Origin of the sequence: Acetobacterium wieringae (assembly GCF_026646375.1) — a bacterium.
Taxonomy (GTDB): domain Bacteria; phylum Bacillota; class Clostridia; order Eubacteriales; family Eubacteriaceae; genus Acetobacterium; species Acetobacterium wieringae_A.
Map to the genome: position 1 here is coordinate 57,672 of NZ_JAIPPU010000011.1, position 94,232 is coordinate 151,903.

Genomic DNA, 94,232 nt, shown 5'->3' on the forward strand with positions numbered 1-94,232 from the left:
TCAGCAAGGTCACCAATACTCCGGTGGTGCTGGAAGTGGCGCCGATTAAAAAAAATGGTCAAGTAGTCGGGATCTTGATGGGCCGCCGGGATGGGACGGCACTTAACGACATTACCGATAACCTGGAGGTGGGGGAAACCGGTTTTGCCTTTATTATCACCAAAGATGGGGTCATCAATGCCCATGCTGATAAGCATCTGGTATTGAATCAGCGCAATGCCATCAAGGAAGCCCAGGAAGGTGGTGATCTGGCCGAGCTGGGGAAGCAATTGCAAAGCATTGACATGACCCGGTATAATCTGCTCCGTTATACTTATCAGGGGGAAAAGCGGATCACTGAGATCGTTCCGATTGCTGGAACCAACTGGCTGCTGGGGATCGGCGATTATGAAAGTACGGTTTATGCCAGTGTCACCAATTTGCGTAATATGCTGATATGGATCACTCTTCTGGTGGCCCTGGGGGGCTGTCTGGCCATCTATCTCAGCACCCGGAAAACGGTGGTTAACCCCATTATCAAGATCAAGGCCACCGCAGAAAAATTAGCCTTGGGTGATGTGGACGTCACTGTAGCCGTTAACAGTAGCGACGAGATCGCCGACCTGGCCATGGTTTTTAATGAGATGACGGCAAACCGCAAACTACAGGCAGCTGCCGCCCGGCGCTTATCCGAAGGTGACTTTGGGGTGGTCATTGAACCGCTGTCGGAGCAGGATGTCTTGTCCTATTCGCTGCTGGCGGTGATTGCTGAAATGCATAAACTGGACACCGGAATCACCAATCTCGAACAGGCTATTTTAGAGGGGCAGCTTTATTATAAAGAGAACCTCGATGATTATCCGGGACGCTTCAGCGATCTGATCAAAGGGGTCGAATCAATTGGGACAGCCTTTAAAGAACCATTGAAACTTGCAGGCAAGGCCATTGCCAAGATCGGCAGCGGTCAGATTCCCGACCGGGTCACTAGTGAATACAAGGGGATTTTCAATGATCTTAAAAACAATGTCAATTCCTGTGTCGACGGTTTAGGGGCCTTGACTGAAGGCAATCAGGTACTGGCGCGGATGAGCAAAAATGACACATCCCAAAGAATTGCTGGTGATTACACCGGTATTTTCGGCGAGATTGCCGAATCTGTCAATACCATCCAGGATTCCCTGGTGCTGATGGTTAAAATCGTCGAAGCGATTGCCAATGGCGATCTGACCATACTGCCACAGTTGCAGGCCAGCGGCAAACTCAGTGACAACGATCAACTCGTGCCAGGCTTTATCAAGCTGATGGAGAACATCAGCAGATTGCTGAAAGAAGCTGACAGCCTGGCCACAGCTGCGGTGGCCGGAGATCTTGACAAGCGGGCCGATGCCGCCCGCTTCCCGGGTGACTATGCCAAGGTCATCAATGGCTTTAATGACACCCTGGACGCCTTAACCGAACCGATGCAGGAAGCCTCCAAGGTGCTCAATGAGCTGGCCCGGGGCAATCTGAGTACGGCGATGACCGGTGAGTATCAGGGTCAAAACGGTCAGATCAAGGCGGATATGAACAACACCATTAGCTTTTTGAAAGAGTATGTGGTGGAGATTTCCGAAACTCTGGAAAAGGTCAGCCAAGGCGATTTCAACCAGGACATCACCGCCGATTATCGGGGTGACTTTGTTAAAATTAAGGTTGCCATCAATGACATCACGGCCCATATCAGCGAGATTCTGACCGAAATCGGCAATGCCGCCAATCAGGTCGAAGCTGGTTCGAGACAAATCTCTGATGGTGGCCAGGCATTGGCCCAAGGTACCACCGAACAGGCCAGTGCGATCCAGCAATTGTCAGCCTCCATTGATGAGGTGGCTGAAGAAACCAAGAAGAATGCCCAAAATGCCGATCAGGCCAATCAACGAACCCTGGAGGTACGGGCGGCAGCTGAAACCGGCAACAATCAGATGGGCGATATGGTCAAGGCCATGGGGGCAATTAATGAAGCCTCCCATAATATTTCCAAGATTATCAAAGTCATTGATGATATTGCCTTTCAGACCAATATTCTGGCCCTGAACGCTGCCGTGGAAGCGGCCCGGGCTGGACAACATGGTAAAGGCTTTGCGGTGGTGGCGGAAGAGGTGCGATCGCTGGCGGCCCGGAGTGCCGAAGCGTCCCGGGAAACCACTGGCCTGATCGAAGGCTCCATTGACAAGGTCGAAGCCGGCACCAGAATTGCCAATGATACCGCCGACAGTCTTGACGGGATTTTAACATCCGTGGCCCAGGTTACCGATCTAGTCAGTCATATTGCGATGGCCTCCAATGATCAGGCCACCAGCATTGCCCAGATCACCCAGGGGATCGAACAGGTGTCCCAAGTGGTCCAGACCAATTCGGCTACCGCTGAAGAAAGTGCCGCCGCCAGCGAAGAGCTATCCAGTCAGGCTGAACTGCTGAAAAACATGGTGGCGGAGTTTAAGCTGAAAAACAAGACTGTCGGTCAAATCAGTCTCGGTCAAACGGTTTCGGTGAATCCTCAGAAAATAACAGCACCAATTAACCATCAATTGACCGAACCGAGAATTCTACTGGATGAGATGGATAAGTATTAAATTATCAATTTTCACATTGTCGATTCTTATTTAAAGTTGTTCATTAATGGTTTTTGGGCGGCTCCAGGTCATCAATAGCTCCCTAGACACCCCCAAATAAAACCGCCCGTGGCGCACAAGATAGCGCTAGGGGCGGTTTTTAGTGACTGGCTGGACAGAATTCAACAGCGACGCTGAAAAGATACACTGCCTATCTGAGGCAATCGGTTTACGGCTGGCTGATATCGGCGATCGTCCCATCGGCAGCATACTGCATCAGACGTACTACTGAGGTATCCTGGCCGGATTCAATCACCACAAAGGTCATATCGGCACCCAACAGATTTTTATCAATCCAGGTGCCACTGTTGACATAGGTTTTTTTTCGGTTATAGCCTTCAGTAAAGGAGTTGAAAACCGGGACGTGGGTATGGCCGAAGACAACGATGTCAACCGACGGATCAACATTAAAATATTGGGTTACGGCTTGCTCATCACAGAAGGTGGAATCCTGAACCCGGGCCGTAGCCAAGTTATAGGGCAGTTTGACAGTGACGTTATTGGCTTCCTGAAGAGCATCCCAACGGCGTTGAACGTTTGCGTATAAAGCGGCGCTAATGGTGCCGTCAGCCTGAAGCGTTGGTAGCAAATCAGAAAGGGCATAGCTGTCGTTGTAGCCATCAATATCAAGATTTATAACCGGCTCAGTAAACCCGGCGCTGATCGGGAAGGTATTAATGGTGCCAGCCCAGGTCTGGTAATAGGCATAAGCACCCAGCTGATCAATGTTGTCAGTCGTTGGTTGCACTACCTCAGGCAGATTAAGCTGGGGAGCAGACTTACCTTCGGCTACCCAGGTGGCGGCGACCCGGGTAAAGAAATAGCCCGGCGGCAAAATCGAGGGATAAGTTCCGGTTAATTCTTTATTGGAAAGGGTATCCGGGGCACAGAAAGTGTTATAGCGGTGACCGTGTTCGATGACAATCTCATCACGGGCGCCGGTCCGGTGGGTGCCCAGACCCGCTACATCCCGGGCTTGTTTAATTCCAGGAATCAGCTCGGCGAGGATGTCATCAGTTAGCAGCAGGTCGTGATTGCCGGGAACATAGGTAACGGTGATACCATTTTGTATCAGCGTTTCGATGGCGGCTACGATCTCGGCATTGTTTAGTGCGACTCGTGTAAAATAAGCTTTCAGTTCAGTGGGGCCAGTATAGCTCACTGGAACAAACCATTGATCAAAGAGATCACCGGCAATCACCAGTTCATCAATCGTACTGCTGTTTAATTGCCCCAGAAAGGACACCAGAGCCGCTTTGTTTCTGGTTGTTTCAGAAAAGTGGTCATCAATCCCCAGATGGAGATCGCTGATGATGACGATTCGGTGGGCGTCAGGAGTGGTATCATTTTCCCAAAGGGGCAGTAATCGTTCGGTCTTTAATGTGTTCATATAATTTCTCCTTAATGCTAATTCATTTTGCGACACGTTTCGCCCATTGTTTCAAAAATTCAACCACCAGCAGCGAAAAAACACGCAAATGTTTATTGAATTATACCAGAAATGAGAACTGATGGAAAGTCTTGATATACCGGGGGCGCGATCAAGCCACCGGAATTTATGCGAAGTGCCGTAAAATCAGTGGCTCTTAGCTGGCTGTTGCGCTATAATACGGTTAAAGGTATGTTGTTCAATGCCGTAATGGCAGACATCGAGGAAGGCGGCGCGACACAATGGGAGGATTTTTAAGATTAGAGGGCAAGTCCCGGAATGATTTTTATCAGGCCAAATACGATTATTACAAACGGTTCAATTTGGGGGTGCTATTTGCCTCGGCCTTTATGTTTCTGATTCTGTTTGTCGCTGACTGGCAGGTTGATGGGGCGGCATTGGGGCGTTCATTCCTTATTCGCAGTTCGGTGGTGGTACCGCTGTTGGTTGTTTTTTTTGCCTATCAGAAAATCAGTAACTACAAAATTATGGGGACACTGACCTACCTGATGGTTCATGCGATGATTTGGGGAAACATCTGGGCGGGGTCGTATCTGGCGGATCAGTCCTATGTCAATGAGGGGTTTCTGATCATGAGTCTGGTACTTTTGCTGGTCTCTTTTGCTGCACCGCCAATTGTGGCCATTATCGGCCAGCTGGGGTTGATCGGAGATATTTTACTGGCCGACCATCTTTATCATTTTGAAAACATCAATGCGATTTTAACCTTTAACATTCAGGTCATAGTGCTGCTATGTCTGGTTGATTTTATCATTGCGGGTTTCTACTACGACCATTACATCACCCAACGCAAGCTTGAATTTGCGTTGTTTCATGATCCGTTAACCCAGGTATTCAATCGTCGTCAGTTACATGCGATCATGGGAGAGGGGCATGATCTGACATTTTTGAGTGATGCCATTGCAATTGTCATCATGGATGTCGATCATTTCAAACAGGTTAATGATCGTTTCGGTCATGATGAGGGCGATCGGATTCTACAGTTTGTGGCGGATTGCATCCGCCACAGTTTGCGAGGTCCGGATATGGTCATGCGCTGGGGCGGTGAAGAATTTGTAGCGATTCTTTTTGATTGTCCGGCTGATCAGGCAGTGGTGGTGGCTGAGCGGATTCGAAAGTCGGTGGAAAAGTCGGTTAATGGCGTTTGTCCCATTACAATTTCGTTGGGTGTCGCCATCTATGCCGGTGGAGATTGTTTCGAGACGATCAAGAAAGCTGATAGCGCTCTTTATATGGCCAAACGACAAGGCCGTAATCAGGTGGTTTGTTATGAAAACCTTGATGAAGAACTGCGCCAGAAAGTGGCCGAAGCCAGGCAAAATGAGGTCTGAACAAACTTTATTGACATCTTCGTGCTGAAAGCGTTGACACAAAAATCAGGATGTAATATAATACACTAAATTTAACCGGTAAAGTTTTTAAGTTCTCATATTGATTTGTGAGAATAAAAAGCATACGGTAGAAGAAAAGAGTGTAGGAGAACGTCTTGGAAAAGAAAAGAATTAAAATTGCTATTTTGTCGATATCATCACTATTGATGATATCGATGACTGCTTCGGCCATTCTGGCTGACATTCAAGCTTACTTTGTGGGGGTCGACCCATCCCTGATTTCGATGGTATTGACCATTCCAGCTTTGATGGGTTTGGTGTTTGCCTTTGCATCAGGGCCGCTGTCGCTGCGACTGCCAAAAAAAAGCCTGGTGATTTTTGGGCTGGTTTGCGGATTGGCTGGTGGGATGATTGCGCTGCTGTTCGGTTCCACCAGTATTTATGTTCTGTTGGGTTGCAGCTTGCTGTTGGGGATTGCTCAGGGGATGAACTCGACAATGTCGATGGCCCTGATAGCCGATTATTTTGTGGCCGAGGAAAGTGGCGCGTTGATGGGGCTGCAATCTGCATTTGTTAATGGCGGCAGCATGGTGCTACTGTTCACTTCGGGGATGCTGGCCGGGATTTCCTGGCAGATGTCGTATCTGGTATATCTGGTTTTTATTCCGGTCATCGTAATCGTCATGAAAAATCTTCCCCGGGATCATGCTCCGGCACATGTTGCCGACAACCATCATGAAAAAAGTGCCAAGCTGAATGGTCGGGTCTATTTTACAGCGCTGACGATGTTTTTGTTTGGGGTTTTCCTTTTTGTATTTCAAACCAATGTAGCTATGTTTGTGGTCGGGAATGGTTTGGGGGATGCTTCTACCAGTGGACTGATCAACACCGCCATGTCAGCCGCCGGGATGCTCACCGGAATTTTGTTTGGCCGGATGCAGCGGGTACTCAAAAAACTGGTTATTCCGGTATCGCTACTGGTAGGCGGTTTGGGGATGCTTTTGATCTTTATGCTAGGTAGTCTGCCATCGCTGTTTATTGGCGCCATGTGTTGTGGGTTCTGTCTGGCTACCATTAATCCAGCGGGAACCTTTCAGGCCGCCAATGCCGTCCATCCCTCCATTAGTTCACTGGCCATTGCAGTTGTAACGGCATCCACTAGTGTTGGAATTTTTGTCTCACCCATTTTGTCCAACGGTGTGGCCAATCTAACTGGTGGTGGCATTGAGATCAAGTTTTTACTGGCCGCTGTCGGGCTGGCTGCAGTAGGTCTGATGTCGTTTGTCGGCAATGCGATCATGGATAAAAAAGAAGCGTAGATAACAAATTGTAATTATTAAAAAACCTCCTGAATTTTAAGTGTAAATTCAGGAGGTTTTTGTCGTGGCATCTAACATTATTCAATTTGGAAATAGGGTTTAAAGGTAAAGGGCACTCGTTTTAGCACCTCTTTGCTTTCGGCCAGAATGGCATCGATACGTTCTTTATCTACATTCATCAGCACAAAATTGAGCCGCGCGATATAATCCAGACAGTCTTCCTGGGTACAATTAAATTCGCCCCGGTCATAGGCCCACAAAACGGAAAAAGAGGCGCCTCTGGCAGCATTGGCAATCATCGCAAGTTCATCCGTATCGGCGTTAATGTTCAGATGGTAACGGCGATCATGGATTTTATAGAGGCGGATACTTTCCTGACTAAAGAGATCTTCATATTTGTCATCGGCCAGTTCTTTTAAAAAGCGCATTGCTTTGGGATCGGCCAGAAACATCTGATTATAGAGTCGAATTTCCACGGCGGTGCTGACCTGCAGGTCTGCTTTTCGTTCTTTAAAATAGTCGGTATAAAGTTTCAGAGCTACTTTATTTTTAAGTTCAAAAAGAAAGGTATCGCTGACGGCCCGGGCCAGGCTGGATTTTGATTTATAATAATAGGAAATCAGGGGTTTGGTAATTTCACAGATTGCGGCAATCTGATCCAGATAGGTTTTTTTATAGCCCTGTTCGTAAAATAATTGGCTGGCTACCTGGAGTATTTGTTCTTTTTGGTTATTCATGGTCATCTCTTTCATAATGGTATTTTGGGGTATCATTTTATTCTAGCACTTTTGATTAATGAATGCAAATAAATTATATTTAACCAGTTAAAATTAAATTAATGTAAAATGTATTGACTTTTCGTAAAAAACCGATTACAATACATTTATTGAACCGGTTAAAACATATGAACCGGAACGGCAAGTCTGGAAGAAACCTCGTTAAAATGCGATGGAAGCCGTTGTTATGCGTTTCAAATCGAATGATCGATTCTCAATATAAACGGTGATAATATTTTAGATCTGCCTATTTCGTAAGAACATTGAATTCATTTAACGGGAGGAAAGAAATGTCAAAAATTGCAGAAGTTAAAGCTAAGGTTGAGGCGGGAAAATCAAAACTGGTTCCTGGACTGGTTCAGGAAGCATTAGATGCCGGAGCTGCTCCATCCGAAATTCTCCAGGCAATGGTCGATTCCATGGGTGTGGTTGGTGATAAGTTCTCATCAGGAGAAATCTTTGTGCCAGAAATGCTAATTGCCGCTAAAGCGATGTCAAAGGGTGTGGAGGTCTTAAAACCGCTAATGGCGGGGGATGGATCAACTTCGCTGGGAACCTGCGTAATTGGTACCGTAGCGGGAGACTTACATGATATCGGGAAAAATCTGGTTTCGATGATGATCGAAAGCGCCGGTTTTGATATGGTGGATCTCGGTGTTGACGTTCCGGCTGATAATTTTGTCAAAGCGGTCAATGATAATGATCAGGTTGTTTTGGTTGCATGTTCTGGTCTGTTGACCACCACTATGCCAGCTTTGAAAGAAGCAGTTCAAACAATAAAAACAGCGTGCCCTGATGTTAAAGTGATTGTAGGTGGCGCCCCGGTTACACCAGAATATGCTTCTGAAGTCGGTGCTGATGGTTACGCTCCGGATGCTGGCAGTGCCGCGGTGAAAGCAAAAGAACTGGTAACAGTGTAACATTACCGACAAAAGTAGATTTCGGTCAAGTAGACATCACGGAAATCTAAAACAAGTAAATTTGTGATTGTTTTAATCACTTAAATTTTAAATCACAAATAAAATTAAAAGGAGGAAAAAAATGAATCAAAAAGTAAAACCAATCTCTACCTTTACAATCTTGGCCATGGCGTTTTTCGGAATGGGTGTAGGGACCATTACTCCGGCCCTGAATGCAATTTTCGTACAATTTTCAGATCTTCCGATTACTACGCTTTTGCTGGTATCGACATTGCCCTCGTTAACCGTAATTCCCGCCACCCTGATTGCCGGGTCTGTCGCCGGTAGCAAGGTTAAGTATCGAACCCTGGCAATTCTTGGGATGGCTCTCTTCGTTCTTGGTGGTGTTGCCCCCTATTTTGCCACTGATTTCACCGTTATTCTGATTGAACGGGCCATCTTTGGGATCGGTTTGGGGATCATGTCACCACTGGCCAATTCATTGGTTATGGGTGTTTATGAAGGCGATAAGGTCGCAACTATGACCGGTATGGTCACTCTGGCAATGAATATCGGCGGGATGGTCCTTCAATTTATGGGTGGCTATTTTGCTGGGATTGGCTGGAATTATAGCTTCCTGCCCCATGCGCTCGGTATCATTTCGTTGCTATTAGTTATCTTTTTTCTGCCGGAACCTGCACAAGCACCGATTACTGCAGAAGTTCATGCAGCACCTAAAGAAAAACTACCGGTTAAATTATTTATAATTGTTCTGGTATATGGGATTTATACGTTGTCAATTTACCCCATGTTGGTCAATATGTCGACGCTGATTGTCGAGCGTGGTATGGGTACAACTGCTACAGCTGGTATTGTTCTGGCCCTTCTGACGATCGGCGGCATGGTCGCTGGTTCGGTTTTTGGTAAAGTGTTTAAAATCTCCGGTCGATTTATCATGGCTGTTGGTTATGCTCTTGCGGCTATCGGTCTTGCCCTGGTTGTTTTTGCCAGCAATATTGCGCTGTTGTCAGTTGGAGTTTTCATTGAAGGTTTTGCCATGTCAACGTTGATTCCTGCCAGCATGATGCTGATTTCAATGACCGTTAAACCGTCGCAGATGGCTTTGGGGGTATCCTTCTTTATGGCCGGGATGAACCTCTTCGGATTCCTGTCAACCTATTGGATTGGCGCCATTGCAGGAATTACCGGTGATGCGGTAACAGCGCCGATTGCTGTTGGTGCAGTTGTGACAACCGTATTCTTTGTGATTTTCCTAATTGTCAATCCATTAAAAGGTGGGGCACCGATGCCGGAGGCACCGCAACAGTCCTAAACAAGCAAAAACAAATTAGTGGATTCAAAAACAGGAGCCACCCATTTCGGATATGAAATGGGTGGCTTTTGCTGGTTTAGCGGGGTGCAGCATCAAGCAGATCTGAGATCAATCCAAAGATAAGAAAGGGAGTGATACCCTGACACGAGTTTAAAATAATTTGGGGGATTTGGAGGACGATTGATCTTATAATGGCGTTTTAATGATTCTAGAAAGGGTAGACAAATAGTGAAAAGCAAAGCACATCAGAGGCTCAGCACATTAGGATTTGCTGTTTTCAATTGGTTATGGACTAAACAAATGGTTCAAACTAACAAGGAGGAAATGATCATGAAAACGGATCTGAGAAAATCGATTTGGCTGTTGGCAACCCTTCTGATCATCAGTTTTTTACCAGCTGGGGTTGTGGCTCAGGACGACTCAACTGAGGTGATGACAAATGCGGTGGAAACAGATTTTAAGGTGGAGGATGATCAGGCCGGGATACGGATTGTCAAATACCTCGGCAGTGGCGGGGAGGTGACTGTGCCGTCAATGATTGATGGCAAGATGGTAATCAGCATTGGCGATTTTGCTTTTTCCCACTGTACCAGTCTGAAAAGTATTGTTTTAGCCGAAGGGATTGTGACCATTGGCAGTGATGCCTTCTGGGGGTGTACCGGACTGACAACCATCACCATGCCAGAAAAGCTCGAAACCATTGGTCCCAACGCCTTCTGGGAGTGTAGTGCGCTGGAGAGTATGACCATTCCGGACACGGTAAAATCGATTGGCTCTGGGGCCTTTGCCCGCTGTGACAAACTGACCAGTCTGGCGCTTCCCGGGCAGGTGACCACCATTGACAACTATACCTTTGGCTCCTGTTCTAATCTGTTCAAGGTAGTAATACCAAAAACGGTGGTCAGCATTGCCGACAACGCGTTTGATTCCTCGCCGCATATCATTATTTTTGGTGAAACCGACAGTTATGCCCAGCAGTATGCAGCCGCTCATCAGTTACCTTTTGTCGACAGTGCCCTGAATTGTACGTATCGCACCCACGTCCAGAATATCGGCTGGCAGGGCTGGGTCGGTGATGGTGAGATGAGTGGTACCTCGGGACAGTCGTTACGGCTGGAAGGGATTGAGATTAAGCAGAATGATGAAACCGTCGATGTGGGGATAGAGTATCGCACCCATGTTCAGAATATCGGTTGGCAGGACTGGGTCAGTGATGGTGAGATGAGCGGAACATCGGGACAGTCGTTGCGGTTGGAAGGGATCGGAATTCGCCTCACCGGTGCCGATGCCGAAGATTATGATGTTTACTATCAGGTTCACGCCCAGAATGTCGGCTGGCTGGATTGGGCCAAAAACGGTGAAAGTGCGGGGACTTCGGGCTTGTCCTATCGTCTCGAAGGGATCCGGATTGTTATCTTCGATAAAGGTGCAGCAGCACCAGGTTCCACCGCCAGACCCTTTATCGGGAATCTGACCAACGACGATTTTATCAGTAAGATGGATGGCCTCTGGTATGCTTACATTGAACCCACGACCCACATTCTTTATTTCACTGATCGTTATTGTATCGATCGAACCTTTGCGGCATCACTGGGACAAAATCTTGGGGGCTATTATGAGGTGATTGAAACCACCGAAAATGGCGGGACGATTCAGATCAATACCTGTCATCTCTGGAAGTCGACAGTCTGGGATTATCATCCGACCGATCCGATGATCTTAGAAGTTAACTTTGATACCCCTGGGGATAACAGAATTATTATCACTCAGAGCGGTGCCAGCGATGCTCCCTACGATATTAGCAGCACCAATGAGTGGATTGCGGCAAAACCTCTTGGCGGAGATCTCTATGAATTTCCCAATGTGATGTTCGGGGAACTGCTTGAAACTGCCAATGTCAAGCTTCATGACAGCAACATCGAATACCATCTGGATCATAACTTCACCGATTTCGACTGATTTTGGATAAAATGCAGCATGGATGAAAGGGATTATCGATAGTGGTCATAACTTGAAAAGGATTCTTTGATCTTACTGTCTTCAAAGTCATTCATGGCCAGGTTATAGTTGGAAAGAAACAACTGCTCATAAGCAGACAGTTTATGTTTGCTGGTATTGAGACACTCCTGGCATTGCTCATCATGGGTTTCGGGAAGCTCAATGTCCGCCGTATTGCGAACCTGATTAAAATCAATACTGGTCAGTTTGCAGTGGTTTTCGATGTCGATATCCGACCAGATACTTTTTAAGAATTTCAGACAGGTTTTCTGAGGCTGTTCAAAAACGTGTTTAAATTGGGAGGGGCTAATATGCTGAGTGATTTTTGTCATTGTCTTTTCCAGATCTGACAGGGTAAAATAGTTATTTAAAATTAATTGATTCATAATATTCTCCTATAATATGTGATTAACCGATCGGCTGAACAGATCAAGTCAGACACTGATGGGCTTACGGCCAATTTGGGGTGTTTTATCAATCGGCGGTAAACAACGAATTGCCAATCCGTTTGATTGATTATCTCAATAATAACAGACGAATATGAACTTTATGTTAACAACAGATTACAATTTTATGAAGATTTTAGTGGTGATCAATAGTTGTTGGAATAAAATTGGGCGAGTATGCCCGCTCATGAGCTGGTCTGCTGATGAGTTAAGCTAGTTAGGAAGAGTGATGAGATTAATTAAAAGAACCATTTGGGAAGTTCTTGGTATCACTTCCCAAAATGGTTCTTATTTATTGATATAATACTATAAAAAATGGGGACAAGTCCCTATCTGTTGGTATAAACCGCAATGGCATCGCTCATAAACTGGGCCAGTCCTTCAGCGTGAGTATCGATGTTTGCTTTGAAGCGTTCATCATGAACATACATCAGTCCCAAACCAGCCAGGATTTCTTTCGTACAGTCGTAGTAGTGTCGGGTAATGTTATTTTGCCACTGGGCAACAAGATCCTGAACCACTGGGTCAGTGACATCTTTTTTCATATTGGCAACAAAGCTGGCATAGATGGCTTCTGTTTCATTGTGGATCGCTTCCCACTTTTCCGGGCTATAGCCACTGGTTTTTTGCTGGCTTTGGCGGTAGGCGTCCGTTTTGCCCCAGCGTTCTTGCACCTCAGCTTCGTATTGTTTCTTGTTCGTTTCAATCTCGGTCATGTCAAATGGTTTAAAATTCATGATTTTTTCTCCTTCTAATTTTTGGTCCAACAAGGCAATCAGTTTGTCCAGACGGCGCCGTTTAAGCAGCAGTAGATGACGCTGTTTTTTAAACGCATCCATTTCGTCATAATCGGGATCGGCTAGAATCCCTTTGATCTCCTGGATCGAAAAATCCAGCTCCCGCAAGAACAGAATATTCTGGAGTTGAGATAGATTGGCCGCGTCGTAATATCGATACTTATTTTCTGTGATCTCATAAGGAATCAGAATTCCTTCACGATGATAGTAGTGAAGGGTGCGCACACTGACCCCGGTTAGTGTCGCTACTTCCTTAACCGTCATTTTCATTGGCTTCTCCTTGATGGTAATTGTTGGTGTGCTCTAAAGTGCTGTAAGCTTTATTGTCAGTTAGCGCTAAAAAATTTCTACACTGTTGCCTAAACGTTGCAAAATTGTTCGCAAAAACTAATATAAAAGCAATAATTGTTAGTATTGAAAGTTCGTAACAATCGATCGATGTTTCGTCGGTCTGGTTTTCCCTGACCTGCTTCTATGATAAGCTATGACCTAAGGTCAGAGTCAAGGGGGAAATTAAGATTTTTACAAAGAATTACCATAACGACCAATTATTAATCTGTTGTATGCCACATGCTTAGACAGGTTAGCCATGTCCGCCTTGATACACAGGGTCTGCCCCCCCAGATCACAATCGATATAATAATTGTCAGTACGTCAAAGTCAATTAGCCATAAGTATCGTAAATTTTGAAAATATTTGCAACCAGCGGGATTGATTTTATCAGGTTTATTGATCTATTTACAGGTTTATGTCATAATAAGAAATGAGTTTATTTGAGATTAAGAATGTGACAAAAAAGAAGGAGATTAAAATGGGTAAGACAATAGCTGAAAAAATATTTGATGCACATCGGGTAGATGAGCCGTTTCCAGATACACATGTGTTAAAACTGGATCGGGTTTTCTGTCATGAAATCACCACACCAATTGCCATCACCGATCTGATGGCCCGTGGGATGGATCGGGTTTTTGATCCCACCAAGATCAAGGCCGTTATCGACCATGTCACCCCTGCTAAGGATTCCAAAACCGCCGAACAGGGTAAAATCCTCCGGGATTGGGCCCGACGCCATGAGATTAAAGACTTTTTCGATGTGGGCAGAAATGGCGTCTGTCACGCCATTTTCCCGGAAAAAGGATTTGTCCGACCCGGCTACACCATCATCATGGGCGATTCACACACCTGTACCCATGGAGCCTTTGGAGCTTTTGCCGCCGGAATCGGTACGACCGACCTGGAAGTTGGGATTTTAAAAGGGGTCTGCGCGTTCCATTTCCCCAAAACCATTAAAATTGTTTTAACGGGAGCCCTACAACCCGGCGTTTATGCCAAGGATCTGATCCTCTTTATCATCAAAGAGCTGACGGTGAACGGTGCTACCAATATGGTCATTGAATTTACCGGTCCCGTTGTTGATGCGATGTCGATGGAATCCCGGATGACTCTGTGCAATATGGCCATCGAAGCCGGTGGGACCTGCGGAATCTGCTACCCGGATATGACCACCGTTGATTATCTCTGGGACTTCATAAAGGATGAGTTTGCTACCAAAGAAGACGCTCTGGCCGACTATTCCAAATGGGTTTCCGATGCTGATGCTGAATACGAACGGGTACTGGAATACAATGTTTCGGAACTACAACCGATGGTTACTGTTGGTTACAAACCTGATCAGGTCCGCACCGTCGCCGAGGTATCCGGCACCAAAGTCGATCAGATCTATATCGGTAGCTGCACCAATGGCCGGATTGAAGATCTGCGCATCGCTGCTGAAGTCCTCAAGGGCAAAAAAATAAGCGACAATGTTCGCGCCATTGTCAGCCCGGCGACACCAGCCATTTATTCAATGGCACTAAAAGAAGGCATCATTGAAATCTTCCAGGATGCCGGTTTCTGTGTCACCAACCCAACCTGCGGTGCCTGTCTGGGTATGAGCAATGGGGTACTGGCTGAAGGCGAAGTCTGCGCCTCCACCACCAACCGTAATTTCAACGGCCGGATGGGTAAGGGCGGTATGGTTCATCTAATGAGTCCGGCCACAGCAGCAGCCGCTGCCATTAGCGGAACAATTGAGAATTCTAATTTATTCAAGGCTTAGAGGGGAGATTGAGATGAAGACATTTAAAGGTAACGTACTATTTTTAGATCGCAGCGATATTAACACCGATGAGATCATCCCGGCCAAATATCTGACCGAAATTACCAAAGAGGCGTTAAAGCCAAATCTACTTGAGGATCTGGTATTACCCGGCTTTTCCCGGGCTGACACCGAGAATAAGGCAGTTATTGTGACCCGGGAAAACTTTGGTTGCGGTTCATCCCGGGAACATGCCCCCTGGGCCCTGGAAGTCAACGGCATCAACGTCGTGATTGCTGAAAGCTTTGCCCGGATTTTTAGACAAAATATGTATAATTGCGGGATGTTTGCCATTGAACTGCCGAGAGAAACCATCGACGGTTTGTTTGCTAATTATGCCGACAAAGTCGTGACCATGGAAATCGATGTGGATGGTAATCAGATTCGTGTTCTGGCTGATGGCAAATCCGAAACCATTGATTTCGCAGTCGGCGAATTTGATAAAACCCTGGTCAAAGAAGGCGGCTGGGTTGGCTATGCCGATAAGAATTACTAAACAGTTCTCAGAAAAATAAAGATCCGTAATTTAAAAAAGATACCCTCGTACTGACAATTGTTACATCATGTTGTTCACTTTAGAGTGGACAATATGATTAACTGACCCCTTAGTCATTGGTCGGTGTGGGAGTTTATCGACAACCTCAAGACTGCAAACTTCGGTTTGCAGTTTTTTTTGGATATGTGTCGATTAGACCGGGAACAGGGCAAAAACTAAAAATGCACACGCTCTTTTTTAATATTTATTTGAGCATAATCACGATATTGCTGATAGAGGGTTTGAATGGTTTGGGTGGGGGGCTGATTCAGCTCTCGTTGAAGCATTTCCCGTAAGCCGTTATAATGCTTGATAAAACCTCCATAGTCATCATCAAAGAGAAATATATTTTAATCAGGGGATTGAGCAGGTTTCCCAAGTCGTTCAAACCAACTCTGTCACTGCCGAACAAAGTGCTGCCGCCAGTGAGGAACTCTCTGGTCAGGCCGAAATCCTCAAACAGATGGTGGGTGCTTTCCGCTTAAAAGAGAATCGTTCGGGAAGCAGTAGAAGAAATCCAATGCAACCGGAATCAAAGCCGGTAAGTTTTGAAACACCACAGATTGACATCTTCCTGAATGAGGCAGAGATGGATAAGTATTAATATAAGCAAAAACAAAGCAACCTCGGTGCAATTGCATCCAGGTTGCTTTTATCGTTGGCAGATCAATTCATTAAGAATGGCCAGTACCGCTTCCGGTTCCTCAAAAATAGGGCTGTGGGCCGAGTCTTCAAAAAGATAGAAATGCTTTTCCGGGGCCTGCAATTCTTCCAGATAAACCTCGGATAAGTAATGGTTGACGGTATAATCGTAGGCGCCGGAAAAAAACAGCACCGGGATGTCCAGCCGAGTGACGATATCGCTGAGGTTAGCTTGCCGGAATTCTTCATTGACGATTGATTTTTGACAAAAAGCTTTGCCCTGCCAGATCTGTAACTTTTCCTTCAGCATATATTCCCGGTGCTTCATCACCGCCAAAAAAATACCGGTGATCACGGAATACATCTTATGGGTGGTCCCGATGCCCGCTTCGTGCATGACCCGATCCCGTAGGCCTTCGTAGGCTGGGGTGCCGTAGGGGGCTTTTTTCAGTTTGGCAAGGTTTTTTTTGTCATTGGTATAGAAATCAAGCATCCACCCATAAGCCAGCTCTTCCGACAGGGCCAGATTGACTGACTGGGCTACCCCAATATAGGCATGGTAGAGCTCAGGCGACCGGGCTGCCGCCTGAATCCCAATATAGGTACCAAAAGAATGGGCCATCAGGTAGATTTTATCCTGACGAAAGCGCTGGCGTAGATAATGGGTCACCGAAATGGTATCTTCCACGAACTGAGTAGTGGTCATCGTCTCTGGTGAGATATTGGCGTTGTATGATAGACCAGCGCCACGCTGATCCCACCACACCACGGTAAACAGTTCCTCCAAATGGGCAGGGTAGCTGTGGTTCAGCCAATACTCCGGCATTCCTGGGCCGCCATGAACAAAAAGTAGCACCGGTTTTCGGAAATCCTTCGATTTGATAATCATTCCCATTTCAATGCCGTTGATGAATACCCAGGATTTTTCTGACAAACTGCCGGGCAGTACCCGGCCATTGGCATCGGTGTAAGGAATCATGTTACCTGAACTAAAAACCATCAGCAAGGTGCTGACAAGACTGACAAAAGCTAATAGGAGAATAAAAAATAGCGCCAATCGCTGTGCCTCCTTCCTGATTGTTTTGTCGGTAATTACCAAACTGGATACAAAGCTAACAACGTATTCGCAAAGACCAGTATGGTTTGGGGTAGAGGAAATTGAGCTTAGCACATTTCGCAAAACAGGCTACTTCGATTATAACGAAACAATTTGATGGCGTCAAGCGGGAAGCGGTTTTATGCCACACCCAACTGCGGTCATCAACAAAACAGAGACCAATTCCGCAGCTTGATGCAGAATTGGTCTCTGTTTTGTTTTTCAATCGTCATGATTTCGGTTCCCTTTTGGTTCTGGCAAAAATTTCAGTTAGGGGACATAGGTGCAGAGAGAACCATTGATATAGATGGCACTGTCACCTAAGGGGTTGCAATCAATGTAAATCAGGTCGCCGCCGGCATAGATGGTACCGATGGTGCCATTGGTGCCAGTTGTAACCGTTGATGAATAGTAATCATAAAAATAGTCACTGCCGCCGTCAGTCACCAGAAGCATGCCATTGTTGAACTCATAATAGAGGGTAAAGCCACTGCCATCGGTCCATTTCCAGGTGCCGCGGATGTTGTCTTCAAATTGCTGCCATTCAGACATAGACGGATCGACGGTTGCCGGTGGTGTGGTGGTTGTGTTCGGCTGGGTCGTGTCTGGTTGTGGAATGGTGATGGTGTAGGTACCGGTTTTTATGCCACTTTGATTGCCATATTTGTCAATGGCGATGCTCTTCAGGGTGGTGGTCGTATTGAGTACGATGGCACTGTCATAACGGCTGGATTTGTCAGTCGGATCGGTGCCGTCGATGGTAAAGTAGACAACAATTTCCTCACCGGTCGGTTTATTGATTTCAACTTTCTGGGATGAGGTATAACTGCCTTCGTTTAAGGAATAAGAAGGCAGATCGATGATCACCTGCTTTTCTCCGGTCAATCCCTGACTGGTGTTGGGTGGGTTGCCGTTATCCTTGAGTACAAACCATAAAAATATGGAGCCGCCAATTAATACAATCGCACCCAGCAGCACGGATAGAATAATAATCACCGTCTTCTGCGATCCGCTTGAAGACGGTTGGGGTGGCTCGGACAGTGGGGTAAAAATAATCTGATCCGGTGGCATCGGATCTTGAGGAATCAGCAGGGCAGGGTCAGTTGTATCGGTATTAAAACCGCAGTTTCCGCAGAATGGTTCGCCAGGTTCCAGCTTTGCTCCGCACTTTGGACAAAATTCCGAATCTTTCATGAATTTCACCTCCCTTCCATAGTGTGAAGGCTTTTTGCGGTGGTTATATAAACTAAATACCCGCCTGGAATAAAATATATCATTGCCTTAGTCGACAATAAAAATATCTAAAACTGCGTTATTTCTAACAGTGTTTCAGGCATCGTGGCATAAAAATCAGACCCGAATCGGGAACTTATAACAACACGTCGTGAATGGCTGATTTTCGGTGTGAACTGCGATTGTGGATGGCCGATGAAAGAGTTAAACTTTGAATAGAAACGTATTTATTAAAAGGCGTCTTAACTATTTCAACTAATAAGGGAGATAATAATGGGATTTTTTGACAAGTTTAAACAGGGATCGAAAGATATGATTAAAAGCTATGATAAGGTGAAACTTAATCAAAAACTGAGCTACGAAGAGCTTCATGATATTATGAAAGAGGGAAAATATCCCTGCGGGGATCCCCAGCTAACCGGAAAGGGGATTATGCATTGCATTCAGTTTCCACCGGTAGACAAATATGTGATTCAGGTGGCGTTAAGCGGGACCACCGTGACGATCACCAAGATCTATAGTGGGGTTGGTGGCATCCTCAAAGAAACCGTCGGTGATGCCGTAACCGATGGCTGGTATAATGTTCTCAATGGAGAAAATATTGACCTCAACCAGATGACCCGGATTGTCGGCGAAGAGCTGACCCGATTGTGTGGCGAAAAGGGATTGCTAAAATCCGCTTAAGCTGTTTGGGCTTGAAAATAACCAATAAAATTGTCGAAACCATGTTATTCAGAGCTCGAATAATTGCGGTTGATTTTAGCGAATAAAAACACAATAAATCTCCCAGTTGCCAAAAGAACGGCAGTAGGGAGATTTTTTCAGTTGTAAAAATAGAATATTGGATTTGATTCCATCCCAAAAAAGAGCTTAAGCCGATTCTGCCATTTCACCTGCAAAACCGGCCTAGCCCACAATCTCAGTCGTCATCCGTTTGGACTCCTTCTTTTGATTTTATCAAAAATCTTCTTTTTCACTTTTCAGTATAACTATTACACACTTATTATGGGATATCCAACTATACAAAGATTTCTCTTTCTATAGAAGGAAGAATCTGTTTTTTAAGTAGACTTTTCTCCCGGCCAGCGTATCAACTTATTTCATCATGGTCAAATTTTCATCTTCAACCTCGGGTCGGTACATTGATATTAGTGCCAGTGTCGTAATTTTTCAAGTGATTGACACAAATGATTCGTAACACCTGTTACTGAAAATGATTGAGTTGATCTTTGATATGTTCTTATTATATCATTATTTGTCAGGAAGTAAATAGATAAACTGTAAACGTTTGTATAAAAATCGTATACGCTTATAAACAATTTATATTTGGGCAAATCAGGTCAGAGAAAGTTGTTAAATCTGCGGGTATAAAATCGATCATTTCAGGTTAATCCGAAATCGTGATCTGGACAGCTTCTTGCATCTCCACTTGATGTTTTTGTCCCCCGCCGTTATTTTTGCCCCCCGAGCCCGGCTCGTTGGTTTTTAAATCCCAGATGTCCAAGGTTATTGTTCCGAAAATTCCGCCGATAAAGACTGTCAGCATCACGATGGCCACCACGGTAATGGAAATATGGGAGCTTTGTTTGGTAGCCTGAACCACCAAGGTTTCAGATTTCGGACAATTCCGGTTTGAAGTACATTCATAACAGCTGATGCAACTGAGATTGGTGACTGTCTCAGTTCGACAGACATCAATATTCATCGGACAACTGCGGCTGCATTTCTGACAGTTGACACAGGTAGCGGTTTTACGGCGGATTTTAAAGATTCGGATCGTGTTGAAAAGACCCAGGAGAGCGCCGTAGGGACAGGCATATTTACACCAGGGCCGTGCCACAAACAACGAACCGATGGTGATAACGCCGAGCAGAATCAGGGCCGGCAGGGCCACCGTTCCGGTCCAAAATTTAAATAATGCGTGATAGGGATCAAGATTGGCAAACAGCAGGGTTCCGGAGACGGCTGTCACTGTCAGTACCCAGACCAGTACGCCATATCGTAAATAGCGCAGTAGCTTGTCTACCTTTGGCAGAATAAACTGATTATAGCGTTTCTTGAATATTTTTTTTCCGATTTTGCCGATCCATTCCTGAAAGGCGCCAAAGGGGCAGATCCAGCCACAAAAAACCGGACCGAAAAGCAGTGCCAGCAGAAATACCAGACTCATTAAAATCACTGAAGTGATCTGGGTTTTGGGGACAAAGAATCCGGCTGTTATCAGAGAGAAAAAGGTTTCTACACCGCCAAAGGGGCACAACGCATGGAGCGAAGCCGCTGATAAGAAAGGTATTCCCATGCCGGCAGTTGCCAGGGTTTTATTTACTGAAATCAGGGCAATGAGCGCAAAGAAAGAGATTTGCACCATCAGCCGTAGGTTGAATTTTTTAGGTTTTGCCATGATGATACCTCCAATAATTGTATACACATAATGTTAAACGTTAATCATGTCAAAATAGTGTCAGAAATTTGAAGGGTTTTAGCAATCACTTGGCAGTTTTAAATAATAATCAGAGAGAGTTACTAGAGTTTGCTGAAAATGGAGAATTTTCGACAGAAAATCCTGCTATAATTGCTTTACGATAATCATTGGTATCCGTCAAAGAAATGGTTGATCATAACGATTTTTAAAACAACCGTTTCTTTTGAGAATCCAGTTCCAGCCAATCTGATTGAGTCGGTTGACCAGGCGGGATTCCAACAAACGTACTTGATATTTTGATAAACAAACGGGCTTCCCCAACTTTTTGACGAGGAGCGGATCGAAGCTCCCGGTTTTTTCATACGCGACACCCAGCGCTTTAAGCTGTTTAAACAGTCTGCCAAAGAAAAAATGCGGCAGGATCGAACAGGCCGCCGCATCGCCCTTGATGACGGTGCCAAGGTAGGAAAAATGCAAGCGGTAGGCCAAAGCAGTCAGATAGTTTTCCAGATAGCGGGCGGTGGCGCTTTCAATAAAACCAGCCTGGACAATAAAACCGATTTTGGGATGATGGCCGGATTGGGGCTTCAGTTCTTCAAAAAGTTTCATCACCAGCCCGGGCATGGCATGAATATAGAGGGGCATCACCAGCAGAATGGTGTCATACTCATTCATCGCCAACGCCAGAGTTGCCGGCTTTTCCCGGAGCAGGTAGCGAACCGGCAGCGGTGTGGTCAGACCTGATTGAAAATGGTCAATAAATAATTGGGTATTCCCGCAATCAGCCCGGGGGGAGCCGTTAAGTATCAGGGTTTTCATGATCGTACCTCGGGCATTTTACCAGTGATGCTGTTAGTTTTGCTGTGAAACTGGTAGAAGGTTCGCTGCAGATAAGCTTCGAAGATTTGTTTTTCAGTCGTATTAAGAAAAGTATCCTGATAAAAAATTTCGATATCGGGATACCGTTCATAGCGGGGGTCGTGCATCGATTCACCTGAACCATAATTGGTGTAAGGCAGAAACAGGGGAATCATTCGGTCAAACAGCGTTTTTAGATTGGCGCTGATAAAACCCTGGGACACGGTGAGATAAAAAGTGACCTTTTCAGCGGTGATATAATGATGATAAAAGCAATCCAGATCATGATGGATACAGCGTCCTGGGGTTTTCCACCAGCAGGTCCAACAGCCACAGCAGCCTTTTATAGGGTATGCGTTTAAATCCAGTAAATACGAATCCGACAGTGAAACAGTATTATATTCTCGGACAATCATGGTTTTCATTTTTGACTCCTTCGTAATGATCTGTCTCGAGTATAAAGCCGGGGGCAGCCCCCAGGTCAATCATTATTTTTGAAATTATTTTGTTCGATTGTTTTGATCAATTGGCGCCCAGGCTTCCACGAAGGCCTGTTCCAGATTGTCGTGAAAGAGAATCAGGCGGACATGGAGATAAACGCAGCCCTTTAGCTGGAGCTGGTTTTCTGCCGCCCATTGATAAGCGGCCAGTCGGGTTTTGTCTATGACCTGATTGGTTGCATCACTGTAACGGCCGCTTTCAACCACAATGTGGAGACAGGGACCGTCATCGAGATAGTCTTTGCCGCTTTCCCGAGCGGTAGCCGGTACGACGAGATGCATCTGGGTTTCCTGATACTGGGTGGTATCAAAGGTGACACAGCGGATCATATTGGTCAGCAGATCCTCATCGGCCAGATTAAGATGAGCAAGAACCTTTTCCTGATATTCATCAAAGGCGGAGATCGCCGAAAAGGAACTGATAATCTCATACAGTGGAAAGTTCCGGATGGAAAACTGATTCAGGTGGTGCAGCAGTGACTGACAAAAGGCCTGGGTGTCAGCTAATTTTATCAGCATCTGTTGCTGTTTTTTAATCGCCAGCTCAATGGCCGCCTGCTTTTCAATCAGATTCTCTGTTATGTCGGAGAGCTGATCCTCGTCAATCAGCTGATTGATTTCCGCCAGGGCGAAACCTCTTTTTTTATAAAATTCAATAATCAGCAACTTATAGATTTCATCAAAACCATATTGGCGATAGTTGTTACTCTGGTCATGCCCCGGTTTGATCAACCCCATGGCCTCATAATGTCGTAAGGTATCCCGGGTAAAACCAAGGTAACGGAACAGTTCGCCGGTTTGGAAGGTATTGCTCTGGTTATTACGGTCAAAGTCGTCGATATGTTTTTGTGAGTCATTTGCCATGGCCTTGCTCCTTGCCTTTATTAAACCAGATGGTGGTGATCCAGGAAATCCTCAACCACGGCATTAAAAACCACCGGATTATCGACATTGGCATTATGGCCGGCTCCGGGAATGATTTTCAGGGGATAACCGGTTTTGGTCGCCCAGGCCCAGTTGTATTGGGGCACCTTGCCGGTTTTGTCATATTCACCCAGGGTCAGCAACACCGGGAAGTTAAACGTCGCATCACGGTTTTCCCGGAGAAAGCTGGCATAGGCGAGCCCCATGATCCGGCAGAGTTCCGTCTTGCCATAGGGTGCCAGCATCATTATCATATTGTCAAAGCCCCGTTTGGTATGGGTGGCTCCTTTGGCAATGGCCGACACCAGTTTGTCATGAGGGTAACAGCGGGACAGCCATTCCACCTGCCGGATCCAGAAGCGGTCGGACCGGGAATAGTAGGAATGGCCAAAGGGCGAGGTATCCACTCCGACAAAAGCCAGCACCTTGTCCGGAAAATCCAGGGCATACTGCTGACAGGCATAGCCTCCCAGTGACTGACCGATCAGAACCGCCGCCGGGATCTTTTCCTGATTCAAAATAGCATCCAGATCGGCGGCGGCATGGTGAAAGGAGAAATCCGTATAGGGACGGGAAGCCCCATGGAGGGGCAGATCCCAGCTGATGACGGTGTAATGCTTTCTGAAATAAGCCACCTGGTGATCAAACATCCGATGATTGGCAGTAAGCCCATGGGTAAAGACCAGACAAATTGCCTGGGGATCCTGATGCCGGGCGATCCAGTAGGAAACGGTGCCCCGGGGGGAGGTGATTGTTTTTTCCTGCACGACGACGACCTTCTTTCGCAGATTTTCCCATTCTTGGTGGAATGGTTTTTTTTTAAAGTGTACCGATAAAAAAAGAGTTCGTCAATGGCAGAATTGTTAAGGATGGCAAAAAGAATGGTTCATTTCGGTCGGATTGACGGCAATAGTGGGTGGTACGCCGTTGCAGATTTACCGACGAATCTGCGCAGCAGACAAAAAAAGGCCGCAGCAACCTTCTTAAAAAAGGTTGGCACGGCGGTTATTAATAACGGATCCAGTCGATCAGTAACTGCTGGGTAAAGAGCAATTTGCAATAGCCATTTTGGGTGGAAAGGCGTATAATTATAAGCATATAAAAAATAAAACACTACAAAAAAGAAAGTGGATACATGGATTCATTTCAACAACACATCATGAATAGCCTGATCCCCATTGCAATCTTTATTTTTTCATTTGGAACGATGGCCTATATAAATTACCGCAATGGAAAGAAAACTGGAAACAAACGATTAAAAGGTTTGGGAATTGTGTACCTGGTCTTTCTATTTGGCGGTTTAGTGATTATCGGTGTGTTGTTTTATTTGGAATATTGGGAATTGGCTTTTGATATGGCCGCCGTATTATTAATGACAAAGATTCTATAAAGGTCATTGGTAGATGGGGAAACTTAGGAAGCGTCGACGGTACTAGTTAAAGAAAAAATTAAAATTGCTGCACTAGATACGTGTCAGACAAGATACCAGTTTCAATTAACCGATTAATTTAAGATGCCGCTTTTGCTTAATCTAAGACAACATTTAAGCCGTTTCCAAAAATGGTGATGGCTCAGCTCGCGCCAGAAGTTGGCTGGTCACGGGTGAGGGCGTCACGCGCGGCAAAGACCTCTTTGGCAACGGCAACCGCGTTTAGAACCTTCGGAAATCCGGTGTAGGGGATACATTGAATAAAGGCTTCAATAATTTTTTCTGGTAAAATCCCGACATTCAAAGCTCCATTGATATGAACATTCAATTGCGGTTCGCAGCCACCGGCGGTCAATAGGCTGGTGATGGTGATTAGTTCCCGTTCCTGAAGGGAGAGTCCCTCCCGGGGATAGATATCGCCAAAAGCAAATTCAATAATGTAGTTGCCCAAGTCGGGAGCGATAGTTTTCAACGATTCGATCACCTTTTCGCCACCAACCCCATCAATTCTTTTTAACTGTTTGAGCCCAATTTGATAACGTGTTTGATCCATTTGTGATTACCTCCAAATTCTTTATAATCCCAGTATAGTGCTTAGACTATGGTCTAAGTCAACCCATATTTTGAAAGGTTTTATCATGATTATTAGTGAAATGGCCCAATTGACCAATATCAGTGAATATACCCTGCGATATTATGAAAAAAAGGAATTGATTACTGTTTCCCGTGATGCCCGGGGGCGACGTAACTACGACGAAAACGATATTGAATGGATTCGTTTCATTCAGCGACTCAAAGAGACCGGGATGCCGCTGCGGAATATTAAAAAATACGCCGATTTGAGAGCCAAAGGCGATCAGACCATCCACGAACGACTGGAAATGCTTGAAGCCCACCGCATAGTTGTAGTCGCGGAACAGCAGAGATGGGCCCAAAATCTTTATAACCTTGATGCCAAAATCGAGTATTATCGAAAAAAAGATTAATGTTCGATCAAGTCGTGTTACCTTGGGGATAATTATCTGTGTTCGAAAAAGAAAGTTTGGATTAAAATTAACTTTACAGATCAAAGAGATTAAGGAGCTTTAGCATGTCATTATTTTCGCAAAGAATTGAAGAATTGATTGTTGATAGCGGCGAAACGGTACAGGATTTGGCGGAGATCGGCAAGATCAATCGGACAACGCTGCAGCGGGTAAAATCTGGCGATCGCCTGCCTTCTAAAAAGATTTTTAACAGCTTGACCACCAGCGACTATATTCTTTGCAGAACCGAAACCATCGCCGAAATCGAGTCCATTATCATGGATTACAGCAACGCTCAAAGTTAATGATACAAGATGCTAAAATTATAATGGGTCAGAATTTTCTATCAGTGTTGACCTCAACATAAAGATGAAAAAAAAAGGAGGAAGCAAACGGATGAAAAAAGGCATCTTAGTTACCGGCGGCGGGCATGGTATTGGCAAGCAAATTTGCCAGGATTTTCTGGAAAATGGAGCGCAAGTCTGCTTTATGGATTTTGATAAAGAAAGATCCCAGGCATTTGCGGACGAACATACCAATCTGTTTTATTTTTACGGCGATGTCGCCAGTTTGGCAGCGCTCCAGGAATTTGTTGGCTTTGCCATGGAAAAACTGGGGCGTATCGATGTGATGGTTAATAATGCCTGTAAGGGCAACAACGGCATCCTATCAAGCTTGGATTATGAAGGTTTTGACTATGTTTTATCGGTGGGGCTCAAAGCCCCCTATGAATTAAGCAGGCTGTGTCGGGACGAGTTGATTAAAAATCACGGGCGGATTATCAACATTGCCTCGTCCCGGGCTTTTCAATCAGAACCGGACAGTGAAGCCTATGCCAGTGCCAAGGGTGGCCTTGTTGCCCTGACCCATGCCCTGGCTATTTCACTAGGCCCAGATGTCTTAGTCAACTGTATTGCACCCGGATGGATTGAAGTTAACGATCAGAGCGATCACAGTCCGACAGACAAAGCAGCGATCCCCGCCGGTAAGGTGGGCACACCCAAAGATATTTCAAGAATGGTTTTATTTCTCTGTCAGCAGGATTTTATCACCGGGGAAACCATCACCATCGATGGTGGTATGAACAAACGGATGATTTATCATGGGGATTAGAATTGGCAATACAATCTTAAATAATCTGTCAGCGAAACGAAAGGGAGCTAAATGAAGTGAAGGAATGAATCAAACATAGATTTAATAAAAGAATATTTGAATCAAAACACTTGGCGGGATTGGGAAAGATATTTAGAAAAACTGCCACTCAATCAAAATCAAATTGTTTATGATTTAGGCTGCTCAATTGGAACGGTATCGCATTTACTTAGTAAAAAAACAAAACATGTGATGGGCTTCGATAATGATAAAGCTCTTTTAGAGATAGCAAACAAAGAAAAAGAATATAATTGTGAGTTTGTAGATGCCAATATTATTACTTTAGATCCAAATGAATTAGAGAAATGTGATGGAATCTGGATGAGTTTTGCTTTGGCATATATGGAAAATCCCGATTTATTTATTGCAAATTGGACAAAGTGTCTGAATAGCAATGGCTGGTTTGCAATTGTTGATATTGATGATTTGTTTTCTGGTCATTTACCCGAAAACAATAGATTTTTGAAAGAAACAAAAGAATTTGAACGTGAATCCGGAAAAAGCAAGACTTATGATTTTAAAATCGGTGGAAAAATAAAATCGCTCATGGAAAAGAACGGACTGGAGATCATTATTGCAGAAGAAAACTGGTATGATGTTGAATTAAATTTCAGCGGAAACGCCAATAAAAATATCATCGAAAATTGGCGAGCGAGGCTGGAACGGATGGTGCGTTTAAAAAATCACTTTGGCGAAAATTATGGAGAATTCTGTGATATGTTTATCAATTTACTGTCTTCAGAAGAACATATTGCCCACGGCTGTGTTAAGTTCTATATCGGAATAAAAAAATGCAATGACTGTCTCAATTAGGATGTATGTTGATGTGTGAATGAAAGTGAGAAATAATGGAATCAGATGAAAATTACCAATATAATGCCAAGGTCTACGATATACTGAGACCTACTTTAGAAAGTCTGCCACCACGCCAAACGTCAGTTACCGAACCCATGTCCAGAATGTCGGCTGGCAAGATTTTGTATTGAATGGAGAAATGAGCCGAACCTTGGGTTTGAGTCTGCGCCTAGAGGGGATTGAAGTCAAACTTGATGCCCCGGTAACAGATTTGGGGGATTACCTATCCAAAAATCGGAAAGGATATGATGAAAGACTATACTATTCGGGAAATCAAACCAATCGAAATACCGTTGCTCACTGATTTTTTATATGAGGCTATTTTTCAGTCGGACGAACAAAAACGGCTGCCAAGGGATGTGATCGAGCAGCCAGAACTACAGGTCTACATTGAGGACTTCGGTAGAACGGATGACCACTGTCTGGTTGCTGAGTGCAAAGATAAAATTGTTGGCGCCGTGTGGACCCGAATCATAGTCGGAAAGGTTCGGGGATTTGGAAATGTGGATGACAAAACGCCGGAATTCGCCATCTCCCTTTATCCAGAATACCGCAACTGTGGCATTGGCACTACACTCATGAAACGGATGCTGCAACATTTGACAGCCAAGGGCTACCAACAGGCATCGTTAGCCGTGCAGAAAGACAATTATGCCTTGAGAATGTATCAGGCGGTTGGCTTTGTTGTGATTGATGAACTGGATCAGGAATACCTGATGATCTGCCAATTAGAAGGAGAGAACAGCGATGATAAATGATGATGAAAACAAGACTGATTTAGCTCAGATCCTGGCTACCCGCCATGACAACGGCGCCGATTTCTGGGCAACCCCGGACGGCCGCCTGGGGATTGAAAAACCGACCAGTACCCTGACCGCACTGATGATCATCAGTGAACTTAACGTGCCTCGGGATCATGAAGCCCTGCAAGGGGCGGCGGAGCTGGTTCTGGCAGCCATAAGAGCCGACGGTCGGGTACGGATTGCCCCGAAGGGTGCAATCTATCCCTGTCACACCGCCCATGCGGTGGCCGGTCTGTGTCGCAATGGTTACGCCAGTCATCCCCGGGTTCAGGCCGCACTGAATTATCTGCTTGCTGACCGCTACGATGACGGTGGCTGGCGCTGCAACAAATTTATCTATGGTCATGGCCCCGAAACTGATGCGTCAAATCCCAATGTGACCCTGCTGGCCTTGGATGCTTTTCGTCTGGCTGGTTTTCATGCGGGAGCGGCTCGCATCATAGATCTTGACCGGGCGGTTGAAACTCTGCTTGATCACTGGGTCGTGAAGACGCCGTTGGGGCCCTGTCACTATGGCATTGGCAAATTATTTATGCAGGTGGAATATCCGTTTTTGCGCTACAACCTGTTTTATTATGTCTATGTGCTGTCTTTCTATGAAAAAGCCCGGCAAGATAAGCGCTTTAGCGAAGCCCTGGCAGCATTACAGCAGAAACTGGATAGTCAGGGCCGGATGATAATCGAGCGGCCCAATCGCAAACTCAGGGGGCTTACGATCTGTCAAAAAGGCAAACCATCAGCTGCCGCCACGGCACGATATCAAGAGATTATTACAAATATGGAGTTGGACTAAAATGAATTACATTGATACTGAAAATTTGAAATTAAGACCGTTAACCATGGCTGACGCTGGCGATGTTTTTGCCTATTCAAAAAGCCCGAATGTTGGCCCGCAGGCCGGCTGGAAGCCGCATGATACTATCGAAGAAACAAAGGAGATCATGAAGACGATCTTTGTCGGCCAGGAAAACATCTGGGGGATTGAGAAAGACCACCGGATTATCGGTTCAATCGGATTAATTGAAGATCCCCATCGCCAGAATGACCAGGCCCGGATGCTCGGCTACGCGCTCAGTGAGGATTTCTGGGGGCAGGGTATCATGACCGAAGCGGCCAGAGCCGTGCTGGCCTATGGCTTTGATACCCTGGGTCTGGGTCTGATCTCAGTGGTGCATTATCCTGCGAACCTTGGATCCCAGCGGGTGATTGAAAAATGTGGTTTTCATTATGAAGGAACAATCCGGCAGGCGGACAAGATCTACACCGGTGAAATCCTGGATGTCAAAGCCTATTCGATCACCAGAGTAGAATTCCGGTAAAAACAGTGCTACGGTAACGCCAGTGCTGACAATTTGTCTACGAACGAAAACCCTTTACCAATTGTAATTAAATGGTAAAGGGTTTATTTATATGCTTAAGTGTTTTGTCTTGTTGAGATTTTGGATCGTTTTGATTTTAGTATAAAGCTGGTTTATCCCAAAGATTCAGATTAACCCCGATATTATGCTTGCGGGCATAGTCGTAAACCTCTTTGCCCCAGGCGACATCTTCCACCGGCATCCCACCGACCGAGTAAAGGATGATCTGATCGTCGCTTTCCCGGCCGGGTACCTTGCCATTTAAGATGGCCCCTAAATCGTGGATATCGGTTTTTTCCAACTTGCCGTCATGGATCATGTCCATAAATTTGGAACCGAGGATATAGACAATATTGTAGGTTGGGTAGGGGTATTCTTCAGCCCAGGCTTCATATAGAGAGATGTTGTCAACGACCAGTTTGGTTTTATCACTTTTTATAAACTCATCGGTAAAATCGGCGGCGCCGGGGAGACAAAAAAGCGCTCCGGGTTTGATCCACTCGGAATCAACAAAGGGATAAGCCGATGGACCGGCGCCCATTGGGGTAGAGGTGGCAAAACTCAAAATATCTGAGTCACGGACACACTCTTCCAGGGTTTCACAGACAATAATTTCGGTAAATTGCGGACACTTTTCCTTGACGAATTCAATGCAACGGTCAATGGAGGCCTGGCCACGGCCTTTTATTTTAAGGGTTGTCAGACTCGGTCGCAGTGCGGCAAACGTTTCGATGGCAGTGGAATTAATGACGCCAGGACCGATAATCGCCAGCACCTTGGCATCTTTTAGGGCCAAATTTTTAACACCGACGCCAGGAACGGCTGCTGTCCGGTAAGCACTGAGGAGATTTGCAGACATCAAGGCAAGTGGTGCGCTGGTGTCCTTGTCATTTAACATCATCATCAAAATTGAACGAGGTAGGTTTTTATGACGGTTTTCAACATTAGAACCGTACCATTTCATCCCGGCGACGTCAAACTTGCCACCGACATAGGCAGGCATTGCCATAAAGCGGCGGTCTGGGCCGTTCTTCGGCATATTGGGGAATTCTGGTTCTTCCGGAAAGGTAATCATACAGCCGTGGGAATTGCCATTATCACCACCCATCCGGTAGTCACCCTTGTCGAGCAGCTTTAACAACTCTTCCATACAGTCAGTACAGGCCACAACATCGCCGACACCAGCCTTAATCATATCGGCTTCATTTAAATACAAAAAATCAATTCCAGGTAATGTCATAATATAAACCTCCAAATAGTTTTTATTTTAGTGTTCTTGAATAAACAGGATGAACAAAGCTTTATGGTTTCAAATTCGGATTGCAGTTCCTTTGGTTAGGGATTTACGGTAATTTCCGGGGGAAATCCCTGTAAATTGTTTAAATTCTTTAAGCAAATGAGATTGATCAAAATAACCCATGTCCGCTGCGATGGTTGAAATATGCTGATCTTTCCCCAGTGCCAGCAAAACATTTTGAAAACGGATAATTTTCGAAAAAGTCTTTGGCGGCAAGCCAATTTCTTTATTGAAAAGTTGATTAATATAACGAGGCGTATAACCGACTTTTTGACTTAATTCATTAACATTGATAATCCCGACGACCTTGGTGATTTCATCGACCATACGATAACTAAATGGGCGAACACCGGGGCTGTAATAGTTTTGATAATCAGGAATGTAGGCAGCAAGAAACAGCTCAATTTGTTCTTTAAAATCGTTGCTGCGGGTGATGCCTTCCATCATTGCCTGATCCTGACAGATTTCTGCAAGAGGCACAGAGCTCTCAGTCAGGCTGCCAATGGGATAGCCCTTCGGTAAAAAAGCTTTGCCGGGTAAAAAACGGATACCAAAGATGGTATCATTAAGATGAAAAACCGAAGCATACTCAATGGAGTGCATTTTTAGAACTGCGCCGTAGCAGGTTGCATCCAGATGATCCTGGCCGCAGCGGAAGACAATGTCGACGGTGCCATCAGGAACGATGGTGGCGGTTTCTAACATTTCCTGGGTAACCTGGAAGTGGTAGAAGTGGGAGATGCCATAAGCCCGGTAGTCGAAGTACTCATAACCCTGAGAATGCTTGACCATCAAGGGTTGTTTCGGAATGATGATACTTTCCTTTTCTTTTGGGGAAGAGGCATAAGAGCCATACCGTTGCAATAGATCGATCATAGTAAAAACCTGAAGCGTGCGCTTTCCTTTCTGAACAAACTGGATAATGGGCAAGAGTCGGCATAAAAAAAAGGATGCCGAAATTTCGATTTCGACATCCTTGTCTGAGTAGTTGCTGATTCTCTGCTTATTATGTATACAATATACCATAGTTCAAAATAAAAGAATAGTAAAAATCGGTACTAAATTACATTTACAATCATAATTAAGAAAATTCTAATTTACGTATTGTGCGTAGTTCAGGCTTATTGTTTAGGCTTAAAACGGTCGTAGCGGAGGGCTGACAAGTCGATAGTGGAGTGACCGTCAGCAATCATTTCTGCAACATTGTAGCCCACCGCTGGAGCAATCCCAAAGCCGTGGCCAGAAAAAGCGCAGGCGATATACAAACCCGGTACTTCTTCCACCGGGCTGATCACCGGAACATGGTCTGCACAGTCATCCAGCCAGCCAGCCCAGGCTCGGACAATTTTGGCATCGACCAGTGCAGGGAAGTATTTAATAATTCCACGGCAGGTACAGGAGGCGCCGATACTACTGGAAATGGGGGTGCCGTTGTCTTTATTGAGGTGTTCAAAACCTGAGGATCCGCCAAAAACAAAGGAACCATGCTTGGACTGATGACCGTAAAAATCGGCATCAGCTGTCCCCAGCATTTGTAAGAACATTGGTGGCTCGGCTTCGGTAACCAGACATTCCATCTTAAGCGGCATCATTGGCACATCGATGCCGACGGTCGCTAAAATTTTGCGACTGTCAAAACCGGCCGCCACCAGCACCTTATCAGCTTCATAAATGGCATCCGGAGTGACAACCTGGCGGATTGCGCCCTTAATTTTGCGCAGTTCGAAGCAGGGCGCTTCGGTAATAAAGCGGACACCTAATTCCCGGGCTTTTTTATAGTAACCCAGGGTCGCAGTCAATGGATTGGCATGGCCGTCGGTAGGACACCAGCTGGCACAGGTAACCTCGTCGGAAAGGTAGGGATTGATGGCTCGAATTTCATCTCCATTGATCATCCGGACATCCAATCCGCAAGCTACGGCCTTATCCGTCAAGCCCTGAAGGATTTTTTGATGGGCTTCCGTTTTACCCAACCGCAGATTACCTTTTTGGGTATATTCCACATCTACCCCCAGTTCTTCGGACAATCCCGGCCAGAGATTCTTAATCCCCCACATTGCCAATGGCAGTTCTCGGGTATCCCGACCGGACTGGCGGACACCGCCTCCATTACGGGACGAACCGCCAATGCCAATATCTTTGCTGGCCTCCAATACGGTCACGGATACGCCTTTCTTAGCCAGATAGTAAGCGGTGGCATTACCAATGATGCCGCCGCCAATAATGATAACATCACTATGTTTAGACATGGGTCACCTCTTCATTTCCTAATACTTTCATTTCCACCGGCCGCATTGGCGACCGACTGGTGGCCGGATCCAACTGATCTGGGATGACGCCCAGCTCCCGGGCGATCAGATATTTAACCAGTTTGCCACAGGTCTGTCCCTGACAAAGTCCCATTCCAGCCCGCAGGTAACGTCGGATTTCATTAACGGTAAACATTCCGTCATGAATCGCCTGGCGAATTTCTCCTTTAGTGATTTCTTCGCAGCGGCAGATGATGATGGTGTCATCGAGCTGTGAAACGAAGGAACCAATATTTCGTGAACGATCATTAATAGATTTCATAGTCGTTTCTCCTCTTTCTTATTGTTCCATCGCTTGGGTCGTGGGCTGATAAAATCGGGCAGTCATGGCTTGCCCAGCCGGGACTTTGATGGTGACTAACGGCGTATGGTCAAAGGCTTTGGCATTGCGGACGTCGATGATTTCGGCGATGCCCAGCGGTTGACCGCTGCGGCTTAGGGCTGTTCCCTGTTCACCCTTTTGGGGTAGTGGTAAAAATTCATAGGGTAGGGTAATGCTGGCAAAGCCCGGGGCGTAGTCTTCGTCGACCAGAAAGATGGCTTGGCCGGAACAGGCAGCAATACACATGCCACAACCGGTACAACTGCTGGCATCATCAATCTGTGGAAGAGCAGTGATGGTCTTGCCAACTTTAATGCAACCCTTGGTGCAGGCATCCTGACAGGGATTGCAGGGAATGTTCTGGGTACATTCGATCACCGGATGGATGCCGGAATTTTTATCAGTCTGATTAGATCGATGAACAAAGCGCTCAAGATCGGTGTCTTCAAGGTAGCCTTTTTTAAGCAGACTCTGGGAAACGGCAATCCCTTCGTCGGTTTTGGCAACGGTTTTACCCTTGCTGCCGGGGGCGAACATGCCCTGATGCAGACTGTTGAGAGCGACTTCCAGGTCAGCCAGGCGTTTCTCTTTGTCCGACTCACTGAGAAAGCCCAGATAAGCGGCGGCGGCTAGACCTGACATCCGGCCCCCAATCATGGCTGAGCTGGCTTCTTCGATGCCAGAAACATCCCCGGCAGCAAAGAGGCCGGGAATAGAGGTTTCGCCATTTTCAGAAACCAAGGGCACCTGACCGCCGCGCTTGGGATCATCAACCATTGTGCAACCCGCCATTTTTAGCAGTTGCGACATTGGCGAGAGACCGACGGCCAGACAGATGGTGTCGACATCAAAATGTTTCTGGGTGCCGGGGATCGGGGCGAAGTGCTCATCAAATTCGGCAATTGTTACGCCTGTGACGCAATCGGTTCCATCAGCTTTAGTAATGGTATGAGATAGATAGAAAGGCACCCCACAGCGGGCGATTTTGGCGGCGTGAACGCCATAGCCGCCAATCCTGGGAGCAGCATCCACCAGGGCTACTACTTCACAGCCAGCCTGCATCAGCTGGAAGCTGACCACCAGACCGACATTGCCGCTGCCCAGCATCAGTACCCGTTGACCGGGCTTGATGCCGTGAAGATTCATCATTGTCTGGGCGGCTCCGGCACCAATCACTCCAGGTAGGGTCCAGCCATCAAAGGTGACCATGTTTTCCGCTGCCCCAGTAGAAATAATGATGGTATCGGCCTTGAAGTGTGTCATTGCTTCTCCGATTTGAACCAGCACTTCTTTATCCAGATAAATGCCGGCGACGGTGGCATTGAGAAATACTTCAACTCCGGCTTCATCAGCCTCGGCGAGTAGTGTTTCACCAATTTTGTAACCGCGAATCTTGGCCTGGTGTTCTTTTGAACCGAAAAATTTATGGATTTGCTTAAATAATTGTCCGCCGGGTTTGGCATTTTCATCAAAAACGGCAACCTTCATGCCACAGCGGGCGGCTTCAATAGCCGCTGAGAGTCCGGCGGGACCGGCACCCACGACGATTAAATCATAACGTTTCATTCGCTGACCTCCAATGCGGTGACCCCATCCTGAGTCTGAACTCTCATCCCGGAAACTAACGGGGTAATACAGGTACGAATATTGGGAACTCCATCGACAATCATGACGCAGTCGGTGCAACGGCCGATGGCACAGAAGATGCCCCGGGGTTCATGGGCCTTGTGGGTATAGCGGTGAACCATCACCCCGGCGGCTTTCAGGGCCACAGCAATGGGTTCACCGGCAAAGCCTTCCATCGGCTTGCCATCCATAAAGAAGGATACCAACTGCCCTTTTTCCGGTTCGCCGAGAATGGGATGGTCGCTGATTCGTTTCATCACTCACACCCACTTTCTTTAGAAATGATGATCGCAGTCATTTCAATCTCGCACAGTTGCGTGGGGCGGTTGAGCTCTGTTGTTCCCACTGCTGTGAATAATGGCCGATATTCTTTAAAAATCTCCGAGTAGGCGCGGCCAATTTCACCGCAATCGGACATTCGGGTGGCATAACACATAACTTTGACGACATCAGCTGGGGTTGCGCCGGCTTCAGCTAAAAGTTTGACGTGCTTCTCAAAAATATATTTAGCCTGTGCATAGGGATCACCTTCGCCGTAAACACTGCCGTCTGGCTGAACCGAGGTGGTGCCACCGATCATAACCAAATTGCCAATCTTCACCATCCGTGAATAGCCTACTTTTTCTTCTAAGGGTGCTCCCGATGAATAATTAATTCTTGACATGGTATTAACTTCCTTTCGCAATAAATTCAAATAGATTTTTAGTCTTGTCTTCAAAAAATGACAAAGACGTCGAAGCTTTTTTCGACGTCTTTGTCTTGATTTTTCTGTGGTTTTTTAGGTTGAATATAATATATCATAACAAGATAAACAGAAATAGTAACAATCGGAACAATTTGCAGCGATTTTCATGAATATAATTTGTAATTCATTAGTGTTCTGTCGTTTGGCTATGTCAAAAAGTTTAGTTGCCTTTTTATTTGATCTGTTATAGAATAAGTTCAATAAAATAATAACAGACATTAGATGAGTGCAAAGAAGCCGCCGACGCAGCTTTTTTGCGCTCTTTTTGGTTTGTTGGACAGAAACCCAGGATTGGCTCAAATATTAAACAAATACAACAATTGATAAATATGATACAGCCATGCATGAGGTTATAAGTAGCACAAGCTACAATAATATATCGAAGTAGAAAGGACGAAAATGATATCGAGGGATATCATAAGGAAAAGTGCATGAATCATAAGAGAGGTTTACTTGTTCGGATGTTACTGGGGATTGGAGTGCCAGTTGCGGTTATTTTTGCAGCTGTCGCTGGAATTGCCTTGTATGTGGTGGATCGGTCGATTGCTGAAATTAAGGTTAATGAATTATCAGCCCGGTCTGAATCGGTTTCAAATCAAATCGAAACATATTTTACGAAATATCTGGAGGATGCCAGTCAATTGTCAGCAAGTCCGGAAATTCAGAGTCTGTTCAATCAGGTCACACCGGGGGTGGGTATTACTTCAACTGCCAATTTTCCGGAAATTAAGCAGCATCTGGTCAACGTTGCAGCGTCAGATCCCCAAAATATTCAGGTGGCCTGGATTGCTGACGTCGACTCCAGTCAATTTACCCAATCAGACGGTGTTGTGTCTGATCCATCCTATGACATAAATGCCCGACCCTGGTTCAAAGAACTGGTAGCGCAAAAAAAGGTTTTTATATCGGAGCCATATGTGGATATCACGACCCAGAAGATCATTGTCAGTGTCGTTGCCCCGGTATTTAAACCGGGAACCCAGGAGCTGGTGGGAGCCACCTGCGTGGATGTTTCCATCGATCGGATCAAAGAGATCATCGCAGAAAACAAAATTGGTGAAAGTGGATTTTTTGTGGTTTCAACCAGCAGCGGGATGGTATTTGACCATCCCAATAAAGAGTATAGCAATGGTACGCTCGCGGATACTGATATGTCAGAAAACATCATTGCGGCGCTGATGGATAAAACCTCCGGTCCGATCACCTATACAACTGGAGGCGTCGAAAGCCAGGGGTATGTCACCGAAATCGGTAACACCGGTTGGGTGCTGGCTACTGGGCTCCCAACGGCAGAGTTTAGTGAAACCTTCTCAGGAATTCGGACAATGATGTTACTGATTTTTGGTTTGGGACTGATCGTGATTCTGGGAATCATTGTGGCTTCAACCCGAAATTTCATTCGACCGATTACCCGACTGGCCGCTGCGGCTGACCGACTGGCGTTGGGAGATATCAATATTGATGAAACCATGGCTGAAGATGCCAAAGATGATGAAATCGGTGAGTTGACCCGATCTTTTGTAAATATGGCCGAAAACATCCGGGAACAGTCAGAAACCGCTCAAGCAATTGCCAAAGGCGATTTATCGATTGACATTCAGCCGAAATCCTCAGAAGATGTGCTGGGTAGCAGCATGGTTTCAATTAAAGAATCGATTGGCAACCTGGTTTCTGACACCATTATGCTTTCCGATGCGGCCATTCAGGGAGATTTCACCAGGCGGGCAGCGGTGAACAACCACTCTGGTGAATATGCACAGGTTATTGCTGGTGTTAATCAGACTCTGGACACGGTTGTAGACAAGATGTTCTGGTATGAGGCGATCATCGATGGAATTCCATTCCCGGTGCATGTCACGGATAATGATCTGAAATGGACCTTTATGAATCATGCTTTTGAAGCTCTGATGATTGAGAATGGGGTAATTAAAGATCGTAGTTCAGCCTGCGGGATGGATTGTTTAAATGCTGGGACCAGTATTTGCCAGACCCATGGGTGCGGTATCAGACAACTGGTGGATTGTGGCCAGACAGAAAGTTATTTTGAATGGGTTGGTCGCAGCAATAAACAGGCGACGGCCTACCTCAAGAACAAAAATGGTGAAAACATCGGTTTTATCGAAGTAGTCACTGATCTTACCCCGATGATTCGAGTCAGTGATTATACCAAATCGGAAGTCACTCGTCTTGGTGCGAATCTGATGCGATTGGCCGAAGGTGATCTTGATTTTGACATGAATTGTATCGCTGCTGATGAATATACCTCAGAAGTCAGTGCTCAGTTTAGTGAAATCAATAACAGTTTGATGTTGGTTAAAGAATCAATTGGCACCCTGATTGATGATGCCAACATGATTACCAATGGCGTCATTGATGGAAATCTTCAGGTAAGAGCCGATGCCAGTACCTTCCAGGGAGCTTGGCGGGAAGTGGTTGGCGGCATGAATGCCATTCTCGAAGAATTGAATAAACCTCTGGGCGAAGTGAAAGACGTCATGACAGCTATTTCTAATGGAAACCTACGAGTTCGGATCAGTGGCGCTTATCGTGGCGATGTGGCTTTACTTAAGCAGAGTGTCAACTCCACAGCCACACTGCTCGAGGAGGTTGTTGGCGAAATCACCGAGAAAATTGAACAATTGTCGCTGGGGAATCTGGATATTGCAAAAGCTCAAGCCTTCCGGGGCGATTTTGTAACCATATCCAATGCCCTTAATGTAATTATTGACTCGCTCAACGAAGTCATGGGTGATATTAACATCGCTGCTGAACAGGTCAATGTTGGCGCTAATCAGGTGTCCGACAGCAGTCAGGCATTGGCCCAGGGATCCACCGAGCAGGCTAGCTCGATACAGGAACTGACCGCTTCAATTGCTGAAATTGCTGATCAGACCAAAAATAACGCTGTGGATGCCAACAAGGCCAGAGAATTAGCCACCAATGTAATGGGAAATGCCGAAAAAGGCAATTATCAGATGACCGAGATGCAACGCTCAATGGTGGAAATCAATAAATCGTCTGAAGATATTTCTAAAATTATCAAGGTTATTGATGACATTGCGTTTCAGACCAATATCCTGGCCCTTAACGCCGCCGTCGAAGCCGCCCGGGCGGGACAGCATGGCAAGGGTTTTGCAGTGGTAGCCGAAGAAGTTCGAACATTAGCCGCCAGAAGTGCTGAAGCTGCCAAAGAGACGACGATTCTGATTGAAGGTTCGATTAGTAATGTACAGGAAGGGACAAAAATAGCGAATGACACCGCCGGGGCTCTGGACGAAATCGTCACCGGTATCGGCAAGGTTACCAGCTTAATTGGGAATATTGCTGGTGCTTCCAATGAACAGGCCACGGGTATTGCCCAGATTAACACCGGGGTTGATCAGATTGCTCAGGTTGTTTCGCAGAATTCGGCTACCGCCGAACAAAGTGCGGCGGCCAGTCAGGAGCTTTCCGGACAATCCGTGTTACTGAAACAGATGATCGATCAATTTAAAATCAGGAAGGCTTAGCAAAATAGTCATATCGTCAATCAAATAATAAATCCTTAGAGACCACCTGGAAAAAGGTGGTTTCTGTAATTGTAAAACCGATTGCGCTGTGATAAACTGAGTCTATAACAACTGCAAGAGCGGTACGCAGCTAAGGAGAAAATGGTGAAGATAATATGTTTTGGTGACAGCCTGACCTTTGGCTATCAGGTGTCCCGAGAAGATAAATGGCATGTGATCGCAGCAACAAAGACGGGAATTCAAATGATCAATCGGGGCGTCAGTGGCGATACCACCGTCGGAATGCTAAAACGGATTCAACGACAGGTTTTTCAGGCAAAACCCGATGGGATGATCCTGATGGGTGGCTATAACGATGTCTTTTTTAACCGTAGTTGGGAACAGGCGGCTGAGAATTTGGCCGCCATGGTTGATCAGTCCAGAGCGAAGGGGATTCAGGTTTTTGTGGCGATCCCCCCACCGATTCATCTGCCGGTAACCTTTAAAGAAGGCGGGGAGCTGGTTGACTTTGAAAAAGCTGCGGTGATGATCGCAGATTATTGCCAGTGGTTGCGTTATTATACCACCACGTCCCAAATTTTAACTCTGGATTTCAGTACTGCCGGCGACTGGCGTGACAACGATCTATATTTGGATGGGATTCATCAGAGTCCAGCCGGGCACCGTCTCATGGCGGATCAGGTCATTGATTTTTTAGATAAAACAGTCATCGCAAAATAAAAACGGAACAAGGAGAGCAATATGCTGGGTGCGATTATCGGGGACATTGTCGGTTCCCGTTTTGAATTTAATAATCATCGGAGCAAGGACTTTGACCTGTTTACCAGAGCCTGCGAGGCTACGGATGATAGCATCATGACGCTTGCGGTTGCCAAAGCGATCATGGAAGCAGGTCAAGCTGGCTGTTTTCCCCTGGATAATGAGCTGGGAAATCGCGAATACTATCAGCGGGTAGAACGATTAACCGTGCAATGGATGCAGAAAATTGGTCAAAAATACCCCCATTGCGGCTATGGTGGTCGATTTGGGCAATGGGTTTTTTGTGATAATCCCCAGCCCTACAACAGTTACGGTAACGGTGCCGCCATGCGGATTAGTCCGGCGGCCTTTGCGGCGCGATCCGAAACTGAAGCTCGGATGCTTGCAGAAGTAATTACCCGGGTTACCCACAATCATCCAGAAGGTTTAAAAGGTGCAGAAGCGACTGTCCTAGCTATTTACATGGCTCGTAATGGAGCTAGCAAAGCAGCCATTCGAGAACGGATAGACGGATATTTCTATCACTGGGATTTTACCATTGATGAACTTCGGGATAGCTACCAGTTTAATGAAACCTGTCAGGAAACGGTGCCTCAGGCCATTCAGGCCTTTTTGGAATCCATATCGTTTGAGGATGCCATCCGGACGGCCATCTCCGTCGGGGGAGATAGTGACACCTTGGCTGCCATCACCGGGGCCATTGCTGAAGCATATTATGGGGTACCCAAAGCGCTTAAAGAAAAGGCTCTGACCTATTTGGATGCAGAGCTTTGTCAAATTTATGAGGAGTGGCAAGCCTATCTAAAGACTGGACCTCGACAGATTAGAATCCGGGAAGCTACTCAAGCAGAGCGAACGCTTTTATTCAAAGAAGCCTACAAGATCTGGCATAAAAATAGAACCCTGGCAGAGTACATTCATGACAACGCCAAAGAAGATGCCTTCGGAAAACGCTATGTTATCGATCGGGAGGGTGATTTGGTCAGTTCATTGATTGTTTTGACTCTGGAACCAGTGCTGGGGATACCTACCTATGGCATTGGCTCGGTGCTGACACCAGAGCCGCACACCGGCAATGGCTATGCCAGGACTCTGCTAAAAGGATGTATTCAACAGCTTGAAAAAGACGGTGAGGTGTTCATTTTTCTTTTTTCAGACATCAATCCAGTTTTTTATAAAAAACTGGGATTCCAACTACTCCCGGAACCTCTCCAGAAAAGTCTTACGAGCCCCTGCATGGTTAAGTGCGGTGAGGTAAGTTGGACGCAGCTTAAGGACGTTTCGGTGGCACTGCTCCCAGACTATTTTTGACGGTTTAGTACGCAAAATTACAATCAAAAGGGAGGGTACGATGAAATTCAATAGAAAAACTGCGGGTAAGGGCATTATTATTCTGAATTTTTTTACAATCGCTGTGTTTTTATTTGTCATTCTCAAAATTTTACCTTATGAATCGATCAGTGGCGGTCGGCTGGAAAGTTATGAAGCGGCGGTTCGCACTGCGACTACCAGCATTGTCATGATGATCTATGGCATTCCGGTAGTTGCGGCCGCTTCCGGGCTGGTTCGGGTCAAAGACTATAAAAAACTCTATATCGGATGGTTGATTTTTGCGCTGATCTTAATGGCGGTGCTCTTTTTTGAAGCGTCGATTATCGGAGTGATTGTGGTGAGCTTTGGTTTACCGCTAATTGCTGTATCTGCTGGAGTGATTGAATATAGACAGTTTAATCTTACTTCAAAAATATATCTCTGGCTGTCGTTTTTATTTGCCTGTTTGAATACCTTGGGTAACCTATTCGGCGTCACCTGGTTTGAAAAATTCATTATGGGTCTGGTCACCCTGATTCAGGCAATGCTTTATTTTTATCTGGCCCGAAGTAACCCTAGAAGTAAGCATCGAAAAGGGCGGTGAATTAGAATAAACGATGATCCAAACTGTTGAATCAATCGTCAGTTGATTAGTAAGTAGTTAGTAAAAAGATCACAGTTGGGAATAGCAAGAATCAGAATATCAAAAAGTAATAATTTGTAGTAGTTGTCGTTGCGACTGAGGTACGGCAACTATTTTTTATATATATTTAAATAATTGTATAGTTTAGAAAAAATAGCAGAAATAATAAGCATTAATAATATATGCAGAAACACCAGAATTAATTGGAAATATGTTGACATTAAATTCGTAAAATTGTACAATGATATAAATTTAACCGGTTAAGTTTTAAATTAATTAAATGCGTTCAATTAGATGTTTGAGATGAATTGCCAGCTGAGTTGGTCGTTTTTATACGAGTGTTTCGTAAACTTGGCACCATAATGCCTACACTAGGTAGGTTTATTTGATGTGAAAACGTTTATTATCTTTCTTGTCATCATGAACTTCCTACGAAAGCTAGTCGTTTGGCGCATCATGCTACATCCCGAATCGGGTAAAATTAACGAGCATAAAATTTATTGGAAACTGGAGGCAAAATAACAATGAATAAAATACCATTCGATCCTAAAGAACTTCAGGTAGTTGCAGAAATACCAAATTTCTTTGGTGCCACAGACCCTGTTTACAATTCGCCAGTGTCGATGAAAGAAAATTACTTAAGAACCATGAAAAAAGAACCGGTCTGGGAAAGTCTGGGAAACGAGTCGGCATTGTTTTGTCCGAGCGTAATCCCAGATAATATTGCCAGGGCCTTTGTATTTGAAGCGAATATGATGCCGCCCCAGGATGGTATTGACATGTTCGGGATACCATGGGAATACGTTCCCGATGCTCAGGGTTCCATGGTGAGACCTGGCAATCATATTCTAAATGACGCCAACGAATGGAAAGAAGTGCTACAGTTTCCCGACATTGATAGTTGGGATTGGGAAGGCAGTGCCAAAGCTAACAATGGTACTTTTTTGAATGGTAATGGGTTTGTCCTGGCTTGGCAGATCAACGGATGGTGGTTCGAACGACTTATTTCGTTTATGGGATTTGAAAGAGCAGCAGAAGCTCTGATTGATGAAGATCAGACAGAGGCTGTCAAGGAAATTTTTGAGGCGACCACTGATCTGGCGTGTCGCATTGTGGACAAATTCATACAATATTATGACCACATTGATGGTTTTACCGTACATGATGATTGGGGGTCACAACGATCGCCGTTTTTCTCTGAAGCAACTGCTCGGGAAATGATTGTTCCTTACATGAGGAAATTGACTGACCATATTCATGCCAAAGGACTGTGGGCTGATCTACATAGCTGTGGTCATATCGAATCCCGCATTCAGTGCATTCTTGATGCCGGATGGGATTCATGGAGTCCACAAAACATGAATGATACCCTAAAGCTTTTTGAAGAGCATGGTGATCGGATATGTTTAGGCTTGATACCTGAAATCTTTGATCCGGCCACAACCAGTGAGGCGAAGCAGCGGGAATATGCAAGAAAGTTTGCAGACAAAGTATGTATACCAGGTAAATCCTCGTTTATCAGTGTTTATGCGGTTTTGGGTGGGATCATGACCCCAACATTTAGAGAAGAATTATATAAACATTCTCGAATTCTTTATAGTAACTAAATGAGATATTGCTCCTTCTACAGCTTAGTGATTAATTTATTAATCGTTAAGCAGCTGTAGTAGGAGCATTTTTATTTTTACTATGCATATCTGAAGAGGCTTTTGCCAAACGTATGGTTAAAAAAAAGAAACCTGCTTATTGTTGACAGGTTCAGATTACTGTGCTACTATAGTTGACGATACAACAGTTGCAAAGACAACAGTATAAATATCTGAGTGAGGTAAACAATGTTAATGAATAATCTTTCGATAATCGTGCGTCACAGTAAGTTGTTCTGTGAACGACGTTTACATGATTCTGGAGTAGGGTTTCCCGAACAGGTGATTCTGATGTATTTAGCTTCAAACACTGAGGTCAATCAAGACGCTATTGCTCAGCATTTTATGCTGGATAAAGGAGCAATCGCCAAAACTTTGCGAAAACTGGAGGACAAAAGTCTAATTGAGCGTCATCAGAACCCTGAGAATAAACGCGAAAATCTGATTTCCATTGCTTCGGCAGGTCAGAATATTCTTGGGAAAATGGAGGCGGCGCTGAATGAATGGAATCAGTCTTTTTTTGAAGGCATAAGTGATGAAGAGATTGAGCACTATAGCAAAATTACCAAAAAAATCGCTGACAATGTGGCTAGGCTTAATGAAACGGGCGCTGCGGATCATCAGTGAAAAAGGGAGGATTGAGAATCAAATGACAAATCAGAATAAAAAAATCAGCTACGGGATGATCATGGTGGTATACCTTTTAGGGATTTTTATGGGAGCGCTGGATACCGGCATTGTCACCCCGGCCAGAACGGTAATTCAAACCAACCTAATGGTTGACGATAAAACTGGAATCTGGATGATTACCATGTATACCCTGGCTTATGCGGCCAGTATACCGGTAATGGGGAAGCTGGCCGACCGTTTTGGTCGAAAATATATTTATCTTCTCAGCATCTTGCTCTTCGGTCTGGGTTCACTATTTTGTGGTTTAGCTCAGAGTTTTGCCAGTTTTCCGATGCTGCTGGTGGCAAGAGCGGTTCAGGCCATCGGTGGTGGTGGCATCGTCCCGGTGGCAACTGCCGAATTTGGCACCACCTTTCCCAAAGAGAAGAGGGGCATGGCCTTGGGTTTGGTTGGAGGAGTTTATGGGATTGCTAATATATTTGGTGCCTCCGCTGGCAGTGCCATTCTGGATTTAGCTGGAACCGCCAATTGGCAGTATATTTTTTATATTAATGTGCCGATTACGATTTTTATTCTGGCGGCAGGACTCATTTGTTTGCCAAACACCCGGATTGAAAATGTCAAAAAAATCGATATCGGCGGAATCACCATCGTCACCATCATGGTTCTCTGCATCCTTTATGGTTTGAAGAACATCGACTTCTTTGATTTTAAAAATACCTTTCTCAGCACGGATGTCTATCCATTCTTGATCATTTTTATAATGTTACTGCCGATTTTTATTCTGGTGGAGAAAAAAGCTGACGATCCGGTCATCAACTTAACCTATTTTAAAAACACCAATATCTTGATTACTCTGGTATTGTCATTTATCACTGGGATGGTCATCATGGGGATGATTTTTGTCCCTCAGTTTTGCGAAAATGCGATGAAAACACCAACTGGAAAAGGTGGTTACTATGTCATAATTCTTGGTCTTTTTGCCGGAGTTGGTGCACCGTTCTCTGGCAAGCTCATCGATAAATTCGGGGTAAAAATAACCCTCGGATTTGGTTTTCTGGTTTCGTGTATCGGTTCACTGTTTTTGATTTTTGTGACAACTAATTATCCCAGTACCTTGACAGTGGTGATTAGTCTGATTTTGATGGGGTTGGGAATCGGTTTTACCATGGGAACCCCGATTAACTATATGATGCTGGACAACACCGAAGCGGATGAGGCCAATTCGGCGCTGGCCACTGTCTCTTTGATTCGATCGATTGGAACGGCAGTAGCCCCGGCGATTATGGTTGGTTTTATTGCCCATGCGGGGTTGTCGGTGCAGTCAAACGTAATGAATCTATTGCCAACGGAGGTGAACGTGCCGACTTTACCTTATGCTCAGGAACTGACAGATGAATTTAATCAGCTAAAAAGCAATGAGAACATTGGTGATCAGCTGGCGACTGTAAGCTTACCGGATTTAACAGCTAAGCAGACGATCACAATCAATATGAACGAAAATGGTGGAAATGATATTCCAGAGGATTTGGTTGCCCTGATGAAGGAGTCGGACGTCACTACCATCACAGAAAACAGTAAAACCTTTGCAGCACAAATGTTTGCAATCATGATGCCGGATACCATTGCCGAAATTAATGCCGGCATCGATAATGGAATCAATGGGTTAAATACCGGGATTAGCCAACTAGATGGAAGCATCGCCGAATTGCGAACCGGTTATGATGGCATTGGCGCTGGCATTGCTGGCATGGAGGCAGCACTTTTAGGCCAGCAAGAAGCACTTTACCAGCTCGAAAGTCTGCGTGTGACGATGGCAGAGATGATGGCGGCTGCAGCGGCACAAATGACAGTGGCTACACCTGCAGGAATGCCATCCGGAATGGCCGGATCTCGGCCAGCAGCAACCATGAGTGCTGCTCCGATGGATGTGGTCAGCATGATTCCGGAAAGTGTACGCAACCAGCTACCACAAACTGTACTGGATGAACTCAGCGACGTAAAAACCATTGACGATCTTGATGGCAAAATCTGGGCGTTGGAGAGTGCCATCTCAGACTTGTCAGAGCAACTCGATTCGGCCCAGGCAAATCAGGCTCAGATGGGGAGAGCCATTGATGCGATGGCGGATGTAAAAAACCAGTTAACGACCATGGTAAGTCAGCTGACAATCATGAAGAACGCCGTACCGGGAGCCTTTGAACATTCAAAAGATAATTATCTGGCAGCGATTGACAACAAAAAAACAGAGCTTGAAAATGAATTTCAGAGAACGCTTAATTATGGATTCAAGCAGGTGTATTGGACCGTTGCCATTGCTTCGGTGCTGGCATTAATGCTCCTTGGGTTTTATCAAAAGCGGCCGGCACCCGAGGAAGCTCAATTGGAGTCCATTATCGACATTTGAAACTATCAAAAAACGCTTTAAAGCAAGAATCGCACTTTCGACTATGGAACTATAAAGAAGACTGTGCTATAATAAAAAAGTTAGAATCATCGGATAAATTTCAACACTTCCTGATCGGTAACGCAAATCTGGAAGTGTTTTTAATTGCGAAAAAAAGAAATGGAGAATGAATGAGTATTTTAAATGTCGAGAATCTTTCTCATGGATTTGGCGATCGGGCGATTTTTAATCAGGTCTCGTTTCGGTTGTTAAAGGGAGAGCACATCGGTTTAATCGGACCAAATGGCGAAGGTAAGTCGACCTTCATGAATATTGTTACGAACCGTCTGATGCCGGATGAGGGCAAAGTGGAATGGGCCAAAAATGTGCGGATCGGGTATCTTGATCAGCATGCCGTTTTACAACCAGGGATGACCGTCCGGGATGTGTTGACCTCAGCTTTCGATTTTCTGCTGGAGATTGAAAGCCGGATCGGTTTGCTTTATGAAAAAATGGCTGAAGACAGTCCCGAAGAAGTGGAAAAAAGTCTGGAAGAGGTGGGGGATCTCCAGGAATTGCTGGAGTTTCACGATTTCTATCTGGTTGATTCAAAGGTAGAGGAAGTGGGAAATGCCCTGGGTTTAAACGATATCGGGATGGATAAAGATATCACCGAGCTCAGTGGCGGTCAGCGCACCAAGGTGCTGTTGGGTAAATTACTGCTGGAAAAACCGGATATTTTGCTGTTGGATGAGCCGACCAACTACCTCGATGAACAGCACATTGAATGGTTAAAGCGTTATCTCAATGAATATGAAAATGCCTTTATTCTGATTTCCCACGATCTGCCCTTCGTTGATTCAGTCATTAATCTGATTTATCATATGGATAACCAGAAGCTGACCCGCTATGTGGGAAATTATGCCAAATTCCAGGAAGTTCTGGAAGCCAAAAAAGCCCAGGAACAGGCTGCTTACAATAAACAGCAGAATGAAATAGCCGAGTTAAAAGATTTTGTTGCTCGCAACAAGGCGCGGGTGGCCACTCGGAACATGGCTATGTCACGTCAGAAAAAACTGGATAAGATGGATATCATTGAGCTGGCCTCGGAAAAGCCAAAACCCCGCTTCCATTTTAAAGAAGCCGGAGCTACTGGCCGCCGGGTCTTTGAAACCGAAAATCTGGTCATCGGTTATGATGAACCATTGTCCAAGCCCTTGAATCTGGTGATGGAACGGAAACAGAAAATCGTCTTAAAGGGTACTAACGGCATCGGTAAAACGACGCTACTAAAAAGTATTCTGGGCCTGATCCCTCCAGTTGCCGGAACCGTTGAACAGGGCGAAAAACTGCAAATCGGATATTTTGAACAGGAAATGGATCAGGATATTCGCACTAGCTGTATTGAAGAGGTCTGGAACGAGTTTCCGTCTCTGAATCAGAATGAGGTGCGTTCGGCCCTGGCCCAATGTGGTTTGACCCGCAAGCATATCGAAAGCATGGTCAAGGTATTAAGTGGTGGTGAGCAGGCCAAGGTTCGTCTCTGTAAACTGATTAACCGGGAAACCAATATTCTAGTTTTGGATGAGCCCACCAATCATCTTGATGCTGATGCCAAAGCCGAGCTGCAGCGGGCGCTAGCAGCCTATAATGGTGGGATTCTGATGGTCTGTCATGAACCGGAATTTTATCAGAGCTTTGTCAATGAAGTCTGGGACTGTTCTCAGTGGACCACTAAAACAATTTAATTTAAAAGAAAATTAATTTTTAAAATCTCTGTGTAATAAGATTGACAATAACCGAATGGTCATTTACTATTGAATTAGTCAGGAGGAGGTGGCACTTGCGAAAAAGAGATGATGCAAAAGAGAAAAGCATTAAAGAGGCGGTCGTAAAACTCACGTTAGAAGAGGGGTTTCACGGGACGTCGATTTCTAAAATTGCCAAGGCGGCCGGGGTTTCACCAGCGACGGTCTATACTTATTTTGACAGCAAGGAAATAATGCTTCAGGTGATCTATCGGGAATATGCCGAAGAAATCTGTCGCTTTGTTTTAAGTCGGGTTCATTATGGAATGAACCATCATCAACTCATTGAAGGTCTAATAGGAAGCTATTATGCTTACATTGAGGCAAACCAGGAAATTTTCAGTTTTGTTGACCAGTTTTCCAATGCACCATCATTAGTGGGGAGTTGTTCAGAAATTGACGGTTACAAAAAAATTAAGCAGTTGGTTGCGGACTTGAAGCATCGGGAAATTATAAAAGATTATCACCACGAAAATATTTTGGCGATGATTGTCCAGCCAGTCAAGGCAATAGCCGCAAATAATAATATAACCAGGACGGAACGAGCCGAACTGTTACAGGAAATGATCGAAATGATCAAGAGTACCTTATTGGTAAATGAAAAATAAAAAAGAAGCGTGATTGTTGACAAAACCACACTAACAATTGCGCTATTTCTTAAGAAATAATTAAATGATCAATCATTTAAAAAAATAAAAGAAAGCAGGTCAAACAAAAGTGAAGTTTCAGGGAAATACGAAAAATGATCGCATCAGTCCAATCGTTATAAGGTCGTTGCTTACGATCAGATTAGTGGAGGTTGGACGTTGAAATATCTTAAAAAACAAGGCATATTTTTGATCGTTTTTACGATCATTGCCGGATTAATTGTCTTTAGCACAATGAAAAATGAACCTCAAAGTATGAGTTATTCAAAGCTGTTAACAGAAATTCAATCGGGAAATGTCAGTAGTATTGTATTAAAAGGAGAGATGGCTGAAGTTCAGCTCAATTCAGCTGTGGATGAAAACAGCAGTGCCACTACTTATGAGATTGTTGTTCCGCCAGACATCACTTCAGCTTCCGAACGATTTACCCAAGCATTGGATTCACAACTGATCCAGTCATTTAGTGTTTCAAAGCCAATGGAAATCCCCTGGTGGTTTTCAGCCGTGACAACCATGGGCTTGGTGCTCCTGATGGTAGTCTGGTTCGGGGTAAGTCAGCGACAGCAAGGTGGTATGGGTGGCAATAGGGTGACGGCAATGGGCAAGAGTCGGGCTAAATTGCTGGAGGATGATCATAAAAATGTAAATTTTACCTGTGTTGCTGGCGCTGATGAAGTCAAGGAAGAGTTGGAAGAAATTGTTGAATTTCTTAAGGCTCCTGAACGATTTGTCGATCTAGGGGCCAGAATTCCCAAAGGTGTTCTACTAATTGGACCGCCGGGTACTGGCAAAACGCTTTTGGCAAAAGCCATATCTGGCGAAGCTGAAGTACCGTTTTTTAGTATCAGTGGATCAGACTTTGTCGAAATTTATGTAGGCGTTGGGGCATCCCGGGTTCGTGATTTGTTTGCGCAGGCAAAAAAACATGCTCCCTGTATTGTCTTCATAGACGAAATTGATGCAGTTGGCCGACAGCGTGGGGCTAATGCCGGTGGCGGAAATGATGAGCGGGAGCAGACCTTAAATCAATTGCTAGTCGAAATGGATGGTTTTGGCATCAACGAAGGAGTGATTATCCTGGCGGCTACAAACCGACCGGATGTGCTTGATCCGGCGCTGCTGCGACCCGGCCGATTTGATCGGCGGGTAACGGTTGGTTTACCGGATATTATCGGCAGAGAGCAGATTCTCAATGTCCATGCCAAAGGCAAACCTCTGGCCGATGATGTAAAATTGGGTGAAGTGGCCAGACTTACTCCAGGTTTTACCGGTGCTGATCTGGAAAACCTGCTTAATGAAGCAGCCTTGTTAACTGCCAGAGGTCACAAAAAGGAGATTGGCAATGAGGCTATTAAAGAAGCGGCTTTTAAGGTGATGATGGGGCCGGAGAAAAAAAGCCATGTCATGAGTGACCGTGACAAAAAAGTAACGGCATATCACGAGGCAGGGCATGCGATTGCCATCAAGCTGGTTTCTTCAAGTCGAAATGTTGATCGGGTTACAATTATTCCATCGGGAATGGCTGGTGGTTATACCGCCAGCAGACCAACAGAAGATCAGAGCTATCACACCAAGTCGCAACTGATCGAGGAAATCATCATCGCTTTAGGAGGTCGGGCAGCTGAAGAAATTGTATTGAATGAGATCAGTACTGGCGCATCCAACGATTTAAAACGGGTGAATCAGATTGCCCGGAATATGATAACCAAATATGGCATGAGTGAAAAATTAAGCAATATGATTTTTGAAAATGATGGGGCCTATGACGGCCTGGATTATGGCTTTAAAAATTGTAGCAGTGAGATAGCCAGCATTATTGACACTGAAGTCAAAGAGATTATTGATCACGCTTATCAGCGAACGCTGACCCTGCTTCATGAAAATATTACCAAGTTAAACCGACTGGGTGAAATGCTACTTGAGAAAGAAAAAGTTGACGGTCCGGAATTTGAGTCGATTTTCCAGGCGGCTTAAATAAATTATGCGTACAAAGACCTTGTCTGACAGTTGTGTCCGGCAGGGTCTTGTATTTTTTGTAGGTCGTTTAAGCCAAAGCTGCTCAATGCGACGCTTAAGCGATGCTTGGCAATTATAGTTGTCAAACAAGTTAAAAACCCAGTTATAATCTAAAGTGTGATTATCGCTGGGTTTTTAACTTGTACGACAACCCAGGGTCAGCATCATAAACTACGCTTTGATTGCCCACCGTAATTTAGCTGAACGGGCACGGCCATTGGTATTGCACTCGGTAGCAGATGGTCGAATTGGACCGGGTGCGACTTCCCGATAGATCCCTTCACGAAAAAGACGTTGAAAGGATTTTTTAACGAGGCGATCTTCACCGGAATGAAAAGCAAGAATGGCCACCCGTCCACCTGGTGCCAGCACTGAAGGAAGTTTTTCTAAAAATTCATATAACACTTCATATTCATCATTAACATCAATCCGTAAGGCTTGAAAGCAGCGTTGACATGATTTTTTTATGGCATCTTTGCTGTTGCTACCGGGAATGAACTTTAGGGTATCTTTGATAATTTCCTGGAGTTGTGTCGTTGTTCTGATACTGATACCTTTGTTCCGTTGTGAAATAACAGCATGTGCGATTGCTGCGGCATTGGGTTCATCGGAATTTTCAATGAACATACCTTCTAACTCATATTCAGAAATTGATTTCAAACGGTCAGCAGCAGAAATGCCTTTTTCAGGATTTAAACGCAGATCCAGCGGCCCTTCAAACTTAAATGAAAACCCTCTTTCAGGATTATCAATTTGCATCGATGAAACCCCTAAATCCGCCAATACAAAATCTAACGGCCCCGATTCTAAAGCAATTTGATCAACACTGGAGAAATTCATTTGTCGGACGGTTAGAAGCTCGGAACCGTAACCCAGGTTTTCCAGACGCTTTTGGGTGCGGGGTAATTCAATGGGATCCACATCCAGGGCATATAAATGTCCTTTGCCACCTAAACATTTAAGCATTGCCTGGGTATGACCACCAAAACCAAGGGTTGCATCCAATCCCGTTTGACCGGGGGTAATTTGTAAAAAATTTAATATTTCATCGACACAAATGGAGCGATGCATTCCAGCCGGAGTACTGCCCTTTTTAATCACTTTTTCGATCGTATCTGCATATTTCTCGGGCTGTAGTTCTTTATACTTATCTTTATATGCTTTTGGGTGCGTCCCTTTATAGCGAGGTCGTCGCTGATGTTTTGGTTCTTGACTATCCATGGGTTACTCCTTAAATCATGGGTTTAATTTAAAAACTTTGATCGTGTAAATGGTGGTTCCAACGAATATACATTTTCATCATCATCGGGAGTCTGGGGGATTTCTGGTCTGATATGATACAGTTTCCGAATTAGGTCGTTATAAACCCATTCCAGGTTATCCAGTGCTTCCAACAGAGTTAGCGTATCGGCGATGATCTCCGTTGCCTGGCAATATTCCGGAATTTCTGAAAGACGATCATATTCTTTTTTGCTGATGCCACCACTCACTTTGATTGTTTGGGATTCGGCCTTTTGGGCAGCAAACATTTTAATTCCCTTGGCAAAGCTCTCTTGAGACAGACCGTCGAGGTCTTTACAGAGCTTACGGATTTTTTCAAGCATTTGTTCTGGAATCATAAGGTGCCTCACTTCGTTTTTTTTTAATGATAACCATCTTTATAGAAAACGTCAAGGACAAAACGTTGCGATCGTGGCACAGGTTATATAATTAAAGGGAGGCAAAGTAATTTTATTTAGTGGGTGTTTGGTGCATCAGGTGAAGATTTTAGAATAGAACTGATCAAAGCAACTTTTGGGTATGAATCATCATGAAGTTATAATACCTTATATTTGATCAATATCGTTTAGACAAGATTAAATGAGTGTCAATAAATCATGTAAATATTTACATGATTTTATTGACATCAGCAAAAGATCATGTTAAGATTTTATCAAATAGACCGCTTATTGTTGACGGAACCAACGAAAAATTAAAGGAGAACTGACAATGCAACGGAAATATCCAAATCTATGTAAACCGATTAAAATTGGTAATGTAACCTTCAGAAACAGAATGTTTGGTGCACCGATGGGAGGCACTGATATTACTGCCGATTGTACCATTGGCCCTAAATCAAAAGCTTTTTATGAACTGCGGGCTAAAGGTGGTGCTGCTACCGTCACAGTCAGCGAGTGTGTGGTACATCCTGAAACCGAAGGATCGCATATGTATCATCTTGATCTGCAAACGGTTGATTCACTGGCCAGTTTTACTTATACGGCCGATGCAATCCGCCGACATGGCGCCATCCCCAGTGTGGAATTATCCCATTCCGGCCAGTATGCTGGTACCTATCTGACTGATAAAGACAAAAAAGGTGGTATGGCTCAGTGGGGTCCCAGCGCCGGAACGCGTCCGGATGGAAAACCGGTTAAAGAACTGACGCAGGAACTGATTGATGATATTGTTGCGGCTTATGGACGGGTAGCTGGATTAGCTAAACGAGCCGGATTTGAAATGATCATGGTTCATGGCGGTCACGGCTGGCTGTTGAACCAGTTTTTGTCGCCATTTTTTAACCACCGCACCGATAAATACGGCGGCCCATTAGAAAACCGGGCCCGTCTGGCCTTAGAAGTGCTCGACAGTGTCCGCGCAGCAGTTGGCCCCGGTTTCCCAATCGAATTCCGTATGAGCGGTTCAGAATTCTTTGAAGGCGGCTATACCCTGGAGGATGGGGTTGAAATTGCCAAAATGGTCGAATCAAAGGTTGATTTATTACACATTACCGCCGGTACCTATCAAACCGGCTTTGGTTTAACCCATCCATCGATGTTTGAGCCACATGGCCGAAATGTTTATCTGGCTGCTGAAATCAAAAAACATGTCTCGGTTCCGGTAGCAACCCTAGGTGGACTCAATGACCCTGCAATGATGGAAGAAATTATTGCCTCTGGTCAGGCTGATATCGTTGAAATGGCTCGGGCACTGCTGGCAGACCCGTTCCTGCCACGAAAAGTTATGAGCAATCAGGATGCTGATATTATTAAATGTCTCCGATGCTTCACCTGTATGGCCGAACGAGCTGTGACATCAACCCGACGTTGTACAGTTAATCCTCTAATAGGTCGGGAAATGGATGGGACTGAAATTATTCCCACCGCCAATCCGGTAAAAGTATTGGTCGCCGGTGGTGGACCAGCCGGACTGGAAGCAGCGCTGACAGCTGCTAAACGGGGGCACCAGGTTATTCTTTGCGAAAAAGGCGATGCACTGGGTGGAATTCTAAAAGGTGAACAAGCGATCCCTTTTAAATATGAAATGTACGAACTGGGTGTAACCTTAGAAAAACTGGCCAGAGATGCTGGCGTTGAGATTCGTCTGAACACGCCGGTAACCAAAGAATATATCGATCAGGAAAATGCTGATGCCTTGATTGTCGCCGTTGGTTCGGAACCCATCGTTCCTGCGATTCCAGGTTTGGATGGCGATAACGTAATTGTCGTCAACGATTACTATAAGAAAAAAGATCAGGTCGGGGAATCCGTGGTTGTTCTAGGTGGTGGATTGGCTGGTTGTGAAGCGGCGATCCATTTTGCCCGGGAAGGGAAGACTGTTAACTTGGTGGAAATGCGTCCAGAATTGGCGCCGGACGCAAATATTCGTCATCGTCCGCTGATGATGAACGAAATCGAAAAATGCGGCATTGCCGTCCATACCGAATTAAAAGGGTTAAAAGTTACCGATCAGGGTGTTGTCTGTGAAGATCTTACTGGTAAGGAAGTGCTTGTTCCCGGCACGACCGTGATTTGTGCGTTGGGACAAAAACCGCTCCGTAATCTTGCCGAAAGCCTGGTTGATTGCGCTCCTTATGTCATTGAAATAGGTGATTGCGTTAAGGCGTCAACCATCACAACGGCCATTTATCAGGGTTACCACGCTGCTTTGGATATCTAAGCTGGATTGGCATCGAAAAACTAAAAAAGATACCAAACTCAAATAAAAAGAAGTTGAGACTGCTTTAAAAAAAACCGCCATTTGGCGGTTTTTTACATTTCGTGTACTTTGTTTTACACTGATGAAATTTGCACTTAAATATGGTATGATCATTTTAGCGACAGTTTAATAAAATTAATTTAACAGAAAGGAACTCGTGTCAGCAGTTTAAATCTTTACTGATTAGCTGATGCGATGTGAGAATGATGGTTACTTATATTCATGAAACCGAACTGCATAAAGGCATTGAGGCCGCTATGAAGGCATTGAATCATGCCGATATTGTCACCGGAAAGAATCAGGATCGAGAAGACAGCTTAAAAGAAATTCATTTACTGATGGACATTGACAGTGTGCAGGATATAAAAATTACCATGGCGATGCCAACTGGCCTGGAAACCCTAGTGGACTACGTCCTGGAAATTGTTGAAGGCACTAAGGATTTTGAAAAAGACATGTATGGTTACACCTACCATGATCTGTTTTCTAATAATATTGATTTTGTCATCAAAAAACTAAAAGAAGATCCGGGAACGAGACAAGCGACGCTCCATGTCGCCAATCAGGAGGCCGCCAAACTCGATCATCCACCTTGTTTGCAGCTCATTCATTATACGGTTAAAGATGGTAAATTAAATACCGACGTTGTATTTCGAAGCAATGATGGGGTTAAGGCAGTTGCTATGAATAGTTTTGCCCTGATTGAACTCTCTAGAATGATTGCCAAAGAAGCCGGGATCAACGAACTGGGTTCCTATACGCATCATGCACTGAGCTTTCACGCTTACAGCCGGGATTGGAAAGCGCTGGAAGGCTACTGCAAATCTTTTGATGACCGCGATTGCACCATCGATTATGAAGATTATCTGGAAGCCTATCAAGACTATGCGGATGAATGCCGAGAAAAAAGTACTGAACTGAAAAATGCCCAGGCAAAAAAGAATCATTAACACAGCTTTAAAAAAAAATAGCGAAACAGCCCTTAACTAGCAGTTGACTATTTAAGGGCTGTTTTAAGTGCAAAGAGACAGGTTTTATTTATCAGCGCCGATATTTTGATAGCTCGTATTGAACGCCGTTGGTCGTCACGGCCAAAAGCAATTCCAGAAACTGATCTGTCGGCAGGTCTTTGTCATTAGCATACCATTTGGCAATCATACTGAGCATTGCGGCGCTCTGGTATTCCATTAGATAGCTTACTTCCAGCAGTTCCTGGGGGGACAGGTCTTTATACATCGCCAACACTGTCGGGGTGAGTTTCTTTAAAACCTTTTGCCTGAAGTGGGGATCGCCATAACACCATGTAGACATAAAGTTCAAAATCATGTGTTTTATGCGATGCTGCTGGGATTTGTGATCCGATATGAAAATTTTTTAAAACCGGCAATTTAAATGATTTTAGCCCTTGATGTAATAACTAACCACTTTGCTGTTCTCTTTTTTGACAGGCACTATTTCGCCAAGATCAACCAGCGAGTGCAATGTCTTATAAACAGCATGGCTTGGATATCCGGTCGCACGAATAAAATCAACACCTTTTAATTTCCCGTGATCATCGATATACTTCAATATACGATCTTTATTCTCGTATTTACATATTTCTGCGGTTGTCGGCATTTTTTCCGCACCTGGATTCCATTCAAACCGGCTCGTCAATCCGTTGGTAAAAGTAATCTCGATAGGCAACCCGCCTTTGATAACTATTTTATCAATTAATACGTCTACTATTTGGCGCAAATTAACGGTTCCGGATGCTTCGACAAGCGAATCATAATTAAACGAACCACCTTTAAGCATGATGGTTTTTTTAAATAAAACCATCCCCGCCTTAAATGATAAGTCACTAAATCTGTCCGACGCCCCGGTCGCCTTAATCTCATTTATTTGGGCCGCTTCCAGTTCTTTTATTTTGCGGTCAAGGTCTGATTTCTTGATCATAAAGTCTTTTCCACTCATCGATTCCGGAGAAAACAAATAAAGCTCTTCCAGGCGTAAAATAGCTGTTTTGTATTTTTTCAATTCGTTTTCTATTTTATTAGTTATCTTTAGATTATGATTACTGATATCACCCTTTACTTTGTAAGGGATTTTATTTTTTTTATGCTCTAGAAGGTGGCTTGCGACTCGGTTTACAGTTTCATTCGAAATAGACTTAAGGTGCATAAATGGCCACCCGTCAATGAGAATATTTTTAATTGTGTTCTGTCGCATGTTTGGCTTTATTGTTTCGGACAGTCTAAGCACGTTTGAAATGTAATTAAACACAATCGGAACTAGTAAACCATCGCCGATACACCCTTTACATGGGTTCGTACTGCCATAGCCTGAACAAGAATAGGTTGCCGGGCGCAAACCATTTGACTTTTTTTTCGCTCCGGTGCTGGCATTGTACGGCCTTAAGCATTCGCCACAAATCAATTTTCTTGAAAAAATATTGACTTGTGTATTTTCCCGGTGGTACTGACTACTCCCATTTCGGTTTAATTTTAATAATCCCTGAACCCGGGCAAATTGTTCTTCATCAATGATGGCTGGGTGACTATTTTCTATAACGATCCACTCATTTTCTTTTTTCATTTTCCTTGAAGTATAGTCTCGATAATTGTACCGATAGGTGCCTTTATAAAAAGGATTCCTTAACATATTAATAACGGTGCTATGATCCCACTCGCCGCCACGCTTTGTTTTTACACCTTTATCGACAAGGCTTATTGCAACATCATTGGATGACCTGGTTTCCTCATACAGATCGAAGATATATCTTACGATTTCGGCTTCAGATTCATCAACGACAGGGAAATTGCATTTATTTTCAATTTTGTACCCCATCGGCGGCTGAGCTCCGTTATACAAACCTTTTGAGGCCCGATCGATCATGACTGACAAAACCCTTTCGGCAGTCATCTTTCTTTCCAGCTCTGCAAATATTAACGTTATTCTGAGCATAGCTTCGCCCATTGGAGAACTGGTATCGAACTGCTCATTTTTGGATATAAAGGCAGTATCGTATTTTTTAATTTCTTCATACATTTCGCAGAAATCAATTAGGTTTCGGCTGATCCGGTCAATCTTCCATACCAAGATGTGGGAGAACTCACGGTTTCGGACCCGGCCCATCATTTCCTGGTATTTCGGCCGATCGGTATTCTTGGCAGAAAAACCGGCATCTTCAAAGATCTCGTAGTCATTAATTCCCAAAACAAGATTGGCGTAATTTACAAGATCGCTTCGCTGCATTGGTAAGCTGTCCCTGTCAGCTTGCATGGCGGTAGATACCCGGATATATAAGGCTGCTTTTTTATCTGGCATTTTATCTCCCCTCACTGGTATTGGTAATGGTCGCACAGTTTCGCCCGGTTAAGCACCTGTTCAACAGGCATGCCGTATTTTTCCGCCAGATCCCACTCGTTCAAGCATTTTATATCTTTCTCAAACAAGTATGGTGGCATGGTAAAATAGAGCGCAAAAGCGTCGGCTGCAGCTTCATGCTTACCGATGGTTTCGACGCATGTCTTGTCACGGCCGTGAATAATTATATGGCCAAGTTCGTGGGCCAGAGCATACCGGCAATCGCTGGCTGTCTTAAATTTTGGCAAAATCAATTCGCATCGGAAAATGCACGGTTTGTTAATACCTTCGCAACAAGAGAGGGAAAAACCGCTATCTGCGATTATTTCCTCAATTGAATAAATGGGAACCGGCAGCGTCAAGATGGGATATTTGTTTAATGTTCTGATTGCATGTTTTTGTGTCATTTTATACAATGTTGAACCTCCGTTTATCAATGCATATTAAAAAAGAACGTGTGTTCTTTTTATTGTAGCAGATAAACGATAAGATTTGGGGATGAATAAGAGTAAATTATTGCTGAAAAATAATTGAAAGAGGGTGGGGAGAAGGATCTCCCCGGGTAAAATATGGTTATTGTTAGCAGATGTCAAAAATTTAAAATTATTTCAATCCGTATTGAGTTTTTACAGAAAGCGTACCATCCTGGAAGGATAGAATTACATTTGCGCCAAAATCTCCCTCGCCTTCAAAAGAGTATGTTTGGGTATAGTACGGTTCGCCCTTGGTTCCAACTTCTGATGATAGCGTTCCTGGTCCACCAACAATAGCAACCACCTCATCGTAAGTCATGCCATTTTGAATGGCTGTGAATTCAGCCATGTTCATCTTTGGAGAGTTATCCGGAGCCGTCACTGGTTTAGCATCTTGAACCGCCGAAGATGCAACTTCGGTTTGGGCTGAAGCCTGTGGAGTTGTTTTGGCTGCATTACCACCGCCAGTTATCCCTGCGAACCACATAAGCGAGTAGATTGCCAATATGATCGTTAAGAAAATTCTAAGACCAATCCCGCCCTTGCTATTCACCCACAAAAGAGTGAGCCCGGCCGGGGGAATAAAGATACAAGCCAAAACAACCACCCACGTTTTTTGCCACCAAGGCACTTTTACATTTTCATCCATTTTCTGTTACTCCTCCTAATTAGTTTAGTTAAAGTATATACTGATTGCTTAGTCTCTGTAAACCGATAGAACGTGTAAAATTTAGGCAAAATCATCATGATATATTAAAGTTCATCGAATGTTTGACATATGTAAATATTGAAACGTTAAATGGGGACGGTTTCACTTATCCAATCAAGTTATCTAGCCGTGCGACCAGCTGCTCAGTATAGGTGTATATATCATCTAACTTATCTAAAACTATCTTTTCGTTTGTCTCGCAATTGGGGATTATGATATACTTTGTATTTTCTTTTAAGTAAATCCGGCAGATCCATTTTGTTACCTTCCCATCGATGATAATTGAAAAATAGCTGGCCGTATCTTTATACCCGATCCGGTTTAAATCAATGGCATTATGAAGGATCGATTTAACGATGAAAAAGGTCTCTATTTCTTCATCAGTGGTTATGATATTCGACACGTTGGAGATTAGACTCGATTCATCAACTTCCTCAAACTGTTGAATGGCCTTTGGTTCAAATGATTCATCGCTTTTTAGCGCATTCTGGATCTTGTCGTTTACCAACTCGTTGATATATTGAGAAACCGATTTTTTAACTGTCGGCCGGTACTTTTCAACAGTGTTTTGTGTCTTCATGCCGTCATATACGCCCTGGGATAAAATGAAACGGATGAAATCGTCTGAAGGGTTTGCAAACTCATCTTTGAGTACCTTCTTTATTAATCCGAGATATTTTAATTCAGAGGCGGTGTCTAATATCATGCTGAGGTCAAAATTATCCTTGCAGAATTTCTTAAGTTCCACAACCTCGCTGTCGCTGATATCAAGCAAATTAATCTCAAAAAATGGCGAGCTGTCCATTTTGTTTTGCTCATCCAGGTCGCTGTAAAAACGATAAACCAAACCATTAGTTAGTATTGCAAACTTGGCTGCCGTAGTACCAAAGTAGCGGAACAGTTGGGAGTCGTGTTTTTCCAGCTGTTCATTGATCGATTTGGCTTCAATGAGTAAAGTAAGCTCACCGTTTAAAAGGATTGCATAATCCACTTTTTCGCCTTTTTTAATGCCAACATCGGCCGTGTATTCAGGTATAAATTCGGTCGGGTTAAATACATCATAACCCAGAATCTGGAAGAATGGCATTACTATCGAAGTTTTAGTTGCTTCTTCTGTCGCAATATTATCTTTCGTCTTTCTTACTCGCTCTATAAACTCTTTTAACTTCTCCTCAAAACTCATAGTTTCCTCCCGTAGATTTAGATTTTTAATTCAATTTGGCGTTTTCTATTGCGGTGGATCGCAATTTGAACAAGGCGTGAAGCCCTGGGATTTTGCTTTCTCCAAATCAATCAGGATCTTACTCTTGCTCAACGAAGAACATCCGTCAAGGTGATATTTTTTGCCGCTTTCAGTGATATAAACTACAGTCCCGGTTGATTCTGTTTCAGTGGCAGATTGCGCTTGCGATGCCGTTTCCGGTTGAGAATTGCCTGCCGTCGTCTGTTCAGGAACCGCTTTTTCAACGGCTGGTTGAGCCAACTCCACGGTTTTACTTTCAAGGGAGGCGACAGTATCTTCGGCAATAATAAGTGTCTTCAAGGCGTCGTAGGGAATAAGGCCCTTTTGGTCATTTGTTAACCCATCATAAGAAATTTTTGCAGATTTTATTATCTGTGTTTTTTCTAAAGTCGCCGCTTTAGGATCGCCTATTGCTTTTATTTTACTTTCTGTTTCCTGTGCTACAAGCTTGTTTTGCTCTGCGATCTTCACGGTGTTTTGACTGTTTGAATTACCTGAGATGCTACTTATCCCAACGCAGCTTGGTATCCAAATCAGCACAAAGAACACTGTGAATATTACAGATAGAAAAATTTTTAAGTTTTCTTTCAACTTTTTGTTATATTTCCACATCAGAAATATTCCAATCGGAGCAAAGAAAAAAAGCGCCAACCACATGACCCACTCTTTTTGGTAAAACTCTAAATTTTCATTCAAATTATTGCCTCCTTTAATTTTTGACATATGTCAAACTTTCAACAAAATTTGACAAAATAAAAAACAGACCTTAATAAAGCCTGTTAATTTTTCTCATTTTTCTCTCTCAATGCGCGGTTTGCTCTGATTGCAAAGAGAATATTTCTTTTTTCTTCGTCGGTCCAGTCTTCGAAGTCCAGGAACTCGGTTCGGAACTCCTCATCGTCAATGAGGGACTTCAATTCAGCGGTATAGTCGTGTTCGTCGTAAAGATCCTGGTTGACGTCACGGATCGGGGTGGGATCGTCGGTGCGGCCGAGAAGGTAGTCAGTGGATACATTAAAATAGTCTGCCAACCATAGTGTTTTTTCTTGATCTGGCTGTTTCCCAGTAGACTCATAGCCAGCGATAGTCGCACGGCTTAAACCCATCATGGTTGCAAGGTCTTGCTGGGTTAGTTGCTTTGAGTTTCTGAGTTGTTTCAATCTGCTTCCAAAATTTAACATATCGACCATCCTTTCAAGTGTATTATACACAAACATGTTTCTAAAAGTAACTAATGTTTCGATAAAAAACAAAATATTAAAATATGTGTTGACAATGTTCCGAAAAGAAACTATAATAACACCATAAACAGAAACGAACGAATTAAGGGGGTGAAATATTGAGAGTGAAACTAAGAGAGATTAGAACTTCAAAAGGGCTTACTCAACAAGAATTGGCTGACATGGTCGGGATTGATAGATCTTTCTATACCAACATTGAGCTTGGTGTAAAAACGCCGTCTTTGCAGGTTGCGATGAAAATTAAGAAAGCACTGGATTATTATGACGATGATATTTTTTTAAACAAAAATGTTGCGTAAAGAAACTTGATAAAAGTTTATGTTTACTAAAGAAACAAATATAGAAAGGATAACCATGAACGACTTAATTAACATCACAAACAAAGACGGAAAACTAACGGTAAGCAGCCGGGAGGTTGCGGAGAGATTTGAGAAACGGCACGACCATGTTTTAAGAGATGTAGAAGCGTTATTGGATCAAAACCCAAAATTGGGGGCTGACTACTTCATTGAATCCAGTTATAAAGCTGGAACTGGCAAATCTTACAAAGAATACCAACTCACCCGTGACGGCTTCTCGCTCCTGGCCATGGGCTTCACTGGTGCCAAAGCATTGGAGTGGAAACTCAAATTCATCGAAGCATTCAACAAAATGGAAGAATCCATAAAATCAGCGGCAATCCCGGAGGGCAAATACCTTCTCGCCCTGGCTGTTCTGGAATCCAATAAAGTAATTGAAGAACAGGATCACCAAATCAAAGAACTTATTCCCAAGGCGGTATTCGCTGACTCAGTCGCCGCCAGTAGCACGTCGATACTTATCGGTGAGTTGGCAAAGATTTTGAAGCAAAACGGCGTTGCCACCGGGCAAAACAGACTATTTGAATGGATGCGACAGAACGGCTACCTGATAAACCGTAAAGGAACTGATTACAGCATGCCAACACAAAGATCAATGGAGATGGGATTGTTTGAGATTAAGGAGACTTCTGTTTCGCACAGCGATGGCCATATTACGGTAAGCAAGACACCTAAGGTTACCGGAAAAGGACAGATCTATTTCATTAATAAGCTGAAGCCAGCGGTGGCATTGGTTGCAGAGTAGAAAGGAACGAATCATGAAACGAAAGCAAAAGAAAATCTGGGCATACCTTGATGGCGAAAAGCTGGTTGAAGTGATCCAGGCAGCTTTAGATAACAACATGACCGTGGATGAATGTAAAAAGACACTGATCAAAGAAAACCCGGGCCATGAAGTGACGTTTAAGGTGGTGTGATGAAAACAATCATCGATTTCGTCACAGAGCATACCGTGGTCGCAGACAAAGAGCTGCTGATGCGGTTCAGCTGCCCACATACCTACGGCCACGATCACGGTTACGCATGGGGAAGGCCGCCATACTGCAACGGCGGCCGACTGCGGAATGGGGAAGATGTCTGCAAGAAGTGCTGGGAGCGACCAGTCGGGGAACCGGCCGGGACTTAAGCGGGGAAGCAACTGCCAGAGAAGGGAAAGCGGTTTACATCAAAATTATAACCTGAAAGGAGAACCAATAGAATGAACGATAACTGCAAGAACGTCCTTAAAATGTTCAGACTTCGTTCCGGAATTAGCCAGGAAGAAGCGGCCAGTGCACTTAGCATATCGATTCATACCCTTTACAACTACGAAACTTACTCAAATTATTCACGAAAAAACATGCCACCCGAAGAGATTATCCTCGAAATGATGGATCTGTACATCACTGACCCAGATCCGACCCGTCGGAGAATGCGGCAGTTCCATATGGGGATCATGTATCTTTGTGAAACTAATCAGATTTTTAGTAGCATCTTCTGCGGCGTGAAGTCACGGAATCTATCGGAGGCATTTATCAATTACCAGATGGAGCTGGAAGATGTCCAGACCATGGAACAGCAGATACGGCGGGTCATCGTCGACGATCAGATTGAGGATCATGAAACTGATGTCGCCGGGGCCTTTCTGAAGGAATTGCTTGAGAGTACCTTTGCCAATGTTGAGTTTGCGGTATCGGCTATGTTTTCAAGAAAAATGCGTGATGGCATAACGGAATTTGAATTCGAAGTTTTCTCAGCAGCCATTGACGAAATGTGTGGTGAGTCCAATGAATAAGGTCATTCTCGTAGGTCGCCTAACTCGCGATCCTGACGTCAAAAACACCACAGCAGGAAGGGCGGTGGCCAGTTTTACGCTGGCAGTCGATCGCCGGTTTAAAAATAAGGATGGCCAGAAGGAAGCTGACTTTGTCCCAATTGTGGCATGGGGGAAACAGGCAGAATTTGTCGGGCAGTATTTATCAAAAGGTAGCCAGATCGGGGTATCCGGGAGATTGCAAGTCAGGAGCTATGATGCCCAGGATGGTCAGCGTCGGTATGTGACGGAGGTTGTGGCAGACGAGATCACATTTTTAAGTAGTAAGAAAGACGGTAACAATAACGCCAATGCTCAGCAATCAAGCGAAAGTTCGAGCATGTCGGCAATGGACGAAGATTTCCACCTCATGGCGGATGATGACGATACAGTGCCGTTTTAACAGCTTTTTATAAATATTATATAAAGAGACCAGTATTCTATAATTCAGCGGAAGGGCGGGGTCGCAAGGCCCCGTAATGGTAAAACATGAATGGCTGATAGACGAATGTTCGCAAAAACGATAATTGATAGCGACGCCTTCCTGGACATGCCAGTTAGCTCGCAAGTTTTATATTTTCACTTATCAATGCGAGCTGATGATGAAGGCTTCATAAATAGCCCAAAGAAGATCCAGCGTATGGTTGGATGTAATGATGATGATATGAAGTTGCTGATAGCGAAAAGTTTTGTGATCTTATTTGAAACAGGGATCATTGTTATTAAGCACTGGAAAATACATAACTATATTCGAAAAGACAGAATCAATGAAACGATTTATAAAGAGGAAAAATCTGCATTGTTTGAGAAAAGTAATGGTGCCTATACCTTGCAAAATCCTGATGAAATAGAGCTTGCAGCACCTTGTCAACCAAGTGTCAACCATATGTCAGTCACATGTCAACCAAATGTCGGCATAGGTAAGGATAGGTTAGGTAAGGATAGGTTAGGTAAGGATAGGTTAGGTAAGGATAATATACTGCACGGAGCTGACGAGCCAGCTCCCGAGCCGGAACCAGAACCAATAGTAATTATTGCATTGCCATTAGTTGATAAAACTGAGTACGTAATTACAGAGAAACAGGTTAACAACTGGCATGAGTTATATCCGGCGGTTGATGTACTACAAGAGCTTAGAAAAATGAGGGGCTGGCTTGAAGCAAATTCAAAGCGTGGCAAAACAAGAAATGGAATACTTCGGTTTATTACAGGCTGGTTGGCAAAAGAGCAGGACAAAGGCGGGATCTACCGAAATAAAAGCGGAGCCAACGACAATGACACCAACAACCCGTTTCTAAAAATGGCAATGGAAGGAGTATTTGATGACGAGTAAAGAAGCGAACAACATTCTGGCGATTCTAAAACCAATGGCCATTGTGCATATTGCGGGATTGAGATAGAAACAGCAGATATGCAAGTAGATCATGTTTTCCCGATAAACAGAGGTGGTTTGGATGAAAAAGAAAATATGATGCCAGCCTGTCGGTCTTGCAATCATTATAAGTCGACGTATGGCATCGAAGAATTCCGGGAAGAGATCGGTTTGTGGCATGAACGGTTGATGCGAGACAGCGTGACATATAAAAACGCTGTGAGATTCGGGGTTGTGACCCCAACACCGCGGAAAGTAGAGTTTTATTTTGAGAGGTGTGAAGTGAATGATTAAAACATTGTGGTACCGAGCTCACGTTGAGGGTGTCGGTTGGTCTGATTGGATCGCGGAAGAAGTAGACACGTCGGCAATAAGTGAAGCATTTGAAAAAATAGGCAACAATATCAAAGAAGCGGGAGAAGCGATCGCCAAAGCATTGGAAAACGATTGAAGCGCATCAATGGAACGGTGATATAACGGAGAAAATGCCGGAATGGTTGTATGATGCGATCATGGAAGGTGATAAGTTTGTCATGAAAGGGCGAGGGCTTTTCATGAGAACTGGGGAAGAAGCTGAGGGCGATGTATTTATTGATGACGGTACTTATATCATCAAAGAGGGCGACGGCGATATTTCAACCAGAAACCGTTGTATTTTTGAGAGTGAGTGGTATTTGTTGAAGTAGGAAGGAGGTGGCATTTTGACAGAAAAACAGAAACGATTTGCGGACGAGTATTTGATTGATCTTAATGCCACCAGAGCTTATAAAGCGGCTTATCCTAATGTGAAGAAGGACGAAACGGCTAGGGTTAACGGTAGCAGGATGCTAACAAATGCTAACGTTAAATCATATATCGACAAAAAGATTGAAGAAATCCAATCAGACAAAACGGCCGATGCTCAAGAAGTGATGGAATATCTTACATCGGTTATGCGCCGGGAGAAGAGCGAATTTATTGTGGTTACTTGCAAAGAGCGAGTGAGCGATTACGACGAAAACGGCAAGAAACGAATCATCGAAAAAGAAATGCCTGAGGTCGTTGAGATACCCGCCAAACTATCTGACGCCAATAAAGCTGCTGAACTTCTTGGCAAGCGATATCGCCTATACCGTCAATCACAGTCTTTATTACGAGCTTCAAGATATCAATGCGGTAGTAGCGGACATCGGAGCAGTCGGAGATCGGTCCATCCCGATTGTTGATCATTATGAATACCGATATGGATTCGATGCGATTATCCGGAACACGACAGAAGCGTCTCGAATTATTGAGACGATGGAAGAAATAAATATAACAGGAGGAATAAATGAGTAGATTAAATGACTTTAAATCGTCCATCAAGCTCAGCACTGCAGCAGAAGTGCGAAAAGGGTTTGGTGGTATTTTATTGTTTGAGACCGATACGGATCACCCGTACACAACCTACAAAGATTTACCGGCAGTGCTGCTTGATTTTGCCATCACGACGGATACTTATAAGATGGCTGCCCGGATCTTTAACCAGGAATTAAGCCCATCTGGTATTTCGATTGTCGGCGATGCGACAGCGACACCGGCAGAAATTACGGCTAAGCTGGACACGCTGATTAATAAAAACTGGTACGGCCTTGTTTGCACAGATAATGCCACAGCGACCATCACGGCACTAGATGCCTGGGTTGATGATCAGGAGAAGGTTTATGTGGTGACGACCCAAGCGTTGACGGATATCGGGGTGCCGACATCAAAGAGAACCTTTATCGGTTTTCACCATGTAGCAGACGCCTATGTGATGGAGGGGCTATTATCAATTATGTTAACCAATCCTATTGGCAGCGCAACGGCTAAGTTTAAAAAGGTGCTGGGTGTTACTGAAGCAACGATCACCGATGCTCAACTTGCTACACTACGGGCCGATTACGGCGTAACCTACATTGAAGAATTGGGGAACCTTGAAACAACCGGGTCACAGACAGCGTCAGGCGAGTATTTTGATGTTGTTTTAAGTGAAGACTGGATTAACTACAACATGGAAAAAGAAATGCACGATTTGGCCGTTAAGACACAAAAAATCGGTTATTCCGGCGATGGCATTGCGTCTTTAGTTGGGGTTGCGACAAATGTTCTAAACAAGGCGGCGCTTCAGGGTATCATCCTGATTGAAAACAACGTGCCTCAGTTTGTGATCACTTATGTTAATCGGGCTGATGTTCCACAAGCTGATCGAGCGGAGCGGAAATACAACGGAATCAAATGGTTCGCTTACTTGGCTGGTGCAATTGAAGGTGCCGATCCTATTAGCGGCGAGTTGATCGCTTAAGAAGGGAGAATGAAAAATGGCAGAAGCAAAAGTTTATAGCGGGAAAAACACCCATTTCGTTGCTGATGGCCGGATTGCGACAGGTCTGGCAGAAGGTGACGCCATCGAGTGTGGGCCCAACGCAGACGCATTTACCGAAACTGTCGGAATGATGGGCGATGTCGAGTGGTCGGATACAAATAACTTTACTGGATATTTTAAGATCAAATTACAACAGACCTCGCCGACGTGTGCGCTATATGAAAAATGGGCCAGAGAAGGAACGATCGTTCCGGTTCAACTTATTGATTTAAACACTGGCGGTATTAATGCGAGTTGTACTCAGGCGAGAGTTAAAAAGACGGCGGTAAAAAAATACGGGCCGAAATCAACAGAGCGTGAATACGAATTCGCAGCAGCAGATTACACAACTAAATAATACAAATAAGGAGAAATAAAGATGGCTTTAACAGCAAAAGAAACGATAAATGGTCAAGAATATACATTCCAAAAGGTTCCACCCCGGGAGTGGCTAAAAATTCAGTACAGAACAACTGATAGAAACGGGAAACGAATCCCGCATGATTTTTACGACGAAATCTTTAAACATGTTGTGGTTAGCCCACAAGTGAGCATGGACGAATTTGATGAGTATGAAGAGGTAGAAGCGGTGATGGATGCCGCTATAAACTTTCAACAGTTCGCCAACGGAAAATCCCCCTCAATACTATGAGGATTTAGCCAGAGAAGGCTGGTTTATCTGGCGCCTGGTGTTTGAAGGTGGCATGGCTTATGGAGATGTTTCGAATATGGATATTGAAGATCTCTTAGAAGCAAATGCGGCCTTAGATTATTATCAGCAGCTTCTGGAAGAAAGCAAAGATGGGGGCGCCAATTAAAGGCACCTCCATTGCAGAAAGGAGGTTCAGTAGATGGATTTGCGGAATATGGCATTTAGCATTGGCTTTAAAGGCGACACGTCCGGCATAAAAGCCATGGATAGCGCAGCTGATAAAATGAAAGCAAATGTAGCATCATCTTACAAAGAAATGGAATCAGCGGCAGACAACAGCGCCAAAAGCCAGAGATCACAAGCTGCCAGTTTAGCAGCAGCATATCGAAAGGCTGGCATGGATCAATCCGAAGCCATGAAAAAAGCATGGTCGGAGATTGACCGGACAAGCAGCACGGGATCGGCCAAAGCGAAAAAATCAATGAATGATATTAATGGAGCAAGTTTCGACTCATTGATCGGGAAAGCTAAAGCTGCCGGAGCAGCGATTGTAGCCACGTTTGCAATTGATAAAATAATCGAATTTGGAGCGGCTGCGTTAGAATCAGCCGGATCGGCCAAAGCTATTTCCTCCCAATTCACTCAAACATTTGGCGATTTGGAGCCGGCGGCCCAAAAAGCAGTCGACAGCATGTCGGGACAATTTGGAATGGTACCAAACCGATTAAAACCATCCATGTCACAGATGACATCAATGTTTAAAGGCTTGGGCCTTGATACTGAATCATCCATGGCAAAAGCCACGGATGCGGTAACGGCCAGCGCAGATGCGGCAGCCTTTTATGATAAATCTTATGCAGATGCAAATAGCGCCCTAACGAGCTTTATTAAGGGGAATTATGAAGGCGGTGAGTCTATTGGACTTTTCGCAAATGATACTCAGATAGCTCAATATGCGATCCAGAAAGGTCTTGTCAGTTCAACTGGCGCATGGTCTGAGCTAGATGAAGCGACGAAACAGGCTACACGCTTGGAATACGCTCAAAATATGCAGAAACTGGCCGGAGCCACTGGACAAGCTTCGAGGGAAGCAGACGGCTGGGAAAATCAAGTCGGAAATGTAAAACAAGCCTGGTCAGACTTTCTCGCTGTTATTGGCAAGCCCGCCCTTGGTATGGCCGTTGGTGTTATGAAGAGCTTGACCGATGGGCTAAAAACAGCCGGTGAAAAAGTAACATTCTTGACTGATGGATTCCAAGGCATTGGCGATCCCGCAGCACTGAGCGGATTGGATTCAATCATTTATATGGTCGGGGATGGATTTCGAACCGCCTGCGATGGATTTAATGCGGCTTACGATGGAATAAAGAAAAAAGTCGAAGAAAATACCCCGAACATTCAGGCAAGTTTTGCTTCATTGAAAACATCTTGGGACTTATTTTTTAATACAGTAAATAGAAACAATGAAGAATTTAATCCAGGACAACTAGGGGAATGGGCCGGAAATCTATTAAATCTATGGATTCAAGTCGAGAGTGCGGGAGCCGGTGTAGTCCTTAGCGTTGGTTCGTGGGTTCAAAACATTGCCAATTTTTGGACGTCATTAGGCACCGGGAATTGGGGCGGTGTTGCCGATAGTGTAAAAGGTGTTGGGTCATCAATAGTCGGAGTCGTTGAGAATTTGACGGCTTTTTTTGTTGGGGCTGAAAATGCCAAAAACGCATGGAGCAGCGTCGGATCTTTTTTCGGGCAAGTTGGAACGAATATACAAACAGGTCTTTCATCTGCCGGGAACTCCATTGGGGTTATATTCACTGGTGCATACGATGGCGTCACAAACACATGGAACGGTGCAGTTAGCTTTTTCTCAGGATTGTCGAGCGATATCGGAAACTCGTTCAATGGTGTGTCCGAATCAATTAATGGCGCTTTTGAAGGTTCGGTATCTTATATCTCTGGTTTGCCCGGGAAGTTTACCGAATGGGGCGCTGATATGGTTCAGGGGCTAGTTGATGGGATCATGGGCGCAAAAGATGCAGTTGGCAGCGCGGTTCAATCAGTGGCTGATAAAATTACGGCGTTCTTACACTTTTCGAGACCTGACGAGGGTCCGCTGCATTACTACGAGGAATGGATGCCTGACATGATGCGTGGATTGGCTGGCGGGATTACAAGCAATGCTTACTTAGTCAATAATGCGCTGTCCAGGTTAAGCTCAGATATGAGCATCGGAATTAACGGAGGGGCTCCAAATGTTAGCGGGTTCGACAACCAAGCACCATCAACCTCAAAAAACGTTAAAATTTCAAATAGATCTGGGTCAGGTAGCGGCGGCAGTTCCATAACGATCAAAAACGAGTTTAACATAAATGTGGGTGCTGGATCTGGTGGCAAAGAGATCGTGTCCAGCATCGAAAAAGAATGGCTTGTATGCATGGAACGATTCCTGAAGAAATACGATCTGAGAAATCCCCAAGTAACGGCATAGGAGGGCGATATGATAGAAGGAAAAGCCCATGTGCAGGACACTGGATGGACAGAATTTAAGAGTGACGGCGAGACAATCGGCACCACTGGTCTGGGTAAACGACTGGAAGCCTTGATAATCAACTCCGATTACCGGTTGCGGTATAAGTCCCATGTCCAGAATATTGGTTGGCAAGACTGGGTTAGCCGTGGAGAAATTGCCGGAACAGTAGGCCAGAGCCTCCGGATGGAAGCTTTTAGAATTGAACTGCTGGACGATACCGGGAAACACGTCTGGTACCGGGTACATCTTGAGGGTATTGGCTGGACAGATTGGGCCATTGACGGCGCTATTGTTGGATCAGTCGGGGAGTCCCGTCGAATGGAAGCGGTTGAAATTCAGATCGTGGACGCCGCCAGTAATGAAGCGTTTAAAAAATGGTATGAGGATAGCTTGAAGTGTAAGCTGGGCGACGTGATTTTCACTTCAACCACCGGTGAAAGTACGAGCATGAGTAACAATGTGACCAACAAAGCCATTGAAGGCGGGACGGTCAGTGATCATGTGGAGAATAAACCATTAACTATGAATATAACCGGTATTATTGTCGGTGACGACTGCCAGGAAAAGCTGGAAACCATCAGGGATTATACCAGTAACGGGGATCTATTACGCTATGTTGGGTGCGATACAGCCAATAACATGGTGATCTCCTCATTCAACACAGATAGAAGCGTTTCCTTAAAAGGAGGCGTTGCTTTTACTTTGGCATTACAGGAAATACCCATGGCAACGGGGGTGGTGACGGTGATTGATGAAGCGTATATCTACACCCAAATGAATAACCTGAAAAATGGTGGATTGCAGCCGGTGTTGCGAGAATGAGTTACTATATTTCAATTGATAAAAAGAACATACCGATAAAATTTGATGTTCGGCTAAATAAGATCACCTTCACGTTTGAGGTTCACTATAACGCTTCTTTTGATTTCTTCACTGTAGCGGTATCTGACAGCTCAGGCGAGGTATGGACAACCGGCGAAAAGCTGGTTCTCAATAAACCAATCTTAAGCACTCAGTCCTACCTGAATTTCCCGTCGGTAACGCCCATGGACCCAACCGGGAAGGAAACCGAAATCACCTGGGACAACTTTAACAAGACGGTGTTTTTGTATGTGGGGGTGGCTGGTGAGTAATTTATTCAGACGAAAAAAGCAATTGATTATTAATAATGTGGTGATGCCGGATTTGGAAATCGATTTTAACATTACATTCAATGCCGATGATGAACAGCCAGTGAATGATGTGTCGATTGTCAATCTGACCCCGGAAACCATCCGGGGCATTGGCAATGGCCAGATAGTTATTTTAAATGCCGGTTACGGAGACAATATGGGAAACTTGTTGGTCGGGAAGATTTCAGACGTTGCGACTACATCTGATGCAGTTGACCGGTCACTAAAATTGATGGTCGCCCCGGACGTTAACGTGACTTTATCGACAACCGTGTCGAAATCATACGCCCCCGGAACTATGGCCAGCTTTGTTGTTAAGGATTTATTGAACGGCATCGGCTTGGAAGTCGGGACCATTAAACTGAATGCAGACATCTGCTACACTGATGGCAAAATCTTTAGCGGTACTGTCGATGCGGCGCTTAAGGAAATTGTAAAGGCCACCGGCAGCTTTATGTTTGTGCGATGCAATATCATTTACATCGTCGATTCGGTCTATGAGATCGACACCGGGATTCTGTTAAACAAATCAACTGGTTTGATTGGAAGCCCGGAAGTGGTCGATATAAACGGGGCTAAAGGTTATAAAATAAAAAGCTTGTTAAATCCAATGCTGACGCTGGGATCGGTATTTCGGCTGGAAAGCAAATACCTGAGCGGCTTGTTCAGGGTTCAGGATGGCACCCATACCGGTGATTTCATAACGACGGTAAACTGCTTGCCTACGGATGAGGTTTCCCGGTATGTGCCGCCAGTTAAAAATAGCGGTGGTAGTGGTGAGAATACGCCAAAAGGTAAAATGTGGACATTCTTGATTAATAAAGGCTTTTCCAAAGCGGCAGCTTCCGGAACAATGGGAAACGTTGAATTAGAGAGTGGCTATAATCCTGATGCTGAAAACAGTTCTAGCGGCGCTTACGGCCTATTCCAATGGCTAGGTGATCGGCGGACAGGGCTTGAAGCTTTTGCGACGGCCAGAAGCTGTGCAGTAAATGATCAGCAATTACAAATGGAGTATTTTTACTATGAAATTACTGAAGGTGGGGAATCAGCTTGCTTTCCAACTTATACGGATTTGCCTAGCCTAGACGCATTCAAAGCATTAACCGACCCAGAAGCTGCAGCCATTTTATTTGAAAATGCATTCGAGCGCTCGGGCGGTGCTGGCATGAGTCAGCGGATTGAATATGCACTGGCTGTTTATGCTTGGGATGGTGGGAAAGCAGCCGGTAGCGGTACTGGTTATTCTGGATCGAGCCATTTTGGGCCAGATGCTTTTAAATGTGCTTGCGGTTGCGGCCTAGACTGTGTTCAGGAGTTGAAAGACAAAATAAACCAGATGGTTGACAACACCGGGATGGAGTTTGTTATACATTCAGCCGCTCGTTGCGAATATCAAAACAATATCGATGGCGGCGTTCCGAATTCACTGCATTTGACCGGTGAGGCAGTAGATGGTCATATTGAAGGAGCGGGTGTTGATTACCTTTATCAAGCTGCTCAGGCTGTTGGTTTGGGTACTTATCGTTACTATGATGATGGGTTTGTTCATTGTCAGACGTGGCCAGCCGATGTAATTTGGAACTAGGAGGAATGCTGTGCTTGAACTTGACACACTAATCAAAAGAATAATGGATAACAGAATTGCAGAGCTTAACACCACAATGCAATGTAAAGTAATTTCAGTGTCTCCGAAACTGGTAATCCAACCAATTCCAAAGAAAAACTATGTAGCCGGGGAAGAAGATTATCCGCTGATTGGCAGCGCAAAGAAATTAAAGCAATGGGCATTGGTAAATGGATCGCCGGTGCCTTTTGTTTTGCCGCTAAATGTCGGGGACGTGGTTCTGGTGGCATTTGGCAAGAAAGATCTGACCGATGCGGTGATTCTGGGGGTGATTGAATGAGAACATTTAAGTTAATCGATGGTGATATCGTTTTTGACAATAATGGTGAGCTGGTCATGGTGGAAGGTAAAGAGGAAGAAGCCCAAAGTATTGAGCGGATATTCTCGGCCAATGTAAAAGAATTCTTTCTGGATCCTGTCCATGGGTTTGACTTTGATCTTCTTAAAACTAAGCGTCCGGACAAAAACATGATTCGCCTTGGCCTGATTTCGGCAGCGACCCAGGATGACAGAGTGAAGACGGTGACCGCCACGACGATTGATTTTGACAACTCCGCCAGATCATTGGCCATCGGGTTTAAGATCATCACTAAAAACGGTAATACCATTGAAAGTGAGGTGAGATTATGAGTGATTTCGGCTTAACCGAGAAGGGTTTTAAGCGAAAGCGATATATTGACATACTTGAAAGCCTACAATCCAACGCAAAAAGCATTTTTGGCCGGGACATTAATGTAAACACCAACAGCCCACTTGGGATGCAGTTAAAGGTGATTGCTTTTGAGCTGGCAGACGAATGGCAGCAGATTGAGAATGTCTATTATTCCGCATTCAAAGATACCGCCACAGGATACCAGGTTGATGCGGTCGGCCAGTATATTAATGTGAAAAGAAAAGGTGCTACTTATGCAACTGGTATTGCGACCTTTACCGGGACCCCGGGAACTGTTATCCCGACCAATTTTGTAATTGCTTTTGACAATGTCCATTTCTGGACGTTACAGCAGGCTACCATCAGCGGCACCGGTACTATCGATGTTAATATCCAATGTATTGAGGTTGGCGGTATTGGGAATGTGGCGGCCGGAAAGATTACCAAGATCGTGAGTGCATTATCCGGGGTTACGTCGGTCACAAACGCCCTGGAAACATCTGGCGGTAAAGAGGTAGAGGATACCACGACATTTAAAGCCCGATATGACGATTCGATTGCCAGCGGCGGCAGTTCAACTGCAGCAAGTGTTGAGGCGGCGCTGTTGGCAATACCAACCGTCACCGATGCCAAAGTGACTGAAAATGATACAGTAGCAACAGTGGACGGCATCCCCCCTAAATGCCTATCCTCATTCGTTTATGGGGGATCAGATACTGAAGTGGCCAATGCCATCTATAAATCAAAAGGTGGTGGCATCCAGGCGTTTGGTGCGACCTATGTGGGCGTTACCGACAATAAAGGCATTACCCACCAAATGGGATTCACCCGGGCAACTGAGGTGCCTGTCTATATCCACATTACCCTGACTAAAGACACTGATCTTTATCCGGCCAGTGGAAACGCATCGATCAAAACGGCGATTATCCAATACATCGGCGGTCTGGATGCAGATTCAACCGAATACAACGGTATGGGCCTTGGCGCCGACGTCATCTACACCAAATTGATTGGGCTATGCCATAAGGTTTCCGGGGTAACAGACGTGACGGTGACGGTATCCACTGACAATACCACATTCACCAGCTCCAATATCGTCATCGATGCGAACTCTGTAGCGATGACCGATTATAACAAGGTGGTGATTTCGTGAAACTGGCAAAACGGCTGACAAGCAATTATAAGCGGGATCCCACCAGTAATATTGGGCGCCTAATGACTGTGATTGAGATGGAAATGCAGGAGATCCGGGATGCACTCAAAACTATTGAGCTTTACCGCTTGATCGACAATGCAACCGGTGTGACCTTGGATAACATTGGGAAAAATGTTCTCCAGGAACGGGGCGCTATGGATGACGTGCGGTATCGGATGTTCTTAAAAGTTAAGATTCGGGCCAACCGATCCGGGGGGCAAATCGACACGATCAATGAAATCATGGACGCATTACTGGATGATCATTTCCTTGGTACCCGGGAGGTTTGGGGCGATGCGTCCTATGGTAATGAACCAGCGGCGCTGGAAGTTCGGTATATCAATTATTTTGATAAGATCAAAAGCCAGTACCAGAATCTTGAAGATGATCCCTGGTATCTGGACGGCAAATACAAACTGGACGGCAGCCGGAAACTGGACGGTGGCTTCACCTTTAGCTATGAGGATTATGAGGACAAGATCCTTGAAGCCATGACCCAGGTTAAGCAGATGGCCAATTTCATTAAAACGGGCGGAGTTAAGGTCTGGTGGTGCGAACCGCTGACTGTTAGTAACCCAATTGTTATAACACACAGCACGAGCATGGTGATTAAAGGAACCACAAATAATACCCTCGATATCAGCCATTCAACTGGTTTGGTGGATAGTTTCGAGGTCATCAATACGCCTGACTTCATCCTGGATGGAACAGTACTTTTGGACGGATCACTATTACTTAACGGCATCCGGCCAATCATTGTTCATTCAACATCCATGCAAATAATTTAGAAAGGGGAAACAATGGCAGATTCGATTATTATTACAACGAATAAAGGCCGGGAGAAGCTGGCCAAGGCGTCCATGGGGGCGATCACTTTGCCGGCAATCACCCAGATCGGATTCGGCACCGGCGGTCATAATATCGGCACCGGGGAGCCAACGCAGCCCGATCCGGCGGCAACAGCAGTGCCCGGGGAAGTGTTAAAGAAAAATATTGAGAGTTACACATTCCCAATCGCAACCACGGCTTCCATATTGGGAATACTGGATCAAAGCGAAGGGAATGGCCATAGCATTTCGGCCTACGGGCTGTACGATTCGGCGGGGGATTTAATTGTGTTGATGCATACGGTACCCAGTCCCAAAACGGCGGAAACCCGGTTTGAAAGGACAATCACTAATGCATTTTAGAAAGGAGGCACTACATGGAGAATAGATTTGGAACATTTGGCGATAATGACCCCGCAAAAGGGAGTCTTATCACAGAAAGAATTTCGGATATTGGGAATGAGTTGATTAATGAGCATAATACCCACATTGCCAACACCACCAACCCCCACTCCGTAACAAAATCACAAGTAGGTTTAAACAATGTTGACAACACATCGGACTCGAACAAACCTGTTTCGTTGGCGCAGCAGGCGGCTTTGGATGCGATAAATTTAAAAACGATCAACCAGAACAGAAAACTTAGAATGGGGGGAATGTAGATGGCCATCGGGGATGTAATACCAAAGAAACTATTTCAGGGCGCAATCAGCGCCACGGCAACCGCAAAATACACGGTTCCATCAGGATGCCGCGCACAGATCGTTGAGATCTGGGCAGATAATCAAAATACGACAACTGCCCGAAAGTTAGCTATATTTGCTCATGGTCTAGCAAGCACTAATCAACTAGCCCACAATATCGAAATAGCAGTGGATTCGAGCAAAATTATTTCGGATAATAAAATTATTTTAGCTGCAGGAGAAACGCTGGGGTTCAAGCAAGATACCGGGACGGATGTAAATGTTACTGTGTACGGGATTGAGGAGCAGGTGAGCTGATATGGGGAGAATTATTAATTTAGGTAAGGAAGAAACGATAAAACTTCCAAATGGCAAAGGTTATAGAAAGATTTACGACACCACGGTTCGCACATCCCTAACTCAAATTTTATCTGTAACAGGTAAGGGTTATTTGAAATCTGCTTTTAATGTTAATAATGGGGGCGGCGTGAGTGGCAATTACTACTCGCAGATACTGATAACTATAGATGGTGCTGTCGTTTTAAGCATAAATAATACTGCTACAAAACTAGTTAGTGGATGTGCTCAGGGTATAATTGACCAAGTAAACTATGGTGTGTCCTCTAGCGGAAATGTACAATTGCCGCTAGGGGGGCTTTATAACCTTAGTCCGTCTAATTTTGTCGGTAGCTTTGGTAGGGTTGGAAGCGTGCCGATTAATTTTCCATCTGCATCCGAACAATCACTTGATGCGACCGGTGGATTATTTCTTATCCCAGAGTTGATTAGATTTAACACTGGACTTTCTATTAGTGTAAAAAAAGAAGATACAGCGGTTGTTACTGTGTGTGAATATTACTTAGACGATTAAGGAGAACGCGATGAAAATTACAAACGAACAAGAAATATTAGAAAATGGATACACGTATATTGAAAGAATATACGATACCGGTACGATCGAAAAAATTATGAAGGTTGAACTGGGGATATCTGAACCAGTGCCAGCCGACCCACAACCATCCATCGACGAAATAATCAGAGCAAACTACTTGGAAACCCAATACCAGACAGTTTTAATGGAAATGCAGTCCGGATTATAGAAAGGAAAAAATAGAAATGACCTATAAAGTAGCAAAGATGATGATTACAAATGGCAATTACGAGTATAACGATATGCTTAAAAAGCTTGATATCTTCTTACTCGGGAACAGAATCACGCAAGAACAGTATACCGAACTTGTTGGATTGTTGAACGCAGCAGCTTAGGCTGTTTTTTTATTGCTCAGGGGCGGGAAACCGTCCCTATTTATTTGAAAGGGGACGGTTTATGTTATTTGACTGGACAGCAGCAGGGGTTTTAATAGCTTTAATATGCCTAATCATAACACTCATGAAGTTGAGTTCTGAGTGGGGTAAGGTAGCGGCAGCAATGGTTAATTTGCAGGAATGCATCAAGGAATTACGAGATTCAAATAAAGAGTCTCATGGTCGGATTCATTGCAAATTAGAGGATCACGACGAGTGTTTGGCAGATCATGATAAGCGGATCACAGTTTTAGAAAAAAAGGAGAAATAAGATGAATTGGAAATTGGATATTAAGCAGCGATTGAAAAATAAAAAGTTCATGACAAGCCTGGCATTAAGTTTGGCTGTTATGATTGGTAGTTATTTTAGTTTATCCCCAACGGATTTTACCACCTGGGGTGCTGTGTTGGATGTAGGGTTGAAAATTGTCAGTAATCCATGGGTAGTCGGGTCAGTATTGTGGAATATCTACAATGCTTTTACGAACCCATTGAGCGATGGTTTAGGGGACGGTAAATAACCATGTATCTCGCGATTGACATCAGTTACTTTCAGGGGCCGAATCCGTCGGCCCCTGCGATTGATTGGGATGTGTTAAAAAACGCCACGTTCGATGGGAAGAAGGTTGAGGCGGTGGTGATGCGAGCTGGCCAGTATGAAGACGGTCGCCCGTCACCAGACTCAACGTTCGAAAGAAATTATGCAGAGTGTGCCAGAGTCGGTATCCATAAAGGCCCCTATTATTGTGTTGGTGCCAATACCATTGAGGGAATCCAGGAAGAAGCAAACTATTTCGTCTCGGTTATCGCCGGGAAAGAATTTGACATGCCAGCTTATGTCGACATCGAGGGTGACCCATGGCTTGCAGCTAATGCCAATCAGATCATTGATATCTTCAAGGCGACGCTCAAGGCCAACGGTTGGCGGGGTGGTGTTTATGCGAATAACAATTACTTCAAGAATTATATCAACTACCACAATTACGCCGATGATCCCTTGTGGGCCGCCCAATACTACGGATCGTCAATCGATTTGCCAAACCCGGAGCTGTTCGGCATGTGGCAAAAAACAGACAGTGGCATTATTGATGGGATCAGCCATACAGTGGATATTAACGAATTGTATATTCCGTACTGGGAGATACAGCAGCATGAAGCGTGCCTGGTAACAGAAGCGGCATTCGATATCATCCACCCGCCAGATAATTCCACGCCTACATTGGACATTGGCGTGGAGTACGAGGTATATATCCCGGGGTACGGCTGGACACCGACTTCCAGAAATGGTTTCTTGTCCGGGTCCATCGGATTTTCTAAGCAACTGGAATTAGTTCGGATCAGACTAACTAATGTAAATGGCAGGGATATTCATATTCACTATAATGTCCATGTCCAGGATGCGGGATGGACTGGATTTGTCGCAGATGGAGCAGAAGCGGGAGCGCCCGGAAAGCGGATCGAGGGAATTCAGATTCAATTAACTGGGGCTGATGCGCCAGATTATTCAGTCGAGTTCCGAAGCCACTCCCAGAATGTTGGCACCATGGATTGGGCTAAAGACGGGGAACTATCCGGGACCGAAGGGGCTAGCCTGAGACTGGAAGCGCTGGCCGTCCTGATCGTGCCGAAAGGTGTTGACTTGGGGTTTGACGGTATCGAGTCGTTTAAGAAGTTCGAACCGGTAAAAACCGTCGAAGAATTGCCTGTTACCCCGGCACCGGTGCCGGATTCTATTTTCGGAAAGCATTTTGTCAAAGAAGAATTCAGAGACGATTGCGGATTCCCTGGGCATAACGGCTATTACATTTCCGATCCGTGCGATGGCTACCCAGTTACCCAATACGGCAAAGAAGCGAACCTAAACCCGAGATTTTACCCAATTCTCAATGCTTTCAGGGAAAGAGTTGATTTGCCGGTTGTAATTACCTGCGGGGCCCGGTGTCCGTCCGATAATGAGGCGGTGGGCGGCGTCTGGAACTCCGCTCATTTGGTTGGCGATGCCGTGGATATGCATGTAGCTGGGATGGATATCGTCGATGCTGCATGGATCATGTGGAATGAATTTGGTGTACCGGTACGGGTTTATCCAGACAGCGGGTTTATGCATATTGAATTAAACACATCCCTTCAGGGCGTTTATAACCAGGAAGGGTATTATTTTATGTAGGGCGTTTCCAGACAGTTTCGGACGGGTAACAGAATCGTGATCCGTCCGTTTAACTATAACGCAAAATATACAAAATACTGACTTAATTTAACTTGCTAGATAACTAAATAAAATACGGAAAACCTATAAAAAGCCTGTATTAAGCCGTTTGTTAATTTGCTGGCTATTTGCAGATTAAGTAGTTAATTGCGCTAATGCGGCAACGGCCACCTTCGGGGGGTCTTTTTTTTATTACAAAGAAAAAGCCCCGGTTAGGGGGCCTATTTGATAAATTCCCGAAGATCGTAAACGCCTAGTCCATCGGCCAGCGCGACAGCGATCCGCAGGCTGACATTTCCGATTTCGGGCTGATCGACCTCATATTTCTGAATTTGGCGAATATTTACGCCAGCCTTTTCGGCTAATTCCCGCTGGGTCATCCCGGCGGCGATTCGAAGCTCCTTGATTTTATTTTCCATATTTACATTTCCCTCCTAAGGTGCTATAATAACGGCAACCGCAACACATGGTGTTTTTAAACTATATGATTTATGGGTCATAAGCCGAACCATAACATGTGATGTTTTTAAATTATGTTATTAGGTGGTAAACAAAATCGCATAATTTAAGCCGAACCGTAACCCAAGGGGTGGGAAGGAGTTGTTTGCGCAACTCCTTTTTTCTATCTAAAAGATACTGGGCTTCCCCATGTTCCGTGTACATCTCTGTAATAAATAACATCGCCATTTTTATAAACGACCTTTAAGGCTGATACTTCATCGTACATTTCATCGATGCTGTTAAAATTCGCAATACCATTACACCATTCTTTACTTACGGAAACCCAATCATCTCCATTCCACAATTTTTTAGTTTTGTCAAATTCTTTCATTACTTCACCTTTCCGGTTTTATCTGGTGTGTCCGTCACCTTTACTTATTCCCCGGGTATACCGCCGGGGCCGGTCAATATCTAAAATTCGTTTCCGTAAAGATAATCTAACAGTTTGTAGTTTTTTGTTATATCGATTCTTCCAATTTCTTCGAATTTCCAAGAACCAGTAGCTCTCACTTCGCCAGGGTTCATGTAGTTTCCAGTCTTTTTTAAATCTTCATAATATTGGTCATCAAGCGTTACATGCGATTTCTTCCCGAATTTTAATCCCGTTTTTCTATCTGCGAAAATAGATCCGACATAAAATGTTTCTCCGTCGCAGTTTTCAGCAATTACTTTGTTTTTCCGTTTAACTTCGATTACTTTCATTTCGTGCATCGCATGTCTTTTTACGTTTTCAATCGTTATTGTTCCTTCGTCTCCGTTTTTAAAAAAGATTTTAAATGTCTTTGCCATCTTCGTTCTCCTTCATTTTTTTATTTGTTTGTTTCTATGGTTTTATTATACGCCTTATAAGGCGTAAAGTCAAGAGCTTATTAAAAGTTTTTTTAAATAATTTATCCGTTGACCTCAACCCCGAACGGGTGTACTATTAAACAAATGTTCTATTGAGGTGCTAAATGAAATTAACAAAGAAATTCGTCGAAGTGGTTGTAAGATTCGATGGAAACGGAATAATCCCACTAGAGATTCACTGGCCAGATGGCCGCGTCTTCGAAATAGACCGAGTCCTAGACGTCAGGCAAGCTGCTTCAGTGGCGGTAGGTGGAATTGGGATCAGGTATAAGTGCAAGATAGGCGGGAAGGAAAGGCTGCTGTTCTACGAGGAGCCACGATGGTTTGTGGAAGCAAAAAGCCCAGGTGTTTAGCCTGGGCTGGATATTTTATCGTATTTATTTCAAAGCTTTTTCCTTCAACAAATCACGCCACTTGATCCCATATTCCAAATTAATCTTATCGACAAGTAAATTTCGATCTTGATCGGTGATTATCTCGGCACGAAAACAAAACAAGAGAGCTCCAAGCGCCATGTCACGGATCATTTTCAGAGATTCGGTATCTTTGGCAACGTCCATTTCGCTATAGGTGTCACTTAGGTATTGGTCAAGAGCGGCGTTAAAATTTTCCATAATTCCCCCTATTATTTTATCCGAAACAAATAATTTAGTTAAATTATAGCGGCTTCTCGGTTATTTGTAAATTATTCTTTTTTATTTATTGAATTTCAATAAATGTAAGCGTATACTTTGATTATTGAGAAATATAAGGAGGGTAAATTTGTGATGAAAAATATTCAAAAGATGACCATTCTATTATTGTCGCTGCTGTTGATAATTGGGGTGATTCCGGCCAGCGTAATGGCAGATGCATATCCCAGCATAAGCTACTGCACTCATGTTCAAAATGTGGGCTGGCAAAATTATGTAGGATCCGGAAAGATGAGCGGCACCGAAGGCATGTCTTATCGGTTAGAGGGCATCAAGATTAACCTGGACGCTCAAGGCTACGATCTTGGTATCAGTTACCAAACCCACATTCAGAACATCGGTTGGGAAGCAGATACCAACCGCGGCTGGAAGTCAAATGATGCTATGAGCGGCACCGAAGGATTGGGGTATAGACTCGAAGCGATCCAGATTAAGTTAACCGGAGCCGATGCCGATAAATTTAATATTTACTACAAAGTTCATGCGCAAAATATTGGCTGGATGGGATGGGCCAAAAATGGAGAGCCAGCCGGAACAGCTGGTTATGGATATCGCTTAGAAGGAATTAAGATTGTTATTTCACCTGCAAACGAAGATCCTCCAGAGCTTGGATCAGGAACAGCTTTTAAAGATGCTACTATCCCTCAATTCAAAGAGGCATATAAAAATGTTGTCTATCAGTTGTTTGTTCAGAACGGGAAAACTTATGGATACTCACAATATGCATGCCCTTACAGCTTATTTGATATAGACAGTAATGGAATACCTGAATTGTTTGTTAAGAAAGGGAGTGGCGAAGCAAATTATGAATACCAAATCTACACTTTCGAAAATGGCCAAGCCAAATTTATAGGAACGACAAATGGTGGGCATTCCACATTGTTTGGAAAAACAAACGCCGCAAGCGGCGAATTGCTTTTGCGTACGGCGCATATGAGTTACCAACGCATTTATGAAGTGAGTTATGCAAATGGAGCCATAGCAACAAATATGGTAGTTGATGAATATGTCCCGGCTGGGGTTGATTACTTTAAAACCGATTACCCAGTACCATGGGCGTATGCTCGGGATACTTCATTATTAAATTGATTTTATGAAAATGCGATAGACTGGCGATAAAAACGCTTGAACTGATGAAATTACGGTTTTTTATAGTGCGATTTTGCGAGAAAACATGATTTTATCAAATATCGCTCGTATTTCCGATTTAAGCAGCTTAAGCCCTCGCAGGTAATAAGTGACCTGCGAAAACCAGATCACAAGCCATATTTATAGAACATTCGATGACTTTATGGTATAATGCAATTAATCGTTCCAACCGGGCCTCTGATTCATGCATAAATGAGGTTGGCCATAAAAATAATGTCGCATCATCACAATGCGACATTATTTTATTAAAAGAAAAAACGCTCATAGATAAATCTATAGCCCTATTTATTTACATGTATAGATGTTTATAATTTATTTGTATATTGGATAACCCATCGCCGTTTTCCCCCAATAAAACCGGGAGGTAGGTTTTGTTTTTTTCAAAGAATTCTAAAATTGATTTTAAAATGGCTTTTTTACGATGATCATGAAAGAGATTGCCGTGAAAGAGATTCTTGATAACAATGCTTTTAAAATCGTCTACCGTAATGGTCTGTTCTTCAATTTCTGCCAGAATTTCATAAGCATCTTTAAAATAAACATAAAAAGTCGAGCGATTGTAGCCGGCCACATCACAGATTTCCTTGACGGTGATCTTCTCAATATTTTTTTTGCAATATAATAGCCAAAACGCATCAATCAGGTTTTGGCGGGTAACTTTGGCGGTGTTTGATAAACTAGTTGTCATCTCGGTTTTACCTCATTTAGCAGGATTGTTCATTTTGATTATAAACGAAGCCGATAGGATAAACAAGAAAATCCAACAGCTTGAAAAAGTCTGTTGGTTGAATTTAATACGGATTAGGGCTAAAATGGGGATAACCAAAAATAAAGAAGAGGGAACGGAAAATGAAAATAGAAGTCTGTGAAGTCAATAAATCATTTAAACAACAACAGGTTCTCAATCAGATCAGTTTGACAATTGAGGGAGGCCGGATCTTTTGTTTGCTGGGGGCATCTGGTTCAGGAAAAACAACTTTGCTGCGAATTATGATGGGCGCGATACCCGCTGATGGTGGAAGCGTCACAGTCGGTGGGATCGCCGTGCCAAACCGCCAACTGCTAGCCGAGATGGGCTATATGCCACAAAATGAAGCGCTATACGAAGAGTTATCGGCCTGGGAAAATTTGAAGTTTTTTGCCGGGCTGCAGCGACAAAGTCGTAAAACATTTGCAGCGGATGCCGAAGCGCTACTCCAGATTGTCGATATGGCTGCGTGTAAAAATAAGCTGATCCGTGATTGTTCCGGGGGGATGAAAAAACGAATATCGCTGGCGGTTGCATTGATTCATAAACCGAAGTTGCTGGTGCTCGATGAGCCAACGGTGGGGGTTGACCCGGTGCTGCGCCGCAAAATATGGCTTTATCTCAGACAGCTGCGGAATGAAGGAACCACTATTGTGGTGACCACTCATGTCATGGATGAGGTTACCCAATGTGATGACGCTGCCTTGCTTCGCAATGGTCATATCATTGCCCGGGATACGGTTAAAAATTTAATCGCCCAGACCCCTGATGGTAACATTGAAGAATTGTTTTTCATCGACAATCAATCAGAAGCGGAGGCACCATTATGTTAAGTATTGTTAAACGGATTTTGGGTCAAATGAAAAATGATAAGCGATCATTGGGATTGCTTTTATTTGCGCCGCTGCTGGTTTTAACGCTGTTATTTTTTATTCTCAGCGATTCCAGCTATGTGCCGAAACTGGCCGTCAATGATATGAGCGAAAAATTTGTCGCAGAGCTTGAGAACCATGCCACGGTTAGTGAAGAAACAGAAAAACCCGAGGCCGCAGATTATTTGGAGGCTAATGGAATCGATGCACTGATCTGGAACGACAGCGAAGGGACACACATTGAATTGCTGGAGAAAAATTCCAAATCCGCCGCCGCTCTGGAAGCCATTCAGGATACCAATAAAGCTTTGCAGCCAACCAAAAATGAGTTGATTATTGATTATGTCTATGAATCATCGGGGGATAATCAGCTCGATTCGCTCTCCTTTGTTTTTCTGGGCGTGATCTCATTTTTCTTTGTCTTTATTCTTTCGGGGATGTCATTTGTCCGCGAGCGGTTTGGGCAGACATTAGAACGGATGCTGATGACTCCGATCAGACGGATTGATGTCATCGGGGGTTATACCCTGGGGTATGGTTTGCTGGCCGCAGTTCAAAGTGTGGTGATTATCTTGTACGCTGTTTATGTGTTGCAGCTTCAGGTGGAAGGATCGGTAGCCTTGTGTACCTTAGTCATGATCCTGATGGCATTTTCGGCGGTTTCGGTGGGCGCGCTGGTATCGATCTTTGCCAACAATGAATTACAGTTGGTTCAGTTTATTCCGGTGATCATCATTCCACAGATCTTTTTTTCCGGACTGATCCCGATTGACACCATTCCCTTTGGGCTGGGAAACCTGTGTTACCTCACGCCAATTTATTATGGCTGTACCGCCCTGGAAATGATTATGATTCAAGGCAAGGGGGTTGTCGAGATATGGCCATGGTTAGCGGGATCGGTCGCCTTTATTGGCGTGCTGTTTTTAGCAAATGTGACGGCGTTAAAGAAATACCGAAGACTTTAGACTTGTGATGGCGAATCAAACCCGAGTTTGATTCGCTTTTTTGATTGGAGAGTTAGATTTAGTTCACAACCATCCTGATTTTATGATATCATTCAGTTATAATCTTTTAAAATAGCATTTCACTACAGTCAAAAATAAAATCAGAAAGAAGAATAATATGTTAAATCAGGAATACATTGAAGCACAAACGATTATGAATCAGGCCAAAAAAGATCTGGAGACCATTTTTGACCAGGTTAAACCGCAAACACCGGAAGATCAGGAAGCCCATAACAGCTTATTGAGACTGATTGATCAATTAAAAAGTATGGATGCTTTTTACAATCATTTAAAAACAGCTAAAATCGAAGCCTTGTCTCCAAATGAAAAGCTGTTTGTCAATCTTATCAAGAAAAATAAAGAAAACTTAAAATAAACTTGGGAGTGAGATCAGCATGAAAGTTATTGCAATTATGGGAAGCCCCCACAAAGGGAGAGGTTTTGAAATCGTTCAGAAGATTGAGGCTGAACTCTCACGTTTGGATGAGGTTGAATTTTCATACATTTTTTTGAAGGATGTAAATTTAAAACTCTGTCAGGGTTGTTTTATCTGCATTGGTAAAGGGGAGATGCTATGTCCCCTTAAAGACGATAAAAATAACATTGAAGCTGATATATTAAGTGCCGACGGTGTCATTCTCAGTACTCCAGGCTATGCGATGAATGTCAGTGCGTTGATGAAAAACTTTATTGATCGCTTTGCCTACAGCTTGCATCGACCGAAATTTTTTAATCAATCACTGATGCTGGTAGCAAATGGTGGCTCCGGCTTGTCCAGGGTTAATTCATCCTTGGGAATGACCTTGGGAGGCAGCGATAAGGTTTGCGAATTAAAAATAACAGCAACCCCTTGGGAAGCCACCGCGGACTACGAGCAACGGGTTCAGAAAGACATCGAAAAAGCCGCTGATCGTCTCTATCGATCCATGAAAAACAAAAAGCTTGCTTCACCATCGCTGAGTAACCTGATCTGGTTCCGAATTTTCAAAAAAATGGCCAGTCTTTCTGAGCAGAACCTGCCGGCGGATTACGAATATTATCGAACTAGAACCGATTATTTTTATCCAATCCGAGTGAATCCCATTAAAAACGGAGTGGCGGGGATCATCGCAAATATCGGGGTGGCCGCCATGAAAAAGCAGGTCGAATTTAAATAGGCGTTTAGATAGCCTGTTTTACGATGAATGTTGTATTGCCAAACGATTTGCAAATAATGATTTTAAAGCGGACTTATTCCAAACCATGCTCATTTAAAATTCTTTTAATTTTTTCAAAAGGAAAGTGAGTCGCTTCCCGTCTGGATTCAACCGGGCATGTCCGGATATCTATGTGAGGGCTGGCATTGTCGCCCTGGGCTGGTCCACCATCAATGTACAAATCAACATCTGCACCAAAATAAGCAATCGATTCTTCGATGGTTTTGGCTGCAAACCGCCCTTTTGTATTGGAAGAGCTGATCGCGAGAATAGTCCCACAGCATTCGTAAAGATCGCGAATGGGACTATCCTGAAAATAGACCACAATAGCTTCGGAAGACCCAGTAGCAGCATCCAGTGGTGTCTTTGCTTTTTTCTGAACATACATACTCACCGGTGAAGGCGAAAAAATATCGATAATCTGTTGTTGACGTTCATCAATCGTCGCATATTCCGGTATTTTGGATTTATCCATGACGATCGTAATCGGTTTATCAGCGGGACTATGACGAATTGCTCTTAATCGTCGCAGCGCTGAGGCATTGAAGGCATCACAGACCACCACATAAATAGTCAGGGTTGGCATCACAACAATCTTACCATCGCGGATCACTTGGGCGGCTTTTTGATAGGCTTCGGGACCGGCTTGCATAATCTGTACGTCGGGATAAGTGACGATAAGCGATTTGTTTTTCTCCATCGGGACAGTTCCTCCTAAAAAAATTCATGTTATTATTTCCGGTTGATTTAATTATATAATGGATAGAAATGGTGTACAATACATTTATCATATCGAAGGGATACCTCGAATTAAGGGATGAAAGGTTGTGATGTTCAATGATGTCACTGATGTTGGTAATTATTAGAGTTGCGGGAATTGTACTTATTATTTTTTCAATCATTAGGTTGATAAAATTGAAAATAATTGAAAAGCGTGGCATTCAAACTGAAGCAGTGGTAGTAGGAATGAAAGAAAATAAGGTACGTACCGGACGGCAGGTTTATGATGAGTATACTCCAATTTTAGAATACATGATTGCTGAAAAAGTGTATCGAACGGCCGCATTGGCTTCTCAGGGCGATAAACGCTATGATTTGGGAGACATTGTCAAAATCCGGTGCAAATCGGATAGGCCTGAAGAAATTTTGATTCTAGGCGATCGTCGTTATTATTTTAATCCGGCTTTATTTGGTATCGCAGGGATTATGATCGAAATTCTGGTTTTGTTGTTACAGCGATTTCTTTAAAAACTAAATATCATTTAAAAAACTGAAGATCGGACGATTTCGATATGAACAGGTCGCCAGCATATTAGATGATGACCTGTTCATATTACAGGGATTATAAACCATTAACACAATTTATCGGTGAAGCATCTTTAGAAACTGCTAGAATATTCGCCCAGACCGTTTTATGCATTTTTTCAAAAGCCGGTTTAGTTGTTCCGCCAATATGCGGGCTAAATAGCAGTTTATAATGACAGCTTTCCGGCAGATTAAGCAGCGGATTATCGGGCATTACCGGTTCCGGGTACAGGGTATCGAGGCCAGCCCCGGCGATCTGCCCAGTTGTTAATGCGGCAACCAGATCTTCTTGAACGACCAGCTCGCCCCGGGCTGTGTTGATAAGTAGGGCGGTCGGTTTCATTAGAGACAGAAGGTTTGCATTGATCAGTCCAGTGGTTTCCGGAGTTACTGGTAAATGGAGGCTGATGATATCGCACTGCTTGCAGAGTTCTTCTAACGGCAGATAGCGGAGCTCTAATTTATTTTCAACTTCAATTTTTCGGGAACGATTGAAATAACTAAGCCGCGCGCCAAAAGGCTGCAAACGTTTGGCCGTTTCAAGGGCAATGGAACCCATACCGACCAGTCCCACGTGACAGGAACCCAGTTCCGGAATACCATCGAGAATAAATGAACCTTTGGCCTGAATCTGCTGACCGCTTCGTACCAGTTGATCGCCTTCCAGGAGCCGTCGTTGCAGGCCCAATATCAGTAGAATCGTTTGCTCTGCAACCGCAGCAGAGTTGGCGGCGGTATTGTTACAGACGTAGATGCTTTTTTCTTTAGCGGCTTGAATATCGATTTTATTATAGCCCACACCTTCAGAATGGATGAGTTTGAGATTCGGCATGTGGTCGATCAGGTTTTTGCTGACTTCCCGGACTGCATCCGCAAAAATAAAATCAGCATCGCTGGCAACCTGTAGTATTTCATCATCGCTATTTAAACTTTCACCGAAAACGAGTATCCAGTCTTTGGGGAGGATAGATAAATCAGAAAATTTTTCGACACGTTTTGTTGATGTCAGGATCAGGATTTTTGACACAGTGGTACCTCCGTTGGATAGAATATTTCCCTTACATAATGGCAGTGATATAAGAATAACTGAATATGTGTTGTCTTTTGACCTTGAAGATTTGATTATATCGACTCGCTTGCGTAAACACGTTCTGATCATGAATGAAAAACAACGATGCTGTCATCGTTGTTTTTTAATTCATATGGATTTAAATTTGATAGCCTTCATCTGGGTATCGAAGTAGAAATCACCTGCAGCCGAAACCATGTCTGACCAGTTTGGAAAATTGCTGTTTTGTCGAACCCAGGCATCCATTATGGAAACGGGGACAAGCTCAAAATCTTGTTGAGTGGCTACGACAAATCCGGCTGACTCTAAGAAATCATCAAGGCAGGAAAATGCAGTGTGTTTTTTCATAAATGCAGGCACCAAGTAGTTTTTAATCAAATCAAGATCGTCTCGAACACCGATCACCGAACCGTCATCGTTAAGCAGATTTGAATGGCCAGATTGAGTTTCAAGGTTTTTCATAAGCTACCTCCTAGAATTTGGTATGGTTAAACGTTATTTCAGTATCTATATCTTATCTGGTTTTAGCCAATATGACAAGAAAATTCGCATATTTAAAGCGATTTCTTATGATGATAACATTATTCTAAATAAAATATAATAATAGTATTGTTTTAAACAAGTATCAAATGATATGAGTTAAAAATAAAAAACCATCCAGCAACTTTATGGTTGCTAGGATGGCTTCTTGGTGCAACGTTACAGGGCAACTTCACCCAGACTGGTAAAGGTGTCGGCTTTTGTGATGGTGGTACCGGTCATTGAATAGTGACCGGCATTATCGTAAGCATAAACATGGACGTTATAGTCACCGAGTTCGGTATTGTGATCACTGTATGGTATAAAGCAACTGGCAACATTACCTTCAATAGTCCCTTCATGCCAGATTAAATCATCTTGTCCATTATTTTCGGTCCAGACAGGGAAGTATACCGAACCCATCCCGCTCAGGTCATCTGAAACCAGAGCGGTGACCTTGATTCCCTCACCTTGATAGTCGGTAACCAGTACATCAGACAATGTCGGGGGGGTTACATCAGATGTGGCATCAATGAAGTCACCAAGGTAGATGTAGCCTTGGAACCCGCCCACTGAAGTGGCATCTTCAGTGCCAATGGTATAGGTATAGTTTTGAAAGTAGATGCCGCTATAGGTTGATTCCGATAACGTCACAGTATCACCGTTAATTGCTTCAACAATCGCCACATGTCCGTCTGAACTGCCACCCCAACAAATAACAGCACCAAGTTTTGGAGTGGAACCGGAAGGATAATAACCTGTGCTTTGATTATATGCCCACCAGGAATTTGCATTGCCCATTGCTAAGTTTGGCTTGGTTCCCAGAATTTCATACGCTCGGCCAAAAGCATAAGCCGTGCAATTCGGCAAACCGTAGCCACCTTGTGAATAGGGATTATCAGCAAAGTAATAGGTATTGTCTGAGCTTGGTCCTGTGGTTCGAGCTGAAAATATGCTTGGGAGAGGTGCCACTTCTTCAGCTGTTTCTACAGCCTGTGCGATCTGCGTTAAATCTACCTCGGTTTCCTCAGCCATTACAGTTCCTGGTAATAAGCCCAGACATAAAACAAAGGCAAGACCTACACAGGTATTTTTTATTAAGTTTTTTTTCATTTGACCTCCAATGTCAAAGCATGATGATGTCACAATAGTGTGTGTGACTTAAATGCATCATTGATTGTTGCAATTTATTTACAAATTGGCAATGCGTATAATACATTAGCCATGTAAAATTTGCAAGCATACAAGTAATGACAATTAAGAAAGCATTATTATAAGTACGGGTTAAAAAACTAAAAATTGTTGAGAAATGGCCTTAAAAAAGGGAATAAGAAAGAAGTATGGAAAGAAGATGATTGATTATGGGGGAGATAATAATAAAAATGATTAATATTATTTTAAGCTAAAATGAAATAGCTTGCCAATAAGTAAAAATAAGGGTAAAGAATGAGTCATGATTGCGTTTTCTATTTTAATTAAATGACATTCAATTTAAAATAATTATGAGAAAAAAACTGAGTTCTTCAGAAATGTTGCTCTCAGAAGAGATACAGTAGCAGTGTAAAAACATTTTTAGTATGAAATAGACGACGAAGTAGATGGGTGGGGAATAAAAAACCTTGGAGTTTTTTAAAGAATGTTTCTTTTACTTCGAAAAAGCATAGTAATTATGCGATAAACGTACAAAGCCGACAATTGTCATATAATCGTCGGCTTTGTGGAGGGCAATAAAAATCTGTATAATGAAGTCACTGTAATTTAAAGATAAAAATAAATCTTTAAGGAAATTTGCTGAGAATCTCAGAGAGATTCGCTTCTGGTACGGGCTTTGAAAAATAGTAGCCTTGTATTTTGTTGCAAGGGAGGTTCTTTAAAATTTCGAACTGATCAATGGTTTCCACACCTTCAACCACAATTTTGAGACCAATGTTTTTGGCGATCTGGATAACATTTTCCACGATTTTTAACGATATCTTATCGGTGGCAATCTCATCAATAAAGGACTTGTCCAGTTTGACGGTTGAGATTGGCAGTACTTTTAAGTAGGTCAGGGAGGAATAACCGGTGCCGAAATCGTCCAGCGCAATGCTGACGTTTTTTTCTCTGAGGAAGTTGAGTTTCTCAGAGGCAATCGACATAGAGTTCATCAGCATGGTTTCAGTAATTTCCAATTCCAGAAGACTCGGATCTAAGCCTGTTTTTTCCAGTAGTTTGGTTACCTTTTCGTCAAAATCGTCATTTAAAAGCTGAAAGGTTGAGATGTTAACGGCAATGGAATAATTGGATTGATGTGTAAGATTATAATTGCTGATAAATCGGCAGGATTCTTCAAGAATCCAGTCGCCCAATTCAATGATGAGGTTGGATTCCTCGGCAATGCGAATAAACTCAAGCGGGGGGATAAACCCGCGTTCATGATGATTCCATCGTAACAGGGCTTCAAAACCATCGTAGCGGTTTGATGCCAGATCAAATTTTGGCTGATAATAGATCTCTAGTTGTTTGTACTTCAAAGCCTGTTTTAAATCCTGTTGTAATGAAGCTTTTCGCTGGATGATCTCATTCATGGACGGGTTGAAAATCATGAAATTATTTTTACCATTCATTTTAACCTGATTCATGGCAAGTTCAGCTTTCTTAAGCAGCTGTTCCAGACTATCCTGACACTCTTTGGTACAGATATTGCATTTTTTTCCGTCGCAATATTCATTACCGGATACACCAATGCTAACACTGGCACTAATGATTTGCTCACCAATTGTGATAGACTTCTCAAATTCTTGGATAATCGATTTAGCTAAATATTGAATTTCATCAGGATCATAGATACCGTTTTTGCAGATAGCAAACTCATCTCCGGAAATTCGGTAAACCTCATAGTTGGGGTAGCGACTGAATAGATCTTTTAAAACCGTCCCGACGTGGAGGAGCAGACTATCCCCGACATTGTGACCAAATAAATTGTTGATATATTTTAAATTATCAACATCAATATAATAT

General features: G+C 44.2%; 106 protein-coding genes and 2 pseudogenes (1 of these 108 only partly in view). 70 read left to right on the forward strand and 38 right to left on the reverse strand.

The genetic code is table 11. The features are described 5' to 3' along the window. On the forward strand, positions 1–2,591 hold the 3' portion of the coding sequence (locus Q7P33_RS11045; protein ID WP_303870331.1) for a methyl-accepting chemotaxis protein. The gene continues 451 nt to the left of window position 1, outside the view; only the last 2,591 of its 3,042 coding nucleotides appear in the window; its start codon lies beyond the left edge, outside the window; it ends in the stop codon at positions 2,589–2,591. Positions 2,592–2,799: 208 nt separating this feature from the next. On the opposite strand, the gene Q7P33_RS11050 is transcribed toward Q7P33_RS11045, so the two are convergent. Beyond that, complete coding sequence (locus tag Q7P33_RS11050; protein ID WP_303870333.1) at positions 2,800–4,020, reverse strand: metallophosphoesterase; 1,221 nt, start codon at positions 4,018–4,020, stop codon at positions 2,800–2,802. Between the two features lie 168 nt (positions 4,021–4,188). Between Q7P33_RS11050 and Q7P33_RS11055 the strand changes: the two genes are divergently transcribed. From Q7P33_RS11055 to Q7P33_RS11065, 3 genes are all read left to right on the forward strand, one after another. Further along, positions 4,189–4,317 (forward strand): hypothetical protein, encoded by a 129-nt coding sequence (locus tag Q7P33_RS11055; protein ID WP_303870335.1) that lies wholly within the window; start codon positions 4,189–4,191, stop codon positions 4,315–4,317. Then, positions 4,302–5,411 (forward strand): diguanylate cyclase, encoded by a 1,110-nt coding sequence (locus Q7P33_RS11060; protein ID WP_303870337.1) that lies wholly within the window; start codon positions 4,302–4,304, stop codon positions 5,409–5,411. Before Q7P33_RS11055 ends, Q7P33_RS11060 begins: the two co-directional genes overlap by 16 nt. A 155-nt stretch (positions 5,412–5,566) precedes the next feature. Continuing rightward, positions 5,567–6,730, forward strand: a complete 1,164-nt coding sequence (locus Q7P33_RS11065) for an MFS transporter (RefSeq protein WP_303870339.1) — start codon at positions 5,567–5,569, stop codon at positions 6,728–6,730. Between the two features lie 77 nt (positions 6,731–6,807). Here Q7P33_RS11065 and Q7P33_RS11070 read toward each other — a convergent pair whose 3' ends face one another. Further along, positions 6,808–7,503: a TetR/AcrR family transcriptional regulator gene (locus Q7P33_RS11070; protein ID WP_303870341.1), complete on the reverse strand. Its 696-nt coding sequence runs from the start codon at positions 7,501–7,503 to the stop codon at positions 6,808–6,810. Between the two features lie 293 nt (positions 7,504–7,796). Here Q7P33_RS11070 and Q7P33_RS11075 point away from each other — a divergent pair, with 293 nt between their 5' ends. From Q7P33_RS11075 to Q7P33_RS11085, 3 genes are all read left to right on the forward strand, one after another. After that, positions 7,797–8,426: a corrinoid protein gene (locus Q7P33_RS11075; protein ID WP_303870342.1), complete on the forward strand. Its 630-nt coding sequence runs from the start codon at positions 7,797–7,799 to the stop codon at positions 8,424–8,426. Positions 8,427–8,547: 121 nt separating this feature from the next. Then, positions 8,548–9,738: an MFS transporter gene (locus tag Q7P33_RS11080; protein ID WP_303870344.1), complete on the forward strand. Its 1,191-nt coding sequence runs from the start codon at positions 8,548–8,550 to the stop codon at positions 9,736–9,738. A gap of 330 nt (positions 9,739–10,068) precedes the next feature. Continuing rightward, positions 10,069–11,697: a leucine-rich repeat protein gene (locus Q7P33_RS11085; protein ID WP_303870346.1), complete on the forward strand. Its 1,629-nt coding sequence runs from the start codon at positions 10,069–10,071 to the stop codon at positions 11,695–11,697. Positions 11,698–11,729: 32 nt separating this feature from the next. Here Q7P33_RS11085 and Q7P33_RS11090 read toward each other — a convergent pair whose 3' ends face one another. After that, on the reverse strand, positions 11,730–12,122 hold the full coding sequence (locus Q7P33_RS11090; protein ID WP_303870348.1) for a hypothetical protein: 393 nt from the start codon (positions 12,120–12,122) through the stop codon (positions 11,730–11,732). A 389-nt stretch (positions 12,123–12,511) separates the two neighbouring features. After that, positions 12,512–13,249 carry a MerR family transcriptional regulator gene (locus Q7P33_RS11095; RefSeq protein WP_303870349.1) on the reverse strand — a complete coding sequence of 246 codons (738 nt, stop codon included), beginning with the start codon at positions 13,247–13,249 and terminating at the stop codon, positions 12,512–12,514. Between the two features lie 541 nt (positions 13,250–13,790). On the opposite strand from Q7P33_RS11095, the gene Q7P33_RS11100 reads away from it, so the two are divergent. Further along, complete coding sequence (locus Q7P33_RS11100) at positions 13,791–15,077, forward strand: 3-isopropylmalate dehydratase large subunit (protein WP_303870350.1); 1,287 nt, start codon at positions 13,791–13,793, stop codon at positions 15,075–15,077. A gap of 13 nt (positions 15,078–15,090) precedes the next feature. Next, positions 15,091–15,612, forward strand: coding sequence for a 3-isopropylmalate dehydratase small subunit 2 (locus Q7P33_RS11105; RefSeq protein WP_303870351.1), 522 nt, complete (start codon positions 15,091–15,093; stop codon positions 15,610–15,612). A gap of 691 nt (positions 15,613–16,303) precedes the next feature. Here the strand turns inward: Q7P33_RS11105 and Q7P33_RS11110 are convergent. Beyond that, entirely contained in the window at positions 16,304–17,350 is a 1,047-nt protein-coding gene (locus Q7P33_RS11110; protein ID WP_303870353.1) for an alpha/beta fold hydrolase, read from the reverse strand. 309 nt (positions 17,351–17,659) lie between these two features. Next, positions 17,660–18,583: a chitobiase/beta-hexosaminidase C-terminal domain-containing protein gene (locus tag Q7P33_RS11115; RefSeq protein ID WP_303870355.1), complete on the reverse strand. Its 924-nt coding sequence runs from the start codon at positions 18,581–18,583 to the stop codon at positions 17,660–17,662. 312 nt (positions 18,584–18,895) lie between these two features. Here Q7P33_RS11115 and Q7P33_RS11120 point away from each other — a divergent pair, with 312 nt between their 5' ends. Next, positions 18,896–19,306, forward strand: a complete 411-nt coding sequence (locus Q7P33_RS11120) for a hypothetical protein (protein ID WP_303870356.1) — start codon at positions 18,896–18,898, stop codon at positions 19,304–19,306. Between the two features lie 703 nt (positions 19,307–20,009). Here Q7P33_RS11120 and Q7P33_RS11125 read toward each other — a convergent pair. The 5 genes from Q7P33_RS11125 to Q7P33_RS11145 form a co-directional block, all read right to left on the reverse strand. After that, the gene (locus tag Q7P33_RS11125) at positions 20,010–21,023 is read right to left on the reverse strand and encodes a 4Fe-4S binding protein (RefSeq protein ID WP_303870357.1); all 1,014 of its coding nucleotides are present in this window, start codon (positions 21,021–21,023) and stop codon (positions 20,010–20,012) included. 198 nt (positions 21,024–21,221) lie between these two features. Beyond that, positions 21,222–21,863: an NAD(P)H dehydrogenase gene (locus Q7P33_RS11130; RefSeq protein ID WP_303870358.1), complete on the reverse strand. Its 642-nt coding sequence runs from the start codon at positions 21,861–21,863 to the stop codon at positions 21,222–21,224. Next, entirely contained in the window at positions 21,860–22,327 is a 468-nt protein-coding gene (locus Q7P33_RS11135; protein ID WP_303870359.1) for a flavodoxin family protein, read from the reverse strand. Before Q7P33_RS11135 ends, Q7P33_RS11130 begins: the two co-directional genes overlap by 4 nt. Before the next feature lie 75 nt (positions 22,328–22,402). Further along, positions 22,403–23,266, reverse strand: coding sequence for a MerR family transcriptional regulator (locus Q7P33_RS11140; protein WP_303870361.1), 864 nt, complete (start codon positions 23,264–23,266; stop codon positions 22,403–22,405). A gap of 20 nt (positions 23,267–23,286) precedes the next feature. Next, the gene (locus Q7P33_RS11145) at positions 23,287–24,093 is read right to left on the reverse strand and encodes an alpha/beta fold hydrolase (protein WP_303870362.1); all 807 of its coding nucleotides are present in this window, start codon (positions 24,091–24,093) and stop codon (positions 23,287–23,289) included. A gap of 84 nt (positions 24,094–24,177) precedes the next feature. On the opposite strand from Q7P33_RS11145, the gene Q7P33_RS11150 reads away from it, so the two are divergent. Beyond that, complete coding sequence (locus Q7P33_RS11150) at positions 24,178–24,372, forward strand: hypothetical protein (RefSeq protein WP_303870364.1); 195 nt, start codon at positions 24,178–24,180, stop codon at positions 24,370–24,372. 89 nt (positions 24,373–24,461) lie between these two features. Further along, positions 24,462–24,716, forward strand: coding sequence for a hypothetical protein (locus Q7P33_RS11155; RefSeq protein WP_303870365.1), 255 nt, complete (start codon positions 24,462–24,464; stop codon positions 24,714–24,716). 181 nt (positions 24,717–24,897) lie between these two features. Here the strand turns inward: Q7P33_RS11155 and Q7P33_RS11160 are convergent, their stop codons facing one another. Continuing rightward, positions 24,898–25,308: a carboxymuconolactone decarboxylase family protein gene (locus Q7P33_RS11160; RefSeq protein WP_303870366.1), complete on the reverse strand. Its 411-nt coding sequence runs from the start codon at positions 25,306–25,308 to the stop codon at positions 24,898–24,900. Positions 25,309–25,393: 85 nt separating this feature from the next. On the opposite strand from Q7P33_RS11160, the gene Q7P33_RS11165 reads away from it, so the two are divergent. The 8 genes and pseudogenes from Q7P33_RS11165 (at position 25,394) to Q7P33_RS11200 (ending at position 29,909) form a co-directional block, all read left to right on the forward strand. Beyond that, positions 25,394–25,741 carry a MerR family transcriptional regulator gene (locus Q7P33_RS11165; protein ID WP_303870367.1) on the forward strand — a complete coding sequence of 116 codons (348 nt, stop codon included), beginning with the start codon at positions 25,394–25,396 and terminating at the stop codon, positions 25,739–25,741. A 104-nt stretch (positions 25,742–25,845) separates the two neighbouring features. After that, on the forward strand, positions 25,846–26,085 hold the full coding sequence (locus Q7P33_RS11170) for a hypothetical protein (RefSeq protein WP_303870368.1): 240 nt from the start codon (positions 25,846–25,848) through the stop codon (positions 26,083–26,085). 91 nt (positions 26,086–26,176) lie between these two features. After that, on the forward strand, positions 26,177–26,893 hold the full coding sequence (locus tag Q7P33_RS11175) for an SDR family oxidoreductase (protein ID WP_303870370.1): 717 nt from the start codon (positions 26,177–26,179) through the stop codon (positions 26,891–26,893). A 96-nt stretch (positions 26,894–26,989) separates the two neighbouring features. Continuing rightward, entirely contained in the window at positions 26,990–27,745 is a 756-nt protein-coding gene (locus Q7P33_RS11180) for a trans-aconitate 2-methyltransferase (RefSeq protein WP_303870371.1), read from the forward strand. 148 nt (positions 27,746–27,893) lie between these two features. Further along, positions 27,894–28,091 (forward strand): annotated as a pseudogene (locus tag Q7P33_RS11185) (hypothetical protein); the annotation flags it as partial. Continuing rightward, positions 28,036–28,545 (forward strand): GNAT family N-acetyltransferase, encoded by a 510-nt coding sequence (locus Q7P33_RS11190; RefSeq protein ID WP_303870490.1) that lies wholly within the window; start codon positions 28,036–28,038, stop codon positions 28,543–28,545. The pseudogene Q7P33_RS11185 and the gene Q7P33_RS11190, both read left to right, overlap by 56 nt. Beyond that, positions 28,535–29,383 carry a prenyltransferase gene (locus Q7P33_RS11195; RefSeq protein ID WP_303870372.1) on the forward strand — a complete coding sequence of 283 codons (849 nt, stop codon included), beginning with the start codon at positions 28,535–28,537 and terminating at the stop codon, positions 29,381–29,383. Before Q7P33_RS11190 ends, Q7P33_RS11195 begins: the two co-directional genes overlap by 11 nt. A gap of 1 nt (position 29,384) precedes the next feature. Next, positions 29,385–29,909 (forward strand): GNAT family N-acetyltransferase, encoded by a 525-nt coding sequence (locus Q7P33_RS11200; protein ID WP_303870373.1) that lies wholly within the window; start codon positions 29,385–29,387, stop codon positions 29,907–29,909. A 136-nt stretch (positions 29,910–30,045) separates the two neighbouring features. Here the strand turns inward: Q7P33_RS11200 and Q7P33_RS11205 are convergent, their stop codons facing one another. The 7 genes from Q7P33_RS11205 to Q7P33_RS11235 all read right to left on the reverse strand — a co-directional run bounded on the left by Q7P33_RS11205 (position 30,046) and on the right by Q7P33_RS11235 (position 36,166). Then, a complete protein-coding gene (locus tag Q7P33_RS11205; protein ID WP_303870374.1) occupies positions 30,046–31,188 on the reverse strand; it encodes a tyramine oxidase subunit B in 1,143 nt (380 codons plus the stop codon). 69 nt (positions 31,189–31,257) lie between these two features. Next, positions 31,258–32,121, reverse strand: coding sequence for a helix-turn-helix domain-containing protein (locus Q7P33_RS11210; RefSeq protein WP_303870375.1), 864 nt, complete (start codon positions 32,119–32,121; stop codon positions 31,258–31,260). A 245-nt stretch (positions 32,122–32,366) separates the two neighbouring features. Beyond that, positions 32,367–33,494 (reverse strand): FAD-binding oxidoreductase, encoded by a 1,128-nt coding sequence (locus Q7P33_RS11215; RefSeq protein ID WP_303870377.1) that lies wholly within the window; start codon positions 33,492–33,494, stop codon positions 32,367–32,369. Beyond that, positions 33,487–33,816, reverse strand: coding sequence for a (2Fe-2S)-binding protein (locus tag Q7P33_RS11220; protein WP_303870379.1), 330 nt, complete (start codon positions 33,814–33,816; stop codon positions 33,487–33,489). The genes Q7P33_RS11215 and Q7P33_RS11220 overlap by 8 nt, the downstream gene beginning before the upstream one ends. Before the next feature lie 18 nt (positions 33,817–33,834). Continuing rightward, positions 33,835–35,442 (reverse strand): FAD-dependent oxidoreductase, encoded by a 1,608-nt coding sequence (locus Q7P33_RS11225; RefSeq protein WP_303870381.1) that lies wholly within the window; start codon positions 35,440–35,442, stop codon positions 33,835–33,837. Then, positions 35,439–35,759, reverse strand: coding sequence for a (2Fe-2S)-binding protein (locus Q7P33_RS11230; protein ID WP_303870382.1), 321 nt, complete (start codon positions 35,757–35,759; stop codon positions 35,439–35,441). Before Q7P33_RS11230 ends, Q7P33_RS11225 begins: the two co-directional genes overlap by 4 nt. Then, positions 35,759–36,166, reverse strand: a complete 408-nt coding sequence (locus Q7P33_RS11235; RefSeq protein ID WP_228878757.1) for a Rid family hydrolase — start codon at positions 36,164–36,166, stop codon at positions 35,759–35,761. The genes Q7P33_RS11230 and Q7P33_RS11235 overlap by 1 nt, the downstream gene beginning before the upstream one ends. A 512-nt stretch (positions 36,167–36,678) precedes the next feature. Here Q7P33_RS11235 and Q7P33_RS11240 point away from each other — a divergent pair. From Q7P33_RS11240 to ftsH, 10 genes are all read left to right on the forward strand, one after another. Then, positions 36,679–39,756 (forward strand): methyl-accepting chemotaxis protein, encoded by a 3,078-nt coding sequence (locus Q7P33_RS11240; protein WP_303870386.1) that lies wholly within the window; start codon positions 36,679–36,681, stop codon positions 39,754–39,756. 141 nt (positions 39,757–39,897) lie between these two features. Continuing rightward, a complete protein-coding gene (locus Q7P33_RS11245; protein WP_303870387.1) occupies positions 39,898–40,476 on the forward strand; it encodes a GDSL-type esterase/lipase family protein in 579 nt (192 codons plus the stop codon). Positions 40,477–40,497: 21 nt separating this feature from the next. After that, complete coding sequence (locus tag Q7P33_RS11250) at positions 40,498–41,826, forward strand: GNAT family N-acetyltransferase (RefSeq protein WP_303870388.1); 1,329 nt, start codon at positions 40,498–40,500, stop codon at positions 41,824–41,826. A 40-nt stretch (positions 41,827–41,866) separates the two neighbouring features. Then, positions 41,867–42,430, forward strand: coding sequence for a hypothetical protein (locus tag Q7P33_RS11255; protein ID WP_303870390.1), 564 nt, complete (start codon positions 41,867–41,869; stop codon positions 42,428–42,430). Between the two features lie 563 nt (positions 42,431–42,993). Further along, positions 42,994–44,076, forward strand: coding sequence for a uroporphyrinogen decarboxylase family protein (locus tag Q7P33_RS11260; protein WP_303870391.1), 1,083 nt, complete (start codon positions 42,994–42,996; stop codon positions 44,074–44,076). A 228-nt stretch (positions 44,077–44,304) separates the two neighbouring features. Then, on the forward strand, positions 44,305–44,742 hold the full coding sequence (locus tag Q7P33_RS11265; protein ID WP_303870392.1) for a MarR family winged helix-turn-helix transcriptional regulator: 438 nt from the start codon (positions 44,305–44,307) through the stop codon (positions 44,740–44,742). Next, positions 44,699–47,152, forward strand: coding sequence for an MFS transporter (locus Q7P33_RS11270; protein ID WP_303870394.1), 2,454 nt, complete (start codon positions 44,699–44,701; stop codon positions 47,150–47,152). Before Q7P33_RS11265 ends, Q7P33_RS11270 begins: the two co-directional genes overlap by 44 nt. A gap of 170 nt (positions 47,153–47,322) precedes the next feature. Beyond that, positions 47,323–48,879 (forward strand): ABC-F family ATP-binding cassette domain-containing protein, encoded by a 1,557-nt coding sequence (locus Q7P33_RS11275; protein ID WP_303870396.1) that lies wholly within the window; start codon positions 47,323–47,325, stop codon positions 48,877–48,879. A 95-nt stretch (positions 48,880–48,974) separates the two neighbouring features. Beyond that, complete coding sequence (locus Q7P33_RS11280) at positions 48,975–49,547, forward strand: TetR/AcrR family transcriptional regulator (protein ID WP_303870398.1); 573 nt, start codon at positions 48,975–48,977, stop codon at positions 49,545–49,547. Between the two features lie 198 nt (positions 49,548–49,745). Next, positions 49,746–51,560 (forward strand): ATP-dependent zinc metalloprotease FtsH, encoded by a 1,815-nt coding sequence (gene ftsH, locus Q7P33_RS11285; RefSeq protein WP_303870400.1) that lies wholly within the window; start codon positions 49,746–49,748, stop codon positions 51,558–51,560. A 213-nt stretch (positions 51,561–51,773) separates the two neighbouring features. Here the strand turns inward: ftsH and rsmH are convergent, their stop codons facing one another. Further along, a complete protein-coding gene (gene rsmH, locus Q7P33_RS11290; RefSeq protein ID WP_303870401.1) occupies positions 51,774–52,823 on the reverse strand; it encodes a 16S rRNA (cytosine(1402)-N(4))-methyltransferase RsmH in 1,050 nt (349 codons plus the stop codon). Positions 52,824–52,846: 23 nt separating this feature from the next. Next, complete coding sequence (locus tag Q7P33_RS11295) at positions 52,847–53,221, reverse strand: hypothetical protein (protein ID WP_303870403.1); 375 nt, start codon at positions 53,219–53,221, stop codon at positions 52,847–52,849. Between the two features lie 370 nt (positions 53,222–53,591). On the opposite strand from Q7P33_RS11295, the gene Q7P33_RS11300 reads away from it, so the two are divergent. Both Q7P33_RS11300 and Q7P33_RS11305 read left to right on the forward strand, forming a co-directional pair. Beyond that, positions 53,592–55,541 carry an FAD-dependent oxidoreductase gene (locus Q7P33_RS11300; protein ID WP_303870405.1) on the forward strand — a complete coding sequence of 650 codons (1,950 nt, stop codon included), beginning with the start codon at positions 53,592–53,594 and terminating at the stop codon, positions 55,539–55,541. 242 nt (positions 55,542–55,783) lie between these two features. Further along, positions 55,784–56,530, forward strand: a complete 747-nt coding sequence (locus Q7P33_RS11305; RefSeq protein WP_303870407.1) for a thymidylate synthase — start codon at positions 55,784–55,786, stop codon at positions 56,528–56,530. 91 nt (positions 56,531–56,621) lie between these two features. Here Q7P33_RS11305 and Q7P33_RS11310 read toward each other — a convergent pair whose 3' ends face one another. The 7 genes from Q7P33_RS11310 to Q7P33_RS11340 all read right to left on the reverse strand — a co-directional run bounded on the left by Q7P33_RS11310 (position 56,622) and on the right by Q7P33_RS11340 (position 62,534). After that, positions 56,622–56,891: a hypothetical protein gene (locus tag Q7P33_RS11310; RefSeq protein WP_303870409.1), complete on the reverse strand. Its 270-nt coding sequence runs from the start codon at positions 56,889–56,891 to the stop codon at positions 56,622–56,624. 87 nt (positions 56,892–56,978) lie between these two features. Further along, entirely contained in the window at positions 56,979–58,889 is a 1,911-nt protein-coding gene (locus Q7P33_RS11315) for a recombinase family protein (RefSeq protein ID WP_303870410.1), read from the reverse strand. Positions 58,890–58,900: 11 nt separating this feature from the next. Further along, complete coding sequence (locus tag Q7P33_RS11320) at positions 58,901–59,176, reverse strand: ImmA/IrrE family metallo-endopeptidase (protein WP_303870411.1); 276 nt, start codon at positions 59,174–59,176, stop codon at positions 58,901–58,903. Positions 59,177–59,531: 355 nt separating this feature from the next. Continuing rightward, complete coding sequence (locus Q7P33_RS11325; RefSeq protein ID WP_303870412.1) at positions 59,532–60,050, reverse strand: hypothetical protein; 519 nt, start codon at positions 60,048–60,050, stop codon at positions 59,532–59,534. 166 nt (positions 60,051–60,216) lie between these two features. Further along, positions 60,217–61,293, reverse strand: coding sequence for a type I restriction endonuclease (locus Q7P33_RS11330; RefSeq protein ID WP_303870414.1), 1,077 nt, complete (start codon positions 61,291–61,293; stop codon positions 60,217–60,219). 45 nt (positions 61,294–61,338) lie between these two features. Beyond that, positions 61,339–62,049, reverse strand: a complete 711-nt coding sequence (locus tag Q7P33_RS11335; RefSeq protein ID WP_303870416.1) for a hypothetical protein — start codon at positions 62,047–62,049, stop codon at positions 61,339–61,341. 83 nt (positions 62,050–62,132) lie between these two features. After that, the gene (locus tag Q7P33_RS11340) at positions 62,133–62,534 is read right to left on the reverse strand and encodes a helix-turn-helix domain-containing protein (protein ID WP_303870418.1); all 402 of its coding nucleotides are present in this window, start codon (positions 62,532–62,534) and stop codon (positions 62,133–62,135) included. Between the two features lie 164 nt (positions 62,535–62,698). On the opposite strand from Q7P33_RS11340, the gene Q7P33_RS11345 reads away from it, so the two are divergent. The 31 genes and pseudogenes from Q7P33_RS11345 to Q7P33_RS11495 all read left to right on the forward strand — a co-directional run bounded on the left by Q7P33_RS11345 (position 62,699) and on the right by Q7P33_RS11495 (position 81,289). Then, positions 62,699–62,893, forward strand: a complete 195-nt coding sequence (locus Q7P33_RS11345) for a helix-turn-helix transcriptional regulator (protein ID WP_303870492.1) — start codon at positions 62,699–62,701, stop codon at positions 62,891–62,893. A gap of 55 nt (positions 62,894–62,948) precedes the next feature. Continuing rightward, positions 62,949–63,698 (forward strand): phage regulatory protein/antirepressor Ant, encoded by a 750-nt coding sequence (locus Q7P33_RS11350; protein WP_303870420.1) that lies wholly within the window; start codon positions 62,949–62,951, stop codon positions 63,696–63,698. Between the two features lie 13 nt (positions 63,699–63,711). Then, positions 63,712–63,870 carry a hypothetical protein gene (locus Q7P33_RS11355; RefSeq protein ID WP_303870421.1) on the forward strand — a complete coding sequence of 53 codons (159 nt, stop codon included), beginning with the start codon at positions 63,712–63,714 and terminating at the stop codon, positions 63,868–63,870. A 106-nt stretch (positions 63,871–63,976) separates the two neighbouring features. Then, positions 63,977–64,135: a hypothetical protein gene (locus Q7P33_RS11360; protein WP_303870423.1), complete on the forward strand. Its 159-nt coding sequence runs from the start codon at positions 63,977–63,979 to the stop codon at positions 64,133–64,135. A gap of 16 nt (positions 64,136–64,151) precedes the next feature. Then, a complete protein-coding gene (locus Q7P33_RS11365; protein ID WP_303870425.1) occupies positions 64,152–64,727 on the forward strand; it encodes a helix-turn-helix transcriptional regulator in 576 nt (191 codons plus the stop codon). Further along, on the forward strand, positions 64,720–65,148 hold the full coding sequence (locus tag Q7P33_RS11370) for a single-stranded DNA-binding protein (protein ID WP_303870427.1): 429 nt from the start codon (positions 64,720–64,722) through the stop codon (positions 65,146–65,148). Before Q7P33_RS11365 ends, Q7P33_RS11370 begins: the two co-directional genes overlap by 8 nt. 90 nt (positions 65,149–65,238) lie before the next feature. Next, a complete protein-coding gene (locus tag Q7P33_RS11375) occupies positions 65,239–66,078 on the forward strand; it encodes a hypothetical protein (RefSeq protein ID WP_303870428.1) in 840 nt (279 codons plus the stop codon). Between the two features lie 54 nt (positions 66,079–66,132). Beyond that, positions 66,133–66,411 (forward strand): annotated as a pseudogene (locus Q7P33_RS11380) (HNH endonuclease); the annotation flags it as partial. After that, on the forward strand, positions 66,404–66,568 hold the full coding sequence (locus Q7P33_RS11385) for a hypothetical protein (protein ID WP_303870429.1): 165 nt from the start codon (positions 66,404–66,406) through the stop codon (positions 66,566–66,568). The pseudogene Q7P33_RS11380 and the gene Q7P33_RS11385, both read left to right, overlap by 8 nt. Positions 66,569–66,602: 34 nt before the next feature. Continuing rightward, entirely contained in the window at positions 66,603–66,803 is a 201-nt protein-coding gene (locus Q7P33_RS11390; protein ID WP_303870431.1) for a hypothetical protein, read from the forward strand. 15 nt (positions 66,804–66,818) lie between these two features. After that, positions 66,819–67,322, forward strand: a complete 504-nt coding sequence (locus Q7P33_RS11395; protein WP_303870433.1) for a terminase small subunit — start codon at positions 66,819–66,821, stop codon at positions 67,320–67,322. A 104-nt stretch (positions 67,323–67,426) separates the two neighbouring features. Then, positions 67,427–68,419, forward strand: a complete 993-nt coding sequence (locus tag Q7P33_RS11400) for a DUF3383 family protein (RefSeq protein ID WP_303870435.1) — start codon at positions 67,427–67,429, stop codon at positions 68,417–68,419. Between the two features lie 16 nt (positions 68,420–68,435). After that, entirely contained in the window at positions 68,436–68,837 is a 402-nt protein-coding gene (locus tag Q7P33_RS11405) for a hypothetical protein (protein ID WP_303870436.1), read from the forward strand. A gap of 21 nt (positions 68,838–68,858) precedes the next feature. Next, positions 68,859–69,131 carry a hypothetical protein gene (locus Q7P33_RS11410; protein ID WP_303870438.1) on the forward strand — a complete coding sequence of 91 codons (273 nt, stop codon included), beginning with the start codon at positions 68,859–68,861 and terminating at the stop codon, positions 69,129–69,131. 199 nt (positions 69,132–69,330) lie between these two features. Beyond that, complete coding sequence (locus tag Q7P33_RS11415) at positions 69,331–71,619, forward strand: hypothetical protein (protein ID WP_303870440.1); 2,289 nt, start codon at positions 69,331–69,333, stop codon at positions 71,617–71,619. Between the two features lie 9 nt (positions 71,620–71,628). After that, positions 71,629–72,483 carry a phage baseplate protein gene (locus Q7P33_RS11420; protein WP_303870442.1) on the forward strand — a complete coding sequence of 285 codons (855 nt, stop codon included), beginning with the start codon at positions 71,629–71,631 and terminating at the stop codon, positions 72,481–72,483. After that, positions 72,480–72,794 carry a hypothetical protein gene (locus tag Q7P33_RS11425; protein ID WP_303870444.1) on the forward strand — a complete coding sequence of 105 codons (315 nt, stop codon included), beginning with the start codon at positions 72,480–72,482 and terminating at the stop codon, positions 72,792–72,794. Before Q7P33_RS11420 ends, Q7P33_RS11425 begins: the two co-directional genes overlap by 4 nt. After that, positions 72,787–74,421 (forward strand): phage tail tip lysozyme, encoded by a 1,635-nt coding sequence (locus Q7P33_RS11430; protein WP_303870445.1) that lies wholly within the window; start codon positions 72,787–72,789, stop codon positions 74,419–74,421. Before Q7P33_RS11425 ends, Q7P33_RS11430 begins: the two co-directional genes overlap by 8 nt. Before the next feature lie 10 nt (positions 74,422–74,431). Next, positions 74,432–74,740 (forward strand): hypothetical protein, encoded by a 309-nt coding sequence (locus Q7P33_RS11435; RefSeq protein ID WP_303870446.1) that lies wholly within the window; start codon positions 74,432–74,434, stop codon positions 74,738–74,740. Next, on the forward strand, positions 74,737–75,090 hold the full coding sequence (locus Q7P33_RS11440) for a DUF2634 domain-containing protein (protein WP_303870448.1): 354 nt from the start codon (positions 74,737–74,739) through the stop codon (positions 75,088–75,090). The genes Q7P33_RS11435 and Q7P33_RS11440 overlap by 4 nt, the downstream gene beginning before the upstream one ends. Then, a complete protein-coding gene (locus tag Q7P33_RS11445; RefSeq protein WP_303870450.1) occupies positions 75,087–76,265 on the forward strand; it encodes a baseplate J/gp47 family protein in 1,179 nt (392 codons plus the stop codon). The genes Q7P33_RS11440 and Q7P33_RS11445 overlap by 4 nt, the downstream gene beginning before the upstream one ends. Beyond that, positions 76,262–77,095, forward strand: a complete 834-nt coding sequence (locus tag Q7P33_RS11450; protein ID WP_303870452.1) for a hypothetical protein — start codon at positions 76,262–76,264, stop codon at positions 77,093–77,095. The genes Q7P33_RS11445 and Q7P33_RS11450 overlap by 4 nt, the downstream gene beginning before the upstream one ends. 12 nt (positions 77,096–77,107) lie before the next feature. Beyond that, positions 77,108–77,497, forward strand: a complete 390-nt coding sequence (locus Q7P33_RS11455; RefSeq protein WP_303870453.1) for a phage tail protein — start codon at positions 77,108–77,110, stop codon at positions 77,495–77,497. Between the two features lie 14 nt (positions 77,498–77,511). Further along, entirely contained in the window at positions 77,512–77,796 is a 285-nt protein-coding gene (locus tag Q7P33_RS11460; RefSeq protein WP_303870454.1) for a hypothetical protein, read from the forward strand. Continuing rightward, the gene (locus tag Q7P33_RS11465; protein ID WP_303870455.1) at positions 77,797–78,135 is read left to right on the forward strand and encodes a hypothetical protein; all 339 of its coding nucleotides are present in this window, start codon (positions 77,797–77,799) and stop codon (positions 78,133–78,135) included. A gap of 1 nt (position 78,136) precedes the next feature. Then, positions 78,137–78,688 (forward strand): hypothetical protein, encoded by a 552-nt coding sequence (locus Q7P33_RS11470; protein ID WP_303870456.1) that lies wholly within the window; start codon positions 78,137–78,139, stop codon positions 78,686–78,688. A 10-nt stretch (positions 78,689–78,698) separates the two neighbouring features. Next, entirely contained in the window at positions 78,699–78,917 is a 219-nt protein-coding gene (locus Q7P33_RS11475; RefSeq protein WP_303870458.1) for a hypothetical protein, read from the forward strand. A gap of 16 nt (positions 78,918–78,933) precedes the next feature. Beyond that, positions 78,934–79,083, forward strand: a complete 150-nt coding sequence (locus tag Q7P33_RS11480; RefSeq protein WP_303870460.1) for a hypothetical protein — start codon at positions 78,934–78,936, stop codon at positions 79,081–79,083. A 124-nt stretch (positions 79,084–79,207) separates the two neighbouring features. Next, positions 79,208–79,393, forward strand: coding sequence for a hypothetical protein (locus Q7P33_RS11485; protein ID WP_303870462.1), 186 nt, complete (start codon positions 79,208–79,210; stop codon positions 79,391–79,393). A 1-nt stretch (position 79,394) separates the two neighbouring features. Then, positions 79,395–79,643, forward strand: coding sequence for a phage holin (locus Q7P33_RS11490; protein WP_303870463.1), 249 nt, complete (start codon positions 79,395–79,397; stop codon positions 79,641–79,643). A gap of 2 nt (positions 79,644–79,645) precedes the next feature. Further along, complete coding sequence (locus tag Q7P33_RS11495) at positions 79,646–81,289, forward strand: GH25 family lysozyme (protein WP_303870465.1); 1,644 nt, start codon at positions 79,646–79,648, stop codon at positions 81,287–81,289. Positions 81,290–81,549: 260 nt separating this feature from the next. Here the strand turns inward: Q7P33_RS11495 and Q7P33_RS11500 are convergent, their stop codons facing one another. The 3 genes from Q7P33_RS11500 to Q7P33_RS11510 form a co-directional block, all read right to left on the reverse strand. Next, the gene (locus Q7P33_RS11500; protein WP_303870466.1) at positions 81,550–81,747 is read right to left on the reverse strand and encodes a helix-turn-helix domain-containing protein; all 198 of its coding nucleotides are present in this window, start codon (positions 81,745–81,747) and stop codon (positions 81,550–81,552) included. Between the two features lie 203 nt (positions 81,748–81,950). Then, the gene (locus Q7P33_RS11505) at positions 81,951–82,160 is read right to left on the reverse strand and encodes a hypothetical protein (RefSeq protein WP_303870467.1); all 210 of its coding nucleotides are present in this window, start codon (positions 82,158–82,160) and stop codon (positions 81,951–81,953) included. 80 nt (positions 82,161–82,240) lie between these two features. Further along, a complete protein-coding gene (locus Q7P33_RS11510) occupies positions 82,241–82,618 on the reverse strand; it encodes a hypothetical protein (RefSeq protein ID WP_303870469.1) in 378 nt (125 codons plus the stop codon). Positions 82,619–82,782: 164 nt separating this feature from the next. Here Q7P33_RS11510 and Q7P33_RS11515 point away from each other — a divergent pair, with 164 nt between their 5' ends. Further along, positions 82,783–83,031 carry a hypothetical protein gene (locus tag Q7P33_RS11515; RefSeq protein WP_303870470.1) on the forward strand — a complete coding sequence of 83 codons (249 nt, stop codon included), beginning with the start codon at positions 82,783–82,785 and terminating at the stop codon, positions 83,029–83,031. Between the two features lie 24 nt (positions 83,032–83,055). Here the strand turns inward: Q7P33_RS11515 and Q7P33_RS11520 are convergent, their stop codons facing one another. Then, positions 83,056–83,292 carry a hypothetical protein gene (locus Q7P33_RS11520; protein WP_303870472.1) on the reverse strand — a complete coding sequence of 79 codons (237 nt, stop codon included), beginning with the start codon at positions 83,290–83,292 and terminating at the stop codon, positions 83,056–83,058. A 153-nt stretch (positions 83,293–83,445) separates the two neighbouring features. Here Q7P33_RS11520 and Q7P33_RS11525 point away from each other — a divergent pair, with 153 nt between their 5' ends. After that, positions 83,446–84,459, forward strand: a complete 1,014-nt coding sequence (locus Q7P33_RS11525; protein WP_303870474.1) for a hypothetical protein — start codon at positions 83,446–83,448, stop codon at positions 84,457–84,459. Positions 84,460–84,808: 349 nt separating this feature from the next. Here the strand turns inward: Q7P33_RS11525 and Q7P33_RS11530 are convergent, their stop codons facing one another. After that, the gene (locus Q7P33_RS11530; protein ID WP_303870476.1) at positions 84,809–85,207 is read right to left on the reverse strand and encodes a TetR/AcrR family transcriptional regulator; all 399 of its coding nucleotides are present in this window, start codon (positions 85,205–85,207) and stop codon (positions 84,809–84,811) included. A 161-nt stretch (positions 85,208–85,368) separates the two neighbouring features. Here Q7P33_RS11530 and Q7P33_RS11535 point away from each other — a divergent pair, with 161 nt between their 5' ends. From Q7P33_RS11535 to Q7P33_RS11550, 4 genes are all read left to right on the forward strand, one after another. Next, positions 85,369–86,100: an ABC transporter ATP-binding protein gene (locus Q7P33_RS11535; RefSeq protein ID WP_303870477.1), complete on the forward strand. Its 732-nt coding sequence runs from the start codon at positions 85,369–85,371 to the stop codon at positions 86,098–86,100. Continuing rightward, on the forward strand, positions 86,094–87,104 hold the full coding sequence (locus tag Q7P33_RS11540) for an ABC transporter permease (RefSeq protein ID WP_303870478.1): 1,011 nt from the start codon (positions 86,094–86,096) through the stop codon (positions 87,102–87,104). The genes Q7P33_RS11535 and Q7P33_RS11540 overlap by 7 nt, the downstream gene beginning before the upstream one ends. 157 nt (positions 87,105–87,261) lie before the next feature. Then, the gene (locus Q7P33_RS11545; protein WP_303870479.1) at positions 87,262–87,519 is read left to right on the forward strand and encodes a hypothetical protein; all 258 of its coding nucleotides are present in this window, start codon (positions 87,262–87,264) and stop codon (positions 87,517–87,519) included. Between the two features lie 19 nt (positions 87,520–87,538). Continuing rightward, positions 87,539–88,300 carry an NAD(P)H-dependent oxidoreductase gene (locus tag Q7P33_RS11550; protein ID WP_303870481.1) on the forward strand — a complete coding sequence of 254 codons (762 nt, stop codon included), beginning with the start codon at positions 87,539–87,541 and terminating at the stop codon, positions 88,298–88,300. Between the two features lie 73 nt (positions 88,301–88,373). Here Q7P33_RS11550 and Q7P33_RS11555 read toward each other — a convergent pair whose 3' ends face one another. Beyond that, the gene (locus tag Q7P33_RS11555) at positions 88,374–89,039 is read right to left on the reverse strand and encodes an L-threonylcarbamoyladenylate synthase (RefSeq protein WP_303870482.1); all 666 of its coding nucleotides are present in this window, start codon (positions 89,037–89,039) and stop codon (positions 88,374–88,376) included. Positions 89,040–89,188: 149 nt separating this feature from the next. On the opposite strand from Q7P33_RS11555, the gene Q7P33_RS11560 reads away from it, so the two are divergent. Further along, positions 89,189–89,587 carry a DUF3592 domain-containing protein gene (locus Q7P33_RS11560; protein WP_369693296.1) on the forward strand — a complete coding sequence of 133 codons (399 nt, stop codon included), beginning with the start codon at positions 89,189–89,191 and terminating at the stop codon, positions 89,585–89,587. 94 nt (positions 89,588–89,681) lie between these two features. On the opposite strand, the gene Q7P33_RS11565 is transcribed toward Q7P33_RS11560, so the two are convergent. The 4 genes from Q7P33_RS11565 to Q7P33_RS11580 form a co-directional block, all read right to left on the reverse strand. Beyond that, positions 89,682–90,671 (reverse strand): 2-hydroxyacid dehydrogenase, encoded by a 990-nt coding sequence (locus tag Q7P33_RS11565; RefSeq protein ID WP_303870485.1) that lies wholly within the window; start codon positions 90,669–90,671, stop codon positions 89,682–89,684. 171 nt (positions 90,672–90,842) lie between these two features. Beyond that, positions 90,843–91,175, reverse strand: coding sequence for a hypothetical protein (locus tag Q7P33_RS11570; protein WP_303870486.1), 333 nt, complete (start codon positions 91,173–91,175; stop codon positions 90,843–90,845). Between the two features lie 237 nt (positions 91,176–91,412). Next, positions 91,413–92,345, reverse strand: a complete 933-nt coding sequence (locus Q7P33_RS11575; protein ID WP_303870487.1) for a CHAP domain-containing protein — start codon at positions 92,343–92,345, stop codon at positions 91,413–91,415. Between the two features lie 665 nt (positions 92,346–93,010). Then, a partial coding sequence (locus tag Q7P33_RS11580; protein WP_303870488.1) for a bifunctional diguanylate cyclase/phosphodiesterase occupies positions 93,011–94,232 on the reverse strand: 1,222 nt, incomplete at its 5' end.

Bases quoted from the DNA above. Each gene is read 5' to 3' on its own strand.
- Q7P33_RS11050 (WP_303870333.1), bottom strand. From the start codon at position 4,020: ATGAACACATTAAAGACCGAACGATTACTGCCCCTTTGGGAAAATGAT.
- Q7P33_RS11055 (WP_303870335.1), top strand. From the start codon at position 4,189: ATGCGAAGTGCCGTAAAATCAGTGGCTCTTAGCTGGCTGTTGCGCTAT.
- Q7P33_RS11060 (WP_303870337.1), top strand. From the start codon at position 4,302: ATGGGAGGATTTTTAAGATTAGAGGGCAAGTCCCGGAATGATTTTTAT.
- Q7P33_RS11070 (WP_303870341.1), bottom strand. From the start codon at position 7,503: ATGATACCCCAAAATACCATTATGAAAGAGATGACCATGAATAACCAA.
- Q7P33_RS11075 (WP_303870342.1), top strand. From the start codon at position 7,797: ATGTCAAAAATTGCAGAAGTTAAAGCTAAGGTTGAGGCGGGAAAATCA.
- Q7P33_RS11080 (WP_303870344.1), top strand. From the start codon at position 8,548: ATGAATCAAAAAGTAAAACCAATCTCTACCTTTACAATCTTGGCCATG.
- Q7P33_RS11085 (WP_303870346.1), top strand. From the start codon at position 10,069: ATGAAAACGGATCTGAGAAAATCGATTTGGCTGTTGGCAACCCTTCTG.
- Q7P33_RS11090 (WP_303870348.1), bottom strand. From the start codon at position 12,122: ATGAATCAATTAATTTTAAATAACTATTTTACCCTGTCAGATCTGGAA.
- Q7P33_RS11095 (WP_303870349.1), bottom strand. From the start codon at position 13,249: ATGAAAATGACGGTTAAGGAAGTAGCGACACTAACCGGGGTCAGTGTG.
- Q7P33_RS11100 (WP_303870350.1), top strand. From the start codon at position 13,791: ATGGGTAAGACAATAGCTGAAAAAATATTTGATGCACATCGGGTAGAT.
- Q7P33_RS11105 (WP_303870351.1), top strand. From the start codon at position 15,091: ATGAAGACATTTAAAGGTAACGTACTATTTTTAGATCGCAGCGATATT.
- Q7P33_RS11115 (WP_303870355.1), bottom strand. From the start codon at position 18,583: ATGAAAGATTCGGAATTTTGTCCAAAGTGCGGAGCAAAGCTGGAACCT.
- Q7P33_RS11120 (WP_303870356.1), top strand. From the start codon at position 18,896: ATGGGATTTTTTGACAAGTTTAAACAGGGATCGAAAGATATGATTAAA.
- Q7P33_RS11125 (WP_303870357.1), bottom strand. From the start codon at position 21,023: ATGGCAAAACCTAAAAAATTCAACCTACGGCTGATGGTGCAAATCTCT.
- Q7P33_RS11130 (WP_303870358.1), bottom strand. From the start codon at position 21,863: ATGAAAACCCTGATACTTAACGGCTCCCCCCGGGCTGATTGCGGGAAT.
- Q7P33_RS11135 (WP_303870359.1), bottom strand. From the start codon at position 22,327: ATGAAAACCATGATTGTCCGAGAATATAATACTGTTTCACTGTCGGAT.
- Q7P33_RS11140 (WP_303870361.1), bottom strand. From the start codon at position 23,266: ATGGCAAATGACTCACAAAAACATATCGACGACTTTGACCGTAATAAC.
- Q7P33_RS11150 (WP_303870364.1), top strand. From the start codon at position 24,178: ATGGCAGAATTGTTAAGGATGGCAAAAAGAATGGTTCATTTCGGTCGG.
- Q7P33_RS11155 (WP_303870365.1), top strand. From the start codon at position 24,462: ATGGATTCATTTCAACAACACATCATGAATAGCCTGATCCCCATTGCA.
- Q7P33_RS11160 (WP_303870366.1), bottom strand. From the start codon at position 25,308: ATGGATCAAACACGTTATCAAATTGGGCTCAAACAGTTAAAAAGAATT.
- Q7P33_RS11165 (WP_303870367.1), top strand. From the start codon at position 25,394: ATGATTATTAGTGAAATGGCCCAATTGACCAATATCAGTGAATATACC.
- Q7P33_RS11170 (WP_303870368.1), top strand. From the start codon at position 25,846: ATGTCATTATTTTCGCAAAGAATTGAAGAATTGATTGTTGATAGCGGC.
- Q7P33_RS11175 (WP_303870370.1), top strand. From the start codon at position 26,177: ATGAAAAAAGGCATCTTAGTTACCGGCGGCGGGCATGGTATTGGCAAG.
- Q7P33_RS11190 (WP_303870490.1), top strand. From the start codon at position 28,036: ATGAAAGACTATACTATTCGGGAAATCAAACCAATCGAAATACCGTTG.
- Q7P33_RS11195 (WP_303870372.1), top strand. From the start codon at position 28,535: ATGATAAATGATGATGAAAACAAGACTGATTTAGCTCAGATCCTGGCT.
- Q7P33_RS11200 (WP_303870373.1), top strand. From the start codon at position 29,385: ATGAATTACATTGATACTGAAAATTTGAAATTAAGACCGTTAACCATG.
- Q7P33_RS11205 (WP_303870374.1), bottom strand. From the start codon at position 31,188: ATGACATTACCTGGAATTGATTTTTTGTATTTAAATGAAGCCGATATG.
- Q7P33_RS11210 (WP_303870375.1), bottom strand. From the start codon at position 32,121: ATGATCGATCTATTGCAACGGTATGGCTCTTATGCCTCTTCCCCAAAA.
- Q7P33_RS11215 (WP_303870377.1), bottom strand. From the start codon at position 33,494: ATGTCTAAACATAGTGATGTTATCATTATTGGCGGCGGCATCATTGGT.
- Q7P33_RS11220 (WP_303870379.1), bottom strand. From the start codon at position 33,816: ATGAAATCTATTAATGATCGTTCACGAAATATTGGTTCCTTCGTTTCA.
- Q7P33_RS11225 (WP_303870381.1), bottom strand. From the start codon at position 35,442: ATGAAACGTTATGATTTAATCGTCGTGGGTGCCGGTCCCGCCGGACTC.
- Q7P33_RS11230 (WP_303870382.1), bottom strand. From the start codon at position 35,759: ATGAAACGAATCAGCGACCATCCCATTCTCGGCGAACCGGAAAAAGGG.
- Q7P33_RS11235 (WP_228878757.1), bottom strand. From the start codon at position 36,166: ATGTCAAGAATTAATTATTCATCGGGAGCACCCTTAGAAGAAAAAGTA.
- Q7P33_RS11240 (WP_303870386.1), top strand. From the start codon at position 36,679: ATGAATCATAAGAGAGGTTTACTTGTTCGGATGTTACTGGGGATTGGA.
- Q7P33_RS11245 (WP_303870387.1), top strand. From the start codon at position 39,898: ATGGTGAAGATAATATGTTTTGGTGACAGCCTGACCTTTGGCTATCAG.
- Q7P33_RS11250 (WP_303870388.1), top strand. From the start codon at position 40,498: ATGCTGGGTGCGATTATCGGGGACATTGTCGGTTCCCGTTTTGAATTT.
- Q7P33_RS11255 (WP_303870390.1), top strand. From the start codon at position 41,867: ATGAAATTCAATAGAAAAACTGCGGGTAAGGGCATTATTATTCTGAAT.
- Q7P33_RS11260 (WP_303870391.1), top strand. From the start codon at position 42,994: ATGAATAAAATACCATTCGATCCTAAAGAACTTCAGGTAGTTGCAGAA.
- Q7P33_RS11265 (WP_303870392.1), top strand. From the start codon at position 44,305: ATGTTAATGAATAATCTTTCGATAATCGTGCGTCACAGTAAGTTGTTC.
- Q7P33_RS11270 (WP_303870394.1), top strand. From the start codon at position 44,699: ATGTGGCTAGGCTTAATGAAACGGGCGCTGCGGATCATCAGTGAAAAA.
- Q7P33_RS11275 (WP_303870396.1), top strand. From the start codon at position 47,323: ATGAGTATTTTAAATGTCGAGAATCTTTCTCATGGATTTGGCGATCGG.
- rsmH (WP_303870401.1), bottom strand. From the start codon at position 52,823: ATGGATAGTCAAGAACCAAAACATCAGCGACGACCTCGCTATAAAGGG.
- Q7P33_RS11295 (WP_303870403.1), bottom strand. From the start codon at position 53,221: ATGATTCCAGAACAAATGCTTGAAAAAATCCGTAAGCTCTGTAAAGAC.
- Q7P33_RS11300 (WP_303870405.1), top strand. From the start codon at position 53,592: ATGCAACGGAAATATCCAAATCTATGTAAACCGATTAAAATTGGTAAT.
- Q7P33_RS11305 (WP_303870407.1), top strand. From the start codon at position 55,784: ATGATGGTTACTTATATTCATGAAACCGAACTGCATAAAGGCATTGAG.
- Q7P33_RS11310 (WP_303870409.1), bottom strand. From the start codon at position 56,891: ATGTCTACATGGTGTTATGGCGATCCCCACTTCAGGCAAAAGGTTTTA.
- Q7P33_RS11315 (WP_303870410.1), bottom strand. From the start codon at position 58,889: ATGCCAGATAAAAAAGCAGCCTTATATATCCGGGTATCTACCGCCATG.
- Q7P33_RS11325 (WP_303870412.1), bottom strand. From the start codon at position 60,050: ATGGATGAAAATGTAAAAGTGCCTTGGTGGCAAAAAACGTGGGTGGTT.
- Q7P33_RS11330 (WP_303870414.1), bottom strand. From the start codon at position 61,293: ATGAGTTTTGAGGAGAAGTTAAAAGAGTTTATAGAGCGAGTAAGAAAG.
- Q7P33_RS11340 (WP_303870418.1), bottom strand. From the start codon at position 62,534: ATGTTAAATTTTGGAAGCAGATTGAAACAACTCAGAAACTCAAAGCAA.
- Q7P33_RS11350 (WP_303870420.1), top strand. From the start codon at position 62,949: ATGAACGACTTAATTAACATCACAAACAAAGACGGAAAACTAACGGTA.
- Q7P33_RS11355 (WP_303870421.1), top strand. From the start codon at position 63,712: ATGAAACGAAAGCAAAAGAAAATCTGGGCATACCTTGATGGCGAAAAG.
- Q7P33_RS11360 (WP_303870423.1), top strand. From the start codon at position 63,977: ATGGGGAAGGCCGCCATACTGCAACGGCGGCCGACTGCGGAATGGGGA.
- Q7P33_RS11365 (WP_303870425.1), top strand. From the start codon at position 64,152: ATGAACGATAACTGCAAGAACGTCCTTAAAATGTTCAGACTTCGTTCC.
- Q7P33_RS11370 (WP_303870427.1), top strand. From the start codon at position 64,720: ATGAATAAGGTCATTCTCGTAGGTCGCCTAACTCGCGATCCTGACGTC.
- Q7P33_RS11375 (WP_303870428.1), top strand. From the start codon at position 65,239: ATGGCTGATAGACGAATGTTCGCAAAAACGATAATTGATAGCGACGCC.
- Q7P33_RS11385 (WP_303870429.1), top strand. From the start codon at position 66,404: ATGATTAAAACATTGTGGTACCGAGCTCACGTTGAGGGTGTCGGTTGG.
- Q7P33_RS11390 (WP_303870431.1), top strand. From the start codon at position 66,603: ATGCCGGAATGGTTGTATGATGCGATCATGGAAGGTGATAAGTTTGTC.
- Q7P33_RS11400 (WP_303870435.1), top strand. From the start codon at position 67,427: ATGAGTAGATTAAATGACTTTAAATCGTCCATCAAGCTCAGCACTGCA.
- Q7P33_RS11405 (WP_303870436.1), top strand. From the start codon at position 68,436: ATGGCAGAAGCAAAAGTTTATAGCGGGAAAAACACCCATTTCGTTGCT.
- Q7P33_RS11410 (WP_303870438.1), top strand. From the start codon at position 68,859: ATGGCTTTAACAGCAAAAGAAACGATAAATGGTCAAGAATATACATTC.
- Q7P33_RS11415 (WP_303870440.1), top strand. From the start codon at position 69,331: ATGGATTTGCGGAATATGGCATTTAGCATTGGCTTTAAAGGCGACACG.
- Q7P33_RS11420 (WP_303870442.1), top strand. From the start codon at position 71,629: ATGATAGAAGGAAAAGCCCATGTGCAGGACACTGGATGGACAGAATTT.
- Q7P33_RS11425 (WP_303870444.1), top strand. From the start codon at position 72,480: ATGAGTTACTATATTTCAATTGATAAAAAGAACATACCGATAAAATTT.
- Q7P33_RS11440 (WP_303870448.1), top strand. From the start codon at position 74,737: ATGAGAACATTTAAGTTAATCGATGGTGATATCGTTTTTGACAATAAT.
- Q7P33_RS11445 (WP_303870450.1), top strand. From the start codon at position 75,087: ATGAGTGATTTCGGCTTAACCGAGAAGGGTTTTAAGCGAAAGCGATAT.
- Q7P33_RS11455 (WP_303870453.1), top strand. From the start codon at position 77,108: ATGGCAGATTCGATTATTATTACAACGAATAAAGGCCGGGAGAAGCTG.
- Q7P33_RS11460 (WP_303870454.1), top strand. From the start codon at position 77,512: ATGGAGAATAGATTTGGAACATTTGGCGATAATGACCCCGCAAAAGGG.
- Q7P33_RS11465 (WP_303870455.1), top strand. From the start codon at position 77,797: ATGGCCATCGGGGATGTAATACCAAAGAAACTATTTCAGGGCGCAATC.
- Q7P33_RS11470 (WP_303870456.1), top strand. From the start codon at position 78,137: ATGGGGAGAATTATTAATTTAGGTAAGGAAGAAACGATAAAACTTCCA.
- Q7P33_RS11475 (WP_303870458.1), top strand. From the start codon at position 78,699: ATGAAAATTACAAACGAACAAGAAATATTAGAAAATGGATACACGTAT.
- Q7P33_RS11480 (WP_303870460.1), top strand. From the start codon at position 78,934: ATGACCTATAAAGTAGCAAAGATGATGATTACAAATGGCAATTACGAG.
- Q7P33_RS11485 (WP_303870462.1), top strand. From the start codon at position 79,208: ATGAAGTTGAGTTCTGAGTGGGGTAAGGTAGCGGCAGCAATGGTTAAT.
- Q7P33_RS11490 (WP_303870463.1), top strand. From the start codon at position 79,395: ATGAATTGGAAATTGGATATTAAGCAGCGATTGAAAAATAAAAAGTTC.
- Q7P33_RS11495 (WP_303870465.1), top strand. From the start codon at position 79,646: ATGTATCTCGCGATTGACATCAGTTACTTTCAGGGGCCGAATCCGTCG.
- Q7P33_RS11500 (WP_303870466.1), bottom strand. From the start codon at position 81,747: ATGGAAAATAAAATCAAGGAGCTTCGAATCGCCGCCGGGATGACCCAG.
- Q7P33_RS11505 (WP_303870467.1), bottom strand. From the start codon at position 82,160: ATGAAAGAATTTGACAAAACTAAAAAATTGTGGAATGGAGATGATTGG.
- Q7P33_RS11510 (WP_303870469.1), bottom strand. From the start codon at position 82,618: ATGGCAAAGACATTTAAAATCTTTTTTAAAAACGGAGACGAAGGAACA.
- Q7P33_RS11515 (WP_303870470.1), top strand. From the start codon at position 82,783: ATGAAATTAACAAAGAAATTCGTCGAAGTGGTTGTAAGATTCGATGGA.
- Q7P33_RS11520 (WP_303870472.1), bottom strand. From the start codon at position 83,292: ATGGAAAATTTTAACGCCGCTCTTGACCAATACCTAAGTGACACCTAT.
- Q7P33_RS11525 (WP_303870474.1), top strand. From the start codon at position 83,446: ATGAAAAATATTCAAAAGATGACCATTCTATTATTGTCGCTGCTGTTG.
- Q7P33_RS11530 (WP_303870476.1), bottom strand. From the start codon at position 85,207: ATGACAACTAGTTTATCAAACACCGCCAAAGTTACCCGCCAAAACCTG.
- Q7P33_RS11535 (WP_303870477.1), top strand. From the start codon at position 85,369: ATGAAAATAGAAGTCTGTGAAGTCAATAAATCATTTAAACAACAACAG.
- Q7P33_RS11540 (WP_303870478.1), top strand. From the start codon at position 86,094: ATGTTAAGTATTGTTAAACGGATTTTGGGTCAAATGAAAAATGATAAG.
- Q7P33_RS11545 (WP_303870479.1), top strand. From the start codon at position 87,262: ATGTTAAATCAGGAATACATTGAAGCACAAACGATTATGAATCAGGCC.
- Q7P33_RS11550 (WP_303870481.1), top strand. From the start codon at position 87,539: ATGAAAGTTATTGCAATTATGGGAAGCCCCCACAAAGGGAGAGGTTTT.
- Q7P33_RS11555 (WP_303870482.1), bottom strand. From the start codon at position 89,039: ATGGAGAAAAACAAATCGCTTATCGTCACTTATCCCGACGTACAGATT.
- Q7P33_RS11560 (WP_369693296.1), top strand. From the start codon at position 89,189: ATGTTGGTAATTATTAGAGTTGCGGGAATTGTACTTATTATTTTTTCA.
- Q7P33_RS11570 (WP_303870486.1), bottom strand. From the start codon at position 91,175: ATGAAAAACCTTGAAACTCAATCTGGCCATTCAAATCTGCTTAACGAT.
- Q7P33_RS11575 (WP_303870487.1), bottom strand. From the start codon at position 92,345: ATGAAAAAAAACTTAATAAAAAATACCTGTGTAGGTCTTGCCTTTGTT.